The organism is Aeromonas sp. R4-1 (assembly GCF_040908325.1).
Taxonomy (GTDB): domain Bacteria; phylum Pseudomonadota; class Gammaproteobacteria; order Enterobacterales; family Aeromonadaceae; genus Aeromonas; species Aeromonas veronii.
The window spans coordinates 72,477-184,151 of record NZ_JBFODM010000060.1 but is presented as its reverse complement, the minus strand read 5'-3'; the positions used below and the strand labels follow the sequence as shown (position 1 = coordinate 184,151).

Below are 111,675 nucleotides of genomic sequence, written 5' to 3'. Positions count from 1 at the left end.
GCTGGCGACCCAACCCTGCACGGTATCGGCACTGTTGAGGCTGCGCTCGGTCGCCTTGAAGCTGGGATCGCCAATAAGGCCGGTTGCCCCGCCCACCAGTGCCACCGGGGTGTGGCCCGCCAGCTGGAAGCGGCGCAGCATCAAGAGCGGCACCAGATGACCGATATGCAGGCTGCCGGCGGTGGGATCGAACCCGCAATAGACGGTGCGCGGGGTGGCAAGATGATCGGCCAGGGCCGCCGGGTCGGAATTCTGGGCCACAAGGCCGCGCTCGGTCAGCTCATCGAGCAGGTGGGGGTTGATCATGGGTGCTCCAACAACAGGGGAAAAGCCGTCATCCTCGCCGTTCTGGCCGGTGGCGGATATGTCCCCTGAGGGACAGTTTTGCCACTCTCGTGCTAGCATTCAGCCATAGCGGGGAATCGCTCCCCGTCACCGGAAACGTGCCACCATGACCCAGCCATTCACCACAGATGCCTTGACCCGCAGCATGACCGGGGTGGTCGATGCCCTGCACAGCAGCGCCTTTGCGGCGGCGCTGGTGCGGCTGATCCAGCAACAGGTGGCGTTTGATTGCGCCCTGCTGCTCGGGGTGGGGCAGCGCCCCGTCTACCTCTACGACAACCTCAATCATCAGCGGGCTCTGTTGTTTGACCGCTACCTCACCAGCCACTTCAGTCAGGATCCCTTTATGCAGGCGCTGGAGCAGGGCTTGCCTGCCGGCGTCTGGACGCTGGCGCAGGTCTCTCAAGGGCGGCTCGATCCCGAATATCGCCACCACTTCTATCAGGCTACCGGCTGGCAGGAGGAGGTGGGGCTGATCCTGCCGGTGCGGGACGGGCTGACGCTGATGCTGTTTCTGGGGCGACTCGACAAGCGCAGTACTCTCAGCCGTGACGAGCTGGCGAGGCTGGAGCAGCTGTTCCCGCTGGTGCATTCGCTCTGTCGTCAGCAGTGGCGGCAGAGCCAGCCGCTGCTGGCCCAGAGCACGGCGCTGCCAGATAGCGCCAGCCTCAAGAGCGCGGTGGAGCTGGCGATGGCGAGTGTCGGGGGGGATCTGCTCACCCGGCGCGAGCGGCAGGTGGCGGAGTTGCTGCTGCAGGGACTGGATACGGAGGCGATTGCCGCAGCGCTCGGGATTGGCAGCGGCACGGTGAAGAATCACCGCAAGCATCTCTATGGCAAGCTGCGGCTCGGCTCGCGGGCCGAGCTGTTCAATCTCTTTCTGAACCACCTCATTACGGCGCCGGTGGAGGCATCGCAGGCGTCATCGGCGGGAGATAGAGAGAGCCCGCCATAGGGTGGGCCGGGGTTACTCGAGGCGCGGGATGGTGGGAGTGGTTTCGGGCAGGATACTGAGCAACTGGTAGCGCTTCATCAGCTGCTTGTATTCATCCCCCTGTCTGACCTTGTCCAGCGCCTGTTGCAGGCGGGCAACCTGTTGCTTGTCTGCCCTCAGGTTGAAGGCGAAGCAGTTGTCCTGCTCTTCAATGATCGCGACGGTGACAAAATCCTCGCTGGGGAAACCCAGCTCTTTGGCCTGATGGCGCAACATCACCTCGTTGCCCGCCACCAGATCGGTGCGTGCCATGATGAGCTGGCGCACCACCTGATCCATGCGCTCCACCGACATCATATTGCCCGGGCTGATCCCGCGGTTGAGCAGCAACTGCTCCCCGACATCTGCCTGCATCACACCAATCTGCAGTTTGGCGAGATCCGCTTTGCTGGCCACTTTGGGGGCATCCTGCTTGCGGCCGACCAGAGCGACCCTGGAGTGGCTGATGGGGCAGACCCAGAGGAAGTGGGGATCCCGCTCCTTGGTATGCGCCGTGGTAAAGAGCACGGCCTCTTGCTGCTGGGTCAGCAGATACCAGCCGCGGGCCCAGGGCAGAAAGTGGATGGGTTGCTCCGGCTCTCCCATTTCGCGCCACATCAGGCGCAGCAACTCGACCGCCAACCCCACAGGCTGACCATTTTTATCCAGGCCATTGAGTGGCATGTTCTGCTCCGAATAGTAGATAAGTGCCGGAGCCGGGAGCGCGATAAACAGGGCGAGAGAAGCGAGAGCAGGGAGCAGACGACGCATGATGCACTCCTTGTGCGGGTAGTTACCTAACAGTCTATGTGGCCTTTTCCATAACGTCATGATCCGGTAGCGGGATAAAAAACAGGCCACCTTTCGGTGGCCTGTCTGTTTATTTGAGCAGGGCTTCCATCTCCGCCTCTGCCTTGGCGCGCGCCTTGGCCTCCGCCGCTCTGGCGGCATCGGCGACGCTCTCTCCGGCCGTATGGGATGCGGCACTGCTGACGGCTTGCTTGGCAGGAACGGCAACAGCCTTGGTGGCTTCTTGGGTCGCGGTCGCCGCGGCGCTGCTGACGGCCTGTTTGGCAGGAACGGCAACGGCCTTGGTGGCTTCTTGCGTCACGGTGGCAGCAGTGCTGCTGACGGCTTGCTTGGCTGGATCGGCAACGGCCTTGGTGGCTTCTTGGGTCGCGGTGGCAGCGGCACTGCTGACAGCCTGTTTGGCAGGCGCGGCAACGGCCTTGGTGGCTTCTTGGGTCGCGGTCGCAGCGGCGCTACTGACGGCCTGTTTGGCAGGAGCGGCAACGGCCTTGGTCGCTTCTTGGGTCGCGGCCGCAGCGGCGCTACTGACGGCTTGCTTGGCAGGAACGGTAACGGCCTTGGTGGCTTCTTGCGTCGCGGCCGCAGTGGCACTGCTGACAGCCTGTTTGGCAGGCGCGGCAACGGCCTTGGTAGCTTCTTGGGTCGCGGTCGCAGCAGCGCTGCTGACGGCTTGCTTGGCAGGAGCGGCAACGGCCTTGGTAGCTTCTTGCGCCGCGGTCGCAGTTGCGCTGCTGACAGCCTGTTTGGCAGGTGTGACAACGGCCTTGGTGGCTTCTTGCGTCACGGTGGCAGCAGTGCTGCTCACCGCTTGCTTGGCTGGCGCAGTGACCGCGGTGGTTGCACTACGGGTCAGATCGGTCGTGCTTTGGCTCACCGCTTGGGTGGCCTGTCCGGTGGCGTGGGAGGCTACGCCGCTGATGGCCTGGCTGGCGCTGTTGGTCAGCGAGCCGGTGACGCCGCGGGTCACTGTGCCCAGCGCGCTGCCAAGGGAGAAGGGGGAGGCGCCACTCTGACTGGTCGCTGCGCCAGTCAGGGCATTGGTCGCCGGGGTGAGCTGGCTGGCGGGGGTCTGCCAGCCCTGCATGGCGGTTGGCCAGGTCGGTGCCGTGCCCGCCAGATTTTCGCCGAAGGTCAGGGTGGTGCCATCCCCTTTTTGCAGCAATACAGACATCTGGTTGGTTTGCGAGTTCCACACCATCCCCGCCTGCTTGGCTATATCGGGTACAGGTGCATAACGGGATACGACGTAAAACAGCGGACCCTCCTGCTGCAATTCATTGGCGGTCTTGAGCAATTGCATGGTGCTGTCGTAGTTGGGGCCAAGGATGGCGGTCATCCGATCCTTGATCAGGGGTTGTTCGAACAGATTGACCTCGTTCGGGTCAAAGCCGACCAGCGGCTTGAGCAGGGCCCACATCAGCTGGCTGGTGGGGCTCATCATCAGCAATGGGGCAACGCAGGCGGACAACATCAGGCTCAGGCAGGCCGCCTGAAGCAACGGCATGATACGCATTGGGATAACATCCAAATAACGATTTGATAAATAAGGTTATATTTTGTCAGGACGTGACAAATTCACCGGAAGTTTGCGCGTGGCAGCGAGAGACTGCCCGCAGACGCTGGCAGGCTACCATATTGGTTCCACAATGCCAGCAGGCAGTATGATTGTCAGTCAAGTAAACCCCGGGGCTGGTCGACTCTTCGAGAATGCCTCCCATCGAAACAGGATCCCCCTCATGAAAAATGTACTGCTTTGCCTGCTGGCCTCCCTCTGGCTCGCCCCCGCTCTGGCCGCGTCCAAAACCACTGTGGTGGGCGAGTCTGCCAGTCCCGAGCTGGTGTTGCCGCTGGGCTCATTGCCCGAGCGGGTCTGCTGGTTTGCGGATCAGAAATATTCCGAAGGGGCCCGCATTCTGCAGGGCGATATCTGGTTGGAGTGCGGCCCGTTGAACGACCTCGAGAGCAATGGCGCGCTGGCCTGGCGCTCTCCTGCGGTGGTGTTGCCTGCCACCCGGGGAGCAAAAGATCAGAAGACGATTTCCGTGGGTCAGTGAGGCTTTTCTTGATCCAGCTAAAGACATGGACGTGATCCCTGTCGCATAATGCAGCTCCTTTCTTCTCTTGGCTGGAACCTAAGAAATGGCTCGTCGCTCTTCCAATGCACAACGTCGTCGCAGTAGCTGGTGGTACAAACGCTTGTTGGCAAGGGAGCGGGAAGAGCGCGAAGCACGTTCCGTCCGGGATTGATACAGCATTGAAAAAACGGAGCCTCGGGCTCCGTTTTGTATTTATCACCAGCTCGGCGGTGCTCTTCCAATGCACAGCTTGGTTGCCGTAACGGGTGGTACAAACGCCTGTTGGCAAGGGAGCGGGAAGAGCGTGAAGCGCGTTCCGTCCGGGATTGATACTGCATTGAAAAATGGAGCCTCGGGCTCCGTTTTGTATTTATCACCGTCAATAGCACGATAACGGGGGCCATCAGGCCCCCGTTTTGTTTTTGCAGATCTTGCCTGCTTGCGGCTTAGCGCTGCAAGGCGGCCAGTGCCAGTTCGACCCGTTTGGCATACTCGGGGTCGGCTTGCTCGAAGTGTTTGAGCTGGGCTGCGACGATGGCGTCATCTTCCACATTGATGAGGGAGCGGGCCAGGTTGGCGGCGAGCCGTGAACGCTGCCCCTCGTCCATGATGCGGAACAGGTTGCCCGGCTGGCTGTAGTAGTCGCTGTCGTAGTCACGGAAGTCGTAGTGCAGGGCGGCCCCTTCCAGACTCAGCGCCGGTTCGTGCTGCTCGCTCGGCTGCTGGGTACCGAAACGGTTCGGCTGATAGTTGGGGCTGGCGCCGCCATTGCTGTCTGCCCGCATGGCACCGTCACGATGGGCACCGTGATGGAACGGGCAGCGCGGGGCGTTGACCGGCAGCAGACCGTGGTTGACGCCAAGGCGATAGCGCTGGGTGTCACCGTAGGAGAAGAGCCGCCCTTGCAACATGCGATCCGGCGAGAAGCCGATACCGGGTACCACGTTGGCCGGGGTAAAGGCGGCCTGCTCCACATGGGCGAAGTAGTTGTCCGGGTTCTGGTTGAGCTCCAGCACGCCCACCGGGATCAGCGGGTAGTCGCTGTGCGGCCACACCTTGGTGAGGTCGAACGGGTGGATGTTGTAAGTCTGGGCTTCGGCCTCCGGCATCACCTGCACATAGACCTTCCAGCGCGGGAAGTCGCCCCGCTCGATGGCATTGAACAGATCCGCCTGACTGGTCTCCCGATCCTGCCCGACGGCGGTGGCGGCCTCTTCGTCGGTGTAGAAGCTGTGGCCCTGCTCGGTCTTGAAGTGGAACTTGACCCAGAAGCGCTCGTTGGCGTTGTTGATAAAGCTGAAGGTGTGGCTGCCGTAGCCGTTCATCTCCCGCAGGCTCTTGGGGATGCCGCGATCGCTGAACAGTATGGTGACCTGATGCAGGGATTCCGGATGGCGTGACCAGAAGTCCCAGGCGGCAGTGGCGCTGCGCAGGTTGGTGCGCGGATCCCGCTTCTGGGTGTGGATGAAGTCAGGGAATTTCAGCGGATCACGGATGAAAAAGACCGGGGTGTTGTTACCCACCAGATCCCAGTTGCCCTGCTCGGTATAGAACTTGAGGGCGAAGCCGCGCACATCGCGTTCGGCATCGGCGGCGCCCTTCTCACCGGCTACGGTGGAGAAGCGCAGGAACACCGGGGTCTGCTTGCCGATGGCGCTGAACAGATCGGCCTTGCTGAACGCTCTGATGTCGTGGGTCACGGTAAAGGTGCCGTAGGCGCCCGAGCCCTTAGCGTGAACCACCCGCTCGGGAATGCGCTCGCGGTCGAAGTGGGCGAGTTTCTCCATCAACCAGATGTCTTGCATCAGGATGGGGCCGCGCGGGCCGGCGGTGAGGCTGTTGTTGTTGTCGACGACGGGGGCGCCGTTGGCGCTGTGCAGGGTCTTGTCAGTCATGGCTTCTCTCCTTGTTGATATGGGGCCAGCCTACGGATCTGCGCCGTGCTCGGCCAATGGGCCTTGCCTCGCTCTTTGATAGGCAAGACAAATCGGTGTTGCTGGGGGATGTGTAACCGCGCCGGATATTGCATGATGGAGGCTTCGAGAAGGAGCCTCATATGCAGATTACTATCCGTCATGCCGAACCCGCCGATGCCCCCGCCTTGCGGGATCTTTACGCCATGCCCAATGCCCAGGCGGGCACTTTGCACCTGCCTATGCCACCCCTTAGCCAGTGGCAAAAACGGTTGGAGAACGGTGATGTGGTCGCCTTGGTGGCGGAGGCCGATGGGAGGCTGGTGGGTCAGATCTCATTGCATGTGGAGCCCAATCCCAGACGCAAGCATGTGGCCGGGATTGGCATGGGAGTGCGGGATGACTGGGCTGGCAAGGGGGTTGGCTCTGCCCTGATGGCAGCGGCGCTGGATCTGGCCGATAACTGGCTCAACCTGCACCGGATTGAGCTGACCGTCTATACCGACAATGAGGCCGCACAGGCGCTTTATCGCAAGTTCGGTTTTACCGAGGAGGGGCGAGCCCGTGACTATGCCTTCCGCCAGGGGCGTTATGTGGATGCGCTCTATATGGCCAGAGTTGCGGGGAGCGTCAGTCGCTAACGGCATGGTCGACTATCAGGCCAGATTGCGCCCGGTGATCCGGGCGCTGGAGCAGAATCCCGATCTCTCCATCGAAACGCTGGCAAGCAGTGCCTGCTTGTCTTTCTACCATTTTCACCGGGTGTTTACGGCTGTGGCGGGGGAGACGCCCGGGGAGATGTGTCGTCGTCTGCGCATCCAGCGGGCTGCTTGGCAGCTCTGTTATACCGATGCCAGTGTCACGGCCATTGCGTTGGGGGCGGGGCTCGCCAGCTCCCAGGCGTTTGCCAAGGTATTTCGCCGTTACTATGGTTGCTCGCCGGGAGAGTTTCGCCGCGACAAGAGCAAGAATGGACACTTGATGAGCAAGGATGGACACGCACTTGTGCAGCCTAATCCTTATGCTGAGGGTCACTCATCAGCAAGGAGCAATACCATGAAAACCATTGAGATGGATGCCCGCACTCTGGCCTATATGCGTGTCACCGGCCCCTATGGCGAGGGGTATGACCCCGTCTGCAGCCAGCTGCATCAGTGGGCCAGTGCCCGCGGTCTGGAAGGTGGGGAGTGGATCTTCATCTATCACGATAACCCCGAGGTGACCCCGCCAGCCCAGTGTCGCACTGACATCGGGGTGACGGTGCCTGCGGGGACGGTGGGGATGGGTGCGGTCGAGATCCAGCTTATTCCCGCCGGTCGTTACGCGCAGTCCCGCTATCTTATTACCGACCGCAGCCAGTATGGCCCGCGTTGGCAGGAACATATCGGCGACATCGTTGCTGCCGGGCTGGAGTTTGGCAATGGCCCCTGCTTCGAGCTCTATCACAGCATGAGCGATGATCCGGTGCAGGACGATGTCAGCTTTTGCTCCAGCCTCAAGGGGTAGGGCGCAGAAGGGGAAGCTGAGCGGTACATCATGTCGCGCAGAAATTAGAGAGCCGGACAGTGTCCGGCTCTTTTTCATCTGGCGGATGGGGCGGCGGTTAGCGCTGGAACCCCTTCTGGGCGAACTTGGGACGGGCATTCATGATCTGCTCCACCTGCTCGTCGCTCATCTTGCCGCGCGACAGCCCCAGCACCTTGTAGGTGAGCAGCGGTCGGGCGGGCAGGGCGATCATCAGGGCGCGGATCTGGTTCTCGTCATCCTTCTCCCGGGTCGGCTTGCCGTAGGCGTAGGTGAGGACGCCGGCATCCATCAGGTTTTTGACGGCGGGCTCGGTGATCGGCAAGTTTATGACGCTTTTACGCTGCAGCACGAACTCGCGCAGCACCGCCTTCTCGTTGAAGTCGAGGAAGCCGATCATCTGGGCCAGCTGGTCCTGCTGACGGCGTGCCTGCCACTCTTCGCACGCCCACTCCCAGGCGATCAGGAAGCCCTGACTGCAGAAGTAGGAGATGGCGATCAGCATGCCGACCCCCAGCCAGGCCGCATGATCCGCAGCCCACTGGCTGACTGCCCCTTTCATCAGCCCGGCCGGAAACAGCAGAATGATGCTGCAGCAGAGCAACAACCAGACCATCAGCCAATTGAGGCGGTTCAGTTGATAGAAATGTTGGATCCACCGTTTCATTGTTCATCCTTCCCAAACTGTTGTGGATAGTGAACTACCTACAGCAATCGGTGTGCCAACAGCGCAATAGCGGCGAGGAGGGAGGGCAGGCGAGGTTACATTCCCTTACAACTTATTGAATGAGTTATCATTAATTTGCCTTGTGAGGCGGCGGTCGAGTTGCTAAAACGTCCCCTCAGTCATTGGGGAGTAGCAACCCGCCCGCATTCCGGGCCGGGCCCATGTCAACACTCTTGGATCCTCGTATCCATGGCATGGGCGGCGATAGGCACTATCGCTCTGCAAGACCTTTGGCCTCGATATGCACGCCAGCCGGGCGAGCCATATCGGGTCCATCGGTTATTCTGCTCGCCTGGCGGTATCTATTATGTTGATTACCCTGCTGTTATTTCTCGTCTCTGCGGTCACGATCTACCTTGCCTGCGAATACTTCGTCAACGGCATCGAGTGGACCGGCCACCACTTCAAACTCTCCCAAAGCGCCACCGGTTCGCTGCTGGCGGCACTGGGTACGGCGCTACCCGAGTGTATCGTGACCCTGACCGCTCTGCTGATGGGCAACACAACCGCCCAGCAGGAGATCGGCATTGGCGCCGCCCTTGGCGGGCCGCTGGTGTTGGCGACCATCGGCTATGCGGCAGTCGGCCTCACCCTGCTGCTTTGCATGGGGCGTACCGAACGGGCCATCGATGGCGAGGTGCAGCGCGAGATTGGCCGGGATCAGCGCTGGTTTATCGGCATCTTTCTGGTGGCGACCGCGCTGGGGCTGGTCGCCTTCACCGGCAAGAGCTGGCTGGCCCCGCTCTTCCTGCTGGTCTACCTCGTCTATGTAAGGCGCGAGCTGAAACAGAGTGACAGCCACGAAGTCGAATTGCCGGAGCCCCTCAAATTGGCACCCGATGCCGGGATCCCGCCCCTTGGCAAGGTGTTGCTGCAGACGTTGGCTGCGCTGGTGGTGGTAGCGCTGGCGGCCCAGCTGTTTGTCCATCAGCTGGAGAGCATGGGCGAGCTGTTTGGCCTCTCTCCGGTGCTGGCGGCCCTGCTGCTGAGTCCGGTGGCGACCGAGATGCCGGAGCTGATGAACGTGCTGATCTGGGTGCGACAGGGCAAGAACCGGCTGGCGCTGGCCAATATCTCCGGGGCCATGATGATCCAAGGCACTATCCCCAAGGCCTTCTGTCTGCTCTTTACCCCCTGGCTGCTGGATGGCGCCATGATGGTCTCCTCGCTGGTGACCCTGCTGGCGGTGGGGGGGCTCTGGTGGGGGTTCAGAAAGGGGGTGATGACCGCCGGGCGGTTGGCACTGGTGGGCTTGCTTTATCTCGGCTTCTGCGGCTGGCTGCTGGTGAGCTGAAACGGGGAGCGCGGATATGAAAAAGCCCCCTGCCAAGGGGGCTTTGTTGTATCGGTTGGGGCGGTGCTTACAGCGCGGCGATCTCGGCCTGCTGGGCTTCCAGCTTGGTCAGCTGGAGACGGTAATCTTCCAGCTTCTCGCGCTCTTTGGCGATGACCGCTTCCGGCGCCTTGGCGACGAAGGCTTCGTTGCCGAGTTTGCCTTCGATGCGGCCGCACTCGCCCACCAGACGGGCAACCTCTTTGGCCAGACGGGCCAGTTCGGCATCCTTGTCGATGAGACCGGCCATCGGGATCATCAGCTCGGTGGCACCGATCAGCTTCTTCACTGACAGCGGGGCGGTTTCACCGTCCGCCAGTACGCGGATGGATTCCAGACGGGCCAGGGACTTGAGGAAGGCCTCGTTGTCAGCGGCGCGCTGGGCATCCTTGGCATCGCACTGGAGCAGCACGTTGAGGGGTACGCTCGGGGCCACGTTCATCTCGGCGCGGATGTTGCGGATGCTGACGATGAACTCCTTCACCCACTCCTGATCCGCCATCGCGGCTTCGTCCACCTTGGCGGCGTCGAACTCCGGGAAGGCCTGAATCATGATGGTGTCGGCGTGTACGCCAGCCAGCGGAGCGACCGATTTCCAGATGGTCTCGGTGATGAACGGGATGATCGGGTGTGCCAGACGCAGCAGAGTTTCCAGCACGGTCACCAAGGTATGGCGGGCAGCGCGCTGCTCGGCCTCGGAACCCTTGGTCAGCACCGGCTTGGTCAGCTCCAGATACCAGTCACAGAACTGGTTCCAGATAAATTCGTACAGCACGCCAGCGGCGATGTCGAAGCGGTAGGTATCGAGGGCGGTGCGGAAGTCACGGATAGCCACTTGCAGCTGGGACTGGATCCAGCGATCCGCCAGACTGAACTGCATCTCGCCGCTATTAAAGCCACAATCCTGATCTTCGGTGTTCATCAGCACATAGCGGGAGGCGTTCCACAACTTGTTGCAGAAGTTGTTGTAGCCATCCAGGCGCTTCATGTCCCAGTTGATGTCACGACCGGTAGAGGCCAGCGCGGCCAGCGTGAAGCGCAGGGCATCGGTACCGTGGGCATCGATCCCTTCCGGGAACTGCTTGGCGGTACGCTTGGCGATCTTCTCGGCCATCTGCGGCTGCATCATGTTGCCGGTGCGCTTCTCCAGCAGATCTTCCAGCGAGATACCGTCGATCATGTCGAGCGGGTCCAGCACGTTGCCCTTGGACTTGGACATCTTCTGGCCTTCTTCGTCACGGATCAGACCAGTGATGTAGACGGTCTTGAACGGGACTTGCGGCTGGCCGTTTTCGTCCTTGATGAAGTGCATGGTCATCATGATCATCCGGGCAATCCAGAAGAAGATGATGTCGAAGCCGCTCATCAGCACGTCGGTCGGGTGGAAGGTCTTGAGTGCCTCGGTGTTGTTCGGCCAGCCCAGAGTGGAGAAGGTCCACAGGGCGGAGCTGAACCAGGTGTCGAGCACGTCTTCATCCTGACGCAGTACGGTTACGGCCGGGATGCTGTGCTTGGCGCGCACTTCGTCTTCGCTGCGGCCAACGTAGACATTGCCTGCGTCGTCATACCATGCCGGGATACGGTGACCCCACCACAGCTGACGGGAGACGCACCAGTCCTGAATGTCGCGCATCCAGGAGAAGTACATATTTTCGTACTGCTTGGGCACAAACTGGATGCGGCCATCTTCCACCGCTTCGATAGCGGTCTTGGCCATCGGTGCCACGCGCACGTACCACTGGTCGGTCAGCATCGGCTCGATGGGCACGCCACCGCGATCGCCGTAAGGCTGTTGCAGTATGTGATCCTTGATCTCGTCCAGCAGACCCAGCTCTTCCAGCTTGGCCAGAATCGCTTTACGGGCGGCGAAGCGCTCCAGACCGGCGAACTCGGCCGGCAGGGTTGCGTCATAGGCGGTGCTCGGGTTGCCGTTGGTATCGACCACTTCGGCCTCGGCACGCACGTGGGCGTCCAGAGTGAAGATGTTGATCATCGGCAGGCTGTGGCGCTTGCCCACTTCGTTATCGTTGAAGTCGTGGGCCGGGGTGATCTTCACGCAACCGGTGCCCTTCTCCATGTCGGCGTGTTCGTCGGCAACGATGGGGATCAGACGGTTCACCAGCGGCAGCAGGATGTGCTGGCCGATCAGCGCCTTGTAGCGCGGGTCTTCCGGGTTCACGGCCACGGCGGTATCGCCCAGCATGGTCTCCGGACGGGTGGTGGCGACGATCAGGTAATCCTTGCCTTCGGCAGTCTTGGCGCCGTTGGCCAGCGGATAGCGAAGGTGCCACATGTGGCCCTTGATCTCGCGGTTCTCCACTTCCAGATCGGAGATGGCGGTGTTGAGTTTCGGATCCCAGTTCACCAGACGCTTGCCGCGGTACATCAGGCCATCTTCGTAGAGACGAACGAACACTTCCTGCACGGCAGCGGAGAGACCCTCATCCATGGTGAAGCGCTCGCGCTCCCAATCCACGGAGTCGCCCAGACGGCGCATCTGGCGGGTGATGGTGCCACCGGACTCTTCCTTCCACTGCCAAATCTTGTCGATGAAGGCATCACGGCCGTAATCGTGGCGAGTCTTGCCCTCTTCCGCGGCGATCTTGCGCTCAACCACCATCTGGGTGGCGATACCGGCGTGATCGGTACCTGCCTGCCACAGGGTGTTCTTGCCCTGCATGCGGTTGTAGCGGATCAGGGTATCCATCAGGGTTTGCTGGAAGGCGTGACCCATGTGCAGGCTGCCGGTGACGTTCGGCGGCGGGATCATGATGCAGAAGGAGTCTTTGCTGGTGTCGCCGTGGGGCTTGAAGTAACCCTGGGCTTCCCAGTGCTGATAGAGCGCCTGTTCGATGGCGTTGTGATTAAAAGTCTTTTCCATGGTCTCGCCGTAATCTGGATGGATGGAGTCTGGTGTTGATTCTTTATGGATCAATTGGTTGCAGTCAGGGCTGCGCCGGATCCGGTGCGGCAAGGACGGGCTGATCCCTCATTTCGAGGGCATGGCCTGCCTGGCGATAGTGCTTGTAGCGCTCGCGAGCTTGCTGCTTTTGTGTTTCGTCAGTGGGGACAAAATCTACCACTTGAGCGAAGTGTCCTGCAAACAAAGGTGTCGCAGTGGCCAGATTGATGAGGCGGGCGTAGCGCCGTTTCGGTGGCTGATAGCCGATCTCCACCGGGGCCATGCCGCTTTCGCCCTGCAACTGGTGCGGCACAAAGCGCTCCGGCGGCAATTGCCACAACAGTTCGTCCAGACGCAGGGCCTGGGCCTCATCGTTGCAGAACAGGTAGATATGGCCCGCCCCCCACGACTCGGCCGCGAGAGTGCAGGCCAGTCGCTCGACGGCGGAGGCCTGCGCGTCATCCTGTTCGCTCATCAGGTAAAAGGTCACTTGGCTCATCAGGTTGATCCCGTTTTGCGGTGACGGACTGTTGACCGCCTCATGAGGCTGACGGGGCGTTTCCCGTCCGCAGCTCACTGATTCAAGAATGAAACAAGGAAGAGGCGGGCCTCTTCCTTGTGGTTCAGGGTAACGCCAACCCTTCCGATGCAGCCATCGGCAGGGGCCGGAGAGTTACTCTTTCTCTTCGATATCCACGCCAGCCCGGTTCAGCAGGAACTGGGTCAGCAGGGGCACCGGACGACCGGTAGAGCCTTTATCCTTGCCACTCTTCCAGGCGGTCCCGGCGATATCCAGGTGGGCCCAGTTGTACTTCTTGGTGAAGCGTGACAGGAAGGCGGCCGCGGTGATAGTACCGGCCGGACGACCGCCGATGTTGGCCATGTCGGCGAACGGGCTGTCGATCTGCTCCTGATACTCGTCAAACAGCGGCAGACGCCAGGCGCGATCACCCGCCTGCTCGGAGGCGTTGAGCAGCTCGTGGGCCAGCGGGTTGTGGTTGGCCAGCAGACCCGAGGTGTGGTGGCCCAGCGCGATGACGCAGGCACCGGTCAGGGTCGCCACGTCGATCACGGTTTCCGGATCGAAGCGGTCCACATAGGTCAGTGCATCACACAGCACCAGACGACCTTCCGCATCGGTGTTGAGCACTTCGATGGTCTGGCCGGACATGGAGGTAAGGATGTCACCCGGGCGATAGGCGTTGCCACCCGGCATGTTCTCGCAGCCTGCCAGCACGCCGATGACGTTGATCGGCAGTTGCAGCTGGGCCAGCGCATGCATGGTACCGAGCACGGAGGCGGCGCCACCCATGTCGTACTTCATCTCGTCCATGCCGTCGGCCGGTTTGATGGAGATTCCACCGGAGTCAAAGGTCAGACCCTTGCCGACCAGCACGATGGGCTTGGCATCCGGATGACCCTTGTATTCGATGATGGCCATCATAGCTTCGTTGTCGGAGCCGCGGGCCACCGCCAGATAGGAGTTCATGCCGAGTTCGGCCATCTCCTGCTCGCCCACCACCTTGGTGGTGATGTTGTCGTAGGCATCGGCCAGACGACGGGCCTGGGAGGCCAGATAGGCCGGGTTGCAGACGTTGGGCGGCATGTTCGCCACGTCGCGGCAGACCCGCACACCCTTGGCCACGGCCAGACCGTGAGCGATGGCTTTTTCACCAATGGTCAGTTCCCGACGCGTCGGCACGTTGAATACCAGCTTGCGCAGCGGGCGACGTGGCTCGGCCTTGTTGGTCTTGAACTGATCGAAGCTGTAGAGGCCCGCCTTGGTGGTTTCTACCGCCTGGCGCACCTTCCAATAGGTATCCCGACCCTTGACGTGCAGCTCGGTGAGGAAGCAGACCGCTTCCATGGAGCCGGTTTCGTTCAGGGTGGTGATGGTCTTGTTGATGATCTGCTTGTACTGGCGTTCGTCGAGTTCCCGCTCCTTGCCGCATCCGACCAGCAGTACGCGCTCGCTGAGCACGCCCGGTACTTGATGCAGCAGCAGCATCTGGCCTGGTTTCCCTTCCAGGTCGCCACGGCGCAGCAGCGAACTGATATAGCCATCGCTGATCTTGTCCAGTTGTTCGGCAACCGGAGAGAGGCGACGAGGCTCAAATACGCCGACTACGACGCAGGCGCTCCGTTGCTTCTCTGGACTGCCACTCTTTACACTGAACTCCATGGAATCTCCTACATCCTAAAGACAAAAGGCACCTTTTATTGAATAATGCGGTGCTTGTTGGGGTATCAGAGGCGGAGCGAACAGCCACAGGCTCCGCAGTTCAAACTGGTAAAAATCCAATATACGGCCCTATTTTTCAGGCATTCGACTAAAAACACAAGTTTACTTGGGAATGACTGTGATCGTTTTCCGATATTTGTTCAGGGAAACCCTGAAAACCCAGCTGGCAGTGTTATTCGTATTGCTGCTTATCTTTGTCAGCCAACAATTTATCAAGATCATCGGTGACGCCGCCGATGGCGAGGTGCCGACACGTCTGGTCTCCACCCTGCTGCTGCTCAACTTGCCCAATATGGCGCTGTTGATGCTGCCTATCAGTCTTTTTTTAGCCATTTTGTTTGCCCATGGTCGCCTCTACGCCGAAAGCGAGATGACGGTGATGCATGCGGTCGGCTTCAGCCACCGTTTTGTGATGCGCAGCGCCATGTTGCTGGCCTTGCTGACGGCGGTGGTCGCGGCGTTCAACACCGGCTGGATCGCCCCGCAGGCCAAGGAGCGCGAGTATCAGGTGATCGACGAGTTCAAGGCGGATCCGGGTATCTCCTTCCTGCAGGCGGGCCGCTTTATGGAGCTCGACAAGGGGCGTCTGGTTGCCTATATCCAGGATTTGAACGACAACGGCTCAAAACTGCAAAAGATCTTCGTGCTGCAGCGGGCGGAGGGGAACAATCCTCCCTCGGTGGTGGTGGCGACCGAAGGGGTGGTGACGGTCGATGAGAACGGTCTGCAGTGGCTGACCCTGATGGATGGCTCCCGCTACGAGGGGAACTTCTCCGGCAAGCAGTTCCAGATCTCCGATTTTCGCGAATATGGTCTGGTGATCCGCCAGCAGGAGATGGAGCGTTCCAACCGCAAGGCGGCGGCCAAGCCGACCATGGAACTGTTCGGTACCCAGGACAACGCCATGATGGCGGAATTGCAGTGGCGTATCTCGCTGCCCCTCTCCATTCCGGTGCTCACCCTGCTGGTGGTACCGCTGGCGCGGGTCAACCCCCGTCAGGGGCGCTACGCCAAGCTGTTGCCGGCCATCATGCTCTATCTCTCCTACTTCCTGCTGCTCAGCGCCGCCCGTTCGGCCATCGACAGCGGTCGGCTGCCCTACTGGCCGGGGATGTTCCTGGTGCCGCTCGGTTACCTGCTGTTTATCGGCCTGCCCCTCAATCTGCAGGGCACCAGCTGGTGGAACGGGGTGAAAGGGCGCTATTTCAACAGAAAATCAGCATGATGCTGCAACATAGGAACTTCTGCTGATGTTTGGCATTCTCGATAGATATATCGGTAGGGTCATCTTTATGTCGATCCTGCTGTGTGAAATCACGCTGGTTGGTCTGGCGGGGCTCATCAAATATGTGGAGCAGCTCAAGTCGGTCGGTGACGGCAACTACGACATGATCAACGCCCTCTACTATGTACTGCTCTCCATGCCCAAGGAGGCGGTGCTCTTCTTCCCGCTGGCCGCGCTGCTGGGTGGCCTGATTGGTCTGGGTCAGCTGGCGACCAGCTCCGAGCTGGTGGTGATGCAGGCGGCGGGTCGCTCCAAGATCAGTATTGTAATGGCGGCGCTCAAGACGGCGATCCCGCTGATGATCATGGTGGGGCTGATGGGGGAATATGTGGCCCCCATCGCCAAGCGGATGGCCGATGACATCAAGGCGGGCGCGCTGTCCGAAGGTCGTCTGACGGTTTCCGCCTACGGGGTGTGGGCTCGCGATGGCAACAACTTCGTCAATATCAACGGGGTGCGTAACGATGGCGCCCTCACCGGCATCACCCTCTATCGCTTCACCCCCGAGCGCAAGCTGATCGACGTGGTGCAGGCGCAGGAGGGGGTGTTCGAGCGCCACCACTGGCTGCTCAAGCAGACCCAGGTTACCCGCTTCGACGATCCCGCGCAGATCCGCAGCGAGCAGCATGACAAGATGGAGTGGAGCTCGGAGCTGACGCCCAAGCAGCTGGGGGTGGTAAGTATCGACCCCGAGAACCTCTCGGTCTCCGGTCTGCTCGACTACATCGGCTATCTCGATGCCAACAAGCAGGATGCCGGTCGCTACAAGCTGGAGATGTGGCGCAAACTGCTGTCACCGCTCTCGGTGGTGGCGATGATCCTGCTGGCATCCTCCTTCATCTTCGGCCCGCTACGCTCGGTGAGCATGGGGGCACGGATGCTGATGGGGATCATGACCGGCTTCGCCGTCTATGTGAGTGATCGGGTGTTTGGCCCCATCAGTCTGGTCTATGCGGTACCGCCGATTCTGGCGGCTATCGCGCCCAGCCTGCTGTTTGGCGGTATCTCCTTCTACATCCTCAGCCGCAAGCAGTAATCCGCACGAGGTTATGAGGAAATGCAAAGAGGGCACCTGTTGGTGCCCTCTTTCGTTGCTGCATTGATCCGGGATTACTTGTTCAACAATTCCAGATTTTCCTGCTTGCTCAGCACAATCACTTCGCACTCGGCCCAGATATCCTGAAACGCCCGCGGACGCTGGCGGTTGAACAGGCACATCAGGTTGCCCAGACCAAAGGCGGCGGTAGCGAGACGGATCAGCGCCTGGGTAACGCGGATGTGGCTGCCATCCTCGTTCTGAATGCGCAGCCGCCAGGCGCGCATGCCGACGGTCTGGCCAGCGCGGGTCCAGAACCAGGTGTAGAAACCGCAGATGACGAAGGCGAGCCACAGGGTGTAGATCAGGCTCAGGTGGTGGCGGGTCAGCAACCAGACGGTATCTTCACCCGCCGGTACGCTGGCCATGCCGGTGACCAGCAACAGCTTGGCGACACCCATGCCGATGAAGCCAGCGATGATCAGCAGCGAAGTCACCACCAGCGCATCATAGATGAGGGCGCCGAGGCGACGCATCAGACCCGCTGACGGGTATGGCTGAGTGGCGGGAGAGGGGGATTTTTGTTGGACTTTTTTAGGCTTGGCCATCGTTTTTATTCCATTAAGATGATGGCGGCATTCTATGTAACTGGCCCTGCATCGGCAAGGCGTTGAATAAATGAACAAACGGGAGTGTTCAATCGAAAAACACCTTGCATGGCATCGCGCCATTCGTATAATCCCTCGCAGTTGCCCGGGTGGCGAAATCGGTAGACGCAGCGGATTCAAAATCCGCCGGTGAATAACCGTGTCGGTTCGAGTCCGACCCCGGGCACCATCAAATTCATGACAAAAGGCCATCAGCAATGATGGCCTTTTGTTTTTTAGCGTTCCTGCACATTGGAGCGTTACTGTTGAGCTGGCAGTACTTCCCGTTACCTCTTGGTATCCCTTCTCTTTTCCCGCTCTCCGTTATTTCCTTTTCTTGATGTGGCCGCCGGCATCACCGCCAGCGGCCTGTTTCTATTGCGGTTTTCTTTCCAAACCTTGCTGCATCAGAACATGATTGCTGCGTTACCCCAGCAGGGCAAACAGCAGGGTGCCGAGGCTGCCAGCGAGTGTCAGCGCGATGATGGCTCTGGGTGTGCCGTGCAGCTTGGTCCACATAAACAGGCTGGTAAGGGCCAGCAGCAGCAGGGCCAGGGCGGCGATATCGCCAAACAGCTGCCAGCCGAGGCCGGTGCCCATGCCGCGGTGCAGCCGGTTGAGGCTGGCGGCAAAGTTGGCCAGTTGCAGGTCGGTACGTACCAGCAAGGTCCCCTCGACATAGCTGGCGGCCACGCTCTGGCTGAGGGTGACGCCGCGCATTTCCCACTTGGCGGGCAGGGTGAGCGGGCCGTTCGGGGTGGGCAGGGTCTGGGCCGGGGTGATCATGGTTCGCCCGTCGGTAAAGGTATCGGGATAGCGCTGTTGCAGCAGGCTTTTCAGCTGCTCCGGGCTGGTGAGCGGTGCCTTGAGCACTATCTCTTCACTCGATTTGTCGGTGTGGGGGCCGGGGATGGGCAACACGGCACGGTGTTGCAGCCAGAGGCCGGTGATGCCGTACATCAGCATCAGGACGAGGGTAAAAAAACCGGCCCAGGCATGGAGGCGGCGTACCCATTTGTTGTTGTGAAGGGGAACTCTTCTGCGTTTCATCGTGGTTGCTTCATAAAAAACTGGCCAGCAAGGGCTGGCCAGTCGGGGTGGTTGTCACAGAGATCAGAAACGGTAGGTTCCGGTCAGACTCAGCTGACGGGGTGTGCCCGGCATGATCTGGTTGGCACTGGTGGCGCTGACGAAGTACTCGTGGTCGGTCAGGTTTTCGGCGCTCAGCTCGGCTTCCCACTGCTGCCAGCGATAACCGGCGCGCGCATCGAAGCGGGCGTAACCGGGCAGTGTGGTGGTGTTGGCGTTGTCGGCGAAGCGATCGCCCACCGCCGTTACGCCGGTTTCACCGAACCAGCCTTGCTCGCCACTCTTGTAGCCGAGATAGAACTGGCCATTCTGGCGGGAGACGTTCATCGGGCGCTTGCCCTGCAGATCCGCATCCGCCTTGACCTGCTCCGCATCCTGAATGGCGAAGCCGCCACGCAGGTAGATCTCGTCGGTCAGCTCGGCACGGGCGCTCAGCTCGACCCCCTCGGTACGCTGCAGGCCGGTGAGGATCACCTTGGTGGGATCCAGCGGATCCTTGGTGCGCTTGTTGTACATCTCCAGTCGATAGAGGGAGATCGTGGTCGCCAGCTTGCCGTTCAGCCAGTCACTCTTCACACCCCCCTCGTAGAGGCGGGTGTGCTGGGGTTCCAGCCCGTTGTTCTTGTCACCCGGGGTGATGCCGATCAGCTCGCCGCCCACTGGAGTGAAGGTCTTGCTGTAGGAGGTGTAGAAGGCGTGATCCTCGAGGGGATTCCACACCAGACCGAGGCGCGGGCTCAGGCTGTTGACCGAGACGCTCTCCTCCTTGTTGAGGTCGTAGCGGCGACTGGTGACGGTGAAGTCGTCACGGCGCAGCCCGCCAACCAGATGCCAGTCACCCAGGCTGAGCTGATCCTGCAGATAGAGGCCATTGCCGCGCACCTTGTGTTTGGCGTCGCTGGAGAGCTTCATGGCGCCATTGTAGGTAGGCAGTGAGCCCGGGTCGTAGAGATTGCCAGACGGAATGGCGGTGGCGTTCTGGTAGAGCTTGGGTGTGCGCTCCTGCCAGTTCTGCTCGAAGCCGGCCAGCAGGCGATGTTCCACCGGGCCGGTCTGGAACAGACCTTCTGCCTCGGTGTTGCTGATCAGGTTCTTCGCTTTCAGATCCTGCTGCCAGCGGGAGCGGGTCACCTGATCCCCTTTGACGCTGGTGACATAGGTGTTGTCAAACTGGCTGTCGAGGGTGGAGTAACCGAGCTGCTGGCGCAACTGCCACTGATCGTTGATATCCCAGGAGAGGCGTGAGCGGGTGGATTGTGCCACGTCATCGATGAAGTCGCGGCTGGTATCGCTGTAGACATACTCTCGCGGCACATCGGCCGGACGGCCATTGACCCCGGGAATGCCGCGATCCGGGGTGCGGTCATGTTCGTTGCGCTCGTACTGCACCAGCCAGTTGAGGTTGTCGCTGATCTCCCAGTTGGCGGAGGGGGCCAGCAGGGTGCGCTTGCTCTTCACGCCGTTGCGGAAGCTATCTTTGTCCTCTTGCGCCATGTTGAGGCGCAGTTGCACCTGCTCACTCGCCTCGCCATTGAGGTCGGCGGCCAGTCGCTGACTGTCAAAGCTGCCGACCCGGGCGGTGACGCTGGACTCCTGCCCTTTTTGCGGCTTTTTGCTGACCCGGTTGACGATGCCCCCCGTGCTACCGCGGCCGTAGAGCACGGCAGCCGGGCCCTTGAGCACTTCCACCCGCTCGATGTTGCCGAGATCCCGGGTGTACTGCATGTCGTCGCGGAATCCGTCGAGATAGAAGTCGTTGCTGGCGCTGAAGCCGCGGATATTGACCCCGTCGAAGCGGGTATCACCGCTGGCGTTGACCCCGGGAATGCCGCTCAGGGCTTCACTCAGCGTCGGTTGGCCGAAGGCGGTCAGCTCGCTGACCTTGACGCTGTCGATGGTCTGGGGCACCAGCTTGGCTGGCGTATTGGTCCGGGTAGCGGTGGCAACTTCCTGATGCTGGGAGCGTTTGCCAACCACAGTCATGGTTTCATCGGTGGCCTGGGCAGTGAAGCCGGTGCCCAGCAGTGCCAGCGAGACCAGCGTTCTGCGAAAGTGAGGGTGCTGCATATTCAATATTGACTCTTTGGATGTCGACCTGACGGCTCGAACATATTGATTTAATTATAATTAGCCTGACCCGTCAAAGCGGGATGCCAATGATATTGATTTTCATTTGTCTGGCAAGGTGAAAATGGATAGGGGCATTGGAGGAGGGTTGTGCGGTCGGGGGAGCTCGGCTGAAAAGCAGAGCCATTGCAGCAAACCGCGCGAACGGAGCAAGGGAAAAAGGGCGTAGCGGAAGAGAAAGGTGCGAAATGTGAAGCGATATCCGGCCCGATATGTCGGGCCGGATGGAGGGTTCAGTGGGTACGCAGCAGTCGGCGGGTGAGGGGCTGGGTCGCCAGCAGGCGATAGGCCAGCAGAGACGATCCCAGCAGCAGCGGCACTTTGGCAATCTCCCACAGGATGGATGCGCCCTGCGGGCCGAACACGAAGAGCCAGACCACCAGCATCATGTGCAGGCAGTAGATCCCGAGCACTTTGGGGGCCTGGCGTTCAAGCCAGCTGCCCTTGCCCCACTCGGGGTTGGCCAGCAGCAGGCCAAACAGGCCGATAGCCCAGGGAAGGGAGCCGAGCAGGAAGTCGTGGCGGGTGAGCGGCACTGCGGCAAAGTGCTGCAGCGCCCAGGCTTCACAGCCATAGAGCGTCACCCCAGCCAGCAGCAGTTGCCAGCCGGTGCGGATATCCGGCTGCCACTGACGCTGGCGCAGCAGGGCACCAAGCGCCACAAACAGCAGGGAGAAGAAGGGGCCGTTACGGGTGAGCAGTGGCCACTCGGCACCCAGCAGCGGCTTGGCATAGGAGCCCCCCAGCAGCGCCAGCAGGTAGAGGCCAAGACCCAGCCAGAGGGCGAGCGCTGGTCTGCCAAGCCGGTAGCAGAGTGCCAGCAGGGTCACCGCCATGATCAGGGCTGGCAGGAACCAGAGGTGAATCATGCCGCCCACCAGCCAGTCATTGAGGGGGTCGCCGAGCTGGAATTGCCACTGCCCGCGCAGGGAGGCCAGATAGCCTTGCTGCACGGCATCAAGCGGATTGAACGGCACCAGCAGGTAGACCAGACTCCACACCAGCCAGAGCATCAGCAAGGGGCGGCAGTAGCGCCAGGCCACGGTCAGCGGCGCCTCGCGACTCAGTCTCGGCTGCAGAAAGTAACCGGCACAGAGGAAAAACAGCGGCACGGCAAAGCGGCATAGCTGGTTGATGGTGCCGCTCAGCCAGAGCCAGGATCCACTTCCCCACAGGGCGGGATTGAACGGATTGGCGAAGGGGGAGACGTGAATAGTCATCACGGCCAGAATGGCCAGTACCCGCCCGCACTCGATACTGGAAATACGCATGGTGGCTCGTCGTTACAGGGGTTGTGATGGCACGCTAAAATTCTTGCCGAAAACTTACAACCAATTGATTCTATTAGTGTGAATCACGCTGTTGAGTAGTTACGTTTTGTAACGGGATGGCGGAAGGTGTTACCTGTAGCGGGAACTGGATCCCATTTTTTGGGCGCGCTCATGCAGATAAAAAAAGCGAGGCAGGTGCCTCGCTTGGTTGGGGATCTCGAGCTTACTGGTGAGTCAGTATGCTGCTCTGGTTGGCTGCTAGGGTGGTTCTGCCCGAGCTCTCCAGCCAGGTTTTGATCCGCTTGGCATCGGCGACCCTATCGTTGGTGGTCTCGGCATTGAGCAGCACCATGATCACCGGCTCGCGATTGACCTTGGTGCCCAGCACCAGACAGCGGCCCGCTTCGCGGATATAGCCGGTCTTGGAGAGGGTGAACTCCCATTGCCCTTCGCGGATCAGCCGGTTGGAGTTGAGGTAGTGCAGCTGACGCTTGTTGGTGCGCACATAACTCTGCTCGTCGGTGGAGTACTGGCGGATCAGCGGATAGGAGGCGGCTGCGGCGGCGAGTTTGGCGAGATCCTGCGCGGTGGAGACATTGCGCGGGTTGAGCCCTGTGCTGTCGGCGTAGCGGGTATTCCACATCCCCAGCATGCGGGCTTTGGCGTTCATCGCCTCGACAAAGGCACGCTGGCCGCCGGGATAGTGGCGGGCCAGCGCCGAGGCGGCGCGGTTTTCAGAGGACATCAGGGCGATATGGAGCATTTCGGCGCGACTGAGCCTAGAACCGATGGCCAGGCGCGAGCCGGTTCCCTTGATGCGGTCGATGTCGGCATTGGTCACGGTGAGCATTTCGTTGAGGCGCAGGTTGGCATCCAGCACCACCAGCGCCGTCATCAGCTTGGTGAGTGAGGCGATGGGCATTACCCGGTTGCCGTTGCGCTCGGAGATCACCTCGCCGGTTCTGTGGTTGGCCACCACGAAAGCGGCCGAGCTGAGGTTGGGCACATCCCGTCGCTCGAGAAAGCCGCTGCTGCTCTTGCTGCTGGCGGAAAAGGGGTTGGCATGGGCACTGTCCATAGTGGCCGGCAGCATTACTGCGCCAAGCAACAGGGGAAGGAGGGAACGCATCATCATGATCAGCTCTACCGGACGAAATACAGGGATATCTCGCTAAGTTATATGTCGTGAACTGGCGCTTCACAATCATTCTCACCTTGATATTGATAATTTACGGCGTTGAGCGCGCTCTGACGGCGAGGAGAGCGTAAAGGAGGTCTCTATGGAGTCTTTTTTTACATTGAAACTATGGACTGGCCGTGATGGCGAGCGGAAGCCGGCGCTAAAAAAATCGGGACCAAAACGGTCCCGATAGGCATGGAGCATTGCTTGCCGTTTAGTGGGTATCTTCCTGCTTGATCTTGAAGCGCATGGCGATCACCACGAACAGCAGCGGGCCAATGATGGTCCAGACGCCGGTGGAGATATCGCCGGAGATAAAGGGGGCCACCACGGTAAAGACGTTGCCGAAGGCGACTAGGATCAGGCTGATGCTGGTGGCCAGCAGTACCGAGCCGGTGCTCTTGAAGAAGATCAGGTCCTTGTCCAGCGCCGGGTTGTTGCGATAGCGATACCAGGCGTAGATGAGGAACATGTAGGGCAGGGTCATGCCGACGTTGGTCATGGTGATGATCAGCTCATAGAGGGCGGCGGCCCCTTCCGGGTTGATCAGGGTGAAGATGGACTTGGCGGCAATGAACAGACAGACCACGCAGGCTTGCACCTTGAGGGCTTCAATGCGCACGCCATTCTCGTTCTCGCGCTGGAAACGCTCCGGCCAGAAGTAGCTGGGGGTGCCGGTGATAAACTGGCGCAGCGGCGCGTAGGAGAGGGCAATAAAGGCGCCCAGATAGCTCAGGAACATGCCAAGACCGGCAAAACGCATGAAGATCTGGCCCAGCCACTCGCCACCGAGATGGCGCCCCAGCTCCAGCATGATGATGAAGAGGGCGGAGAGAGAGGTGATCCCCTCGGCCGGGAAGTCGCTCCAGCGCATGATGGAGCCGACCGCCAGAAAGCCGATGATGTAGCAGAGCACGATGAAGGCGCCGGAGAGGAAGATGCCGCGCTTGAGGTCGCGCTCGGGATCTTCCAGCTCGTCAGCCACCCCGGCCATCGCCTCGACCCCGCCGTAGGCGAAGATTGCGAACACCATAAAGCCGAGGAAGGGGATGATGTCGTTGAAAGCGGCATTGGGAGACGCCGTCAGCGATGCCTGGGTGAAGGGCTCCTGCAGAGTCATGCCGCTCACCGCGAAGGTGAAGACGCCGCCGACCAGCAGCAACACGTTGAGTGCCACCACGGAGAGACCGCCGATGGCCGCCACTTTAGCGAAGCGGGCGCTACCCAGAGTGATGAGCTTGGTGACGGTGGCAACCAGCGCAATGGCGACCACGCCCAGAATAAAGGGGCCGAAGTCGATGCCGGTGCTCAGGGTGACCGGGATGACGGTGATGTCGCGGCCAAACAGCATGAAGGAGAGGGGCACCCACATGGAGAGCGCCTTGCCAAACATCCAGATGACGTAGGAGGCGAACCACATGGTCAGACCGATAAAGGCGAATCGGGTCGAGACCGAGTGGCGCATCCAGGTAAAGATACCGCCCGCCTCTTTGCGAAAGCCGGTACCAAACTCAATCATCATCAAAATGAACGGGATGAAGAAAAACAGACCGCCGATCACGAACATCGGAATGGCGGCATATCCCATTCGGTAAAAACCGATCCCGATATTAGTGACGCCAAATACCGATGTTAATATCATCAATATAAAGGCGCCCAACTTCAGCTTTTTTGCCGACATATTAAAAACTCCCTGATGGTGCTGGATTTAAAATAATCAAAAATTAAACAGACGAAACTGGGCCCATTAATAACGCGGTAGCGCCATGCCATCCTGCTGTGGCGGGCGCGATCGGGTCATCTCTGACCGGGCTGGCTTACCCGTCAGGCGGTCAATGAATGTATGGGCGGAGCGGCATGGTCTGTGCCATGCGCGGTATTGGTCAGCGTTGCCGAAAATTAACTGTGAACGATTTTATCATTAATGCTGATGGGCAGGTAAGTTTCCCGAATGAAGCTGAGGTTGAAATAAACAGACCTGCCAGTTAATTGATACGTTGCGGATGTAAACATTTACGCCCGGGCCGAGACTTATTTCCATTATTGGTATTCGGCATATTTGGCGGAGTGAATTACGCCATCCTGCCTGATAAATACGCACCAATGGCGACAGCGCTTATCCTCCCAGCCGGGTCAGCAGCACGCCGCCAGTGATAATGGCCGCCGCCGTCAGCCGCATGCGCCCGAGCGGCTCTTTCAGCAGCCAGACCGAGAGCAGCATGGCAAACAGCACACTGCTTTCGCGCAGAGCCGCGACCACGCCAATGGGGGCTTGGGTCATGGCCCAGATAACAATCCCGTAGGCGAGCAGTGACATGGCACCTCCGGTGCGCCAACCAGTGCATATTGGCGGATCTGGCGCCATGCGTTGCGCTTTTGGTGGACGAGCAACACCAGCAGCATCGCCAGCCCGGTACAGGCAAAGAGCCAGAGGGTGTAGCGTACCGGTTCACCCCCTGCGCGGGCGCCGGCCCCATCCGAGAGGGTATAGGTCGCCGTGAACATGGCCGTGATCAGTGCCGCCCGAACCGCTTTGCTGTCAAGGAGCTGCTGCCCGCCTCGCCAGGCCATCAGCAAGACCCCCATGATCAGCACGCAGGCGCCGATGATGCCGCCGTAACCGGGGTAGTCCCCCAGCAATATGGCACTTAACACCATGGCGAGCAGTGGGGCACTGCCACGGGCCAGCGGATAGATCTGGCCAAAATCGCCCTGATTGTAGGCATGGCTGAGAAACAGGCAGTAACCGATATGGAACAGGACTGAGAGGCCGAGCCAGGGCAGCTCGGCAGCAGAGGGAAGCCCCATGGGCAGCAGCGCCACGGCGGCGATAAGCCCTGAGAAGATCGCCACCAGTGACACGCCCACCAGCCGCTCTTCGCCAATTTTGACCAGCGCATTCCAGCTGGCGTGAAGCAGGGCTGCCAGCAGAACGGCAAAAAAGACGGTGGTGCTCATGGGAAAGGACTCTCGGGCGATGTGGGTCAACAGCATACCCGCCCGGAGCCTGATTGGCCGAGATCTTTATCAAGGCATCGGCTTTGCGGGGCTCGCCTCCTGCGTGGTGGCGTTACCCAGCTGCCCCAGCACCAGTTTGGGATGGGGGGCGGTCTGCAGCGGAATATCCTGCAACTCTGTTCCCTGCTGATGGCGATGGATGATCCCGGCGGCCATCTTGCCCAGCGCCTCGTAGCTGCTGATGGTGCCAACGCTGCAGCCGTGTTCGACGAACAGCTCGGCACTGCAGATGCTAGGGATGGCAGCTTCGTTGAGCGCATTCAGCAGGCGGGGGGCGATGGAGAGCAGATAGCTGTCTGCGGCCAGAAAGACGATGTCGTTTTTGGCATCCTGTTGCAGCCGCTTCAGTTCGTTGTCCAGCCGCCGTGGGTCAGGGGCCATTCGCCAGGTGACCATCTGCCACTGATAGCGTTTCGCTTCATTGAGCAGCATATCGGCCACCAGCAGGGTGTTCTGCTCACGGGGGTTGAAGGGTAGCAGCAGCCGTTTTCCGGTGGCCAGATGCTCGCTGGCGTTGGCCAGTTGCAGTGCCATCGGCACCATGTTGCTTACCCCGGCCACCATGCTGTTCTGGGCTTTGTCTTCCGAGAGGATGTCAGCCCCGACAGGATCGGATACCACGTTGAAGATCAGTGGCTTGCGGTTTGCCACCAGACTCTTGGTCATGGTGGTGGCGGTGGTGCCAAAGGTGTAGATGTAGTCGTATTCGGCCAGTTTCGGCAGCATCTGCTGGCGCAGCATGGTTGCCAGCGCCGTACGATCCTGATCGGCGTTATAGGTGGTGATGGTGGCCTGATAGCCAAGGCGGGTCAGCTCTGCCCGAAAGCCCGCTTCGGCTGCGGTTTCACCGCGCCACAGCACCATGGCGATAGAGAGGGCGTGAGCGGGAAGAGCCAGCAGCAACAGCAGGACGAAAGGCAGCCTGACCATGATCATCTCTCCGGCGATACATCTACTGTTGAGCCTAGGCCACTTTCTCCGGTCGTGAGCGACGCTCAGCAAAAAGCGCGATGGCAAGCCATCGCGCTTTGGGGATCCGCAAAACCTCGATTAGAAGTCGTAGCGGGCAGCCAGCTGGAAGTCATCCTTGTTGGCAGTCGCTTTGCCGGCAACGCTGTCCAGATTGTTGATGCGGTACTCGCCAATCACCCGCAGGTTCTTGTTGAATTTGTACTGGGCACCCAGGGTGTAGTAGTCAATGGCATCGGTTTTCTTGCCGCCAGTGACTTCCTGCTCCTGTTTGTTCCACAGGGCCATCAGACCGAAGCCGTTCTCGAAGTTGTAGCCCAGCGCGGCTTCCCAGCCGGTATGGTCGGTGCCACTTTGGACAAAGTCAGAGCCATCGGCATAGCTCAGAGCCGCATAGGCCGCCTTGTTGTCGAACTTGGCAGAGATCAGCCACAGTTTGGCGTCTTCGGTATTCTTTTCCTGACGTTGGCCAACGTTGTAGGCGGTACCCAAAGACAGATTGAACGGGAAGGTGTAAGCCACGGCTGCACCATAGGCTGGGTCAGCTGCGGAGGTCTTGTTGCTGCTCTTGTCTTCTTCTTGGCCGCCATCAAATTTGTAGCTGGCATCAAACTGGAAGCCATTGAACAGGCCGGAATACTTCAAAACAGAACCGGCGCGGTTGGTGGCGAAGGTGTCGGTCTTGGCGCCCAGCGCTTCGTTGCCGTAGCCGTCGGAGAGGGAGACATCAGTCCAGTCGGCCAGGAAGCCCGGGGCCCCTTTCTGGCGACCGAAAGTCACGGTACCCCAGTCAGCGCCTACACCGGCAAAGGCCAGACGGGTGCGCAGGTTGTCTGTGCTTCCATCTTTACCCAAGGTCTTTTCGCTGTCGTTGATGTACATCTGCACTTCGTACTGGGCCAGAGCCTTCAGGCCGCTCTGGATCTGGGTCTCGGCCTTGGCACCGAAACGGACAAACTGGTTTGCCCCTTGCTTGGCGCTGTAATCCTTGGTGCCATTCGGATTGGCAGTATCGACGTTTTCTTTCTTGTCGCCGAAGAATTGGCCAGCGTAGATACGGCCATAGAGATCCAGCATGGAGGTGTCATTTTTGTACACTTCAACGGCTTGAGCCTGGAAGGCTGCGGTGAGAGCCAGTGCCACTACAGTCAGCTTTTTCATCTTAATCCCTTGTGGTGTTGCAAGCTTTTGTTTTGAAAACGGGGTCATGCTAGGCAGCAGGGATGACAGCGGGGTGACAGTTGGATGAAGAGTCGATGGCAATTGGGTTGCAATTGGATGAATTGGCTACATTCTTGCTCGCAGCGGCTACTTTTGTGCGCAAAGGTTTGCCCTTGTGGTAGAATGCCGCCCGTTTTCGAGCTCCATAGGTTGGATATGCGATGAGACGTGAACTGGCAATCGAGTTTTCCCGAGTGACGGAAGCGGCTGCACTGGCTGGCTACAAGTGGCTCGGACGTGGTGACAAGAATATCGCTGATGGGGCGGCCGTAGCGGCCATGCGCCACATTCTCAACCAGATCGAGATCGATGGTGAGATTGTGATCGGCGAAGGTGAAATTGATGAAGCGCCGATGCTCTATATTGGCGAGAAGGTTGGTACCGGACACGGCGACGCGGTGGATATCGCGGTCGATCCCATCGAGGGTACCCGCATGACTGCCATGGGTCAGGCCAACGCGCTGGCCGTGCTGGCAGTGGGCGACAAGGGTTCTTTCCTGAAAGCGCCTGACATGTACATGGAAAAGCTGATCGTCGGGCCCAAGGCCAAAGGAGCCATCGACCTGGATCAGGCTCTCGAGCTGAACCTGAAGTCCGTGGCCAAGGCGCTGGGCAAGCCGCTCTCCCGTCTGACCGTCATTACCCTGGCCAAGCCGCGTCATGACAAGGCAATCAAGGAGATGCAGGGTCTGGGCGTGCGGGTGTTCGCCATTCCTGATGGTGACGTTGCCGCCTCCATCCTCACCTGTCTGCCGGACAGCGAAGTCGACATGCTGTATGGCATCGGCGGCGCACCGGAAGGGGTGATCTCCGCGGCGGTGATCCGCGCGCTGGATGGCGACATGCAGGCCCGTCTGGTGCCGCGTCACCGCGTCAAGGGCGACAGCCCGGAAGTGCGTGCGCTGGGCGAGCAGGAAATTGCCCGCTGCGAAGCGCTGGGCATCGACGTCAACAAGGTGCTCAAGCTGGAAGACATGGCGAAGAATGACAACGTCATCTTCTCCGCCACCGGCATCACCAAGGGTGATCTGCTGGATGGCATCACCAGCGATGGCGTGATGGCGACCACCGAGACTCTGTTGATCCGTGGCAAGTCGCGCACCATTCGTCGTATCAAGTCGATCCATTATCTTGAGCGCAAAGACAGCGTGGTACGCGATATCATCCTGTGATGATGGCTCGCTGAACCGGCTGTGTTGTCTGAAGCCCGATCGCCCGTGCGGTCGGGCTTTTTGTTGTGTGCCAGCTACGTTTGTGCCGCCTCTTCGGCTATGGTGGCTCAGACCGTCCCAAAGGAGTGGAGTCTATGGAGTGTCGTAGCGGCTGCGCTGCCTGTTGCATCGCCCCCAGTATCAGCAGTGCCATTCCCGGTATGCCAGATGGCAAACCGGCTGGCGTCCCCTGTATCCAGCTCGATAGCGCCCTTGGCTGCAAGATCTTCGGTCAACCGGAGCGGCCGGCGGTGTGCGGCGGTTTTCGCCCCATGATGGATGTGTGCGGCAGCCACCGTGCCGAGGCTATCTGGCTGATCGGCGAGCTGGAACGGCTCACCACCTGACGAGGGCAGGGCGAAGAGATAAAAAAAGAGGCCGCATCATGCGGCCTCTCGCGTTTCTGTTTGCCGGGGATCAGACTCCCGCCAGTTCCAGTGCCTGACGATAGTACTCGTTGGCCTTGTTGGTAAGGCGGCGTTTGTCCATCAGCTGGCCGAGAGCGTGATAGGCGGCGGCGCTCGGCGCCCGCTCCACCTCCTGCTCCAGCAGCTTCTGGGCATCATCCAGCTGACCGGCCAGCAGATAGAGCTGGGCCAGTGCGGTGTCCACCTCCGGTTGCCCCTGCTGTTTTTGCAGCAGCGCCAGCAGCGGGTGGTAGCTGTCGAGTTTCAGCTTGGGCAGGCGAGCCAGCAGCTGCGGCATCGGCTGTTTGCGCAGCGCCTCCTGCCACAGGGTGGCGGCTTCGCCGTCGGCACCCAGCTGGCGCAGCAGATCGCCGTAGCAGGCCAGCAGTTCTGGCTCGAGGCGCAGTTTGCGCGGCAGATCCTGCCACACCGCCTTGAGGGTCTCGAGGCTGCCGGCAGCCTGTTGCAGGCGACCAGACCAAGCCTGTTGCAGCAGATCTTCTTCCTGTTTCGGGGTCAGCTTGCCCACCTTGTGCAGGCTGGGAATAAGGTCGCACAGGGCGCTCCAGTCCTGACGGGCCAGATGCACCTGACGCAGCTGATCCAGCACCATGGGGTGGCGCGGGTTGAGGGCGTAGACCGACTCCAGCATCGCCAGCGCGGTATCGTACTGGCCCTGCTCGATTTGCAACTGGGTCTGGGTCAGGGTGAGCGCCAGCTCTGCCTTGGGGTTCTCCTCCTGCGCTTTTTGCAGGTATTGATCCCGGCGGGCGTCGTCACCACGGGCCTGTGCCGCCTTGGCGGCGCTCAGGTAGTTGAGCAGCGGGGTGTCGCTGTTGCTGGCCCCCTTGATCAGCAGCTTTTCAGCCTGACTGTAGTGCCCTTCGGCCATTGCCAGGGTGGCGGCGACGGTCTGTTGATTGGCCTTGCGGCGGCGGCGCGAGCCGTACCAGCCGAGGGTCTTGCGGCGCAGGCCGAATACCCGACCCAGCAGCCACTCGACGATCAGCAGGGCGCCGTAGAACAGCACGGCCAGGATCACCGCGCTGGTGACGGAGGATTCGATGGTGTAATTGCCAAGAGCAATCAGCACATAGCCCTTGTTACCGGAGGCTTGCGGGCCAAAGATCAGCCCTGCGACCATCACGGCAACCAGAATGATTATACGGATCATGGTGCCCTCCTCAGCTGCTGGCCAGAATGCGTTGCAGGCGTTCGGTCAGCACCTGCTCCAGTATCGCCTGGGTCTTGAACTGTGCCGGATAGTCGATCTGGATTTGCTCACCCTTGAGCTTGTCGATCTCGCCCTGCATGTAGCGGGTGGCGCTGTTGTCGGTGTCGAAATACTGGGTCAGCCAGCGCTGGGCCTTGTCCAGGCTGTCTTCGTAGAGCGCCTGCTGCTCGCGATAGACGGAGAGCTGGGCCTGCAACAGCTTGGTCTTGAGGTTTTCACGCAGGAAGATCTCCTGTTGCGGCGAGAGCAGCGCCTCTACTGCACCATCGCGGCGGCGGATGGTGACGAAGTTCTCGGTGAACTTGACCCAGTTCTTCTTCAGGTTGCTCTCCCACTCGTCGGGATTGGTGCTGACAGCCTGATCCGGTTCGGCCTTGGCTTCCGGCATGCTGACGGTGGAGAGGGGCAGCAGCTCGATCTGGTCGGACAGTACCGCCAGCTTGAGGGTCAGCCCCTCGCGGTCGATGCGCGGCATCCCCTTGAGCTTGGCGATATCCTCGGCCAACGCCTTGCGGATCGGCATCAGGCTGGGGTCGTTGAGGGCAGCGATGCGCTCGTCGGCATTGCCGAGCAGGGTGATGGCGGAGACGAGGTCATGCTCCAGCCACAGCTTGCGGCCCGCCATCCGTACCAGATACTCGGATTCGGCAAGCATCCAGTCGTTGGGGCGCTTGTCATTCAGATCCAGTACCCGGTTCTGCAGACCCTGCATCTCCCCCTGCAGTCGCTGCTGGGTTTGATCCAGTGCGGCCAGCTGCTCGGCATCCTTGCTGCTGGTCTGGTCGATCTTGCTCAGGGCGCTCGCCAGCTGCTGCTTGAGCTGGGCCAGTTCGGCCTGCTGGGCCACGGCGTTCTTGTGACCGTGCAGATAGAGACCGCCGGTCAGGCCAAGGGCCAGCAGGATGGCGACCCCTCCCAGTACGGCACCGGAGCGGCTCTTGCTGCCATTGACCGCAGCGGTCGGCTGGGGTTTGACCTGGGATTCTTGTTGTTCTGTCATTCCATCTTCCTCAGTTCCAGTGCGGCCGTCATGGCCTGGTTGGATGCACCTTGGGCAATCGTGATATGGATAAAGCCCGCGGAGTGGGCCATCTCGGCCACGCGCGGGCTGGGGACCACCAGCAGGCGGTCAAAAAGCCAGGGCCGCTGGTGGTCGGGAACCAGCTCCAGCAGCCGTTGCAGCAGTTCACCACTGGTAATGAGCAGGCTGTCCAGCCCCGCTGCCTGCCAGTGGTGGGTTAATGTGTCCCCGTCTAGCTCGGGGTAGTGGCGCTCATAGGCCGCACAATAGTGCACCAGAGCACCGCGTGAGGCCAGTGTGCTGGCGATGAGATCCCGCCCGCCATTGCCGCGCAGGATCAGCACCCGTTTGCCTGCTACCTGCTGCAGGGCGGGCAGGGCCAGCAGCCCTTCGCTGCGCGGGTCATCCGGGCAGCTTGCCGTGATGCCGATGGCGGCAAACGCATCTGCGCTGGCCTGACCCACCGCAAAGTACTCAATATGTGGCCAGGTCTGACCAGTTTGCAACAGAAAATCGTGTGCAAAATGAACGGCATGGATGCTGACGGCGATAACCGCGTCAGCACTGCGCAACAGGTCGGGCAGGAGAGGGAGTTCACTGCCCGCCACGGTTTCCAGCAGCGGGCTGCAGAGTGGTGCATGGCCGTGCTGGCGCAGCAACTGCACCAGCTCGGCGGCCTGAATGGCCGGACGCACCACCAGCGGGGTCATGCGCGGTAGACCTCGGCCAGGATCTCGTCGGCACCGGCTGCCAGCAGGCGCTGGGCCAGTTGCTCGCCGAGGGCCTCACCATCGGCCAGCGGGCCGCGGATCTCGTCGCGGATCACCTGGCTGCCATCCGGGCTACCCACCAGACCACGCAGCCAGATCTGCTCGCCTTCGACCAGTGCGTAGGCACCGATGGGGACCTGACATCCCCCTTGCAGGGCGCGATTCATGGCGCGCTCGGTCAGTACCCGGGCGCGTGTTTCGGCGTGCTCCAGCGGCGCCAACAGAGCGTGCAGCTCAACATCGTCGAGGCGGCATTCGATGCCGACGGCGCCCTGACCGTTGGCAGGCAGGCTCTGTTCCGGCTCGATAAAGGCGGTGATGCGGTGCGCCATCTCCAGTCGTTTCAGACCGGCGGCGGCGAGGATGATGGCGTCGTATTCACCGGCATCCAGCTTGGCGAGGCGAGTGTTGACGTTGCCACGCAGGTCGCGGATCACCAGATCCGGGCGGGCGGCGCGCAGCTGGCACTGGCGGCGCAGGCTGGAGGTGCCGACCACGGCCCCTTGCGGCAGTTCGGCAATGGCCTTGAAACGGTTGGAGACGAAGGCATCACGGGGATCTTCCCGCTCGCAGATGGTGTGCAGGCCGAGCCCCTCGGGGAACTCCACCGGCACATCTTTCATGGAGTGAACGGCGATATCGGCCCGCCCTTCCAGCATGGCGGTCTCCAGCTCCTTGACGAACAACCCCTTGCCGCCCACTTTGGCCAGCGGGGTATCGAGGATCTTGTCACCCTGAGTGCTCATGGGCACCAGTTCGACCTGCAACTGCGGGTGCAGGGCTTCGAGCCGGTCTTTGACAAAGTTGGCCTGCCACAGGGCCAGCGGGCTCTTGCGAGTGGCAATTTTCAGGGTTCGGGCTGCCATATCAATCAGTTGTTTCATTTTTAGAAGGAAATCGATATTACCACCCTTTGCCCGGGCTTTCATGGCGGAGCCGGCAAAAGCGGGGCCAAGCTCAAAAATGCATGCTGAAAATGATTTTCATTAAGCAAGTTGTGTTGATTAATTCATTGAATGTATTGGAATTTAATGATTTCCCCTGATACTTGATGTGGTCATACCAGAAATAATCTGGTGTTTAGCTGAAGGCTTGTTTACCACCGCTGTTTGCATTGTTAACATGATCACACTTTTTTGACGTATCCCCCCTTTTGGTGCGTCATTTTCACTTAGGTGATAGGCAGGGCATTGCAGGAACACATCGATACGCTGGTTGCGCGTTATGACGATATTACCCGTCTCAAGACGCAACGGGCGTTAGGCCTCATGAGTCGCTATGGGCAGCAGGTATTCCAACTGCTGCCTGTCATGCTGCACTTCAATCATCCCCTGCTGCCCGGTTATGTCTCCGGTGATGTCCCTCATGGCATCTGGAGCTTCAGTGCCACCGCCGAGCAGCAAGCCTTTATCGATGACCTCTGCCGCAACGCCAACTGCCAGAGTGGTCTTGCCACCCATGATCGAGCCATTCAGGGGCTCTACTCCATGGGCAGCACCTCCTCCATCGGCCAGTGCTGTCACTCCGATCTCGATATCTGGGTCTGCCACGTGGCCGGTTTGTCGCAGGAGCGGCTCGATCTGCTGGAGCTGAAGTGCCAGCAACTCTCCAAGTGGGCCGAACAGCGTGGGGTCGATCTCAACTTCTTCCTGATCCCGGAAGACAAGTTCCGCCAGACCAACGATGCCCAGATGCAGGGGGAGAGCTGCGGCAGTGCCCAGCACCTGCTGCTGCTCGACGAGTTCTACCGCAGTGCCATGCGTATCGCGGGCAAACGCTTGATCTGGTATCTGGTGCCCACCGAGTGTGATGATCACTACGATGAGTATGTGAACGAGCTGTTCGAGAGCGGCAAGCTCAAGCAGGACGACTGGCTCGATCTCGGCAGTTTTGACCGTATTCCGGCCGAAGAGTATTTCGGCTCCGCCCTGTGGCAGCTCTACAAGGGGATCGACTCCCCCTACAAGGCGGTGCTCAAGTCGGTGCTGATGGAAGCCTACTCCCACGAGTATCCCAACACCCGCCTGCTGTCGATGATTGGTCGCGACTGGTTCCAGCACAACGAGGGGATGCACTACCGGCTCGACAACTACTGTCTGATGCTGGACAAGGTGACCAACTACCTCAAGTCCATCGGCGACATGGCTAGGCTCGATCTGGTGCGCCGCTGCTTCTACCTCAAGGTGTGTGACGGTCTCAGCAATCCCAAGGATGATCACTCCCCCGAGTGGCGCCGCGAGCAGATGAGCCAGCTGGTCTCCTACTGGGGCTGGAGTCAGGACAAACTCTATCAACTCGATCATCGCCATGAGTGGAAGATCGAAGAGGTGAAGATCGCTCACGCCGAGCTGCTGGAAGCCCTGATGCAGAGCTACCGCAATCTGATCCAGTTCGCCCGCCGCAACAACATCAGCGAGTCGATCAACCCGGAAGATATCGGCATTCTGTCGCGCAAACTCTACGCCGCGTTCGAGAGCCTGCCGGGCAAGGTGCAGCGGGTGAACCTCAAGATAGCGCCAGATCTGAGCGAGCCGGATCTCAGCTTCGTGCAGGTGCCTCACGGTCGCCTCAACCGCGCCGGCTGGTATCTCTACAAACATTCTCTGGAGCCGGTGGACATCATTGGCCGCGCGCCGCTGGAGTTCAACGGTTACATCAGCAAGCTGGTCTCCTGGGCTTACTTCAACGATCTGCTGACCCCCCAGTCGCGGGTGCACCTGTTCAATCAGGGCTCGGATCTGCACATCGACAATCTGCACCAGTTCTGCCGCGATCTCTCCGGCTGCTTCCCCGAGAAGTACCCGCTGGCCACCAATCTGGCTCTCAGTCGGCCGTGCGAGATCCGTCAGCTCTCCATCTTCCTCAACCTGGAGATGGACCCGACCAGCCACTGGGTCGGTCAGGTGATCGAATTTGACGCCAATACCGTGGATGTCTTCTCGTTTGGTCGCAATCAGGAGTGTCTGGTCGGTTCGGTGGATCTGGTCTATCGCAACTCCTGGAGCGAGATCCGTACCCTGCACTTCCAGGGGGATGAAGCCGTGGTCGATGCCCTCACCACCATCCTCGGCAAGATGCATCAGGATGCTGCCGCCCCCGAGATGATCGAGGTGTTCTGCTACAGCCAGCACTTCCGCTCTCTGGTGCGCTCCCGCTTCCAGACCCTGGTGGCGGAGTGTATCGACCTGCGTCTAGCCCGCGACAAACAGCAGCTGGTCAAGACCATGGCCCTTGGCCGCGAGAAGTACGGCATCTTCTTCGAGCGGCGCGGGGTGTCGGTGAAGAAGCTGGAAAACGCCATCGATTTTTACCGTCACATCTCCCACAACAAGCTGGATCACCTGCCGCTGCGGCTCGACAAGACCCACAGCCAGCATCTGCCGAGCATCGTCGATGCCTACGCCAGCGAAGGGTTGGTGCAGTTCTTCTTCGATACCCGGGATGCGGGCACCAACATCTATATCCTCGATGAGGCGAACAGGGTGGAGATCTACCAGCACTTTGCCGGCAACAAGGATGAGCTGGTGGCGGGGGTCAACCGCTTCTACACCTCCAATCACGAGCGGTTCAGCGATGATGGGCAGTTCATCAACTTCAACCTGCCCCAGTACTACGAGATAGTACAGGTGAATGGCGAGCTGGATGTGATCCCCTATCGCAGTCAGGGCACTCTGCGCGAACAGGTGCCGCCCGCTCGAGAAGTGGGTTGATCCGTCAGTTGGAATCGCCATAAAAAACGGCCTGCAGATGCAGGCCGTTTGCTTTTGCGGTTGTTCATGCGCCGAGACGAGCCAGCAGCCAGCTGCGAATGTCGCCGAGCTGAGGACGGCAGATCTCGTGACGCATCGGGTACTCGTGCCACTCGGGGGTGAGTCCGGCGCTTTCCAGCCGGTTCTTGGCATCCCAACCGAGCGACAGGCTCACCACATCGTCGTAGATGCCGTGCATGTAGCAGATGGGCAGAGTGCGAGCAGCCTCGCTCATCTCGCCGAGCAGCTTGTCGGGGGCGGCCAGATAGGTGGACATGCAGAGCAGGCCCGCCAGCGTTGCCTGATAGCGCAGCGCGGTGAAGGAGGCAATCACCCCGCCCTGAGAGAAACCTGCCAGCACGATATGCTCGGGGGCAAACCCGTCGGCCACCAGCTGATCGAGCAATGCGGCAATCTGGTCGGCTGATTCACGGACATGGGACTCCACGGCCCGCTCGGCGGGATCCTCGAAGCTCCTGATGTCGTACCAGCCGCGCATCTTGTAGCCCATGTTGATGGTGATGGGGCGCTCGGGGGCATCCGGCAGCAGGTGACGCACCGGTAGCTCGGCGGGCAGGTCCAGCGCGTCCACCAGCGGGGCGAGACCGGCGCCGGAATCACCCAGCCCGTGCAGCCAGATCACCGCGTGACGGGCGCCCTGCGGGTGCAGGTCAATCATGGGAACACCACATCTTCGCCCGCCTGGGCGGTGCAGGATTGGCTCAGCAGTGCCTTGAGCTCGTGGCCGAAGCGGTTGTCGATCCAGGTGTCACCCTGCAGTTCGAAGTGGAAGCCGTTCTCGCGGGTGGCGACCCAAATCTGATGCAGTGGCTCCTGCTTGTTGATGATGACCTTGGTCTTGTTCTCGAAAGAGAGGGTCAATACGCCGCCGCTGCGTTCGCAGTCGATATCCGGATACCCCTCGTCGAGGGTGTCTTCCACATATTGGAAAAAGGCGTCGGTCAGGGCGTGATACTCGTGATCCTTCATCGGTTTATCCTGTTGCTTTTAACAATGTGAGTGCGATTATAGAGGGCCAAAAATTTTTTCGCAGCGAACCATTATGATCACCCAGTTCACCAAGTGTCTGCTTGCCACTCTTCTGTCCCTCGGGTTGGCCGCGTGCGGTCTGAAGGGGCCGCTCTATATGCCGCCCCCCGAGCAGCCACAGAGCCAGAGTACACCGCAAGCAGCACCGCCTGCGACCTCCGAGGCTGCCACCGAGGCCGCGCCGCACTAATGCCGCACCCATTCTAGGAAGGAACCGCCCCCTTGGATCACTTTAACTACGACGCCGACGGCCAGCTTCAGGCCGAGCAAACCTCGCTGCAACAGCTTGCCGAGCAGTACGGTACCCCGCTTTACGTCTACTCCCGTGCGACCCTCGAGCGCCACTGGCACGCCTTCGACAAGGCCGCTGGCGATATTCCCCATCTGATCTGCTATGCGGTGAAGGCCAACTCGAACCTGGCGCTGCTCAACCTGCTGGCCCGACTGGGCTCGGGGTTTGACATCGTCTCCGGTGGCGAGCTGTCGCGGGTACTGGCGGCGGGCGGTGATCCGGCCAAGGTGGTCTTCTCCGGCGTTGCCAAGAGCGAGGCCGAGATGCGCTTGGCGCTGGATAAAGAGATCCTCTGCTTCAATCTGGAGTCGGAAGCCGAGCTGGAGCGCCTCAATCGGGTGGCGGGCAGCATGGGCAAGAAGGCTCGCGTCTCGGTTCGGGTCAATCCGGATATCGATGCCGGTACTCACCCCTATATCTCCACTGGCCTCAAGCAGAACAAGTTCGGCATTCCCATCGAGCTGGCGCCAGCCATCTATCGCAAGGCGGCCGCGATGGCGAACATCGAGATCGTCGGGGTGGATTGCCATATCGGCTCGCAACTCACTGAATTGAATCCCTTTATGGAAGCGGCTGACAAGTTGCTGCGGCTGATCGACGGTCTGGCTGCAGAAGGGATTCATATCCATCATCTGGACGTGGGGGGCGGCCTTGGGGTCAACTATGGTTCCGAGCAGCCACCCCATCCGACCGAGTATGCCGAAGCGCTGAAGCAGAAGCTGGCGGGCCGGGATCTGACCCTGCTGTTCGAGCCGGGCCGCGCCATCGTCGCCAATGCTGGCGTGCTGCTGACCCGGGTCGAGTACCTGAAGCCGGGTGAGACCCGCAACTTTGCGCTGATCGATGCCGGCATGAACGACATGCTGCGCCCCTCGCTCTACGGCGCCTGGATGAACATCATCGAGGTGGATAGCCGTGCCGGTCATGCTCCCGCGCTCTATGACGTGGTGGGCCCGGTGTGCGAGACCGGCGACTTCCTCGGCAAGGAGCGCACTCTGGCTATTGCCGAGGGCTCCCTGCTGGCAGTGCGCTCGGCCGGTGCCTACGGCTTTACCATGTCATCCAACTACAACACCCGTCCGCGCGCTGCCGAAGTGCTGGTGGATGGTGCCGAGGCGCACCTGATCCGCGAGCGTGAGCAGTTGGCCGATCTCTGGCGCGGTGAGCACCTGCTGCCCTGATGCAGTAGATAGAGATGACAGAATTTTACAGCCCTGACAGCACAGGAGTGCGCGATGTGTACAGATTGTTCCAGGATGCATGGGGCTGTGGCCAATGACTTCATAGTGGTTGATGGTGAGTATTTACAGCCCTAACAGCACAGGAATGCACGATGTGGATAGATTGTTCCAGGATGCATGGGGCTGTGGACAACGACTTCATGGCGCTTGGCGACCCTTGGTTCGGTGAATTTTTACAGCCCTAACAGCACAGGAATGCACGATGTTGATAGATTTTTCCAAGATGCATGGCTTGGGCAACGACTTCATGGTGGTGGATGGCGTCACCCAGAAGGTATTTTTCAGCAATGACGTCATCAAGAAGCTGGCAGATCGCCACTTCGGGATCGGCTTTGACCAGCTGCTGCTGGTGGAGCCGCCCTATGACCCTGAACTCGACTTTCACTATCGCATTTTCAATGCCGATGGCAGCGAGGTGGAGCAGTGTGGCAACGGTGCCCGCTGTTTTGCCCGTTTCGTGCGTCTCAAGGGGCTGATCAACCGGGATCGCATCGCGGTCAGTACCGCCCGGGGTCGCATCGTGTTGCAGCTGGAGGGGGAGAATCAGGTCACGGTCAACATGGGTGTTCCCCAGTTTGAGCCGGGCAAGATCCCGTTCCGGGCCCAGAAGGCAGAGAAAACCTATCTGTTGCGGGCGCAGGAGCATACCGTGATGTGTGGCGTGGTCTCCATGGGCAATCCCCACTGCGTCATCGAGGTGCCTTCGGTCGCCGATGCGCCGGTCGAGACGCTCGGTGCCATCATGGAGCGCCACGAGCGTTTTCCCGAGCGGGTCAACGTCGGCTTCATGGAGATGGTCAATGCTACCGAGATCAAACTGCGTGTATTCGAGCGGGGCTGTGGCGAGACCCTGGCCTGCGGCACCGGTGCCTGTGCGGCGGCGGTGATTGGCATCAGTCAGGGCAAGCTCAAGGAGCGGGTCACCGTCAGTCTGCCGGGCGGCAAGCTGACCATCGCCTGGAAGGGGCCGGGCCAGCCGGTCTACATGACAGGCCCCGCCGAGCATGTGTTTGACGGCCAGATAGAGGTTTAGCCGATAAAGGTTCAGGTACGGGGGGCGCTGGCCCCCTTTGCCCATGATGTCGGGGCAGCAAGCCCCATTTCTCTGATGGATCAACCAATTTATGAGCGAACTCAAACGGCAGGAGCAATCGGTGGATGAAGCCACTGTGCTGGAGTACCTGGCCCGTTATCCCGAGTTTTTCCAACGCCATGCCGCCGTGCTGGACCGGATCCGTATTCCCCATGAACGCAAAGGGTCGGTCTCGCTGGTCGAGCGCCAGCTGGAGCGCCAGCGCGAGCGGATCGAACAGCTGGAGCAGGAGATCACCGAATTGATGGGGATCGCCAGCGAGAACGAGCGGATCTTCCGGGTCTATGCCGATCTCTACGGCGAGCTGTACGGTTGCCAGACCCTGTTCGAGGTGAGTGCCGTGATGGGCAAGGCTTTTGTCCAGCGGCTGCGCCTGACCGGGCTGCGGCTCTGGCTCAATCCCAAGAAGTTTGCCCTGAGCGGGCCAGAGCAGCGTTTTCTGGCACAGGGCAAGCAGCTCGAATCCCTGCTGGGTCAGCGTCTACCGGGGCAGGATTACTACTTTGGCCGCCTGAGCCAGAGCGAGAAGCAAGCGCTGTTTGGCCACGATGTGCTGGTCAACTCGGTGGCCCTGATGCGGCTCGGCGAGCTCGGTGTGCTGGCCTTCGCCAGCTCGGATCCCGGCCACTTTACTCCCCACAACGACACCCTGCTGCTGGGCCAACTGGGGCGCCTGCTGCAACTGCGTCTGCCCGAGTTGACTCATGGCTAGAACACCGGCCAGGGCGCCCGCCAAAGCTCCCGTCGTCGCACCGCCACTGCCTGCGGAACTGGCGGACGAGCTGGCGGCCTTTATCGAATACCTGAGGGTCGAGCGTCAGCTCAGCCCTCATACCCGCAATAACTATCAAGCCCATCTGGAGGCGATGACCGCCGAGCTGGTGGCCCTGGGGCTCACTGACTGGGGTCGGCTCGAGGCGAGTCAGGTGCGCACTCTGGTGACCCGGATGCACAAGGGGGGACTTGCTCCTCGTTCCCTTTCCACCAAGGTCTCGGCCCTGCGCAGCTTTTGCGACTGGCAGGTGCGGCAGGGGCGGCTGACCGCCAATCCGGCCCGCGGCATCGTCACCCCCAAACAGGGGCGGCCGCTGCCGAAAAACCTCGATGTGGACGAGATGCACCAACTGCTCAACATCACCGACGAGCAGGATCCGCTGGCGGTGCGGGATCGCGCCATCATGGAGTTGATGTACTCCTCAGGGCTGCGTCTGGCCGAGCTGGTGGGGATCAATCTGGTGGATCTGAAGCTCGACGACCGTCAGCTCAAGGTGACCGGCAAGGGCTCGCGGGAGCGGGTGCTGCCCATAGGCCGGATGGCGGTCGAGTGGCTGCAGAAATGGCTCAAGGTGCGCCCGCTGCTGGCCGGGGATGAGAGCGAGGCGCTGTTTGTCTCCAGCCGCAAGCAGCGGCTGTCGGCCCGCTCGGTGCAGGCCCGCCTTGATGGCTGGGGCAACAAGCAGGCGCTCAACGCTCATGTCCACCCCCACAAGCTGCGCCACAGCTTCGCCACCCATATACTGGAGTCCTCCGGCGATCTGCGGGCGGTGCAGGAGCTGTTGGGACATGCCGACCTCTCTACCACCCAGATCTATACCCACCTCGACTTCCAGCATCTGGCCAAGGTTTACGACAGCGCCCACCCCAGGGCCAAGCGTGACCCGGATGCGCAGGACGATGAATAACGGGCCCTGAGCCCCGTTGCAGAGGAGAGTCCATGCACTTCTATCGCCGCTGGCAGCCGGTTGCTGCCATCTCGTTTGACCTCGATGACACCCTCTATGACAACGGCCCCGCCATCGTGCGCGCCGAGCAGTGGATGCTGAGCCATCTGCGCAGCGAATATCTGGCCACCGCCATGCTCGACAAGCCGCGCTGGCTGGAGTTAAAACGCACCGTGTTGCTGGCCAGGCCCGAGCTGCGCCACGATGTCAGCCTGGCGCGCCAGCAGACCATCCGCGCCGCTATGGTGGCGGGGGGCATGGCCGACCAGCAGGCCAGCCGCGAGGCGGAGCAGGTATTTGCTGCGTTTCTGGCAGAGCGCTCGAAGATCGAGGTGAGCGAGTCCACTCATCAGCTGCTGGCCAGACTGGCCGAACGCTATCCGCTGGTGGTCATCACCAACGGCAATCTGGATCTGGTTCAGGCAAGGTTGGATCGCTACTTCACACTGGTCTGCAAGGCGGGGGCGGGCGCCAGAATGAAACCGGCACCGGATATGTTTGAGCAGACCCGCAGCGCCCTCAAGCTGCCAGCGGAGCGGATCCTCCATGTGGGGGATCATCCCGAGACCGATGTGCTGGGGGCTCGTTTGCACGGCTTTCGCGCCGCCTGGCTCAACGAACGGCAGCAACCGTGGCAACAGCTGAAACTGTTGCCGGACGTGGAGCTGACGGCACTGGAGGAGCTGGCCGATCTGCTGCTCTGATGTCGCTGGCGGGTTGCCACGCTCAGGCGGTAATGGCTGTCAGCGAATAGCGATATATGGCAAGGGATTACGCCCGCTATTTGCGACAAACCAGCCCGAGCAGGGTGTAGCGGCCGCGCTGGTTGACGCGGCAGTAACTGATGCCGACGGGCAGCACCTGCTGCAGGGTGATGGCGCTGTTCTGATAGCGGCAGACCAGATAGAGCGGGCGCAGGCTGCTATCGAGCTGGCTCCAGTAGTGGATCTCGTCGCTGTCGCCATTATCCGGTTTGAGCTGGGCCAGCTCGGCAGGATCTCCATCGAACAGGGCTAGATTATCGAGCCGGTGGCTGAGGGTTTCGTCCGGTTTGCCATCGTCATTGCGGGTGAACGCCTGCCAGCCCTGCTGCGGGGTCAGCAGCTGCTGGCGAGTCTCTATGGTGGCGGGACAATCAAATTGCAGGCTGGCGGCAAGGGCCAGGGTGGTCAGTAACATGGCTGCGGTTCTCTCTTCACGTCCTCAATACGATGTCATGCTACGTCATCTTCCGCCGAACAGCTTCATCAGTTTATCAAGCAGATCAAGCTGTTGTGGTGGTTGCTTCATGGCTTCCGCTTCCCGCTCCAGCAGCGCCTGCTGCTCCTGCTGGCGGTCGCTCAGCACCCGATAGAGGGGCTCGACCAGCGACTCGCGCTGCATCACCAACTCCTGAAACATTGCCTGATTGATGCGATAGGTTTCGACGGTGGCCACCGCCCGTACCGTGAAGGAGCTGGGCTCGCCGGTGAGCAGGCTCAGTTCACCAAAAAAGTCTCCCGCGTTGAGCGTACCAAGCTTCAGCTCTCGCCCCTCGACATTGACCACCATCTCGGCTTCCCCTTTGACCAGCACGAACAGCCAGTTGGAGACATCCCCCTGCTCCAGCATGATGTCGCCGCTGACGAAGGGGGCGAACTTCACCTGATCGGCCAGTTGGAGCAGCTCATTCTCCTGCAACATGGCAAACAGCGGCAGCTTGCGCAGGGTATCGGTTCGTTCGGCGGTGTGGCGTTTGTGGCGGGCATCCAGATGCTGCTTCTCCTTGGCCATAAAGACGTTGAAGATCGGCGGGGTGAGGCGGCGATCGTTGCGACGCAGGGCTGCATCGATCAGGCTGCGCACCATGGAGTCGGTCGGATCGTCGCGAGCCAGGTCGGTCAGCCAGTAGCGCACCGCATAGCGGGCGATGCCCCCCTCGACATTCATCAGCAGGCAGTCCGGTTGCGGATGCTTGGCGACACAGGGGAGCTTGGTCTCCCGCAGGGATTTCTCGATCAGCGCGATGATCTGGGTCGGCAAGGTATCCAGGGTCAGATCGAACCAGACCCAGCGCCGCCACTGCAAGGGTTCGCCACGGCGGCGCCCGAGCACGGTGAAGCGCTGTTTGAGCAGATGGCTGTTGGGGATGACGACTGTCTCCCAGTTGCGGGTCTCGATGGTGGTGGCACGCCAGTTGATCTCCACCACCCGGCCCTGGGTGGTGTCGACTTGCAGCCAGTCACCGATGGCGATGGAGTTGTCGAGCTGAATGGAGACCCCGGCCAGCAGGTTGCCCAGGGTGTCCTGCATGGCGAAGGCGATGACCGCGGTGATGACCGCCGAGGTGGTGACTATCTCCCCGAGCGCCATGCCGGAGGCGTAGAGGCGAAACAGACCCCAGCCGATATAGCCGATGGTGATGACGATATCGGCAATGATCCGCGGGATCCGCACATGGCAGAGGGGGAGCAGAAACTCGAACAGCAGGATCCCCCATATCTTCACCAGTATCAGGCCAGCCAGCAGGGTGGAGATCTCGATCAGCAATTGATGGGGCAGCGGCAGTTTGAACCAGCCCCCTTCCAGCTGGATCAGCAGGATCACCACCGCGCTAATCATCACGAAACTGAGCTCGGAGAGCAGCTCCCGTCGCTGTCCCGGACGGCGCCAGAAGTGGATCAGCATCAGGGAGAGGGTGAGCAGGGTCCAGAACGGGTGTTCGCCAATCCAGATCAGCGTCGGTAGCGCGGTGAGGTTTTCGCCAGCCATAGCAGCACCTTATTGTGGTTTTATTTCCAGCATAGCTGCTGCGGCGCGGGGAAATGGTGCGTTGGGGTGGCAATTTATTTATCCTGTGCAGAACCGGGCAAAGGAGTGCGATTGAGTGAAATTTTCAAAGAAAATCATCTGTTTGATGGCCCTGTTGCCATTGGCTGGCTGCGACCTGCTGGCCGAGAAGTATCGGGTCGAATTCCGGGATGGCTCCTGGCGTGAAATAGCCATTACCCCCTTCTCCAGCGAGGCGCGCTGGCGCGAGGGGTGTGCCACCGGCGAGGTGCTGAGTGATATGAAGGTGCCCATCAAGCGGGGCGACACGGTCAATGGCCGCGAGCAGTTGCTGATTGGTGGCGAGAAGTTCGAGCTGGATGACAACAACCTCTACCGCAGCAACGGCATGGTATTTGGCCATTCGCCTGACCATATCCAGCGCGGGCTCAAGGGGATGGATATCTGCCGTACCCTGCGCCCCGAGCGGGGCGGACTGCCCAAGCTCAAGGCGCGCGGGTTTGGCGACTGAATCGATGAGGGATTAACTAGCCGCCATCAATGCACTGCGTTGGCGGCAGGCATCGCCAAAGGCTTGAAAGATCTTGATGGAGTGGGGGTTTTCATTGGCCTTCCACTCCGGATGCCACTGCACTGCCAGCAAAAAGGGTGACAGTGCGGGAGCATGAAGTGCTTCGATCAGCCCATCTTCGGCGTGGGCCAACGGCTCCAGACCCTTCCCCAACCGGTTGATGCCCTGTCCATGCAGGGAGTTGACCGGAATCTGTTCTTCCCCCATCAGTTCGGCAAACCAGCTACCCGGCAACAGTTTGATCTGATGGCTCGGCCCATACTGCTCGTCGACCGGATCGTCGGCATCCTCTCGGTGATCGTCATAACCCGGCTCGTTATAGACCTTCTGATGAATGTCTCCCCCCAGTGCCACGTTGATCTCCTGCATGCCGCGGCAGATCCCGAGGATCGGCAAACCACGGGCAAGCGCCCCCTTGATGAGGGGCAGATCGAACAGGTCGCGATCCCTGTCTTGCTGTTTTTCTGGCGTGAGGTTCTCCTGGCCGTAGAGGGCCGGATCGATATTGGAACCGGCGCCGCTCAGATAGATGCCATCAGCCAGATCCAGATACTGCTCCAGATCGGTGGTGCCGCAGCAGGTGGGAACCAGCAGCGGGACGCAGCCGCTTATCTCCACCAGCGGCATGATGTATTTGTGGGTCATCACCTGATAGGCGTGGCCGTTGCGGGGCTGGGCGCCCATGGTCATCAGCACGACAGGTTTACGGGTGGCGGGAGGCTGGGGATTTGGCATAGGGCACCTTGATTATCCTTGGCGTTGAAGTCTCATCCTGCGCCTTGGGCAGGCCCTTGCAAACCGGTAGGGCAAGGGCATGCCTCAAGGCATGGTCATGGGATCCCGCGTCGGGCCGGGTGGCAGAATCGTTGGTCAGCCTGGGTAGCGACAGCCTGGATCCTCTCTTCAGTCTGCCAAGGCCGTTCAATATGTCAAACAAAATGATGCAAAATTGTTAACGGTTTTGTTTTGGTCTGCTCTGAAGCGGCGATTTAACGGGGCTGTTGAGATGGGCCGTAATGGCTGGGGTAGCAAAATGGTGGATATATTAAACGCGCAGGGGTGGCGGGGTATGGGGAGAGGAAAAGGCATCAATAGAAGCACGCCTCCGCAAGGGGAGGCGTGTTTCGGGGATCACAGCAGGTCTTCGATCTCGCCGCGCAGATATTGGTACATCTCGCGGTAGGCGACCGGCGGCTTGTTCAGCTCCCGCTCCTTGTTGGCGGAGCGGATCAGCTGGCGCAGCTTCTGGCGATCCAGCTCGTGGAACTGGGACATCAGCTCGTTGAGGGCGCTGTCACCTTCGGTGATCAGGCGCTCGCGCCACTGCTCCAGGCGATGCAGGCGGGCATTCACGGTGGAGTGACGGTTCTTGATGATAGAGAGCGCTTCGGCAATCGGCTCGATATCGCGGCTGCGCATCAGGCGGCCGATGAACTGCAGATGGCGACGGAAGGACTCATCCTTCTTCGGCTTGAGTTTGCGACCCAGCTCGACAGCTTCTGCAAGCTCTTCATCCAACGGGATTTTTTCCAGCTCGCTGTGGCTGAGGGAGACGATCTCTTCCCCCATTTTCTGCAATGCTTCGGCATCGCGCTTGAGCTGGCTCTTGCTGGGGCCCCAGTCTTCGAACTCGTTGTCGTCTTGATATTGACTCATCGGTCTCTTGATTCCTGTCATTCACGTTTGGCGGATATGTTACCAGCTTCTCCCGCTGGGCGCAGGGGTCTGATATGCTTACCCCCCTTTCCTTCTTTCATACAGATGTGAGTTATGGATCAGCAAGACCAAATCCGCCAGGATCAAGCCCATCTCGAGGCCGTGGTTGCCGAAGCCCTGGAGATAGCCAAAGGACTGGGCGCCTCGCTGGCCGAAGTCTCCATCAGCAAGCAGACCGGGTTATCGGTGAACACCCGGGGTTGTGAACTGGAAAGCATTGAATTCAATAAGGATGGCGCCCTCGGCATCGCTGTCTATCGCGATGGTTGCAAGGGATCTTCCTCGACCACCGATCTGAGCAAACCCGCCATTCGTGCCGCCGTTGAAGCGGCCATCGAGATTGCCCGCCACACCTCGGCCGATGATTGCGCCGGTCTGGCGGACGCCGAGCTGCTGGCCTGGGATGCCCCCGACCTGCAACTGTGTCACCAAATCGAGCTGGATCCCCAGCGCGGCATCGAACTGGCCATCGAGTGCGAACGACTCGCTCTGGGTCGCGATGCCCGTATCAAACACTCCGACGGCGCCGGTTTCTCCAGCCATCTTGGCATCAAGGTCTATGGCAACAGCCACGGCTTCGTCAAAGGCTACGCGGCGTCGCGCAACTCGCTGAGCTGCGTGCTGATCGGCGAGCAGGATGGCGATATGCAACGGGATTACGGCTACTCCTCCAGCCGTACCCTCGACGGGCTCTGGAGCCCGCAGCGTATTGCCGACGAGGCGGTGGAGCGTACCGTCTCCCGCCTCGGTGCCCGCAAGATCTCGACTCGTCATGCGCCTGTGCTGTTCCACCCTGACACAGCCTCCGGTCTGTGGGGCCATCTGGTGATGGCCATCAGCGGTGGCAACCTCTATCGCAAGTCGAGCTTCCTGCTCGACAAATTGGGCAAGCAGATCCTGCCCGAGTGGCTCACCATTCAGGAGTTTCCCCACCTGCTGGGCGGGCTCGCCAGTACCCCGTTCGATGGCGAAGGGGTGCGCACCCGCGACATGGATATTATCCGTAACGGCGAGCTGATGAGCTGGCTGCTTACCTCCTACTCCGCGCGCAAGCTGGGGTTGACCACCACGGGTCACGCCGGTGGCATCCACAACTGGCAGGTCTCCAATACCGGCCAGGATTTTCAGGGCATGCTGAAAGAGATGGGCACCGGTCTGCTGGTGACCGAGCTGATGGGGCAGGGGGTCAATATCGTCAATGGCGACTACTCCCGCGGCGCCGCCGGTTTCTGGGTCGAGAATGGCGAGATAGCCTATCCGGTCGAGGAGATTACCATCGCCGGCAATCTGGCCGAGATGTTCAGCCATATCGTGGCGGTGGGTCGTGACGAGGATGAGCGCTCCAGTCTCAAGACCGGCTCGGTGCTGGTAGAGAATATGAAGCTGGCGGGCCACTGATCCCTGTTTCAACAGAACCGAAACCATGAAAAAGGCCCCCTCGCCAACGCGAGGGGGCCTTTTTATCGGCTAGCGATCAGTGGGCTATCAGCCCTTGATGCGCTCGATGCGGCCACCCAGACCCTGCAGCTTCTGCTCGATATCTTCGTAGCCACGGTCGATGTGATAGATACGGTCGACGATGGTGGAGCCTTCGGCCACGAAGCCGGCCAGCACCAGACTGGCGGAGGCGCGCAGATCGGTCGCCATCACCTGGGCACCCTTGAGCTGCTCGGTGTCACGGCAGATAGCCACATTGCCCTGCAGTTCGATGTCTGCACCCATACGTACCAGTTCGGGAACGTGCATGAAGCGGTTCTCGAAGATGGTCTCGGTGACCATGCCGGTGCCTTTGGCGACGGCGTTCAGCACAGTGAACTGTGCCTGCATGTCGGTCGGGAAGGCCGGGTAGGGGGCAGTCTTGATGGTGACCGGCTTGAGGGTGCGGCCAGTCATGTCGAGGGTGATCCAGTCTTCACCCTTCTCAATCAGGGCGCCAGCCTCTTCCAGCTTGACCAGTACCGCTTCCAGCAGGGTCGGGTCTGTCTTGCGGCAGGTGATCTTGCCGCCGGTGACCGCTGCGCCCACCAGGAAGGTACCGGTTTCGATGCGGTCAGGCTGCACACTGTAGTTGCCGCCGTGCAGACGCTCGACACCGTCGATGGTCAGGGTATCGGTGCCCGCACCCTGAATCTTGGCTCCCAGGGTATTGAGGAAGTTGGCCAGATCGACTACTTCCGGCTCGCGCGCGGCGTTTTCGATCACGGTGCGGCCATCAGCCAGGGTCGCAGCCATCATCAGGTTTTCGGTACCGGTCACGGAGACCATATCCATCAGGATGTGGGCGCCTTTCAGGCGGCCATCGACACGGGCCTTGATGTAACCATCTTCGATGGTGATCTTGGCGCCCATCAGCTCCAGGCCGTGGACGTGCAGGTTGACCGGACGGGCACCGATGGCGCAACCGCCGGGCAGGGAGACATCAGCCGCGCCGAAACGGGCTGCGAGCGGGCCCAGCGCCAGAATGGAGGCGCGCATGGTCTTCACCAGCTCGTAAGGGGCGACGTGGTTGTTCACCGCACCGGTCAGCACGGTGACGTTGCCGTTGACCTTGGTGGTCGCGCCCAGCATCTCCAGCAGCTTGATGGTGGTGCCCACATCTTTCAGGCGCGGCACGTTGGAGAGGTGTACCTCTTCATCACAGAGCAGGGTCGCGAACAGGATCGGCAGCGCGGCGTTTTTGGCGCCGGAGATGGTCACTTCGCCGTTGAGAGTACAACGACCATCGATTTTGAATTTGTCCATTTTTACTTCGTTACCAAATCAGGAGGGCAATAGGAATTTACGTTCGCGTTTCCACTCGGCGTCGGTGAACGCCTTGATGGAGAGGGCGTGAATGGCGTTGCTGGCGATCTTGTCCATCAGCGGGGCATAGATGGCCTGCTGCTTCTTGACCCGGCTCATGCCGTCAAACATGTCACCGACGGCGATCACTTGGTAGTGACTACCGTCCCCTTTGACATGGACTTCGGACAATGGCAGAGCCTCGAGGAGTATCGCTTCAATTTCAGAGACTTGCATTATGCGTCCTCAGTTGTGAGCGGGGTTGACTGAAACAGCCCGGCCACCCCGTAGAGGTTGGCCAGGGTATAGAAATCACTGGAGGCGCCCACCAGTTGCGGTGTGGCGCCTCGCGCTAATACGGCTTTGGCCCATTTGACCAGCAGGGCCAGTCCGGCAGAGTCGAGGGTGGTGACGCCGCCGAGCTCAAGCTGGTCGTCCTGCCACCATTCGGCGCGGCGTTGCCACAGGTCATTGACCTGTGGCGCCTGCAGCTCACCGCTGAGGGTCATGGTTTGAGTACCAGCGGCTTGGCGTTGTGCTCGCGCAACTGGGCGATCACCGCATCGATGCCGTTCTGGCGGATCAAACCGCCGAGCTCGCTCTGTTTGGCGGAGAGCAGGCTGATCCCCTCTGCCACCATGTCGAAGGCTTTCCACTCGCCGGTCTTGTTGTTCTTGCGCAGCTTGAACTCGAGGAAGATGTCCGGCTTGCCGGCCTCTTTCACGCTGACGTTGACGGCGGTGATGTTGCCGCTGGGAGCTTTGCCCGGCTCGACCTTGACGGTCTGCTTGTCAAAATGGGCCAGCGCATCGGCGTAGGAGCTCACCATGTACTCGGTGAACACCTCGACGAAGGCATTGCGCTGCGCTTCGGTGGTCTCTTTAATCTGGTTGCCAAGCACCTTGTAGGCGGCGAAGCGGTTGTCCACATAGGGCAGCAGCTCTTCGCGGATGATCACCCGCAGGTGATCCGGATTGCTCTTCACCTGGGCCTGATCGGCTTTCAGGCGGGCAAAGGTCTGCTTGGCAGCCTGATCCACCAGCGCGTTGGGGTCGGTGGCATCGACTGCGGCCTGGGCAGACAGGGAAAAGAGCATGCTGGTCATCAGGCCCAGCAGCAGGGCGATTTTCTTGAACATGATTACTCCTTCTTGCTGTCTGATTTGCTGTCGGAGGATTGGCTGTAGAGGAACTTGCCAATCAGATCTTCCAGCACGATGGCGGATTTGGTGTCTTCAATCAGGTCGCCATCCTTGAGCATCTCGGTGCCCATCTCCTCATCGCTGAAGCCGGGGGCCAGACCGATGTACTGCTCGCCGAGCAGACCGGAGGTGAGGATGGAGAGGGAACTGGTATCGGCGAACTCGCCAGCGCTCTTTTGCATCATCAGGGTCACTTCGGGCACCTGGGTTTTCGGGTCCAGTACGATGTCGCTGACCCGGCCTACCACCACGCCGCCGACCTTGACCGGCGAACGGACTTTCAGGCCGCCGATATTATCGAAATGCGCGCGCAGGGTATAGGTTTCTCCTTCCGGTTTGAAGCTCAAACCGGCCACTTGCAGGGCCAGTGCCAGAATGGCACCAATGCCAGCCAGCATGAAGGTGCCGACCAGGAATTCTACTTTGCTGAACTTCATCTTTACCTTATCCAAACATGACTGCAGTGAGTATAAAATCCAGGCCGAGCACGGCGAGGGATGAGTGGACCACAGTACGGGTCGTGGCCTGACTGATCCCGGCCGAGGTCGGCTTGGCATCATAGCCGTTAAAGAGCGCAATCCAGGTGACCACCAGGGCGAAAATCAGGCTCTTGATGGCGCCCTGCATGATGTCATCCTGCCAGTCGACGGAGGCCTGCATGGCAGACCAGAAGCCCCCTTCGTCCACGCCGAGCCAGTCCACACCGACCAGCTTGCCGCCGAAGATACCGATCAGGCTGAACATAAAGGCCAGCAGTGGCATGCTGATGACGCCAGCCCAGAAGCGGGGGGCAACCACCCGGCGCAGTGGGTCGACCGCCATCATCTCTAGGCTTGAAAGTTGCTCGGTGGCCTTCATCAGGCCGATTTCAGCGGTCAGGGCCGAACCGGCACGGCCGGCAAACAGCAGCGCCGTGACCACAGGCCCCAGCTCCCGCAGCAGGGAGAGGGAGACCAGCGGCCCCAGGCTCTGCTCGGCGCCGAAATCCTTCAATACGTTGTAACCCTGCAGCGAGAGCACCATGCCGATGAACAGGCCGGAGACCAGAATGATGGCCACCGATTGCACGCCCACCACATAGAGCTGCTGGACAAGCAGCGGGAAGTGCTTGCGCGGTTCGGGTTTGCCCGCCAGCGCATGGAACAACATGATGGTGGCGCGACCGACGGAGCTGATAAACCGCACTCCGACCCGCCCCAGCTTGCTTATTTGACTTATCAACATCAGAGATCCTGTAGCAGATCGCCTGCCGGAAAATGAAACGGAACAGGACCATCGGGCAATCCTTTGAGGAACTGCTCGACTTCGGGATTGTGCTCCTCGCGCAGCTGGTCCGGCGTGCCGTGCGCCACCACCTTGCGATTGGCAATGATGTAGGCGTAATCGGCGATGCTCAGCACCTCTTTCACGTCGTGGGTGACGATGACGGAGGTGATACCGAGGGCATCGTTCAGCTCCTTGATCAGCTTGACCAGCACCGCCATGGTGATGGGATCCTGCCCGACGAAGGGCTCGTCATACATGATGAGGTCGGGGTCAAGGGCGATGGCCCGAGCCAGCGCTGCCCGGCGCGCCATGCCGCCGGAGAGCTCGGAGGGCATCAGTTTCGCTGCGCCGCGCAAGCCCACCGCCTGCAGTTTCATCATGACGATGGTGTGGATCAGCTCCTCCGGCAGGCCGGAGTGCTCTCGCAGCGGGAAGGCCACGTTGTCGTAGACCGTCATGCCGGTAAACAGGGCGCCGCTCTGGAACAGCATGCTCATCCGCTTGCGCACTTCATAGAGGCGCGAACGGGAGAGGGTGGGGATATCTTCCCCGTCAAACAGAATGTGACCGGACTCCGGCTTGAGCTGGCCACCGATCAGCCGCAGCAGGGTGGTTTTACCGATGCCGCTCGGGCCCATGACGGCGGTCACCTTGCCACGAGGAATGGTCAGGTTGATCCCGTCATACAACAGCCGATCTCCGTGACTGAAGGTCAGGTCGGAGATGGTGATCAGGTCATTGTTCAAACAATTGTCCATCCGGTGTAAATGAGGTGCGAATTTTATGGGGTAGTCTAGGTCTAAGCAACAGCAAGGAACAACTATTGAACAGGCTGCAAGCCCATTTGCACGACAGTTTTCTGTAACAAAGTGCGTCATTGAGAGCGGGACTTGCCATCCGATTCGCTTATCCGGGCAGACTTTTTTATAATCCCGCAGCTAATTTCGGCCCGGAGCTGTGTCTTTATGTCTGTAAAGCCTGAGAAAGTGTCTGAACTGTTCGATTTTCGTCGCAGTGCCCGCGCGGTGCTGGACACAGAAAAGCAAGCCATTGATGGACTCTATCAGTATCTGAACGACGCCTTCGACAAGGCGTGCGAGATGGTGCTGCGCTGCGGTGGCAAGATAGTGGTCACCGGCATGGGCAAATCGGGCCATATCGGCAGCAAGATCGCCGCCACCCTCGCCAGCACCGGCACACCGGCCTTCTTCCTTCATCCGGGAGAAGCGAGTCACGGCGATCTGGGGATGATCTCCAGTGGCGACCTTATCATCGCTATCTCCAACTCCGGCGAGAGCGACGAAATCCTGGCCCTGCTGCCGGTACTCAAGCGCCGCGGCATTCCGCTCATCTGCATGACCGGTAATCCGGCCTCCACCATGGCCAAAGAGGCCAACGTGCACCTGTGTATCAAGGTGGAGAAAGAGGCCTGCCCGCTGGGTCTGGCACCCACTTCCAGCACCACGGCAACCCTGGTGATGGGCGATGCCCTGGCGGTCGCCCTGCTGGAAGCGCGCGGTTTTACCGCCGATGACTTCGCCCTCTCTCACCCGGGCGGGTCGCTCGGCAAGCGTCTGTTGCTGCGGGTCGGCGATCTGATGCACAGCGGCGAGCTGTTGCCCCGGGTGGGGATAGATGCCACCATCAGCCAGGCGCTGCTGGAAGTGAGCCGCAAGGGGCTCGGTATGACGGCTGTGGTCGATGGCAATGGCCTGCTGGCCGGGCTCTTTACCGATGGCGATCTACGCCGCATTCTTGACCAGCAGATCGATATCCATCACACCCCCATCAGCCGTGTGATGACGGCCAACTGTGTTACCGTAGGTCCAGAGATGATGGCTGCGGAAGCGGTCAAGCTGATGGAAACGAGAAAAATCAACGGATTACTGGTAGTGGATGAAGAGAAACGCCCGCTCGGCGCCTTCAACATGCACGACCTGCTGAAAGCCGGAGTCATTTGATGCAAAACGTACCGACCCTCTATGGTCCGGTGACGCGCAGCCAGTTCGACAAGGCGGCGCAAATCCGCCTGCTGGTGTGCGATGTGGACGGGGTGCTCTCCAACGGCCTCATCTACATGGGAAACAACGGCGAAGAGCTGAAAACCTTCTGCACCCGCGATGGTGCGGGCATGCGAGCATTGCTCAATGCCGGGATCGAGATCGCCATCATCACCGGGCGCAACTCCCGTATCGTCAGCGATCGGATGAAAAGCCTGGGGGTGGCTCATGTGGTGCAGGGGGCTGATAAAAAGCTGCCTCACTTCGAAGCGCTGCTGGCCAAGCTGGGGCTGACTGCTGAACAGGCCGCCTATATGGGCGATGACACCATCGATCTGCCGGTGATGGCCGCCTGTGGCTTGGGTATCGCGGTGGCCGATGCCCATCCGCTGGTGCTGAGCCGTGCCGATATGGTGACTCGGCTTGGCGGTGGCATGGGCGCGGTGCGCGAGGTGTGTGACCTCATTTTGCAGGCGCAGGGCCACGACGATTATCAGCCCGAGGCCTCGGTATGAGCAGACAGACCCTGTTGTTTGCCCTGCTGTTTCTGGTCGCGCTGGTTGCCTGGCAGCTGGGCAAGGTTGAGCTGGTGCCTGAGAGCGCCGTCAAAATCGAAAACTATCAGCCGGATTTTGTCGCCAAAGATCTGGTGACCACCCGTTTTGATATCAACGGCAAGCGCACCGAGCGGCTGGAGTCGACCTACGCCGAGTATTATCAAATCCTCGAGCAGGCCACCTTCGACAAGCCGGTGGTCTACATGTATGACGATCAGGGTGCCGCCGAGTGGAAGGTGACCGCCGAAACCGGCGTGCTCAACACCGGCGACAACGTCATCCTGCGGGACAAGGTGCATCTGGATGGTCTGCTGCCCACCTCCTTTATCTCCACACTGGATACCCCCTATCTGGAGCTGGATCTGGTGACACAGGATGTGCGCAGCAACCGGGAAGTGAACATTCTGGGTCGGGATTTCCAGACCCAAGGGGTTGGCCTCAAGGGCCATCTGGACCGCAAATATTTTGAGTTACTGGATCAAGGCCATGCCATCTATTTCAATGAAAAACGCTAATCTGGCCCTCGCAGCCCTGTTGTTGTGTGGTGCGGTGACCGCCAAAGAGTCCGACTTTGCCGAGAAGGTCTACGTCGATGCCGTCAAACAGGTGGCCGAGATGCAGGACAATCGCATCACCTTCGAAGAGGACGTGACCATCAATCAGGGCACCATCCGGATCAAGGCTGACAAGGTGGTAGTGACCCGTTCCGGCGAGAAAGGAGCCGAGGTGATGACTGCCTACGGTAAGCCCGCCACCTTCTTCCAGATCCTGGATAACGGCAAGCCGGTCAATGCCCACGGCAATACCATCCGCTACGAGCTGAAGAACCGGCTGGTGACCATCACCGGCAACGGTCAGCTCAAGCAGGAAGATAGCCAGGTCAATGGCGATCTGATCCGCTACGACATCGTCAAACAGAAGATGATTGCCGAGAGCAAGAGCCCGAGCCAGCGGGTCAAAACCGTGTTCCTGCCGGATCAGGTAGAGAATTTCGACAAGCCCGCCGACCAGAAGAAGCAGGGAAAATAAGCCATGGCAGTGTTAAAAGCAGTGGGCCTGCAGAAGAGCTACAAGCGCCGCATGGTGGTGAGTGACGTCAGTCTTGAAGTGGGCACCGGCCAGATTGTCGGCCTGCTCGGCCCCAACGGGGCGGGCAAGACCACCTCCTTCTACATGATCGTGGGGCTGGTGCAGCGCGATGCCGGTCTCATCACCATCGACGATCAGGACATCAGCCTGCAGCCCATGCATGTGCGGGCGCGCAATGGCATCGGTTACCTGCCGCAGGAGGCCTCAATCTTCCGTCGCCTGTCGGTGTTCGACAACCTGATGGGCGTGATGCAGACCCGCAAGGGGTTGAGTCGCGAGGAGCGTGAGGACAAGGTTCAGCAACTGCTGGAAGAGTTCAATATCACCCACATTCGCGACAACCTGGGTCAGAGCCTCTCCGGCGGTGAACGCCGTCGGGTCGAGATTGCCCGTGCGCTGGCGGCCGAGCCGCGTTTTATTCTGCTGGATGAACCCTTTGCAGGGGTTGACCCGATTTCTGTGATAGACATCAAGAAGATCATTCAGCATCTGAAAGATAGAGGCCTTGGCGTCTTGATTACCGACCACAACGTCAGAGAGACTCTGGACGTATGTGAGAAGGCCTATATCGTCAGCCACGGCAAGATGATTGCCGAAGGTGCACCGGCTGACATCCTTGCCGATGAGCAGGTCAAGCGCGTCTATTTGGGCGATCAATTCAGTCTATAGTAAGGGGGCATGCCTTCATTTCCTTTGACGAGTGCCTCGCTGAACATAAGGATATCCCGACGTAGATGAAGCCGACATTACAGTTGCGTCTCGGTCAGTCCCTGACCATGACGCCGCAATTACAACAAGCGATTCGTCTGCTCCAGCTCTCCACTCTGGAACTTCAGCAGGAAATTCAGCAAGCGCTCGAAAACAACCCTCTGCTGGAGCAGGAAGAGAGCGAGGCGCAAGAGACCAGTCCGGAAGCGCCGGTGGATGCCAGCCAGCTGGATTCCAGCGATGCCATGGCCCAGGAGCAGATGCCGGACGAGTTGCCGGTGGATACCACCTGGGACGAGGTTTACTCTGCCGGCACCGCCCAGAGTGCGGGCCCCATCCACGATGGGGAAGATAGCGTCTATCAGGGGGAAACCACCGAAAACCTGCAGGATTATCTGCTGTGGCAGATGCGACTCACACCGTTCAGCGATGTGGATGCCGCCATCGCGCTCGCCATCATCGATGCCATCGACGAATCCGGTTATCTGACCGTTGCGCTGGAGGATATCCAGGCTGCCGTCACCAGCGATGACGTAGAGGTGGAACTCGATGAGGTCGAGGCGGTACTCAAGCGGGTGCAGCACTTCGATCCGGTCGGTATTGCTGCCCGTTCTGTGCAGGAGTGTTTGCTCATCCAGCTGGATCAGTATGACCCGCAGACCCCCTGGCTCAACGAGGCCAAGGAGGTGATCCTCGAGCACATGGAGCTGCTCGGCAACCGGGATTACCGCACCCTCGCCCGCAAGACAAAACTCAAAGAGAGCGACCTCAAGGAGGTGCTGGATCTGATCCAGCTGCTGGAACCACGTCCCGGCAACGGCATCATCCAGAGTGACTCTCAGTACGTGATCCCCGACGTCTCCGTGGTCAAGAAGGGCAGCAAGTGGGTGGTCGAGCTCAATCCCGACTCCGCCCCCCGCATCCGGGTCAACGAGACCTATGCCGCCATGGCCCGCAACGCCCGCAGCAGCACCGACACCCAGTTTATCCGCTCCCATTTGCAGGAAGCCAAGTGGTTCATCAAGAGCCTAGAAAGTCGCAATGACACCCTGCTGAAAGTGGCCAGTTGCATTGTCGAGCAGCAACAGGGCTTTTTCGAGTATGGTGAAGAGGCGATGAAGCCGATGGTGCTCAATGACATCGCCGAAGCGGTAGAGATGCATGAGTCGACCATCTCCCGGGTGACGACCCAGAAGTACATGCATACCCCCCGTGGTATCTTCGAATTGAAGTTTTTTTTCTCCAGCCATGTGAACACCGAAGGAGGAGGAGAGTGCTCATCGACCGCAATTCGCGCGCTCATCAAGAAGCTGGTCACGGCAGAGAATCCTGCCAAGCCGTTAAGTGATAGCAAGATCGCGGATTTGCTGGCCGAACAGGGTATTATGGTGGCGAGACGCACGATCGCTAAGTATCGCGAATCCTTGTTTATCCCACCTTCCAATCAGCGCAAACGCCTGGTTTAGGCAAACAAAAGGATGATGTTATGCAAATTAACCTGACCGGACACCATGTCGAGATCACCGAAGCTCTGCGTGATTATGTGAATAACAAATTTGCCAAACTCGAGCGTCACTTCGACCACATCAACAATGTTCATGTGGTGCTTAGCGTGGAAAAACTGAACCAGATAGCGGAAGCCAAATTGCACGTCAGCGGTGGCGAAGTGTTTGCCAACTCTGAACATGCCGATATGTATGCTGCGATAGACACCTTGCTCGACAAGCTGGACAGGCAGATCATCAAGCACAAAGATAAGTTAAATAAAAAATAACCATGCAACTTGAACACATACTGAGTCGGGACTGCACCAAGAGTGCAGTCCCTTGTACCAGCAAGAAACGCGCCCTCGAAATCATCAGCGAGCTGGCCGCCGAACGCCTTGGCACCTCCCGTCAGGCGCTGTTTGAATGCTTGCTGGCCCGCGAAAAAATGGGTAGTACCGGGATCGGTGCCGGTATTGCGATCCCCCACGGTCGCATTGACGATGAGTTCCCGCCAACCGCGATCCTGATGACCTTTGCCGACCCTATTCCTTTCGACTCCATCGACAATCAACCGGTTGACCTGCTGTTTGCCTTGCTGGTGCCGGAAAGCGAGTGCAAGCAGCATCTCAAGACCCTTTCCCTGATGGCCTCCAAGCTGGGTGACAAGGCGGTTTGCCGCCAGTTGCGTCAGGCAACCAGCGACGAAGAGCTCTATCAGATCATGACCTCGGCCTGACAGCAGGCCAAGGATGAGACACCCGTTTTGGCGTGAGGGAACAAGATGCAGTTAATCGTGGTAAGTGGACGTTCGGGCTCCGGTAAAACGGTAGCCCTGCGAGTGCTGGAAGATCTGGGTTACTACTGTGTGGACAACCTGCCGGTCAATCTGCTGCCCCAGCTGATTGTCTCGGTGGAGAGCCAGTACGACAAGCTGGCGGTCAGTATCGATGTGCGCAACCTGCCGAGCGATCCGGAGAAACTGGAAAATCTGCTGGCACAGGTGCGCAATGAGGGGCGGGTAGAGTTCTCCAGCTTCTTCTTCGATGCCGACAACGGCACCCTGCTCAAGCGCTATGGCGAGAGCCGCCGTTTGCACCCCCTCTCACGCAACAAGCTGTCGCTGGATGAGGCGATTCGGGAGGAGACCCACCTGCTGGCGCCCATCTCCTCGACCGCTGACCTGCGTATCGACACCACCACCCTCAGCATTCACGACCTGAGCGAGCTCATCAAGACCCGGGTGCTTGGGAAGAAAGAGAACGAGCTGGTGCTGGTGTTCGAGTCGTTCGGCTTCAAGTATGGCATTCCCAAGGATGCCGACTTCGTGTTCGATGCCCGCTTCCTGCCCAACCCGCACTGGATCCCCGAGCTCAAGCCGTTTACCGGCAAGGATGAGCCGGTCGCCAACTACCTCTCGGCGCAAGCTGACGTGATGCTGTTTACCCAGCAGATCGAGAACATGCTGGTGACCTGGTTGCCCCATCTGGAGCGCAACAATCGCAGCTACCTCACGGTCGGCATCGGTTGCACCGGCGGTCAGCACCGTTCGGTCTTTATTGCAGAGCGGCTGGCCAGTGCATTCCGTTTGCTTGGCAAGAACGTGCAGATCCGCCACCGCACTCTCGACAAGAGTGCCCCCCAATCCTGACGGACCAATAGGACGACCCGATGACTGTTTCCGCCTCGGTTGAAGTGAAAAACAAGCTGGGTATTCATGCCAGACCAGCCATGATGCTGTTCGAGCTGGTGCAGGGTTTCGATGCCCACGTGCTGCTGCGCAATGAAGATGGTGTGGAGGCCGATGCTGACAGCATCATCGGCCTGCTGATGCTGGATTCCGCGCAAGGGCGGCAGGTGGAAGTACAGGTTGAGGGCCCCGAAGAGGTCGAGGCCCTGGCCGCCGTGGTGGAGCTGTTCACCTCCGGCTTCAATGAGGAGTAGTCACTCCTCGTTATATGTTATGAACCGGTACGCGCCAGCGCTTTGAAGCTGGCAAAATCCCGACAAGCCAGCAGATTCCTGCTGGCTTTTTCGTTCATCAGTGCCAGAAACAGGTCGTAGAGACCCATCGCCTCCTCGTAGTCGGCCTTGCTGATGGCCAGCACGAAGATGAGCGTCGCGATTTCACCATTCCCCCAGTCAATCCCCTGCGGGGTCAGCACGGTGTAAACCAGAGTGCGGCGCGCCAGAATGATGACGTAGCCGATGGCCAGACCAATCCCCATGCCGGTTGCCAGCGAGGCACCGAAGTTCTCCACCGGATAGACGATGCCGGCCCCCAACAGCAGGGCGGGAACGCCCAGTCCGCCCCCGGTCTGGATGGCACCGCCGATATCCAGGATCCCCACCAGGGAGCCCTCGATGATGCGGGCGAACAGGAAGCTGGCACCGAACGCGGCTACCGCGCCGTAGGCACCCGTGTCCATGCCGGCTTTCAGCATGGCGACGAAGGCTACCTCGTTGAAGGCACCAACCCCGTACAGATAGAACATGTGGGTACCGGCAAAGACCCCGGCCGAGAGCAGGCCGACGAAGATGGGGAATGACCAGTCGGCGTACCAGAAGTTGTTTTTCAGTTTCTCATCCATGGTGTGACCCCTTATTTGCCGCTCAGCAGGTTATGGACGTTTTCCAGCTACAGGGGGACACCCATATGGAAGGACTCAATCAGTTTCATGTCAAAGCCGCGGAAGAAGCCGCTCAGCACGAACAGCAGGACGATGGCTGCCATCATCACCTTGGTGACGTGGTTCCAGCCGCTCTCTTCCACGCCCTTGCCGATCAGGATGCCGAGCACCAGACCCGGTACCGCGTTGCCCATGATGAGTTGGGCCAGACCGCCGAAGATGGTGGCCCAGAAACCGGATTTCTTGCCCGCTTCGATGGCGGCCAGCCAGAAGATCACCGGCATGACGGTATTGACCAGCAGGTTGGCAGCCGGTACCAGCACCTTGACCGCAGTGACCTGCAGGGCGGCCGGGACGGCAGCAGCCGTACTGTTGAGGAAGGCGACCACGATGGCACCTATGATGCCGCCAGCGATGGCCATCTTTTTCGGGTCGTGCAGAGTGGTGGCGAGATCCCGATTTTTGAACAGCAGTGCCGCCGTAGCCCAGTGCGGGATGATGCGGTGATCCACATCCTGGGTGAAGGCGCCTGCCGCCACGGTTGAGGCCCAGGCGTTGAAGAAGAAGCCCAGACCAAACGAGAAGTGGGAAGCGGGATCCCCCTCGCAGGAGTTAAGTTCGCCCAGGGTGCGGAAGGCACCCATGCCCTGTACGGTCGGGGCGTGGAACATCCGCGCCGCGCCGGCCCCCACCCCGACGCCAACCAGGCCGCCAATGATGAGTGACTTGATAAAAATGATTAGAAACATCCAACGTATCCTTCTTGTGGGGTTGTGCCTGCGCAGGCATCACACCTGGGTGAACGTCACCTTGGCGACATCCAGACTGGTGACCTGAACCTTGATCTCCAGCTGGACGCGGTATTCGCAGCGCTGGCGCGGCAGGAAGAAGAACAGGAACTTCTCCACCCGGACCGACTCCTCGGCTTTGAGCACCTGTACATCGACCGGCTCAATACGCAGCAGTACCTGCTGGTTGTCCTTGAGCAGTGTGGGTTGCACCTGGCTGAGGGCGGAGGCAAACGCCTGCTGGCGGGTCGTCCCCTTGCCGTTGACGATGACCTGGGTGGTGAAGTTCTCTTTCATCAGGCGCGTCCGTGCTTCTTGGCGAAGGCTTCGACCAGCTTCTGGCCCAGCTCTTCCTTGTCCATGAAACCGAAGCCCGGCACCACGCACCCTTCGTTGATGGCGGAGACGCCCTCTTCAACAGAGCGCATGCCGTAGCGGTACTTGTAGCCGTATTTGGTCTGGGCGGTGATCGCCCCGGCGCCGCCGCTGCCGCAGAAGGAGATGCCGAGATCCGCCTGCTCCTTGTTCATCACGTCGCCGAGCTTCATGTCAGCGGCCATGCCGGGGATGATGGTCACGTTGGCCCCGGCGGCTTCCGCGCCTGCGCCCACTTTCTGGCCCTTGCCGAGACGGTCTCCAATCACGAGTTTGATGGCTGTCATATCGATTTCTCCTTGAGTTACGGGTTCTGCACCGAGCTGAGTTCGTTTTCTTTGGCGACTTCAAAATGGACGGACAAGAGGTGTGCCTCCTCATAAGCAAACTGGTCCAGCCAGCTGACGACCTGTTCGGCGAGACGCAGTGAGAGGGGGGAGATCTCTTCAAACAGGCTGAGGTCAACTTCTGGCAGGGGTTCGCCGCTGTAGGAGCGCCACACCATGGCTTTGACATGGGAGGCCAGCATCTGCCGTTGCACCTCGTTGGGGATGATGCCCTGTTCGGCCAGCAGGGGATAAATGCGCGCGAGGATATGATCGGTCTGGCGCAGCAACTCCGGGCTGTTCGGGGTCAGGGTCTGGTCGTGAGTCTCTGTTTGCAATGTCTGCTCTCCAAGGCTGGCAGAAGGTATGGCGTTACCCTAAGCCTGCGCGTCGATGTGGAGGAGGCAGTGTTTTTCCGATTCGAAGCGGAAATTCCTGAGGAAATGGCCCCGAAGTGATCGTTTGGATACTGAAAAGGCAAAAAGAGTGCTTATTGGGGCTGGTTTTGTGTGATCGGTAGCGCACAAATAGGGGGGCGGGGGCAGGGCAAGCGTTGCGGGAAACTGTGAGTCATCTCACGATAAGAGACGTAGCCGAGGGGACAGATATGGAAAAGGGCGGTTTCCCGCCCTTCTCATAACAAGGAGTGACGCTAGCTGGCCGATGCTGCGCTCGAGCTGGCGGTTCTCTGCTGATAGCGCAGGTCTTCCTCTATGGTGACCACCACTTCCAGCGGCTTGCCGGAGCGGAATACCGAGATGGTCAGCTTGGTGCCGGGGCGGCTCTCGACAATCTTGTCCATGGCGCTGCGTACGCCACTGATGGCCTCTCCGTTGATCTTGAGCAGCACATCTCCTCGCTGCAAACCACCTTTGGCCGCAGGGCCGTTGGGATCCAGGCTTTCCACCACCAGACCACGCAGGTCGCCGAGGTTCATCATCCGCGCGACAATGGGGTTGATCTCGACACTGGAGATCCCGAGATAGCCGCGGATCACCCGGCCGTTGGCGATCAGCTCATCCATGATCCGTTTTGCCAGCCGGTAGGGGATGGCGAAGCTGATGCCGTAGCTCTCCTGATTACCGTTGAGGTGATAGGTGGCGGTGTTGATACCCACCAGATCGCCACGGCCGTTAACCAGCGCGCCACCCGAGTTGCCCTCGTTGATGGCTGCATCGGTCTGCAGCAGATCCTGACGGCCATTGCTGTCGGGCCCCATGCTGGAGAGGCCGGTACGGCCGGTCGCACTGATGATGCCCTGGGTGATGGTCTGGCCGACGTTGTAGGGGTTGCCGATGGCGAGCACCACATCCCCCACTTCTGGCAGTCGCTCCGGATCCTGCGGGATCACCGGCAGGTTGTCTGACTCGATATAGAGCACGGCGAGGTCGGTGAGCTGATCGGTGCCGACCAGTTCGGCGCTGAAGACCCGGCCATCCTGCAACGCGACGATGATCTGGTCGGCATCGGCGATGACGTGGTAGTTGGTTAGCACATAGCCGCGCTGATTCATTATGACGCCGGAACCCAGCCCTTGCGGGCGTAGTTCCCCCTGATTGCCCTGATTGGGGGCAAAGCTGCGGGTGTAGATGTTGACGACGGCAGGGCCTGCCCGATGGGCGGCATAGGAGAAACTCAGTTCACGGGCATTGGTGATGATGCCGGGCAGTTGGGCACCACCGCGAAAATGGGGAAACAGCAGCAACAGCAGCGCCGCGACGGTCAATCCAAAACCGACAGACTTGCCCAAGTAACTGACTAAAGGGGGGATTTTCATGTCATTCTCATCCGTACAGGCTGCGCGCAGAGAATAACACTATCGATGGATAAAAATCACCCGCGGTGAAGGCCGCGGGTGATGGAGGGGCTGGCGAACAACTTGAGCGTTAGCGGATCACCAGATAGAGCGAGGAGTCGCCGCGCTGGATGTTGAGCGCCAGCACGTCAGGCTTGTTCTTGAGCGCCTTGGTCAGCTCGCTCAGGGTGTTGATGCGCAGGCGGTTGACCCCGATGATGATGTCACCCTTCTGCAGGCCGGAAGCGGCTGCCGGAGAGCGAGGATCAATATCGGCCACCGCGACACCGGAGACTGGGTCGGTGGTGGTGCTCAGCTTGGCCCCTTCCAGTGCCGGATGCAGCGCGCTGGCGCGTACTTCGCTGTCATCGGCCTGCTTCAGGGTCACTTTGGCAGTTTGTGACTTGCCATCGCGGATCAGCCCCAGTTCGACCTGCTTGCCAGCGCCCATGGTGGCAATCTTGGCGCGCAGCTCGCCGAAGGAGCGAACCGGTTTGCCATCGATGCTGACGATGATATCGCCGGCCTTGATGCCCGCCTTGTCGGCCGCCGAATCAGGCATGACCTGATTGACGAAGGCACCATCCTTCTTGTTGTAACCGAAGGTTTTGGCGATGTCGGAGGTGAGCTCGGTGCCGGTAATACCCAGCTGGCCGCGACGCACTTCACCGTACTTGACGATCTGCTCGGTCAGATCCCGCACCATGTTGGAAGGGATGGCAAAGCCGATGCCGATGTTGCCGCCGTTCGGGCCCAGAATCGCGGTGTTGATACCGATCAGCTCGCCACGCAGGTTGAGCAGGGCGCCGCCGGAGTTACCGGAGTTGATGGCCGCATCGGTCTGGATGAAGTTCTCCAGATTCTCGATGTTGAGGCCGCTGCGACCCAGCGCACTGACAATACCGGAGGTGACGGTCTGGCCCAGACCAAACGGGTTGCCGATGGCCAGCGCATAGTCACCTACCCGCAGCTCGTCGGAGTCGGCGAACTTGATCTGTACCAGGTCCTCGGCCTTGATTTGCAGCAGGGCGATGTCGGACTGCTTGTCTTCACCAATCTTCTTGGCCGCATATTCACGACCATCCTTCAGGTTGACCTTGATCTCGTCCGCCTCGTGCACCACGTGGGCGTTGGTGATGACGTAACCCTTCTTGGCATCGACGATGACACCGGAGCCTAGCGCCTGGAATGGCTGCTCGCTCACCTGTTCATCGGGCATGTTGGGGCCGAAGAAGAACTTGAACTGTTCCGGCAGACGCTGACGGGTAATTTTTTTGCCAGAAACCGAGATATTGACCACCGCCGGTGTGACCTGTTCGAGAACAGGCGCCAGGCTTGGCATCTCCTGATTTGAACCTAACAGGGAAGGCAGTGCAGCCTGAGCAGGGGCCGCAGACATGGCGATACCGACACTGAGGGCTAGCACACTGAGCATGGAAAGAGGTTTACGCATATGAAAAACAGCTCCCAGAAAAAGTTGCATTGCAATCGTCAAGGTCAGACCACGGGACTGGCCAATTAGTTCCGCGAGGAACTAGTTTGGTTGCTTGAGCAGTCCGGAAGAGGCGCCAGCATAGTCGCGAGGCGGAACGCCCGGCTCTTCTGCCACATTGGCAGGGGCTTCTTCTACCAATGATTCGCGGAACAGCGGTTCCTGCGCCTTGGCCAGGAATTTGCTCTGCTCGGCCATGTGGCGATAGAGGGTCTGATACTGCTCGGCCAGTTGCTCCATCAGGGCGGCACTGTCGGCGAAGTGGGTGTTGATCTGGCCCTGATAACTCTCGAGCTCCTTGTGGGCCTTCTTCAGTTCCTGTTCGAGACGGCCAGCATCGCGGCTACGCACCGAAAAACGGCCGAGAACGATACCGATAATCAAGGCCGCGACAGCCAGCAGGATCCCAGTTAACAGACTCATAGATGCTCCTTGTTACAGCTAAAACAGAGTGGGTTTATGCGGTCGTCATAACCGCCATGCCTTGATGGCACTATACCGTGCGTCCTGAGGCCGTGATACCATTTTGTCCTCGACTCAGGGACTTGGAGAGGCGCTCAAGGATGACACCGCAGCAAAAATACCAGCAGGATCTGCTGCGCCCCGGCTTTGTGGCCGACCCCGCGCAGGGGATGGCCATTAGCAGGCTGGAGCGACTGTATCAGGATTTGCTACGGCGCCCGACTCCGACCAGATCTCGAGGGCTGCTGGGTTGGCTGCAAAAGCCCAAGCCGCCGGAGTCCGTCCTCGGTATCTATATGTGGGGCGGAGTGGGCCGAGGCAAGACCTGGCTGATGGATACTTTTTTCGACAGCTTGCCGGGGACGCGCAAGATGCGCAGCCATTTCCACCGCTTCATGCACCGCATTCACGATGAGCTGCAGGGGCTGAGCGGGCAGTCCGATCCCCTCAAGCTGGTGGCCAGCAAGCTTGCCAGTGAAACAGATATCATCTGTTTCGATGAATTTTTCGTCTCCGACATCACCGATGCCATGTTGCTGGGCACGCTGTTTCAGGAGCTGTTTGGTCACGGTGTCGTGCTGGTCGCCACTTCAAATATTCCGCCGCAGGATCTTTATCGCAACGGGCTGCAGCGAGCCCGTTTTCTGCCTGCTATCGAGCTTATCGAGCGCCATTGCGAGGTACTTAACGTGGATGGCGGTATCGACTATCGCCTGCGTACGCTGGAACAAGCCGAGATTTATCACTGCCCGCTGGACTTGCAGGCAAAAGCCAATCTTGACCACTATTTTCAGCAATTAACCGGTGGGCACACGGCTTGCGAGGGGACGTTCGAGGTCAATCATCGTCAGCTGGCGTCGCTCGGGATGGGGGAAGGGGTGCTCTACATGGAATTTGAGCAACTTTGCTGTACTCCCCGCTCCCAGAACGACTATATCGAGCTGGCCAGGCTGTTCCATACCGTTATGCTGGCCAATGTTCAGCCAATGGGCACAGGCACGGATGACGCGGCTCGCCGCTTCATTGCCATGGTCGATGAGTTCTACGAACGGCACGTCAAACTCATCATGTCGGCGGCGGTTCCCATGACAGAACTCTACGGCGAAGGGCTGCTGAATTTCGAATTCAAACGCTGTCTTTCGCGGCTTCAGGAAATGCAATCGCACGAATACCTTGCCAGAGTGCACCTTCCTTAGTCACAATACCGCGCCTGCCAGTCGGATGGGCATCTGCGGCAGGTAGGGCCGGGCGACATTTGCTGGTTTCATGGCAGTGAAATTAGCAGGTGATATTTAAGGCAACTTCACTTATAATCGCCCGGCCCACGTTACAGCTGTCGATAAGACAGCAACACTTTAAGCTTTACTTGTATTCGAAGGGGTACAGGTAGGCCATCGTTTGTTGTTTGTGGGAGAGCCCCCATAAGCAATTGGGTCTGTAACAGGTAATTGGGTTTAACTTAATGAAAACTTTCGTTGCCAAGCCAGAAACCGTAAAACGTGACTGGTACATTGTGGACGCAGAAGGTAAAACTCTGGGTCGTATCGCAACCGAGATCGCTGCTCGTCTGCGTGGTAAGCACAAAGCTGAGTACACTCCGCACGTTGACACCGGTGATTACATCATCGTTGTAAACGCTGAGAAGGTACACGTAACCGGTAAGAAATTTACCGACAAAATGTACCACGCTCACTCCGGTTTCCCGGGTGGTATCAAGTCAATCAGCTTCGACAAGCTGATTCAGCGTAAACCGGAAATGGTAATCGAAGCAGCCGTCAAAGGCATGCTGCCGAAAGGTCCTCTGGGCCGTGCCATGTTCCGTAAACTGAAAGTTTACGCAGGCGCCGAGCATGCTCATGCTGCTCAGCAACCTCAAGTACTGGATATCTAATCGGGAACTGGCAACATGGCAGAAAATCAATACTACGGTACCGGCCGTCGCAAAAGCTCCACTGCTCGCGTATTTATCAAAGCGGGTAGCGGCAAGATCGTAATCAACCAGCGCTCCCTGGAGCAGTACTTCGGCCGTCCGACTGCCCGCATGGTAGTTCGTCAGCCGCTGGAACTGGTTGAGATGACCGAGAAACTGGATCTGTACATCACCGTTAACGGTGGTGGCATCTCCGGTCAAGCTGGTGCGATCCGCCACGGTATCACTCGTGCTCTGATGCAGTACGACGAAACCCTGCGTTCCGAACTGCGTAAAGCTGGCTTTGTTACTCGTGATGCCCGTAAGGTTGAGCGTAAGAAAGTTGGTCTGCACAAAGCTCGTAAGCGTCCGCAGTACTCCAAGCGTTAATTCGCTTTTGGTACTCACTCTTTCGAGTGTCAAAAAAGCCTGGCAACCGCCAGGCTTTTTTTATTGGTAATATTACCGACATCAATGCTAACCACGCGTCACAAAAGACAAAAAATTGTTTCTTTATTGTTTTCATTGCTCACCGCTCTTTCTTGTCAAGTTGTTATCTTTTCTTTAAAATTTCCCCTGTTTTCTGTGGCAATTGTAAATCCAGCTTCCGCCGCTGTTGTCACGGGAAAAATGGGGAACAGGAACAGGGACACTATAAGAATGTGCGGAGTCCACATGGGAGAGTTTTTGGATGAGCAATGCGCCAGTTGATACCGGTCGCCGCAGATTTCTTACCTGGTCAACGGTTGCCGTTGGTGGGGTAGGAGCTGCGTTTACCGCAGTGCCGTTTATAAAGTCATGGAATCCGAGCGCCAAGGCCAAAGCAGCCGGTGCGCCGGTTGAAGTCGATATCAGCAAGTTGGAACCGGGTCAGCTCATCCGTGTCGAGTGGCGAGGCAAGCCTGTCTGGGTGGTGAAACGCACCAAACAGACGCTGGATGCCTTGGCCGCGCATGATGACAAGCTGCGGGATCCCTCATCTGAAGAGCCGCAGCAGCCTGACTATGCCCATAACGGGTACAGATCGATCAAGCCAGAAATTTTTGTCGCGGTCGGTATTTGCACCCACTTGGGGTGTTCACCTTCCTATCTGCCTGACAGCTTTGGCGAGCAGGTGCAGGGCGTTACGTCTGGCTTCTTCTGCCCGTGTCATGGCTCCAAGTTCGACATGGCCGGCCGTGTGTTCCAGGGGGTGCCTGCACCGCTGAACCTGGTCATTCCGCCCTATCAATTCATTAATGACACCACCATCCAGGTCGGTGCCGATGGCAAGGAGGCCTGACCATGTTGAGTAAACTGATGGGCTGGATCGATTATCGATTCCCGCTCACGGCCATGTACAACGACCACATGGCCAAGTATCCGGCACCGAAGAACCTGAACTTCTGGTACTTCTTCGGCTCGCTGGCCATGCTGGTGCTGGTTAACCAGATCATCACCGGTATCTGGCTGACCATGAACTACAACCCCTCTGCGGAAGGTGCGTTTGCCTCCGTGGAGTACATCATGCGCGATGTGGAGTACGGCTGGCTGCTGCGTTACATGCACTCAACCGGTGCGTCTGCATTCTTCATCGTGGTCTACATGCACATGTTCCGCGGCATGATCTATGGCTCTTATCAGAAGCCTCGTGAACTGCTGTGGATCTTCGGCATGCTGATTTTCCTTGTGCTGATGGCGGAAGCCTTTATGGGCTACTTGTTGCCCTGGGGCCAGATGTCATTCTGGGGTGCCCAGGTCATCATCTCGCTGTTTGGTGCCATTCCGCTCATCGGTGACGATCTGACCCTGTGGATCCGTGGTGACTACGTGATCTCCGGTGCGACCCTGAACCGCTTCTTCGCGCTGCATGTCATCGCGTTGCCGCTGGTGCTGGTGATGCTGGTTGCCATGCACATTCTGGCGCTGCACGAAGTAGGGTCCAACAACCCGGACGGTATCGACATCAAGAAGCACAAGGACGAGAACGGCTGGCCGCTGGATGCGGTGGCGTTCCACCCTTACTTCACCGTCAAGGATATGATCGGTGTCGCTGGCTTCCTGTTCTTCTTCTGCGCCATCATCTTCTTCAAGCCGGATATGTGGGGTTACTTCCTCGAGAAACCGAACTTTGAAGTGGCTAACGGTCTGAAAACTCCGGAGCACATTGCGCCTGTGTGGTACTTCACGCCGTTTTACGCCATTTTGCGGGCGGTGCCGGACAAGCTGCTTGGCGTCATCATGATGGGTCTCTCCATCGTGGTACTGTTCCTGCTGCCGTGGCTGGATCGCTGCAAGGTGCGCTCGGTGCGTTATCGCAGCATTCTGCACAAGCTGAACATTGCCCAGTTTGTGGTCTGCTTCATCATCCTGGGGGTGTTGGGGGTGCTGCCATCGACGCCGACGTTGACGCTGGTTGCCCAGATCTGTTCACTGGGATATTTCGGGTTCTTCGTCCTGCTGTTCTTCTATAGCAAGAATGAAAGCACCAAGCCGCTGCCGGAGAGGGTGACATTTAAATGAAAAGAATAATATTTGCAGTGCTGACCCTGCTGCCATCTCTGGTATTTGCAAGTGGCGGAGCTGTTCATCTGGACAAAGCCAATTACGATCTGAGTGACAAGGCATCGCTGCAACGCGGCGCGGCCACCTTCATGAACTATTGCGCCGGATGCCACTCTACCCAGTATCAGCGCTATAATCGGGTCGCAGAAGATCTCGGGATACCCGAAGATTTGATGAAAGAGAACCTGATTTTCACCGGCGCAAAGGTCGGTGACCTGATGAAGAGCGCCATGTCAGAGAAGGATGCCGCCAAGTGGTTTGGTGCGCCGCCCCCCGATCTGACACTGGTTGCCCGGGTGCGCGGTGCAGACTGGATCTACACCTATCTGCGCTCCTTCTACGTGGATGAGACCCGTCCGTTCGGGGTGAATAACGCCGTGTTCCCGTCCGTGGGCATGCCCCATGTGCTGGAGCCGTTGCAGGGAACCCCCCGTGCCGAGTTCGCTACTCACACGGTCGACGGAGTGGAAACCCAGCAGGTTGTCAGCATCAAATCTGACGGTAATGGTGAAATGGATGACGAAGAGTATGATCAGACGGTACTGGATCTGGTAAACTTCTTGGTCTACTCGGCTGAACCGGTACAACAGGAGCGTGAACGCATGGGCTTCTGGGTGCTTGGATTCATCGTGATCTTCTTCATCTTCACTGTGCTGTTGAAGAAGGAATTCTGGCGCGACGTTCACTAAGCGACCAGATACGGGTAATATAATGCACGGCAATGAAGACCAAGATGCTTCATTGCCGTTTCTGCTTTTTAATGACGGGAGGGTTCAATGGCTGTAGCTGCCAATAAGCGTTCGGTAATGACGCTGTTTTCCGGTGCCAACGATATGTTCAGCCATCAGGTGCGTATTGTCCTGGCGGAGAAGGGTGTTAGCGTAGATATCTGCCAGGTTGATCCAGCCAATCTGCCGGATGAGCTGGCCGAGCTGAACCCGTACAACTCTGTACCGACCCTGGTTGATCGTGAGCTGGCACTCTACACCTCGCGCATCATCATGGAGTATCTGGACGAGCGCTTCCCGCATCCGCCCCTGATGCCTGTTTACCCGGTTGCCCGTGGTAACAGCCGTCTGATGATGCACCGCATCGAGCTGGACTGGTACTCCCTGGCCGACAAGATCATGGCCGGTACCGATGCTGAAGCGGCACGCAACGAACTGCGTGACAACCTGCTGGCCATCGCGCCGATCTTCGGTGAAATGCCCTATTTCATGAGCGAAGAGTTCGGTCTGGTGGATTGCTACATGGCACCGCTGCTGTGGCGTCTGCCGAGCCTTGGTATCGACTTGACCGGTCGTGGCGCCAAAGAGCTGAAGGCCTACATGGTTCGTCTGTTCGAGCGTGAGTCCTTCCAGGCTTCCCTGACCGAAGCCGAACGCGAGATCCGTGCTGGCGTATGAGCATGGAACCGACAATGACACCGAGCCGCCCGTACTTGTTACGGGCGTTCTTTGACTGGTTGCTGGACAACGATCTGACCCCTCATCTGGTGGTCAACGTCAACATTCCCCATGTGATGGTGCCGATGCAATTTGCTCAGGATGGGCAAATTGTACTGAATATCGCGCCCCGAGCCGTGATGCAATTTCACATGGATAACGAGGCTATCAGCTTCAGTGCCCGCTTTGGCGGGGTTTCCCAGCAGGTTTACATCCCGATGGCAGCCGTACTGGCTATTCATGCCCGGGAGAACGGCGTGGGCACCATGTTCCCGCCTGAGCCGGGTTACGATATCTGGCTGGAGCAGGCCGAAGCGCCGGTGGAGCCTGAGCCGGAACCGCCGCGTCCAAGCGGTCGTCCGACCCTGAAGGTGATCAAATAAAAAACGCAGCCGATTGGCTGCGTTTTTTTATGTGCGGTCGAGCTTAGTTCTGGGCGAACTCGAAGGCCTTGATCACGCGCTTCACGCCGGTGACATGGCGGGCGATGTTGACTGCCTGCTCTCCCTCTTGGCGAGTCACCAGACCAATCAGGAACACCTCGCCGTTCTCGGTGACCACCTTGACCTTGGTGCTGTCGAAGTTCTTGGTGCCGAACATATCGGCTTTCACCTTGGAGGTGATCCAGGAGTCATTGCTGCGGGTGGTGAAACTGGCAGGTTGGCCGATGCGCAATTCGTTGTAGACGTGGCGCACCCCTTCGATGCGACTGACAATTTTGCCCGCCTCAATCTTGTAAACGTCAGAAGGTGTCTGGCCGACCAGCAGGACGCGGCCATTGTTGCTGTAGACGCTGATCTTGCTGGCTGCGCTGAGGGGTTTGTTGTCGGCCAGCAGATTGGCCGCTTTCAACTCGATGGTCTGGTCATCCCACTGCGCGCCCAGCGTTCGGCGATCGCCAGAGGCCTTGGCAGTCCCTGCGGCGCCGCCAACAACCAGGGCTGCGCAGCCTTGCAGCAGCAGGGTGCTAACCAGCAGACCGAGCAGGATAGTGTGCTTTTTCATGGTTTCAATCTTCCTGTTGCGGGAAAAGTGTCTGGTCGATGAGATCACACAGGCAGTGCAGGGTCAACAGGTTCACTTCCAGAATGCGAGGGCGACGGGCGGAGGGAACACGGATCTCCACATCGTTCGGGCCGAGCAGACCTGCCATTTCGCCACCGTCACCCCCGCTCAGCACCACTATGGTCATGTCGCGGGAGAGGGCGGCTTCAGCGGCCTTGATCAGGCTGCGGCTGTGGCCAGAGGTGGTGATGACCACCAGAATGTCGCCAGGCTGGCCCAGCGCGCGGATCTGCTTGGCGTAGACCTCTTCAAAACCGTGATCGGTGGCGATGGCGCTGATGGTTGCCATGTCCGGGGTCAGGGCCATGCCGGGCAGGGAGGGGCGCTGGGTCTCGTAGCAGTTGACCAGCTCGGAGATGAACAGTTGCGCCAGTGCGGCAGAAGGACCGTTACCGCATGCCAGCACCTTGTGGCCATTGAGCAGGCAGATGGTGATCATCTGGGCTGCAGTATGGATGGCATCCGGCAGCGCCTCGGCGGCGGCTATCTTGGTCTGGATGCTTTCGGTGTAGTTCTCTTTGATGCGGTCAGTCATAGGGTCCTCTTAAAATGCGTTCTGGATCCAGGCTGGCTGGTCGCCCTCGAACGCAATCACATCGAATCGGCAGGCCTGATTGGCCTCGTTGATGGCATGTTGCTTCAAATAGTGGCGCGCTGCCAGCATGATCTTGTGCTGTTTGCTGCGGGTGACCGAGCTGGCGGCCCCGCCATGGCTGCCGGTAGCCCGGTAGCGCACCTCAACAAACACCAGGGTCTGGCCCTGGTGCATGATGAGATCTATTTCACCGCCACGACAGCGGTAGTTGCGAGCTACCGGTTGCAGGCCCCGAGCCTGCAACCAGCGTTCAGCGACTTGTTCAAAGTGCTGTCCCTTGCTCGTTGGTGAGGGGAACAGGCTCGGCAACTGCTGGCGTATCCGTTTCCATAGTTCCTTCATTGGAGGGCTCCTCCAGTTGCTGAACGGCGTTCTCGTCGACCAGTTTTCCGTTCTGGTAAGTACCCCAGCTCAGCATCCGCACGATATTGCCCTGGGCATCCACGCTCAGCTGACCGCTCATGCCGGCCTGCTGCATGCCACCCACCTTGCGCATCTGCTGCAGGTTCTCAGCCAGGCTGACGGCATCGTAGCCCATGGCAAACAGACGCAGCAGGTCGCCCTGGGTCTGCGGCCAGAGCAGGGCGATTTGCTCGCGCTGTTTCTCGTAGCCACCCAGCAGCAGCGGCATATCGGCGATATGCATGCCGTTGAGCTCGGAGGCGACCTCGGTGGCGGCGCTGTCGTAGCCACGGGAGCTGGTGTAGATGGGCAGGCTGCCCATCGGATTGACCGAGACATCCACGTAGGGCTTGATCATCCGGGTTTCCAGGCTGTTGGCCACCACATAAACGGCATCGATGCTGCGCGGTGCGGCATCAGAGAGTTGCACTACCTCGCCAGCACGGGCGGTAGCGCGGCCGCTCAGGGCATTCTTGACCATCCCCTGTACTTCGTTGCGGGCACCGAAGGTGGCAACGACCGGTTTATCCTGGCTCAGGGTGGCCCAGCTCTGCTCGAACGCCTTGATACTGCTGTAACCGATCCGCCCCTGGGCGGCGATCAGCAGCGGTTTGCGGTAGCCCTGGGTGTAGAGGTACTGGGCTGCCTGTGCGGCATCTGCGGCGGCAGAGAGGGAGAAGTAGTAGGTGGTGTCGTTGACGACCGGCTTGTCCAGCTCGTTGAGTGCCAGCACCGGCACGGTCGGATTGGCCTTGAGCAGCTCCTCGACCCTGTCTTTCAGCAGCGGGCCGATGATCATATCAGCCCCTTCCTGAATCGCCTGCTTGTAAAGGTCGCCGGTCGACTTGCTCTGGGTGTCGTAGAAGTTCAGGGTGAATTGCCCCTGATTTTCCTTATAAGACATCAGCATACCGTTACGGATGGCGGCGCCCTGCGGCTCCAGATTGCCGGAGAGGGGCAGCAGCACGGCGATCTGTTGCACCGAGGTGCTGGCAGTGGCCGCCAGATCGCCCAATCCTGCCGGCATATCCTTCTGGGCTGGATGGTTGGGGAAGTCACGCTTCCAGCCTGCCAGCTGCCGCGCCAGCAGGTTCGGCTGGGCGCCAAACTCGTTGACCAGTGCAGCCAGTCGCAACCAGCCGGTGGTCACATCAGGGGCCGGAGCCTCTTCCAGCGCTTGCAGGGTGGAGGGGGTCATGCTTTTGAGCAACGACCAGATTTGCTGATGGTTGGTCGCCTGCTCGCTCTGATTGAGGTAGGGCTCCAGTGCAATCAACGACTTGGCTGCGCCAAACTTGTTGTTGATGTCGAGCTGCAGCACTACGCGCTGGCGATACCAATCCTTTTGGGTATCGGCATCAAGCACCACCTCGGGTTTGCCTTCCAGCAGGATCAGCGCCTGATTGGCGTGGCCTTGCGCCAGCAACAGATGGGCTTGCAGCAGTTGCAACTGCGCCTTCTGAACGGGATCCTTGGCCTGCTTCTGCAATTGCTGGAACAGTGCCGAGGCCGGTTTGGCCTGGCCCAGCGCCAGATAGCTGCGTGCCGCCAGCATCTGCCAGGTAAAGGCCTCGGCCGGCTTGGCCGGATCCACCTGCTCAAGATACCACTGGGCATTCTTGGTCAGATTGGAGAACGCAGAGGGCATGCCTGATGGCCCTGACGGTTGATTGGGCTCCGACGCACAGGCGGCGAGCAGTACTGCCGCGAGTATGATGCCGAAGAGTCGTGATACACTTAGCTGCTTTGTAACCCGGTTCAAGTTCATTCCCCGACCAGTGTTGAAGTTCCCCATAGTGTAAACGGGCCAATATGGCGACACAATTGTCGGGGCACTCGGAGATCCCATGAGTGACATCCCAACCCTGTATATAGTCCCCACTCCGATCGGCAATCTGGCGGACATCACCCAGCGTGCATTGGACATTTTACGCAGTGTCGATCTGGTGGCAGCCGAAGATACCCGTCATACCGGTATCCTGCTTAACCACTACCAAATCTCGGTGCCGACTTTCGCCCTGCACGATCACAACGAGCAGCAGAAAGCCGATGTGCTGATTGGCCGGATCAAAGAGGGCAAGAGTGTTGCGCTGGTCTCCGATGCCGGCACCCCGCTTATTAGCGACCCCGGTTATCACTTGGTCACCCGCTGTCGTGAAGCCGGGGTCAAGGTGGTGCCGCTGCCTGGGCCCTGTGCCGCCATTACCGCCCTGAGCGCGGCCGGTCTGCCCACTGATCGCTTTGCCTTTGAGGGCTTCCTGCCCGCCAAGAGCAAGGGACGTGACGATCGCCTGCAAGCCGTTATTGAAGACACCCGCTCGCTGGTGTTCTACGAATCCCCGCGCCGTGTGCAGGATACAGTAGAAGCGATTGCTCGCATTCTCGGCGAGCGTCAGGTGGTGGTGTGCCGTGAGCTGACCAAGACCTTCGAGTCGATCCACGGTCTGCCAGCGTCCGAAATGCTGACCTGGCTTGGCGAGGATGACAACCGCTGCCGCGGCGAGATCGTGCTGGTCGTGGCTGGTGCCTCCAAAGAGGAAGAGGAGCTGCCAGCTGAGGCGATCCGTACTCTGGGTCTGCTGGTGACCGAACTGCCACTGAAAAAAGCGGCCGCCCTGACCGCCGAGATCCACGGCGTGAAGAAGAATGCCCTCTATAAATACGGTCTCGAGCACTATTGAGCCGGTTAAGATGCCGTAAGGCTGTTTTTTTGACCTGAGCAATCCTTTGCATCGACAATCAGTCAGCCTGTAAACGGGGGCCAAAGCGCGATAAATGGCTGTAAACGGGAATTGCCGGTTTACCCCGTGCGTATCGCAAGGCTATAATCCGCGCCTCGGAGTTGGCTGGGCAATCGCTGCTTCGTCGTTGTGTCCCTCGGGACAGACGGGCGGAGGGGAGGAAAGTCCGGGCTTCACAGGGCAGGGTGCCAGGTAACGCCTGGGGGGCGTGAGCCTACGACCAGTGCAACAGAGAGCAGACCGCCGATGGCCCGCAAGGGATCAGGTAAGGGTGAAAGGGTGCGGTAAGAGCGCACCGCGCGACTGGTAACAGTTCGTGGCACGGTAAACTCCACCCGAAGCAAGACCAAATAGGCCCCTATTGGCGCGGCCCGCGTTGGGGGCGGGTAGGTTGCTTGAGCCAGCGAGCGATTGCTGGCCTAGAGGAATGATTGCTACCCGGGGCAACCCGGTACAGAACCCGGCTTACAGGCCGACTCCGACCTCATTCCGAAGAGCCCCGCGATTTATCGCGGGGCTCTTTTTTATGCATGAGAAAATATGGCTTCGTTGGCAGGATATTCTCGGTCTTGTCATTTTGAATGAAATTATATGTTTTAAATCAATCGAATAGTTTCGTATTTGGCACGATGGCAGCGATAGATGGTGATAGAACCCGGGATGGTTGTTCGCACCCGCATATTGTGTGTGTTCTCAGTTCATTCACTTATTTCAATTAATCACCAGAGTTTAACGCCAAATAACTTGTGGAAAATCAACCTACTCAATCCGCAGCATGCAATTGCTGCGTCAATATGTTCCCTCTGCCCCATCTCCTTGCTTGAAAAGCCCCCTGCACGTCCTTAAACTTCAAGGTGGGGAAAAGTGGATCAAAGTGGTTTTTAGAGGGGCAATCTGCCTGCTCACTCACCTTCAGGGACTGCAATTTGTTGCGTGGCGCTCATGCCATCAGCCTGGACAGTAAAGGGCGGCTGGCAATTCCGACCAAATTCCGTGATTGGCTGCGCGATGAAAGCGACGGCCAGCTGGTCTGCACCATCGATATTGCCCATCCCTGTCTGCTGCTTTATCCCCTGAATGAATGGGAAGAGGTCGAGCGCAAGCTCAAGACTCTCTCCAGCATGAATCCGCAAGAGCGCCGTTTGCAGCGACTGCTGCTGGGACATGCAACCGAATGCGAGCTGGATGGCAATGGCCGTCTGCTGCTCAGTCAGCCACTGCGCAACCATGCGGGGCTGGACAAGAAAATCATGCTGGTGGGCCAGCTCAACAAGTTTGAGCTGTGGGATGAAGCCCGCTGGCAACAACAGGTCAATGACGACATCTTGGGTCTGCCCGGGGACGATTGGGCAAGCTCACCACGACTACAGGATTTCTCTTTATAAATGACCCAAGCCGCTGAACACATCACAGTGCTGCTGCACGAAGCCGTTGAAGGTCTGGCCATCAAGCCGGATGGTGTCTACGTCGACGGTACTTTTGGCCGTGGTGGTCATTCTCGTCTGATCCTGCAGCACCTTGGCCCCAATGGCCGCCTGATCGCCATCGACCGCGACCCGCAGGCGATCGCCGAGGCCGCCAAGATCCAGGATCCCCGTTTCGAAATCGTGCATGGCCCCTTCTCCGGCATCGCCTCCTATCTGGATGAGCGCGGTTTGCTGGGCAAGGTGGATGGCTTCCTGCTGGATCTGGGGGTCTCTTCACCCCAGCTGGATGATGCCGAGCGTGGCTTCAGCTTTATGAAAGATGGTCCGCTCGATATGCGGATGGATCCCACCTCCGGTCAGAGCGCCGCCGAGTGGCTGGCCAAGGCCGATGTGGATGACATCGCCTGGGTGCTGAAGACCTTCGGTGAGGAGCGTTTTGCCAAGAAGATCGCCCGCGCCATCGTGCACGACCGCGTGACCGAGCCTTATGTGCGTACCCGCCAACTGGCGGAGATGATTGCCCGGGTCAATCCGAGCAAGGAGAAGGGCAAGCATGCGGCAACTCGCAGCTTCCAGGCCATCCGCATCTATATCAACAGTGAGCTGGACGAGATCGAAACCGCGCTCAACGGTGCATTGGACGTGCTGGCACCACATGGCCGTCTGTCGGTGATCAGCTTCCATTCACTGGAAGACCGCTTGGTGAAGCACTTTATTCGCAAACACGAGAAGGGGCCGGAAGTGCCTTACGGCATTCCGTTGACCGAGGCCCAGCTGGCTGGCGGTCGCAAATTGAAGTCGGTCGGCAAGGCACTCAAGCCTTCTGATCATGAAGTATCTGAAAACAGCCGGTCACGCAGCTCGGTGCTGCGGGTTGCCGAACGGCTGGCGGAGTAAGCGATGAGCGAAGTGCGTGTTCATCTGGCCAAGGAGATCGTTGCCGATCTCTGGCGGCACAAGCTGCAGATTTTTCTGTCGGTCGCCGTGCTGGTGACCGCGTTTGCCGTGATCCTGGTGACCAACATGACCCGTGGTCTGACGGCCAAGCAGAACGATCTGATGGCAGAAGAGGATCGCCTCAATATCGAATGGCGCCACCTGCTGCTGGAGCAGGGCACTCTGGCTGAGCACTCCCGGGTGGCGAGTCTGGCGATGGACAAGTTGCAGATGGGTCGTCCGCTGGTGACCACCGAGAAGGTAATTACCCAACCATGAAACGCAAGGCTACAGCCAAAGCTGCCAAAGCGAATGTCAAAGCGCCATCTATCTATCCATGGCGCTTTCGCACGCTTGCGGTGTTTATCGGCATCGCGTTTGTGGGTCTGATCCTGCGTCTGGCCTGGATCCAGGTGATCAATCCGGATCGCCTGCGTCAGGAAGGGGACATGCGTTCCCTGCGTACCACCTCTACCCAGGCGGTACGCGGCATGATCACCGATCGCAACGGCGAGCAGCTGGCGGTTTCGGTACCGGTCGAGGCGGTCTGGGCCGATCCCAAGACAGTGCATGAATCCGGTGCCATCAATAATGAGCGAGCCTGGCTGGCGCTTTCCGCCGTGCTCAAGCTCGACATCAATACCCTCAAACACCGCATCGCCAACCCCAGCAAGCGCTTCGTCTATCTGCAGCGTCAGGTTACTCCTGCGGTGGCAGAATATATCAAGGGGCTCAAGCTGGGTGGCGTCTACCTGCGCCCAGAAGCACGCCGCTTCTATCCGACCGGCGAGATCAGCGCCCATCTGGTGGGGGTGACCAACATCGATGGCAGCGGTATTGAAGGGATTGAGCGCAGCTACAACGAGTGGCTGACGGCGACACCCGGCGAAATGCGGGTACGAAAGGATCGTCAAGGTCGCGTCATCGAGCGGCTTGGCATCGTCAAAGAGGGCAAGAACGCCAACGATCTGCAGCTCAGTATCGATCAGCGGGTGCAGGCTCTGGCCTACCGTGCCCTCAAGCGGGCAACCGACGAGAACAAGGCGACCTCCGGCTCCATGGTGATGCTGGATATCAAGACCGGTGAAGTACTCGCCATGGTCAACACCCCCTCCTATAACCCGAACAACCGCGGCCAGTATCAGAGTTTCCGGGTACGCAACCGGGTGGTGACCGATACCTACGAGCCGGGTTCGACCGTCAAGCCATTGATTTTGCTCAGTGCCTTGCAGGCAGGTGTCACCAGCTGGAAAGATTTCATTCCCGGTGGTCCGCTCTTTATCGGTGCCAAGCAGATCAAGGACGTCAGTATCCACAAGGCGACCAACCTCTACGATATCCTGCGTTACTCCTCCAACATCGGTATGTCGCGCATTGCGCTGCGGATGCCGGCGCAGGAGATGATCAATACCCTCAGCATGTTCGGCTTCGGCATGGATACCGGCAGCGGGCTGATGGGCGAGAGCAGCGGCATGCTGCCCCAGCGTCGTCGCTGGTCCGATATCGAGCGGGCGACCCTCTCGTTTGGTTATGGTCTGCGAGTCACCCCGCTGCAGCTGGCTTCCGCCTACGCCACCCTGGCCAACAAGGGCAAACGGGTGCCGCTCTCCATCGTCAAGGTGACTACGCCGCCCAAGGGGGAGCAGGTGATTGATCACAACAACGCCGCTGCCATGTTGCAGGCGCTGGAGTATGTGGTCGACAACGCCATTCCAAAAGCCAAGATCCCGGGCTATCGGGTCGGTGGCAAGAGTGGTACCGCCAAGGTCGCCGTCGCCGGTGGCTATGGCAAGGATTACATGGCCTGGTTTGCCGGTTTCGCACCCGCCAGTGATCCCCGTTTCGTCATGGTGGTGGTGATCAACGAGCCAAAAGGCAGCGCCTATTATGGCGGCGCCGTGGCGACCCCACCGTTTGCAGAGGCCATGGGCGGGGTGCTGCAGCTCTTCAATATTCGTCCCGATGCGGTGCCGCCAGCGGTGCCCACCAAACTTGCCCGTACGGAGGCTTCTCTTGTCCCGCGCACTTGATGCATTACTGCGCCCCTTCGGTATCCAGGCGCCGGCGCTCACCCTGACCGATATCCAGCTGGATAGTCGGCGGGTTGGCCCCGGCTCGCTTTTCGTGGCCATTCGTGGTCATCAGGTGGATGGCAGACGGTTTATCGAACAGGCGGTGGCTCAGGGAGCGACCGCTGTTGTGTTTGAGGAGGATGGTGAATTTATCCCACCATCGACTCCGGTTCCCTGTATCGGGATGCGGGATCTGCCCGCTCACCTCTCTGCTCTTGCGGGCTATTTCTACGATCAGCCAGCCCAAAAATTGGATCTGGTCGGGATCACCGGCACCAATGGCAAGAGCACTACTGCGCTGCTGGTCGCCAACTGGCGCACCCTGCTGGGTGGCAAGGCGGGTGTGATGGGCACCATCGGCAACGGCCTGTTTGGCAATTTGATCGAAGCGGAAAATACCACCGGCAGCGCCGTGCAGGTGCAAGCCAATCTGGCTGCGCTGCAAGAACAGGGCGCGGATCTGGTGGCGATGGAGGTCTCCAGCCACGGTCTGGTACAGCACCGCGTGGCAGCTTTGCCCTTTGCCGCCGCGGTTTTCACCAATCTGAGCCGGGATCACCTCGATTATCACGGCACCATGGAAGCCTATGGCGCGGCCAAAGAGCAGTTGCTGCAGCTGGTCGATGAGCCGAATGCGGTGATTAACCGGGATGACGAATTGGGTTCCAAGTGGCTCGAAAAATACCCGGCAGCGGTGGCGTTCAGCGTTAATGGCCCGATTGAACACCATTCTGGCCGTCAATTAACGGCACAGCAGCTCGATTTTCACCAGCAAGGTTTTCGTGCGCAGATTAACTCCAGCTGGGGGAATGGTGTATTATCCTCCCCCTTGCTCGGGCGCTTCAACGTCAGCAATGTGCTGGCCGCGATGGGTGTGATGCTGGTGCTCGGTTACGACTTCAACGAGTTGCTGGCGACAGCGCCTCAGTTGCAGCCGGTGACCGGTCGCATGGAGTGTTTCGGCGGTGGTGATACGCCGCTGGCGGTGGTCGATTACGCCCACACCCCGGATGCGCTGGAGAAGGCATTGCAGGCCCTGCGGGTGCACTGTACAGGCCTGCTCTGGTGCCTGGTCGGCTGTGGTGGCGACCGCGATCGCGGCAAGCGCCCCATGATGGCCGCCATGGCCGAGCAGTATGCGGATCGCGTGATCCTGACCGACGACAATCCCCGTACCGAGGAGCCGGCCCGGATCATGGCCGACATGGTGGCGGGTCTTCGCGATCCTGCTGCGGTGCAGGTTGAGCACGACAGGGTCAAGGCGATTTCGCTGGCCATCGGTCAGGCGAGCAAACAGGACATCATCCTGGTGGCCGGTAAGGGTCACGAGGATTATCAGATCATTGGAACCGACAAGCGGCACTACAGCGACCGGGAAACCGTCGCGGCCGCCTTGCACACATTATTGGAGTCATTCAAATGATGACCCTCAGGCTTGCCGAGCTGGCGCAGGTACTCGATGCCCGTCTGATTGGTAACGATGGCGAGATCAGCGTCGTCAGTACCGATACCCGCACTCTGGGCGCGGGTGCCCTGTTCGTTGCCCTGCGCGGCGAGCGCTTCGATGCCCACGATTTTTGCGAGCAGGCCGTTCAGGCAGGGGCCTCTGCCCTGCTGGTCGAGCGTGAACTGCCGCTGGCCATTCCCCAACTGGTGGTAGCCGATACCCTCAAGGGGTTGGGCCGCCTTGGCAAACTGGTGCGCGAGCGCATCAACCCGAAAGTGCTGGCCATTACCGGCAGCTGCGGCAAGACCACGGTGAAGGAGATGGCAACCGCCATCCTGCGCAACGAAGGGGAAGTGCTGGCCACCGCTGGCAACTTCAACAACGAGGTGGGCGTGCCGCTCACCCTGCTGCGCCTCGAGCCGCAACACAAGTTTGCGGTGATGGAGCTGGGGGCCAACCATCCGGGCGAAATCGCCTGGACTACTTCACTGGCCAAACCCGATGCCGCCATCATCAACAACGTGGCGGCAGCCCATCTGGAGGGCTTCGGCTCGCTGGAAGGGGTGTTCCACGCCAAGAGCGAAATTTTTGAGGGGCTGAGCCAAGGTGGCACCGCCATCGTCAATGCCGACAACGAATTCTGGCCGAAGTGGCGGGAACGCGGCATTCAGTGCGCCTTCTCCATCGACGATCAGAGCCAGCCGTTCCACGCGCGCAACCTTGTGCTCAACGAACAAGGCTGCGCCGAGTTCGTGATGGTGACCCCGCAGGGTGAGCTGAGCCTGACTCTGGCGATCCCGGGTCGCCACAACGTGGCCAACGCACTGGCTGCTGCCGCGGGCTGTCTGGCCCTCGGCGCATCCCTCGGCTCCGTCAAGGCGGGGCTGGAGCAGATGGCGCCGGTCAAGGGGCGCTTCTGCGTGCAGCGCTGGGGCGGTCTGACCCTGGTGGACGATACCTACAATGCCAGTGTGGAATCCGTGCTGGCGGGCATCGATGCCCTGACCGCCATGGGCGGCTTCAAGGTGCTGGTGTTCGGTGATATGCGGGAACTGGGTGAGGAGTCTGCCGAGCAACACGCCCGGGTTGGCCGTCATGCCCGCGAGCGCGGTCTGGATGCCGTGCTGACAGTGGGGGAAGAGAGTCGCCACACCGCAGATGCCGCGGCTGGCCGACATTTCGATAACAAGGCGTCGTTGTTTGAAGTGCTTGCGCAAATGATAAATACACATCAGGAAATTTCGATTCTGGTCAAGGGCGCCCGTGGCTCCCGCATGGAAGATATCGTCGAGATGGTCAAAGGCCATCAGGAGTCAGCCACATGCTAGTCTGGCTGGCCGAACTGCTCACCCCGCACTTCACCTTCTTCAACGTCTTCTCCTACCTGACGTTTCGCGCCATCCTGTCGATCATCACCGGACTGGGGGTTGCCCTCTGGATGGGGCCACGCCTGATACGTCGCCTGCAGATCCTGAAGTTTGGTCAGGTGATCCGCAACGACGGTCCCGAGTCCCACCTCAGCAAGCGGGGCACCCCGACCATGGGTGGCCTGATGATCATTGCTGCGATTTTCACGTCTGTGCTGCTCTGGTGCCGCCTCGACAACCCCTATGTCTGGCTGGTGCTGTTTGTGCTGGGTGCCTATGGCGCCATCGGTTTTGCCGACGACTACCTCAAGGTGGTGCGCAAGAATACCGACGGCCTGATCGCACGCTGGAAGTATTTCTGGCAATCCGCGGTAGCGCTGGCGGTGGCGGTGTTCCTCTATGCGACCGCAACCCATGAGGGACAGACCCAGCTGGTGGTGCCTTTCCTCAAGGATGTGATGCCGCAGCTTGGCTTGATGTTTATCGTGCTGACCTACTTTGTCATCGTCGGTACCTCCAATGCGGTCAACCTGACCGACGGTCTCGATGGCCTGGCCATCATGCCGACCGTGATGGTGGCGGGGGGCTTTGCCCTGATCGCCTGGGCTACCGGTAACGTCAACTTTGCCAGCTACCTGCACATTCCCTACGTGCCCTATACCTCCGAGCTGGTGATCGTCTGTACCGCCATCGTCGGGGCGGGTCTTGGTTTCCTCTGGTTCAACACCTATCCGGCGCAGGTCTTTATGGGGGACGTCGGTTCCCTGGCACTGGGCGGCGCGCTCGGCACCATCGCCGTGCTGGTCCGTCAGGAGTTCCTGCTGGTGATCATGGGCGGCGTCTTCGTGATGGAGACCGTCTCGGTGATCCTGCAGGTGGGTTCATACAAGCTGCGCGGCGTGCGGATCTTCCGCATGGCGCCGATCCATCACCACTACGAGAAGAAGGGCTGGCCGGAGCCGCGCGTTATCGTGCGTTTCTGGATTATCACCCTCGTGCTGGTGCTGCTGGGTCTTGCCACCCTGAAGGTGAGGTAAGGCCATGGTCATCATCATCGGATTGGGCAAAACCGGGCTCTCCTGTGTCGATTACTTCCTCGGCCGTGGCGTGACGCCACTGGTGATGGATACCCGCGCCAACCCGCCCGGCAAGGATCAACTGCCGCCGGAGGTGGAGCTGATCCACGGGCTCGACGAGGCGCTGCTCAAGCAGGCGCACATGATCGTCGCGAGCCCGGGTATCGCGCTGGCGACCCCCGAACTGAAAGCGGCTGCCGAGTGTGGTGTGCAGATTGTCGGTGATATCGAACTGTTTGTTCGCGAGACCCAGACTCCGGTCATCGCCATCACCGGCTCGAACGGCAAGAGCACCGTCACCACCCTGGTGGGCGAGATGATTGCCGAAGCTGGCCTCAATGTCGGTGTGGGCGGCAATATCGGCACGCCTGCGCTGGAGCTCCTCAAGCAGCCGATGGATCTCTGTGTGCTGGAGCTCTCCAGCTTCCAGCTGGAAACTACTCACAGTTTGCGTGCTGCCGCCTCCGTGGTGCTGAACCTCTCCGAAGATCACATGGATCGTTATCAGGGCATGGCCGACTATCGCGCCGCCAAGATGGAGATCCATCAGCACTCCAAACACATTCTGGTCAATCGCGACGATGCCCAGACCCTGCCCGATGTGGGTCAGGTGTGGCAGAGCTTTGGTCTCGACTGCAATGGCTATGGCCGTTGCCTGCTGGATGGCCGCTACTGGTTGACGTTGCACGGTGAACCACTGCTGGCGGTGGACGAGATGAAGATCGTCGGTGCCCACAATCAGGCCAACGCCCTTGCGGCCATGGCGCTGTGCGATGCGGTCGGTATTCCCCGTGCGGCTCAGCTTACCGTGCTGCGTCGTTTCGAGGGCTTGCCCCATCGTGCCCGCTTCGTGCGGGAGGTGAACGGGGTGCGCTGGATCAACGACTCCAAGGCCACCAACGTGGGGGCCACACTGGCTGCCGTTGCCGGTGTGCGCGAGTCGGTCAAGGGGCGCCTGCTGCTGCTGGCCGGTGGTCAGGGCAAGGGGCAGGATTTTGGCCCGATCCAGGCGCTGTTGGGCAACCAGATCGATCACATGTACTGCTTCGGTCAGGATGCCGAGGTGCTGCTGGCACTGGGCGAGCAGACCGAACGGGTGGACGACCTGGCCGCTGCAGTTGCCAAAGCGGCGGCCGATGCCAAGCCCGGTGACTGGGTGCTGCTGGCGCCAGCCTGTGCCAGCCTCGATCAGTTCAAGTCGTTCGAGGTGCGCGGCGATCGCTTCACCGAGATGGTGCTGGCACTATGAACGCCCTTCGCGCAGCAGCAGGTCTGTTCCAGCGCTGGTTGTTACCGGCGCGTCCTGCCGGTCTCTACGATCGGCAGCTGGTACTGCTGGCGCTCTCCCTGATGGCGGTCGGGGTGGTCATCGTGGCCTCGGCGTCGATTCCCGAGGGGATTGCGCTGGGGGATGACCCCTTCATGTTTGTGAAGCGTCACGCCCTGTTTTTGGTGATGGCACTCGGTATCTCCTGGTTTGTGTTGCAGGTGCCGATGGCGCGCTGGCAACAGCACAACGGCCCCATGCTGCTGCTGGCGATCTTGATGCTGGTGCTGGTGCTGCTGGTGGGCCGCAACGTCAACGGTGCGGTGCGCTGGTTGCCACTCGGTCCCTTCAACCTGCAGCCTGCCGAGTTTGGCAAGCTGGCGCTGTTTGTCTATCTGGCCGGCTATCTGGTGCGGCGCCAGAGTGAAGTGCGTGAAGCCTGGATCGGCTTCCTGAAACCGCTGGCGGTGTTCGGGGTGCTGGCGGTCTTGCTGTTGTTGCAGCCTGACCTGGGTTCCACCGTGGTGATGTTCGTTACCTCGTTCGGCATGCTGTTTCTGGCCGGTGCCCGATTGGGACAGTTTTTGACCCTGATCGGCGCGGGGCTCGGCTCGGTGGTGATGCTGATCATCGTCGAGCCTTACCGGATGCGGCGGGTGACCTCTTTTATGGATCCTTGGGCCGATCCGTTCGGCAGCGGCTACCAGTTGACCCAGTCGCTGATGGCGTTTGGTCGTGGCAGCTGGTTTGGCGAAGGGCTTGGCAACTCTATCCAGAAGATGGAATACCTGCCGGAAGCGCACACCGACTTCGTGTTTGCGATCCTCGGTGAAGAGCTGGGTTACGTCGGGGTGCTGGGCGCCCTGTTCCTGATTTTTGCGCTGGCGGTCAAGGCGCTCAAGCTGGGGCATCGTGCGCTGGTGGCAGAGCGGCTCTATGACGGTTATCTGGCCATCGGCATCGGCATCTGGTTCAGCTTCCAGACCTTCGTCAACGTCGGCGCGGCCAGCGGCATGATGCCAACCAAGGGCTTGACCCTGCCGCTGGTCAGTTACGGTGGTTCCAGTCTCATCATCATGTCGGTGGCGGTGAGCATGTTGATTCGAATCGATTTTGAGTTGCGTCAGGCGACAGCCCAGGCGCGCGTGCGGGAGGTTTAGTGAGCAAGACTCTGTTGGTGATGGCAGGTGGTACCGGTGGGCATGTGTTCCCCGGTCTGGCCGTGGCCGATCGCCTGAAGGCCCAGGGCTGGACTGTCCACTGGCTCGGCACTGCCGACCGGATGGAGGCGGAGCTGGTGCCCGCCCACGGTTATCCCATCTCCTTCATCGATATTCAGGGAGTGCGTGGCAACGGCATCAAGCGACTGCTGGTGGCGCCCTATCGCATCGTCAAATCGATCCTGCAGGCGCGTCAGGTGCTCAAGACCGTTCGCCCTGATGTGGTGCTCGGCATGGGCGGTTTTGCTTCCGGCCCGGGTGGCGTGGCGGCCTGGTTCTCCGGCATCCCGCTGCTGCTCCATGAGCAGAATGCTGCTGCCGGCATGACCAACAAGTTGCTGGCCCGTATCGCCAGGCGGGTTTTGATGGCATTTCCGGGCGCCTTCGCGCCGAGCCGTCGCACCGCCGTGGTCGGTAATCCAGTGCGTCCCGAAGTGGTCGCCCTGCCGGATCCGCAACTGCGCAGCGGGGATGAGCCACTGCATCTGCTGATCGTGGGTGGCAGTCTGGGCGCTCGGGTGCTTAACGAGCAGGTACCTGCTGCGGTGGCAGCATCCGGCGTGCCCATTGAAGTGCGTCACCAGTGTGGCAAGGGCAATGCCGAGACTGTCTCTGCTGCCTATGCCCAGCACGACATCAATGCCGAGGTGAGCGAATTTATCAAGGATATGGCCAGCGCCTACGCCTGGGCCGACCTGGTGGTCTGCCGTGCCGGTGCCCTGACTGTTTCCGAAGTGGCTGCCGCCGGTGTGGCTGCCATTTTCGTGCCGCTGCCCCATGCGGTGGATGATCACCAGACCCGTAACGCCCTGACCCTGGTCGACGGCGGTGCGGCCGAGTTCCTGCCCCAGTCCGAGCTGAATACCGCATCACTGGCGGCGCGTCTGACCTGGCTGGCTGGTCGCAGGGAGACCCTGTTTAACATGGCGAAAGCGGCTCGCCGCGTCGCCATCACCGATGCGGCCGAGCGGGTTGCAGATGAGTGCAAACAGCTTGCAACCGGGCAGCGTGGTAAAGATTGATGAGCAAGGTTGCAGCGGTGACACCGTGCAGCCTTGTACCTGTATGTATTGATGCCGCCGTGCAACTGCGCTTTGACGGCGCATGGCCTGCGGCAGACTAAAGAGACGATTATGACCAAGGTTGAACTGGCAAAACTGCGTACTGTGATCCCCGAAATGCGCCGCGTGCGTCGCATCCACTTTATCGGCATCGGTGGTGCCGGTATGGGCGGGATCGCCGAAGTGCTTGCCAACGAAGGGTATCAGGTAACGGGTTCTGATCTGGCTCGCAACGCCGTAACCGAGCGGTTGGCCGGACTGGGTGCTCACATCTTTGTCGGCCACAGTGCCGAACACGTTGAGGGTGCCAGCGTGGTGGTGGTCTCTACCGCCATCAAGCAGGACAACCCGGAGCTGCTGGCTGCCCGCGAACTGCGGATCCCGGTCGTGCGCCGCGCCGAGATGCTGGCCGAGCTGATGCGTTTCCGCCACGGTATCGCCATTGCCGGTACCCACGGCAAGACCACCACCACCAGTCTGGTGGCGAGCATCTATGCCGAAGCCGACCGCGACCCGACCTTCGTCATCGGTGGCCTGCTCAACAGTGCCGGCACCAATGCCCGACTGGGCAGCAGCCGCTACCTGATCGCCGAGGCGGACGAGAGCGACGCCTCTTTCCTGCATCTGCAGCCGATGGTCTCTATCGTGACCAACATCGAAGCGGATCACATGGATACCTACGGCGGTGATTTCTCCAAGCTGAAGGCCACCTTCATCGAGTTTCTGCACAATCTGCCCTTCTACGGGCTGGCGGTGGTCTGCATCGATGATCCGGTGATCCGTGGCATGTTGCCCGAGATTGCCCGTCCGACCTTGACCTACGGTCTCTCTGACGATGCGGATGTGCAGGTGCTGGATTTTGTCCAGACCACCAACCACAGCTGCTTCCGTGTTCGCCGCAAAGAGGCGGGTGAGCTGCAGGTGACCCTCAATTTGCCGGGTATTCACAACGCATTGAACGCCGCAGCGGCGATAGCTGTCGCGACAGAGGACGGTGTCAGCGATGAGGCCATCATCTCTGCTCTGGCCAAATTTGAAGGGGTCGGTCGTCGCTTCCAGCAGTATGGCGAGTTTGAAACCGGTCGCGGCAAGGCGATGCTGGTGGACGATTACGGTCACCACCCGAGCGAAGTGAAGGTCACCATCAACGCCGCCCGCGCCGGTTGGCCCGAGAAGCGTCTGGTGATGGTGTTCCAGCCGCACCGTTATACCCGCACCCGCGACCTCTACGAGGACTTCGCCGATGTGCTCTCCAAGGTAGACGTGCTGGTGATGTTGGAGGTTTATGCTGCCGGTGAGGAGCCGATCCCCGGCGCTGATGGACGGGCACTGTGCCGCTCCATTCGCTCGCGTGGCAACCTGGAACCCATCTTCGTCGCCACGCCAGATGACGTGCCAGCCGTGCTGGCCGACCTGATCGGCGAGGGGGATTTGGTTCTGACTCAAGGCGCCGGGAACGTCGGGGCACTGGCCCGTCGTCTCGGAGAGATGAAATTGAGCATAGATAGCATGAAATCTGGCGCCTGAGGGCCCAATGAGTATTTTGACCGCCAAGCCGGGGCCTATATAATGGCGAACCGGTCTGTCAAAGGCCGGTTTAGCGCGTTACACGGGGATCGATCGGGTGGAGGCAAGGGCACAGGGGCGCACCAAGGGTGGCTTCATCGCAGGGGTAGCATTTTTCCTGCTGGTGATATGGGGCTGCTACCGGACGGCGCTGGATGTTAAAGGTTGGCTGACAGATGCCAACCGGTTGCCCATGAGCGAGCTGTTGCTGCAGGGGCAACACCAGTATTTGCAAACCGAAGAGCTGCGGATGGCCGTGCTGGATGGCGCCGAGCTGCGCAACTTCTTCGAATTGGACGTCAACGAATTGCAGGCAAGGCTCAACGCCCTGCCATGGGTAGCCTCGGTCTCGGTACGAAAGAAGTGGCCGAACAAGATCAAGATCTACCTCACGGAACAAGATGTGGCGGCGCGCTGGAATGGCAACCGCTTCGTCAACACCAAGGGCAAGGTATTCAGTGCCCCGGATCGGGTCAAGACGCCGCTGTTGCAGCTGTCAGGGCCGGATGACCAGGCCGCCCGGGTGTTGAAAGAGAGTCGGCAGTACGAGTCGCAACTGGCTGCCAAGGGATACAAGTTGCTGGGGGTGAATCTGACTCCCCGCCATGCCTGGGAACTGACCCTGGATGGCAATATCAAGCTGTTCCTGGGACGCAATGACATTGCGCTCCGGTTGCAGCGGTTTATCGATGCCTTCCCGGTTATCGAACCCCGTGCGCAAGTCGCCTACGTGGATCTTCGATACGACACCGGAATGGCAGTTGGCTGGAAGAAGAGCGAAGAGAAAGTGCATGACCAACACCGCAGATAGGAATTTGATTGTCGGACTGGATATCGGCACAACCAAGGTGGCGGTTCTGGTCGGGGAAGTATTGCCGGACGGTGAACTGAACGTCATCGGTATGGGCAGTCACGCTTCTCGCGGAATGGAGAAGGGCGGGGTCAATGACCTCGACTCCGTGGTCAAGTCACTGCGCCGCGCGGTGGAAGAGGCCGAGATGATGGCAGACTGCCAGATCAGCTCGGTCTATCTGGGGTTGTCCGGCAAGCATATCGACTGCCGCAACGAGACCGGTATGGTGCCCATCTCCGATGAAGAGGTGACCCAGGAGGATGTGGACAACGTGATCCACACCGCCAAGTCGGTTCGCCTCTCCGACGAGCTGCGCGTGCTGCATGTGCTGCCTCAGGAGTTTGCCATCGATTATCAGGAAGGGATCAAGAATCCGGTCGGCCTCTCCGGTGTGCGGATGGCAGCCAAGGTTCACCTGATCACTTGCCACAACGACATGGCTCGCAACATTGAGAAGTGTGTGGAGAAGGTCGGTTTGCGCGTGGATCAACTGATCTTCTCCGCGCTGGCCTCAAGCTATGCCGTGTTGACCGAAGACGAGAAAGAGCTGGGTGTCTGCGTGGTGGACATCGGTGGCGGCACCATGGATATGTCGCTGTTTACCGGCGGTGCCCTGCGCCACACCAAGGTGATCCCGTACGCTGGCAGCACTGTGACCAGCGACATCGCCTACGCCTTCGGCACGCCGCCGCTCGACGCGGAAGCGATCAAGGTGCGCTACGGTTGCGCCCTCGGTCGTCTGGTCAGCAAGGAAGACAATATTGAAGTACCCAGTGTCGGCGGTCGCCCGGCGCGCAGCCTGCAACGGCAGACACTGGCTGAAGTGATTGAGCCCCGTTACACCGAGTTGCTCTCCATGGTGAATGATGAGCTGGTGCGGGTACAAAGCGAGTTGAAAGCGCAGGGGGTCAAGCATCAGCTGGCAGCCGGTGTGGTCTTGACCGGCGGCGCTGCCCAGATTGAAGGCATTGTGGAGTGTGCAGAGCAGATCTTCCAGAGCCAGGTCCGGGTGGGAGAGCCCATGAACATACGTGGTTTGAGTGATTACGTGCAGGCACCGGTGTACTCGACTGCGGTCGGGTTGCTGCAATATGGCCGCACCCATCAAGCCACAGGTAGCAACAAAGAATATGCCGCCAAGGCAAGCGTCGGTGGCCTGGTCAAACGGGTTAGCAACTGGCTGCGTGGCGAGTTCTAAGAATTTTGCTGAGTCAGGCAAATAAAGCGGAGAGACAACATGTTTGAATTTATGGATAGCCACACTGACGAAGCCGTCATTAAAGTGATCGGTGTAGGTGGCGGCGGCGGTAACGCTGTCGAACACATGGTTCGTCAAAATATTGAGGGTGTTGAGTTCATTACCGTCAACACCGACGCCCAGGCACTGCGTAACTCCAGCGCCAACACTACCCTGCAGATCGGCGGTGGCATCACCAAGGGTCTGGGTGCCGGCGCTAATCCGGAAGTGGGTCGTGATGCGGCCATGGAAGATCGCGAAGCACTGCGTGAGCTGCTGACCGGTTCCGACATGGTGTTCATCGCCGCCGGTATGGGTGGTGGTACCGGTACCGGTGCTGCGCCGATCGTGGCCGAAGTGGCGCGCGAGATGGGCATCCTGACCGTTGCTGTGGTCACCAAGCCGTTCTCCTTCGAAGGGAAGAAGCGGATGGGCTTCGCCGCGCACGGTATCGAAGAGCTCTCCAAGAACGTCGACTCCCTGATCACCATCCCCAACGACAAGTTGCTGAAGGTGCTGGGTCGCGGTATCTCCTTGCTGGATGCCTTCAAGGCGGCCAACGATGTACTGCTTGGCGCGGTACAGGGCATTGCCGAGCTGATCACCCGCCCGGGCTTGATCAACGTCGACTTCGCGGACGTGCGTACCGTAATGCGCGAAATGGGTACTGCCATGATGGGTACCGGTTCCGCCTCTGGTGATGACCGTGCCGAGGAAGCGGCCGAGAAAGCCATCTCCAGCCCGCTGCTGGAAGACGTGGATCTGGCCGGTGCCCGTGGCATCCTGGTCAACATCACCGCCGGTATGGACATGACCATCGAAGAGTTCGAAACCGTGGGTAATGCGGTCAAGGCCTTCGCTTCCGAGAATGCCACTGTAGTTGTGGGTACCGTAATCGATCCGGAAATGCACGACGAACTGCGTGTGACCGTGGTTGCTACCGGTATCGGTGCCGAGCGCAAGCCGGACATCACGCTAGTCAAGAGCAGCCAGGTGCAAGAGCGCCCGGTGCGTCAGCCGCTGGTCAGCGACATGATGCAAGGCCGAGTGATGGACGAAGCCCCGGCCAAGGTGGTCAACGCCGAGCCGCAAGCTCGTCGTGAACCGGATTACCTGGATATTCCGGCGTTCCTGCGCAAGCAAGCTGACTAAGCCTCTTATGGCTCTCGTTTGTTTGTTGTTCAAGGAATGTGCTAAGATGGCCTGCCAACGACCATCTGGTCCGGATTTTAAGCTGTTTAGGGTACACCCATGATTAGACAAAGAACCTTGAAAACGAGTGTACAGGCGACTGGTGTCGGCCTGCATTCGGGCCGGAAAGTCACCATGACGTTCCGTCCGGCGCCTGTGAACACAGGGATCGTTTACTTGCGTACCGACCTGAATCCTGTGGTGGAGCTGCCAGCCAATGCCGATCAGGTGCGCGATACCGTGCTCTGTACCGCTCTGGTCAACGAAGCCGGTGTCCGTGTCTCTACCATTGAGCACCTCTCTGCCGCGCTGGCCGGGATGGGGATCGACAACCTCTACGTCGAGGTTGACGCGCCCGAGATCCCGGTGATGGATGGCAGTGCGCATCCCTTTATCTACCTGCTGCAGGAAGTCGGGATCCGTGAGCAGAATGCGGCCAAGCAGTTTGTGCGGATCAAGAAGAGCATCCGGGTTGAAGACGGCGACAAGTGGGCGGAATTCCACCCTTATCGCAACGGCTTCAAGATGGATCTCGAGATCGATTTCCAGCATCCGGTCTTTGAAGGGCGCAACCAGCGTTGTGTGCTGGATTTCTCCGGTGCCTCCTTCGTGAAAGAGATCAGCCGTGCCCGTACCTTCGGGTTCATGCGTGATATCGAGTACCTGCGTTCCCAGAACCTGGCGCTGGGCGGAAGCCTGGAAAACGCCGTGGTACTGGACGACTATCGGGTGCTGAACGAAGACGGTTTGCGTTATGAGGACGAGTTCGTCAAGCATAAGATGCTGGACGCGATCGGTGACCTCTATATGTGTAACCGCAGCATCATCGGTGAGTTCCGTGCCTACAAGACCGGACATGCCCTGAACAACAAGCTACTACGTGCCTTGCTGGCCGAGCAGGAGGCTTGGGAACTGGTGACCTTCGAGGGTGAGGGCGACAAAGCGCCTATCGCTTACTACGATAACGGTCTGGTTCTGGCCTGATAGCTGTGCAACGGAACGTCGGTCCTCTCTCCGCACCGACGTTCCGTCATTTATTTACTCCATCCTTTAATACCGATTATCTCCCGGTTTTATTTCCCGTGCAGGCTCCTGGCCGCACCTGACCGAGCAGACTGATTTCTATGAGCATTACCCTGATCCTCCACGGCAAGCAGCGACGCAAGTTGCACCTGCCCAAACAACGTCTGGCTTGGGTCGGCGGTATTCTCTTCTCCCTGTTGGCCCTTGGTGGTGGTTGGCTCTGGCAGAGTTGGCACCAAAAAATGGAGGCGCTGGAAGTGGCGCTTGCCGTTGCCGAGCAACAGTCCGTCGACCAGAGTGGCGACGAAGCCCGTGAACAGTTGGCAATGCTGGCTGCTCAGGTGGGCACCATGCAGGGCCAGCTTGGCCGTCTCAATGCCCTCGGCGAACGATTGACCGAGCAGGCCGATCTCGATCCCGACGAGTTCAATTTCAAAGAGCTGCCCCCCATGGGCGGCCCTTCTTATGATGAAGAGCTGGAAGTGAGCCTCAACGAGCTGCAAGCCTCGATGAAACATCTCAGCCAGCAGCTCAGCAGCCGTGAAGAGCAGCTGTCAGTACTTGAATCTTTCATCATGAATCACCATATCACCGATGCCGGTTTTATTTCCGGCACGCCAGTCAAACAGGAGCGAGTTTGGGTCTCGTCCGGGTTTGGTGGACGGGTCGATCCGTTCAACGGGCGTGCCAAGATGCACAAAGGGGTCGATTTCCGTGGCAAACCTGGAACCCCGATTCTGGCCACCGGGCCCGGCATTGTCAGCTGGGCGGGCCGTCATCCGGAATTTGGCAATATGGTGGAGATTAATCACGGCAATGGCCTGGTCACCCGCTATGCCCACAACTCCAAGTTGCTGGTCGAGGTGGGCACCCTGGTTGATCAGGGTCAGAAGATTGCCTTGATGGGACGCACCGGTCGCGCGACCGGGGTCCATCTGCATTACGAAGTGTTGAAAGATGGTCGTCAGGTCAACCCCGCACGCTTTCTCAGTGCCAGACGGGGTTAGGTTTTTTTCTTCAGGTTCCAGTGACGGAACGCTTTTATAACCAGAAATAGTTGGTACCCATGATTAGCACACTGCTTACCAAGATTATCGGCAGCCGGAACGACAGAACGCTCAAGGCTTTGCGCAAAATTGTAAAACAGATCAATGCCATGGAGCCGCAGTTCGAGGCTCTCTCCGATGCCGAGTTGCAGGCCAAAACGGCTGAATATCGTCAGCGTATCGAGCAGGGTGAGACCCTGGAGCAGTTGTTGCCGGAAGCGTTCGCGACCGTGCGTGAAGCCTCCAAGCGGGTGTTTGGCATGCGCCACTTCGACGTGCAGCTGATCGGCGGCATGGTGCTGAACTCCAACCGTATCGCGGAAATGAAGACTGGTGAAGGTAAGACTCTTACTGCGACTCTGCCAGCTTACCTGAACGCACTAAGTGGCCGTGGTGTGCACGTGGTAACGGTGAACGACTATCTGGCCAAGCGTGATGCGGAGGCGAACCGCCCGCTGTTCGCCTTCCTCGGCATGACCGTCGATTGCAACGTGCCTGGTATGGATGCGTCCCAGAAGCGTGACGCCTACGCTGCCGACATCACCTACGGTACCAACAACGAATTCGGTTTTGACTACCTGCGCGACAACATGGCGTTCTCGCCGGAGCAGCGCGTGCAGCGTCCGCTCAACTACGCGCTGGTGGACGAAGTCGACTCGGTGCTTATCGATGAAGCCCGTACTCCGCTCATCATCTCCGGCCCGGCCGAAGACAGCTCAGAGCTCTATATCCGCGTCAACAAGCTGATCCCGCTGCTGGTCAAGCAGGACAAGGAAGATACCGAAGAGTACACCGGCGACGGTCACTACACAGTAGACGAGAAGAACCGTCAGGCCCTGCTGACCGAAAACGGCCAGATCTTCGTGGAAGAGCTGCTCAAGAAAGAGGGGCTGCTGGACGAGAACGATTCCCTGTTCTCCGCCTCCAACATCAGCCTGCTGCACCACGTCAATGCGGGTCTGCGTGCTCACACTCTGTTCGAGCGCAACGTGGACTACATCGTCCAGAAAGACGAGATCGTCATCGTTGACGAGCACACCGGCCGTACCATGCCGGGTCGTCGCTGGTCCGATGGTCTGCATCAGGCCGTTGAAGCGAAGGAAGGGGTGAAGATCCAGAACGAGAACCAGACGCTGGCATCCATCACCTTCCAGAACTACTTCCGCCTCTACAACAAGCTGGCAGGGATGACCGGTACTGCTGATACCGAAGCCTTTGAATTCCAGCAGATTTATGGCCTGGATACCGTGGTTATCCCGACCAACAAGCCAATGGTGCGCAAGGACATGGGCGATCTGGTCTACCTGACCGCCAATGAGAAGTATGCCGCCATCATCGAAGATATCCGTCAGTGTGTGACCAAGGGCCAGCCTGTACTGGTTGGTACTGTCTCTATCGAGAACTCCGAGCTGCTATCCAGCATCCTGACCAAGGAGAAGATCCCGCACAAGGTGCTGAACGCCAAGTTCCACGCCATGGAAGCGGAGATCGTCGCCCAGGCCGGTCAGACAGGTGCGGTGACCATCGCCACCAACATGGCCGGTCGTGGTACCGACATCGTGTTGGGCGGCAACTGGCAGGCAGAGATTGCCAAGCTGGAGAACCCGACCAGCGAGCAGATTGCCGAGCTGAAAGCCGCCTGGCAGGTGCGTCACGATGCGGTGCTGGCCGCCGGTGGCCTGCACATTATCGGCACCGAGCGTCACGAATCCCGTCGTATCGATAACCAGCTGCGCGGCCGTTCCGGTCGTCAGGGTGACCCGGGCTCCTCCCGTTTCTACCTCTCCATGGAAGATACCCTGATGCGGATCTTCGCCTCCGATCGCGTGACCGGCATGATGAAGAAGCTGGGCATGGAAGAGGGCGAAGCCATCGAGCACCCGTGGGTCACCAAGGCGATCGAAAACGCCCAGCGCAAGGTGGAAGGTCGCAACTTCGACATCCGCAAGAGCTTGCTGGAGTTTGATGACGTTGCCAATGACCAGCGCAAGGTGGTCTACGAGCAGCGCAATGAGCTGCTGGATACCAACGACATCTCCGAGACCATCCACGTTATCCGTGACGATGTCTACGGCGCGGTGATCGACGAGTACATCCCGCCCCAGTCTCTGGAAGAGATGTGGGACGTGCCGGGTCTGGAAGCGCGCCTGAAGGCAGACTTCGCGCTGGATCTGCCGCTGCAGCAGTGGCTGGCGGAAGATGACAAGCTGTATGAAGAGAAGCTGCGCGAGCGCATTCTGGACGAAGCCACCAAGCTCTATGCCCACAAGGAGGAGCTGGTTGGCAAAGAGGTGCTGCGCAACTTCGAGAAGGCAGTGATGCTGCAAACTCTGGATGGTCTCTGGAAAGAGCATCTGGCGGCCATGGATCACCTGCGTCAGGGCATCCATCTGCGCGGTTACGCCCAGAAGAACCCCAAGCAGGAGTACAAGCGCGAATCCTTCGATCTGTTCACCCAGATGCTGGAAACCCTCAAGCGCGACGTGGTCAGCATCCTGAGCCGTGTTCAGGTGCAGGAGCGCGATGTGGAAGCGATGGAAGAGCAGCAGCGCCAGCAGGCGGAAGCCGCTCCCCGCACCTATACCCATGCCGCCGCTGAGAGCCAGCTGGCCGATGAACAGGCCGCAGGTGAAGAGGGGCACACTACCTTCGTACGTGACGAGCAGAAGGTCGGTCGCAACGATCCCTGCCCGTGCGGTTCCGGCAAGAAGTACAAGCACTGCCACGGCCAGTTGACCTGATCGACGCTATGCCATAACAGGCGGGCCAAGTGCCCGCCTTGTTTTTGCCAGAGGGTGGCAAAGTCACTAGGGTGGCGCCACTTGACGGAAAGAAATCGGATATCAGGCATCATCGGTCGCTCACCCAGCCGGAGGTTGGGCTCATCGAACGGCACGATCATGTATCGCGTGTAAAGGTAGCAAGATGGAACAGAAAAAACGGATCTGGGTGGCGGTTGGCGTCATCGAGAATGAACGGGGCGATATCTTCATCGCCAGACGCTCCTCCGATCGCCATCAGGGAGATCGCTGGGAGTTTCCCGGTGGCAAGGTGGAGTCGGGCGAGGATCTGCTCACCGCGCTGGATCGGGAGCTGTGGGAAGAGATCGGCATCCGGGTATTGGATTGTGCCCCCTTTATGGAACTGCAGCACGATTACCCCGAGAAGCAGGTGTTGCTGGATATCTGGAAGGTGACCCGTTTCAGCGGCGAGCCGTTCGGAAAAGAGGGGCAGGAGTGTCTGTGGGTGCCGGTGGCAGAGCTGCACAACTACCACTTCCCCGATGCCAATGGCCCGATTGTAGCGCGGCTACAGGGTCTGCTGGCTTGAGCCGGTAGCAATCAACAAGCATGAAAAAAGGGCCAATCGGCCCTTTTTTCATATTGCAGAGGTGCGTGACCAGGGGCTTACAGCCACTGATCGCCCTCTTCCTGCTCCGGCAGCAGATCCGGGTTGATCGCCCCCGGGATCCGCTTCTCTTCATCGGCCCATTCGCCGAGATCGATCAGCTGGCAGCGCTTGCTGCAGAAGGGGCGGAACGGACTCTGCGGGCCCCATTCCACTTCGCTCTGACAGGTCGGGCACTTTACCTTGGTGACCATAAACCCTCCTTAGCAGCAGGCGAGCTGGAACGGCACGTCGCCAATCGGCTGTTCTGCGGTGGGCAGAAAGCGCAGGGCGAAGCGGTTCTTGTGGCCGCTCAGGGTCGGGTAGCAGAACAGATTGCCCGGCAGCTTGATGCGGATCAGCTCGGCGCTCTCGGCGGTGTCCTGGAAGAAACCGTTGCTGGCAACCTGCTCACTGAAGCTGCCTGATTCACGCCACAGGCGCAGCAGCAGGGTGATGGCATTCATCAGCAGGTTAATGTCGCTCAGCCAGCCTTGCATCTGCTGGTGACGGGTGATGGCCGGGGTACCGAGCCAGTGGTGCAGCTGCGGCACATCGAAGGCACACAGGCCACCCGGGATGGAGAAACGCTGGCGAATGGAGCCGAGCAGACGATCCTCTTTCAGGCGGGCACCCGGGCGTGGCGAGTTGAGCAGGTTGCGGGAGAGCTGGCTGCTCTCTTGCTGCATCAGTTTGATCTGCTCCAGATCGACATCGGGCAGGCTGGCCCAGTGGCTCAGACGCTGGCCGAGACGCTCCAGATCCTTGATGAGGTCGGCGCGCAGGTCACCACGCTCCAGCAACTCCTGCAGATCGAACAGCCCCTTGAAGAAGGCGATATGTGCCCAGGATTGTTCACTCTCCAGATTGTCGCGGATCTGGGAAAACAGGGACTCCAGACGAAGATAGGTCCGGCTTTTTTCATTGAGGGGGAAATCGTAAATCATGCCTAATCCTGGCCAGCCATAAACCGGCCTAGTGTACTCACACTTGGCGGCCTTGTTGAGAGGCAATTGCCAGATATGTCTCGTGCAGCGCCAAAATCCGCGTTTTAATCGCCATTTCGCTGCCATTGTGGTTTTCGATGACATCATCCGCCGCCGCGAGGCGCTCTGTCCGGCTCGCCTGAGCGGCGATGATGGCCCGGGCCTGCTCGGCCGATACCCCATCCCGACGGCAGGTGCGCTCAATCTGGGTGGCTTCATCCACATCGACCACCAAAACACGGTTGGCGAGGCCAGTGAGTTTGTTCTCCACCAGCAGCGGCACCACCAGCAGGCAGTAAGGAGAACTGGCTGCGGCACACTGGCGCAGCATTTCGCTGCGAATCCGCGGGTGGAGCAGGGCATTGAGCCACTCCTTGGCCTGTGGATCGCTGAAGACCCGCTCGCGCAGGGCACGACGGTCGAGTTGACCGCTCGGAGCAATCACATCTGGGCCAAAATGGTTGGCGATGGCGGCAAGGGCCGGGGTACCCGGCTCGACCACTTCGCGGGCGATCACATCGGCATCCACCACCTCGATACCCAGCGCGGCAAACTGATTGGCGATAGTGGTCTTGCCGCTGCCGATACCACCTGTGATAGCAACTACATACATGGGGGCCTCTTGCTCAAAGCAGGGTAGAGAGATACCAGCGGGTGATGGTATCGCCCCATAGCAGGGCGATCCAGCCCGCGATGGCGAGGTAGGGGCCGAAGGGAATGGGCTTGCCCTGATGATGTTTTTGCAAGGCGATCAGGCTGATGCCGATCACGGCACCGACCAAAGATGAGAGCAGCAGAATTATGGGCAGAGCCTGCCAACCGAGCCAGGCGCCCAGCGCCGCCAGCAGCTTGAAGTCGCCATAGCCCATCCCTTCTTTGCCGGTGAGCAGCTTGAAGGCCCAGTAGAGGCTCCAGAGCACCAGATAGCCCGCCATGGCACCGATCACGGCATCCGCCAGCGGCACGAAGCCACTTGCCAGGTTGAACAGCAGCCCGCCCCACAACAGTGGCAGGGTGAGCTGGTCGGGCAGCAACATCTTGTCGAGATCGATAAAGGTGAGGGCGACCAGCACCCAGGTCAGCAACAGGGCGGCCAACGTACCCCAGCCCGGCGTTATGACCATGGCTACGGCCACCGAGAGCAGTGCGGTCAGCAGCTCTACCAGCGGATAGCGGGCCGAGATGGGGGCCTGACAGTCGCGGCAACGCCCTTTGAGCCAGAGCCAGCTCAGCAACGGGATGTTCTCCAGCGCAGTGATGGCGTGGCCACAATGAGGGCATGCGGAGCGGGGGACCATCAGGTTGTAGCGCTCTGGCGCAGTAGCCTCCTCATCGGGGGAAAAGTAGCCGTGATATTCGGCCTGCCACTCCCGCTCCAGCATGATGGGCAAGCGGTGGATCACTACGTTAAGGAAGCTGCCGATCATCAGGGAGAAGAGAAAAACCAGTGAGAAGTAGAGCCAGGGCAAGCTGTGAGCCAGCTCGAGAAGAAGTGTCATAACCAACCGTCAGTTATTGGATGAGGGGGAGGGCATGGTTGTGGTGCCATGCCCTGATAAATCAGCCTACCACGTCGCCAAGCTTGAAGATGGGCAGGTACATGGCGATAACCATGCCGCCGACCAGCACCCCGAGCACCACCATGATGAGGGGTTCCAGCAGGCTGGTGAGGCCATCGACCAAGTCATCCACCTCCTGTTCGAAGATGGTGGCGACCTTGGAGAGCATATCATCGATGGCGCCGGACTCCTCACCGATCATCACCATCTGGATCACCATGTCGGGGAAGAGATCGACGGTGCGCATCGCCACGTTGATCTGCATGCCCGCCACCACCTCGTTGCGGATCGCCATGACCGCGGTGCGATAGACATAGTTACCCGAGGCCCCTGCTGCCGAAATCAGCGCATCCACCAGCGGAATACCGGCGGAGAAGGTGGTCGACAGGGTGCGAGCAAAGCGAGCCATCGCCGCCTTGTGCAGGATCATTCCGACCACCGGAATGGTGAGGACGAACTTGTCGGTATTGTCTTTCACCTTCTGGGAGGCCCGCCAAGCCCGCACATAGAGGAAGATGCCAAGGGCGGTGCCACCAAAGAAGACATACCACCAGTTCTGCATAAAGCGGGAGATGCCGATAACAAACTGGGTGAACACCGGCAGCTCGGCACCGAAGCTCTTGAAGATATCCTCGAACTGTGGAATGACGAACAGCAGCAGGATGGAGGTGACCACGATGGCGACCAGAATGACCATGGTGGGGTAGAACATCGCCTTCTTGATCTTCGACTTGAGCGCTTCCGACTTTTCCCGATAGGTGGCGATACGGTCGTAGATGGTTTCCAGCGCACCGGATTGCTCACCGGCTTCCACCAGATCGCAGTAGAGATCGTCAAAGTAGAGGGGATGGCGACGCAGCGCCTCCGACATGGGGGTACCGGTCTCCACATCGGCGGCAATCTGCCCCATCAGCTCGCGCATCGAGGCTTTCTCGTGACTGCGGGCGATGATCTGCAGGCTCTGCACCAGTGGTACACCGGCGGAGAGCATGGTGGTGATCTGGCGTGAGACGATGGCGATATCCATCGGTTTGATCTTGGCGCCGCCCTTGGAGAAGAGCCCCTGGGATTTCTTGGCTACCTTGGTGACGTTGACCCCCTGCTTGCGTAGTTCGGTCTTGACGGTGTTGATGCTGTCGGCCTGCAGCTCGCCGGAGACCTTCTGCCCCTTGCGGTTTACCCCGTGCCAGCGGAAGGCGAAGACTTTCTTGGGGGCATTGTTCTTTTTCGTTAGGGTTGCCATCTTTGCATCCTGCAATGGGGTTGGTTGTCAGAGCCTAGCTCTGCACGTCACCAACCTGGTCAAGGTGCCCGACTGGCTTGATGCCTGCGGGGTACTGATAGGGTGGGTGGTACCTTCTTGGCGCCAGCCCGGTCACTTGAATATCTGATTACTCCGTTGTCCTGACTATCGTCCGTCCCGTATTCGTGAACGACCGATAGGCTCTGCCAACCAAACCGGCGGGTCGTTCCGCACACGGATCAGTTGGTGGTGACCCGGTTGACCTCGGCCAGACTGGTGACCCCGAGCCGGGCCTTCTCCAGTCCCGAGGTGCGCAGGGTACGCATCCCTTCCTTCTGGGCGATAGCGGCGATTTGCAGGGAGTTGGCCCCTTGCATGATCAATTTGGCGATGTTCTCCGACATCAACATGATTTCGTAGATGCCGACCCGCCCCTTGTAGCCGCCGGAACACTCCTTGCAACCGACCGGTTTGAACAGTCGCAGCCCCGCCGCCAACTGCTGCGGCGTAAAGCCCAGCTCCAGCAGTTCTGCTTCCGGCACAACTTCCGGTGCCTTGCAGTGGTCGCACAGTTTACGGGCCAGCCGCTGGGCCATGATCAGGGTCACCGAGGAGGCGATGTTGAAAGCCGGAACCCCCATGTTCATCATCCGGGTCAGGGTCTCGGCGGCGGAGTTGGTATGCAGGGTGGAGAGCACCAGGTGGCCGGTCTGGGCCGCCTTGATGGCGATCTCGGCGGTTTCGAGATCGCGAATTTCCCCCACCATCACTACATCCGGATCTTGCCGCAGGAAGGAGCGCAGGGCGCTGGCGAAGGTGAGCCCCGCCTTGGGGTTGACCTGCACCTGGTTGACGCCGGGCAGGTTGATCTCTACCGGGTCTTCTGCGGTGGAGATATTCACCTCGGTGGTGTTGAGAATATTGAGGCCGGTATAGAGCGAGACCGTTTTGCCCGAGCCGGTGGGGCCGGTCACCAGGATCATTCCCTGTGGCTTGGAGAGGGCGCGCAGGTACTGTGCCTTCTGCCGGTCATCAAAGCCGAGTTGCTCGATATTGAGGCGTGCCGCCGAGGAGTCGAGCAGACGGATAACGATCTTCTCCCCCCACATGGTGGGCAGGGTGTTGACCCGCATATCCATCGACTTGTTGCGCGACAGCTTCAGCTTGATGCGGCCATCCTGCGGTAGCCGCCGTTCGGCAATATCGAGTCGTGCCATCACCTTGAGGCGGGCGGAGAAGCGGTTGGAGAGGTTGACCGGCGGCGTAGCAATTTCATGCAGAATGCCATCGATGCGAAAGCGCACCCGATACTTGAACTCATAGGGCTCGAAGTGCAGGTCGGAGGCACCGCGCTTGATGGCATCCATCAGGATCTTGTTGATGTACTTGACTATGGGGGCATCGTCATCAGCGGTATTGACACTCTCGTCCAGCCGGCTGTTTTCGTCGGAGACCTCGAGATCCGAAATCTCGGACTCGTCGATATCCTCCATGCCGAGGGCGTCATTTTCGCTCTCCAGCAGTTTGCCGATGGCGGCGGTGAGCTTGTTCTCCTCCACCAGCAGCGCTTCGGTATGAAGACCGAAGCTGAAGCCAAAGTCCTCCAACGCCGAGACATTGGTCGGGTCCGACATGGCGATATAGAGGGTGTGGCCCTGGGTGTAGATGGGCAGGACGTGGTGTTTCTCAATCAGCTTCTGATTGAGGTACTTCTGCGGGATCTCGGCCAAATCGAAGGCGGCAAGATCCAGCAGAGGTACCCCATACTCCAGCTCGCAAAAATCGGCGAGCGCCTTGCTGTCAAGGATCTCGTTTTCTATCAGAAATGTCACAAAGGGTTTGCGCTGGGCCTTGGCCTGGCTTAGATAGCGCTGGGAATCCTCTTCACTGATCAGTGAAGAGGCGGCCAGGCTTAACGCCAGGCCGCTATTGGGACTAGAGGTCATGTATTAGCAGAGATTTGCAGGGCTGCAGACAGCGTTCCAACTAATCTTGGTGCCTGTTACAGTACCGGTCATGGTATAGGTACCAGGTGCTCCAGAGGTTGTACCAGTAGCGATAATAGTCGGGGAAGAGCCTGAGACGCTAGCAACAACGCTCTGTACAACTCCGCTCGGATATGCACCACTTACAGTGGCATTGGCAGCGGTTCCGCAGGTTTTAACGTCAGTAGCTGTTTGATAACACACTTCCATAGATGTTTTTACTGCACCGGTCGCTGATATAACTTCTGTAAAGCGAGCTTTCTGGGTGTAACTCTGATAAGCCGGCAGCGCGACTGCCGCCAAAATGGCCACGATTGCGACCACGATCATCAGTTCAATAAGGGTAAAACCCGATTGTTTCTTCATTTCAAATGTCCTTTTATCCTTGGTTCCTGGGAAGTGTCGGTAGAAAATCGTCCGAACGTCAGTATCTTATCCGAGCTGTCAGGGGTGGCAACAGAGATTGCTGCCTTTGTTAACCACTTTCATGTCATTTACCAAAAACTTGATGCGAGTCATAAAATAAGTGGCTTCCTATGACTCCTTGTTACGGGTGAAAGCGGGTCCGTCATTACACTCCTTTGCTGAGGGATCCTGCATAAAGAAAAGGCGCCCATGGCGCCTTTTGCAAGTTGTTTATCCGGTTAGGTCGAGTATTTGCTCAGGCCTGCGGGGTGAATCTCACTGCTGGATAAAGCGCATGGAGAGATCGAGCGCCCGTACATGCTTGGTCAGCGCCCCGACAGAGATAAAATCGACACCGGTGGCGGCAAACTCGGCCAGAGTATCCAGCGTCACATTACCGGAGACTTCGAGCTTGGCGCGGCCCTGATTGATGGCGACCGCTTCCCGCATCATGGCAACATCGAAGTTGTCCAGCATCACGATATCGGCCTTTGCCGCCAGCGCCTGCTCCAGCTCTGCCAGCGATTCGACCTCCACTTCTACCGGTTTGCCCGGATTGAGATGGCGAGCCTCATTAATCGCCTCGGCAATGCCGCCACAGGCGAGGATATGGTTCTCTTTGATGAGATAGGCGTCATAGAGCCCGATGCGGTGGTTTTTGCCGCCGCCACAGGTGACCGCGTACTTCTGGGCCGTGCGCAGCCCCGGGATGGTTTTGCGGGTGTCGAGCAGGCGGCAGTCCGTGCCCTCCAGCTCTGCCACATAGCGTGCGGTGAGGGTGGCGACGCCGGAGAGGGTCTGGACAAAGTTCAGCGCATTGCGTTCGCCGGTCAGCAGCAGGCGGGCGGGGCCGTGGAGGCGGAACAGCTCCTGATTGGGGGAGAGCACTTCCCCATCCTGCACCTTCCACTCCACCTTTACGTCGCCGCCGAGTTGTACGAACACCTCGTCGACCCATGGCTGACCGCAGAACACACCGGCCTCACGGGTGATGACCCGGGCGCTGGAGATCCGATCTGCCGGGATCAGTTGGGCGGTGATATCGGCGCTGGCGTCCGGTTGGTCCAGCGTGGTGAGGGCATCGCCCAGATCTTCGAGTAGTGCGGCGCGCACGGCGCGGCTGACATCCTGTTGAAACATGCCTTATTCCTGCAAGGGTCTGAGCAGCAGTTGCCGCTCCTTTTGAACCAGCTCCAGCCGACCGAGGGCGTTCATGCCAACCAGCACTTCGTCACCGTCTGCCACCGGATTGATAAAGATGGCCAGATCGTACAAGGTCAATGGCCCCATCGCCAGCGTTTCGATGGTGCCGTTGCCAACCCGGATCTGCCCTGCGGCGGTATTGACCTGGCTGCTGCCATGAGCGGTCAGGCCGAGTCGCTCGGCAACCTGCTGCGGGATGGTGATGCGGGTGGCGCCGGTATCGAGCAGCAGTTGCACCGGCTGGCCGTTGATGGCACCCTCCAGACGATAGTGGCCGCTCTGGTCGGCCCGCAGCAACAGCTCGCCGCTGGCGGTGACGCTTGGTTGGTTGCGGGAGTGAAAATAGAGGGTCAGCAGGCCCATCAAAGAGAGCCAGGCCAGTAACCACATCCAGCGTGCCGTGTGCTGCATACCCCATCCATATCGAGCGGAAGATGACTCAGCCTAACATACCATTTCCCTTGGATTCAGTGAGTTGGTGCCGGATTGCCTATCAGGTATCTTCGTTTTCTCGCCATTTATCAGCCAACTCGAGTAGCCGATGACTCAACTCGCTTCGCAACCTTGTTTCTCTATCGATGCCGCTGGCTGGTGCCAGCAGGCGCGTCGGGTGCCTTCTCCCCATCACAACGAACGGGCCGCCCCGGACGATATCTCCCTGCTGGTGGTGCATGGCATCAGCCTGCCGCCGGGGGAGTTTGGTGGCCCCTTTATCGACGATCTCTTTATGGGACGACTCGACCCCGAGGCTCACCCCTATTTTGCCGGTATCCATCAGTTGCGGGTCTCGGCCCACTGCCTGATCCGCCGTGATGGCGAGCTGGTGCAGTATGTGCCGTTCGGCGCGCGTGCCTGGCATGCAGGTGTCTCGAGTTGGCAGGGTAGGGAGGCGTGCAATGACTTCTCCATTGGCATCGAGCTGGAAGGGACTGACGAAACCCCCTATACCGAGGCTCAATACCGGGCACTGGCAGGGCTCACCCGAGCCATTTCAGAATGCTATCCGGCCATCACCCGCGAAAAAATTGTCGGCCATTGCGACATCGCGCCGGGGCGCAAGACGGATCCCGGAGCCAGTTTCCAGTGGGATTACTACCGGCAACTACTAAACAGCTAAAGTAAATATTCAAATTTATTTTGGATTTTAAAATCAATGGCTTGCCTATCTGGCAGGCCATTTTTGTCTCTGGTTGCGCAAATGTTATTTGTGAGCGTGGTCAAGAATATTGGTCAGACCATTTTCTATGAGCTAAATCATGTTTTCCCTGCTTTACCCCTTAAGTGGTGGGGTTGATTCTTGACTCAGATCATCTTTTGAGTGGACTTTTCAAAAGGCCTCTGCTAATTTTCGCCCCATCCATGAAATTGGTAATACCAATTTAACAAAGTAGCCTCATGCCCTATCGCAAGATTACGCAACCCAAGTTGGCCGACTCCATTGTCGCCGAGCTGGAACAGATGATTCTGGAAGGCAGCCTGCAGCCGGGGCAGAAATTGCCTCCCGAGCGGGAACTCGCCATCCAGTTTCAGGTATCGCGCCCCTCCTTGCGCGAAGCCATCCAGCGACTGGAAGCGCGCGGATTGCTTTATCGCCGTCAGGGCGGCGGCACTTATGTGCAGAATGCCCTGAGCAAGGGGATCGCGGATCCTCTGTTCGAACTGCTCAGTACCCACCCGGAAGCCCAGTATGACCTGCTGGAGTTTCGCCACGCGCTGGAAGGCATCTGTGCCTACTACGCGGCCTTGCGGGGAACCGGGTCTGATTTCGAGCGTATTCGTCAGGTGCAAACCACCATCGAAGAGGCGGGCCAGCTGGGCTCGCTGGTGGCCGAGTCGGCAGCCGTGACCCAGTTCTATCTGGCGGTGGCCGAGGCGTCCCACAACGTGGTGCTGCTGCACCTGCTGCGGGCCATGAGCCCGATGCTCGAACAGAACATTCTGCAGAATAACGAGATTTTGAATCGCCGCCCGGGAGTGGTAGCCAAGATACGTCGCCATCGCGCGAATCTGATCGAGGCTATTCTTTCGGGGGCTCCGGAGCGGGCCAGAACAGCTTGTCATGAGCATCTGGCCTTTATCGAGGACACCTTGTTGGATATGCAGAGGGAAGACAGCCGGATCCAGCGATCCATGCGTCGGATCCGTCAGCAGGAAAACTAATCCCACAAGGCTCTATTGTCGAATGCTTGCGCCCTTCGCCGTGCAATGCCGTGCAATCACAACAACATAGGAACCAGCCATGTCTGATATCCTGAAGAACGATGTGGACCCGATAGAAACGCTGGAGTGGCTTGCCTCTCTGGAATCCCTGCTGCGTGAAGAGGGTCCGCAACGCGCTCAGTTCATCCTTGAACAGTTGGCCGAGAAAGCCCGCGTAAGCGGTGTGGACGTGGCTGCCAAGGCAAATCGCGATTACATCAACACCATCCCGTCCAGCGACGAGCCGGATTACCCGGGTGACTTGGAGATGGAACGCCGCATTCGCGCCATCATCCGCTGGAACGCCATGATGATCGTGCTACGCGCGTCCAAGAAAGACCTGGACCTGGGTGGTCACATGTCTTCCTTCGCTTCTTCTGCGACCATCTATGATGTCTGCTTCAACCACTTCTTCCGTGCTCGCAATGAGAAGGATGGTGGCGATCTGGTTTACTTCCAGGGTCACATCTCCCCGGGTATCTATGCTCGCGCCTTTGCTGAAGGTCGTCTGACCGAAGAGCAGCTGGACAACTTCCGTCAGGAAGTGGACGGCAAGGGTATCCCTTCCTATCCGCACCCGAAACTGATGCCGGACTTCTGGCAGTTCCCGACCGTATCCATGGGTCTGGGCCCCATCGCCGCCATCTATCAGGCTCGCTTCCTGAAGTACCTGACCGACCGTGGCATCAAGGATTGCTCCGAGCAGACCGTTTACGCCTTCTTGGGTGACGGCGAGATGGACGAGCCGGAAGCCAAGGGTGCCCTGACTGTTGCCGTGCGTGAAAAGCTCGACAACCTGGTGTTTGTGGTTAACTGCAACCTGCAGCGTCTGGATGGTCCGGTTGTCGGTAACGGCAAGGTCATCAACGAGCTGGAAGGCCTGTTCGCCGGCGCCGGCTGGGATGTCACCAAGGTCATCTGGGGTCGCAAGTGGGATGAGCTGCTGAAGAAAGACACTTCCGGCAAGCTGATCCAGCTGATGAACGAGACCGTGGACGGTGACTACCAGACCATGAAGTCCCGCGACGGTGGCTACATCCGCGAGCACTTCTTCAACCGTTATCCGGAAACTGCCGCGCTGGTCAAAGACATGACCGACGAGGAGATCTTCGCTCTGAACCGCGGTGGTCACGATCCTCGCAAACTGTTCGCCGCGTTCAACAAGGCGACCCAGACCAAGGGCAAGCCGACCGTTATTCTGGCCAAGACCATCAAGGGTTACGGCATGGGTGAAGCGGCTGAAGGCAAGAACATCGCTCACCAGGTCAAGAAGATGGAGCTGGACTCCGTGCGTCACCTGCGTGACCGCTTCAACCTGCCGGTGGCCGACGAGCAGCTGGCCGATCTGCCGTACCTGAAGATCGAAGCCGGTTCTGCCGAGCACAAATACCTGCACGACCGTCGCACCGCCCTGAAAGGCTATGTGCCGACCCGTCTGCGCGAAAGCACCACCAAGCTGGAAATCCCGGCACTGGATGCCTTCGGCCCGCTGCTGGGTGAGCAGGCGCGCGAAATCTCCACCACCATGGCGTTCGTGCGTTCCCTGAACGTGATGCTGAAAGACAAGTCCATCGGCAAGCGCATCGTTCCGATCCTCGCTGACGAAGCCCGTACCTTCGGTATGGAAGGTCTGTTCCGCCAGATCGGTATCTACAGCCCGCACGGTCAGCAGTACACCCCGCAAGACCGCGACATCGTCTCCTACTACAAGGAAGACAAGCAGGGTCAGGTTCTGCAAGACGGTATCAACGAGCTGGGCGCCATGTCCTCCTGGCTGGCTGCTGCGACCTCTTACAGCACCAACGATTGCCCGATGATCCCGTTCTACATCTACTACTCCATGTTCGGCTTCCAGCGGATCGGCGACATGGCGTGGGCAGCCGGTGACCAGCAAGCCCGTGGCTTCCTGCTGGGTGCAACCTCCGGTCGTACTACCCTGAACGGCGAAGGTCTGCAGCACGAAGATGGTCACAGCCACATCCTGGCGAACACCATCCCGAACTGCATCTCCTACGACCCGTCCTACGCCTATGAAGTGGCGGTGATCGTACAGGACGGCCTGCGCCGCATGTACGGTGAGAACCCGGAGAACGTGTTCTACTACATCACCACCCTGAACGAGAACTATGCCATGCCGGCCATGCCGGAAGGCGCCGAGGAAGGCATCCGCAAGGGTATCTACAAGCTGGAATCCGTCGCCGGTGCCAAGGCGAAAGTTCAGCTGCTGGGTTGTGGTTCCATCCTGGGTCACGTACGCAAGGCTGCCCAGATCCTGGCCAGCGAGTACGGCATCGGTTCCGATGTGTTCAGCGTCACCTCCTTCAACGAGCTGGCTCGTGACGGTCAGGACGCGGATCGCTGGAACATGCTGCACCCGACTGCCGAAGCTCGCGTACCGTACATCGCTCAGGTACTGGGTTCCGAAGCCACCATCGCTGCGACCGACTACATGAAGTCCTTCGCCGATCAGGTTCGCGCCTTCGTTCCGACCGAGAACTACCGCGTGCTGGGTACCGACGGTTACGGCCGTTCCGACAGCCGTGCCAACCTGCGTCGTCACTTCGAAGTGAACGAGTTCTACGTGGTGGTTGCTGCTCTGACCGAACTGGCCAAGCGCGGCGAGGTAGACAAGCAGGTTGTGGCCGACGCCATCGCCAAGTACGGCATCGATGCCGACAAGGTCAACCCGCTGTACGCGTAAGTGGATCAAGGGTCGCGCCGTATGACGGCGC

Annotated in this window: 111 protein-coding genes, 1 tRNA gene, 1 other RNA gene, 2 pseudogenes and 1 riboswitch (1 of these 116 cut by a window edge); of the genes and pseudogenes, 60 read left to right on the top strand and 55 right to left on the bottom strand. The window is 59.5% G+C overall.

The window, feature by feature from the left end; translation table 11 throughout:
* Positions 1-306, bottom strand: the start of a protein-coding gene (gene tyrS, locus AB5Y90_RS10445; RefSeq protein ID WP_069528506.1) for a tyrosine--tRNA ligase. The gene continues 960 nt to the left of window position 1, outside the view; the window shows 306 of its 1,266 coding nt (coding positions 1-306); it begins with the start codon at positions 304-306; its stop codon lies off the left edge, out of view.
* Between the two features lie 145 nt (positions 307-451).
* On the opposite strand from tyrS, the gene AB5Y90_RS10440 reads away from it, so the two are divergent.
* On the top strand, positions 452-1,300 hold the full coding sequence (locus AB5Y90_RS10440; protein ID WP_368166853.1) for a response regulator transcription factor: 849 nt from the start codon (positions 452-454) through the stop codon (positions 1,298-1,300).
* Positions 1,301-1,312: 12 nt separating this feature from the next.
* Here the strand turns inward: AB5Y90_RS10440 and AB5Y90_RS10435 are convergent, their stop codons facing one another.
* Both AB5Y90_RS10435 and AB5Y90_RS10430 read right to left on the bottom strand, forming a co-directional pair.
* Positions 1,313-2,089: an ABC transporter substrate-binding protein gene (locus tag AB5Y90_RS10435; RefSeq protein WP_058058128.1), complete on the bottom strand. Its 777-nt coding sequence runs from the start codon at positions 2,087-2,089 to the stop codon at positions 1,313-1,315.
* Between the two features lie 379 nt (positions 2,090-2,468).
* Positions 2,469-3,641: pseudogene (locus AB5Y90_RS10430) on the bottom strand (hypothetical protein); the annotation flags it as partial.
* A gap of 223 nt (positions 3,642-3,864) precedes the next feature.
* Between AB5Y90_RS10430 and AB5Y90_RS10425 the strand changes: the two are divergent.
* Positions 3,865-4,182 carry a DUF1496 domain-containing protein gene (locus tag AB5Y90_RS10425; RefSeq protein ID WP_005356765.1) on the top strand — a complete coding sequence of 106 codons (318 nt, stop codon included), beginning with the start codon at positions 3,865-3,867 and terminating at the stop codon, positions 4,180-4,182.
* Positions 4,183-4,649: 467 nt separating this feature from the next.
* Here the strand turns inward: AB5Y90_RS10425 and AB5Y90_RS10420 are convergent, their stop codons facing one another.
* Entirely contained in the window at positions 4,650-6,098 is a 1,449-nt protein-coding gene (locus AB5Y90_RS10420; protein WP_368166852.1) for a catalase, read from the bottom strand.
* A gap of 161 nt (positions 6,099-6,259) precedes the next feature.
* On the opposite strand from AB5Y90_RS10420, the gene AB5Y90_RS10415 reads away from it, so the two are divergent.
* Complete coding sequence (locus tag AB5Y90_RS10415; protein ID WP_368166851.1) at positions 6,260-6,757, top strand: GNAT family N-acetyltransferase; 498 nt, start codon at positions 6,260-6,262, stop codon at positions 6,755-6,757.
* A 4-nt stretch (positions 6,758-6,761) separates the two neighbouring features.
* Positions 6,762-7,622 (top strand): GyrI-like domain-containing protein, encoded by an 861-nt coding sequence (locus AB5Y90_RS10410; protein ID WP_204382786.1) that lies wholly within the window; start codon positions 6,762-6,764, stop codon positions 7,620-7,622.
* A gap of 97 nt (positions 7,623-7,719) precedes the next feature.
* On the opposite strand, the gene AB5Y90_RS10405 is transcribed toward AB5Y90_RS10410, so the two are convergent.
* A complete protein-coding gene (locus tag AB5Y90_RS10405; RefSeq protein WP_005336432.1) occupies positions 7,720-8,307 on the bottom strand; it encodes a superinfection exclusion B family protein in 588 nt (195 codons plus the stop codon).
* Between the two features lie 172 nt (positions 8,308-8,479).
* Positions 8,480-8,586: riboswitch (yybP-ykoY riboswitch) on the top strand.
* Between the two features lie 88 nt (positions 8,587-8,674).
* On the opposite strand from AB5Y90_RS10405, the gene AB5Y90_RS10400 reads away from it, so the two are divergent.
* Positions 8,675-9,661, top strand: a complete 987-nt coding sequence (locus AB5Y90_RS10400; protein WP_307896043.1) for a sodium:calcium antiporter — start codon at positions 8,675-8,677, stop codon at positions 9,659-9,661.
* A 67-nt stretch (positions 9,662-9,728) separates the two neighbouring features.
* Here the strand turns inward: AB5Y90_RS10400 and AB5Y90_RS10395 are convergent, their stop codons facing one another.
* The 3 genes from AB5Y90_RS10395 to pepA form a co-directional block, all read right to left on the bottom strand.
* Entirely contained in the window at positions 9,729-12,581 is a 2,853-nt protein-coding gene (locus AB5Y90_RS10395) for a valine--tRNA ligase (protein WP_236319968.1), read from the bottom strand.
* Between the two features lie 64 nt (positions 12,582-12,645).
* Positions 12,646-13,101, bottom strand: a complete 456-nt coding sequence (locus AB5Y90_RS10390; protein ID WP_150995509.1) for a DNA polymerase III subunit chi — start codon at positions 13,099-13,101, stop codon at positions 12,646-12,648.
* Positions 13,102-13,275: 174 nt separating this feature from the next.
* A complete protein-coding gene (gene pepA / locus AB5Y90_RS10385) occupies positions 13,276-14,784 on the bottom strand; it encodes a leucyl aminopeptidase (RefSeq protein ID WP_005336423.1) in 1,509 nt (502 codons plus the stop codon).
* A gap of 172 nt (positions 14,785-14,956) precedes the next feature.
* Here pepA and lptF point away from each other — a divergent pair, with 172 nt between their 5' ends.
* Positions 14,957-16,069, top strand: a complete 1,113-nt coding sequence (lptF, locus tag AB5Y90_RS10380; protein WP_043821844.1) for an LPS export ABC transporter permease LptF — start codon at positions 14,957-14,959, stop codon at positions 16,067-16,069.
* A gap of 25 nt (positions 16,070-16,094) precedes the next feature.
* Positions 16,095-17,165, top strand: coding sequence for an LPS export ABC transporter permease LptG (gene lptG, locus AB5Y90_RS10375; protein ID WP_005355217.1), 1,071 nt, complete (start codon positions 16,095-16,097; stop codon positions 17,163-17,165).
* A gap of 74 nt (positions 17,166-17,239) precedes the next feature.
* Here lptG and AB5Y90_RS10370 read toward each other — a convergent pair whose 3' ends face one another.
* Positions 17,240-17,773: an RDD family protein gene (locus AB5Y90_RS10370; protein ID WP_042053459.1), complete on the bottom strand. Its 534-nt coding sequence runs from the start codon at positions 17,771-17,773 to the stop codon at positions 17,240-17,242.
* Positions 17,774-17,916: 143 nt separating this feature from the next.
* Here AB5Y90_RS10370 and AB5Y90_RS10365 point away from each other — a divergent pair.
* Positions 17,917-18,002, top strand: a tRNA-Leu gene (locus tag AB5Y90_RS10365).
* Between the two features lie 236 nt (positions 18,003-18,238).
* Here AB5Y90_RS10365 and AB5Y90_RS10360 read toward each other — a convergent pair.
* The 8 genes and pseudogenes from AB5Y90_RS10360 to AB5Y90_RS10325 form a co-directional block, all read right to left on the bottom strand.
* A complete protein-coding gene (locus AB5Y90_RS10360; protein WP_368166862.1) occupies positions 18,239-18,904 on the bottom strand; it encodes a PepSY-associated TM helix domain-containing protein in 666 nt (221 codons plus the stop codon).
* 21 nt (positions 18,905-18,925) lie between these two features.
* Positions 18,926-20,968 carry a TonB-dependent siderophore receptor gene (locus AB5Y90_RS10355; RefSeq protein ID WP_307896049.1) on the bottom strand — a complete coding sequence of 681 codons (2,043 nt, stop codon included), beginning with the start codon at positions 20,966-20,968 and terminating at the stop codon, positions 18,926-18,928.
* A gap of 293 nt (positions 20,969-21,261) precedes the next feature.
* Entirely contained in the window at positions 21,262-22,299 is a 1,038-nt protein-coding gene (locus tag AB5Y90_RS10350; RefSeq protein WP_307896050.1) for an acyltransferase, read from the bottom strand.
* Between the two features lie 223 nt (positions 22,300-22,522).
* On the bottom strand, positions 22,523-23,434 hold the full coding sequence (gene pbpG, locus AB5Y90_RS10345) for a D-alanyl-D-alanine endopeptidase (protein ID WP_101530538.1): 912 nt from the start codon (positions 23,432-23,434) through the stop codon (positions 22,523-22,525).
* 259 nt (positions 23,435-23,693) lie between these two features.
* Positions 23,694-25,160 carry a glutamate/gamma-aminobutyrate family transporter YjeM gene (gene yjeM / locus AB5Y90_RS10340; protein ID WP_368166850.1) on the bottom strand — a complete coding sequence of 489 codons (1,467 nt, stop codon included), beginning with the start codon at positions 25,158-25,160 and terminating at the stop codon, positions 23,694-23,696.
* Positions 25,161-25,595: 435 nt separating this feature from the next.
* Positions 25,596-26,473, bottom strand: a pseudogene (locus AB5Y90_RS10335) (DMT family transporter).
* 33 nt (positions 26,474-26,506) lie between these two features.
* On the bottom strand, positions 26,507-27,427 hold the full coding sequence (locus tag AB5Y90_RS10330; RefSeq protein ID WP_368166849.1) for an ABC transporter substrate-binding protein: 921 nt from the start codon (positions 27,425-27,427) through the stop codon (positions 26,507-26,509).
* A 120-nt stretch (positions 27,428-27,547) separates the two neighbouring features.
* Entirely contained in the window at positions 27,548-28,627 is a 1,080-nt protein-coding gene (locus AB5Y90_RS10325; RefSeq protein WP_005355196.1) for a porin, read from the bottom strand.
* 221 nt (positions 28,628-28,848) lie between these two features.
* Here AB5Y90_RS10325 and glpX point away from each other — a divergent pair, with 221 nt between their 5' ends.
* Together glpX and AB5Y90_RS10315 are read left to right on the top strand one after the other, a co-directional pair.
* Positions 28,849-29,859 (top strand): class II fructose-bisphosphatase, encoded by a 1,011-nt coding sequence (glpX, locus tag AB5Y90_RS10320; protein WP_005336386.1) that lies wholly within the window; start codon positions 28,849-28,851, stop codon positions 29,857-29,859.
* Between the two features lie 134 nt (positions 29,860-29,993).
* Entirely contained in the window at positions 29,994-30,245 is a 252-nt protein-coding gene (locus tag AB5Y90_RS10315) for a YkgJ family cysteine cluster protein (protein ID WP_005336384.1), read from the top strand.
* Positions 30,246-30,315: 70 nt separating this feature from the next.
* Here the strand turns inward: AB5Y90_RS10315 and AB5Y90_RS10310 are convergent, their stop codons facing one another.
* Genes AB5Y90_RS10310 through hemC form a run of 4 tightly spaced genes read right to left on the bottom strand, consistent with a single transcriptional unit; the run spans position 30,316 to position 34,196 of the window.
* A complete protein-coding gene (locus AB5Y90_RS10310; RefSeq protein ID WP_201990620.1) occupies positions 30,316-31,479 on the bottom strand; it encodes a heme biosynthesis HemY N-terminal domain-containing protein in 1,164 nt (387 codons plus the stop codon).
* Positions 31,480-31,489: 10 nt separating this feature from the next.
* Positions 31,490-32,539, bottom strand: a complete 1,050-nt coding sequence (locus AB5Y90_RS10305; RefSeq protein ID WP_368166848.1) for a uroporphyrinogen-III C-methyltransferase — start codon at positions 32,537-32,539, stop codon at positions 31,490-31,492.
* A complete protein-coding gene (locus AB5Y90_RS10300; protein ID WP_019444863.1) occupies positions 32,536-33,270 on the bottom strand; it encodes a uroporphyrinogen-III synthase in 735 nt (244 codons plus the stop codon). Before AB5Y90_RS10300 ends, AB5Y90_RS10305 begins: the two co-directional genes overlap by 4 nt.
* Entirely contained in the window at positions 33,267-34,196 is a 930-nt protein-coding gene (gene hemC / locus AB5Y90_RS10295; RefSeq protein ID WP_139740585.1) for a hydroxymethylbilane synthase, read from the bottom strand. Before hemC ends, AB5Y90_RS10300 begins: the two co-directional genes overlap by 4 nt.
* A 324-nt stretch (positions 34,197-34,520) precedes the next feature.
* Here hemC and AB5Y90_RS10290 point away from each other — a divergent pair, with 324 nt between their 5' ends.
* On the top strand, positions 34,521-37,040 hold the full coding sequence (locus AB5Y90_RS10290) for a class I adenylate cyclase (RefSeq protein WP_139731423.1): 2,520 nt from the start codon (positions 34,521-34,523) through the stop codon (positions 37,038-37,040).
* A 64-nt stretch (positions 37,041-37,104) separates the two neighbouring features.
* On the opposite strand, the gene AB5Y90_RS10285 is transcribed toward AB5Y90_RS10290, so the two are convergent.
* A complete protein-coding gene (locus AB5Y90_RS10285) occupies positions 37,105-37,758 on the bottom strand; it encodes an alpha/beta hydrolase (RefSeq protein ID WP_279500642.1) in 654 nt (217 codons plus the stop codon).
* Positions 37,755-38,069 carry an iron donor protein CyaY gene (gene cyaY, locus AB5Y90_RS10280; RefSeq protein WP_047438752.1) on the bottom strand — a complete coding sequence of 105 codons (315 nt, stop codon included), beginning with the start codon at positions 38,067-38,069 and terminating at the stop codon, positions 37,755-37,757. Before cyaY ends, AB5Y90_RS10285 begins: the two co-directional genes overlap by 4 nt.
* Positions 38,070-38,142: 73 nt before the next feature.
* Here cyaY and AB5Y90_RS10275 point away from each other — a divergent pair, with 73 nt between their 5' ends.
* The 6 genes from AB5Y90_RS10275 to AB5Y90_RS10250 all read left to right on the top strand — a co-directional run bounded on the left by AB5Y90_RS10275 (position 38,143) and on the right by AB5Y90_RS10250 (position 43,180).
* Entirely contained in the window at positions 38,143-38,319 is a 177-nt protein-coding gene (locus tag AB5Y90_RS10275) for a lipoprotein (protein WP_074045189.1), read from the top strand.
* A gap of 32 nt (positions 38,320-38,351) precedes the next feature.
* Positions 38,352-39,602 carry a diaminopimelate decarboxylase gene (gene lysA / locus AB5Y90_RS10270; RefSeq protein ID WP_064335261.1) on the top strand — a complete coding sequence of 417 codons (1,251 nt, stop codon included), beginning with the start codon at positions 38,352-38,354 and terminating at the stop codon, positions 39,600-39,602.
* 262 nt (positions 39,603-39,864) lie between these two features.
* Positions 39,865-40,695, top strand: coding sequence for a diaminopimelate epimerase (gene dapF / locus AB5Y90_RS10265; protein ID WP_005336371.1), 831 nt, complete (start codon positions 39,865-39,867; stop codon positions 40,693-40,695).
* A 91-nt stretch (positions 40,696-40,786) separates the two neighbouring features.
* A complete protein-coding gene (locus AB5Y90_RS10260; RefSeq protein ID WP_186301905.1) occupies positions 40,787-41,467 on the top strand; it encodes a DUF484 family protein in 681 nt (226 codons plus the stop codon).
* Positions 41,460-42,437 (top strand): tyrosine recombinase XerC, encoded by a 978-nt coding sequence (gene xerC / locus AB5Y90_RS10255; protein ID WP_307896057.1) that lies wholly within the window; start codon positions 41,460-41,462, stop codon positions 42,435-42,437. The genes AB5Y90_RS10260 and xerC overlap by 8 nt, the downstream gene beginning before the upstream one ends.
* A gap of 32 nt (positions 42,438-42,469) precedes the next feature.
* On the top strand, positions 42,470-43,180 hold the full coding sequence (locus AB5Y90_RS10250; protein WP_307896058.1) for an HAD-IA family hydrolase: 711 nt from the start codon (positions 42,470-42,472) through the stop codon (positions 43,178-43,180).
* A 76-nt stretch (positions 43,181-43,256) separates the two neighbouring features.
* Here the strand turns inward: AB5Y90_RS10250 and AB5Y90_RS10245 are convergent, their stop codons facing one another.
* Positions 43,257-43,655 (bottom strand): STY0301 family protein, encoded by a 399-nt coding sequence (locus AB5Y90_RS10245; protein WP_307896059.1) that lies wholly within the window; start codon positions 43,653-43,655, stop codon positions 43,257-43,259.
* Positions 43,656-43,700: 45 nt separating this feature from the next.
* Entirely contained in the window at positions 43,701-45,227 is a 1,527-nt protein-coding gene (locus AB5Y90_RS10240) for a cyclic nucleotide-binding domain-containing protein (RefSeq protein WP_307896061.1), read from the bottom strand.
* 145 nt (positions 45,228-45,372) lie between these two features.
* Here AB5Y90_RS10240 and AB5Y90_RS10235 point away from each other — a divergent pair, with 145 nt between their 5' ends.
* Positions 45,373-45,756: a hypothetical protein gene (locus tag AB5Y90_RS10235; RefSeq protein ID WP_040069030.1), complete on the top strand. Its 384-nt coding sequence runs from the start codon at positions 45,373-45,375 to the stop codon at positions 45,754-45,756.
* Between the two features lie 12 nt (positions 45,757-45,768).
* Here AB5Y90_RS10235 and AB5Y90_RS10230 read toward each other — a convergent pair whose 3' ends face one another.
* Both AB5Y90_RS10230 and yjgA read right to left on the bottom strand, forming a co-directional pair.
* Positions 45,769-46,551: a gamma-glutamyl-gamma-aminobutyrate hydrolase family protein gene (locus AB5Y90_RS10230; protein ID WP_021231832.1), complete on the bottom strand. Its 783-nt coding sequence runs from the start codon at positions 46,549-46,551 to the stop codon at positions 45,769-45,771.
* 396 nt (positions 46,552-46,947) lie between these two features.
* Positions 46,948-47,472, bottom strand: coding sequence for a ribosome biogenesis factor YjgA (gene yjgA / locus AB5Y90_RS10225; RefSeq protein WP_005336359.1), 525 nt, complete (start codon positions 47,470-47,472; stop codon positions 46,948-46,950).
* Between the two features lie 114 nt (positions 47,473-47,586).
* Between yjgA and pmbA the strand changes: the two genes are divergently transcribed.
* Positions 47,587-48,930, top strand: coding sequence for a metalloprotease PmbA (pmbA, locus tag AB5Y90_RS10220; protein ID WP_040068810.1), 1,344 nt, complete (start codon positions 47,587-47,589; stop codon positions 48,928-48,930).
* Positions 48,931-49,017: 87 nt separating this feature from the next.
* Here pmbA and murA read toward each other — a convergent pair whose 3' ends face one another.
* Genes murA through mlaF form a run of 7 tightly spaced genes read right to left on the bottom strand, consistent with a single transcriptional unit; the run spans position 49,018 to position 53,538 of the window.
* The gene (murA, locus tag AB5Y90_RS10215) at positions 49,018-50,274 is read right to left on the bottom strand and encodes a UDP-N-acetylglucosamine 1-carboxyvinyltransferase (protein ID WP_005336355.1); all 1,257 of its coding nucleotides are present in this window, start codon (positions 50,272-50,274) and stop codon (positions 49,018-49,020) included.
* Positions 50,275-50,292: 18 nt separating this feature from the next.
* Positions 50,293-50,550 carry a BolA family iron metabolism protein IbaG gene (gene ibaG / locus AB5Y90_RS10210; RefSeq protein ID WP_005306001.1) on the bottom strand — a complete coding sequence of 86 codons (258 nt, stop codon included), beginning with the start codon at positions 50,548-50,550 and terminating at the stop codon, positions 50,293-50,295.
* Positions 50,550-50,822, bottom strand: a complete 273-nt coding sequence (locus AB5Y90_RS10205; protein ID WP_005336352.1) for a lipid asymmetry maintenance protein MlaB — start codon at positions 50,820-50,822, stop codon at positions 50,550-50,552. The genes ibaG and AB5Y90_RS10205 overlap by 1 nt, the downstream gene beginning before the upstream one ends.
* Positions 50,819-51,451, bottom strand: coding sequence for a phospholipid-binding protein MlaC (locus AB5Y90_RS10200; protein WP_005336350.1), 633 nt, complete (start codon positions 51,449-51,451; stop codon positions 50,819-50,821). The genes AB5Y90_RS10205 and AB5Y90_RS10200 overlap by 4 nt, the downstream gene beginning before the upstream one ends.
* A 2-nt stretch (positions 51,452-51,453) precedes the next feature.
* Positions 51,454-51,951: an outer membrane lipid asymmetry maintenance protein MlaD gene (gene mlaD / locus AB5Y90_RS10195; protein WP_005336348.1), complete on the bottom strand. Its 498-nt coding sequence runs from the start codon at positions 51,949-51,951 to the stop codon at positions 51,454-51,456.
* Positions 51,952-51,958: 7 nt separating this feature from the next.
* Positions 51,959-52,738 carry a lipid asymmetry maintenance ABC transporter permease subunit MlaE gene (gene mlaE / locus AB5Y90_RS10190; protein WP_307896063.1) on the bottom strand — a complete coding sequence of 260 codons (780 nt, stop codon included), beginning with the start codon at positions 52,736-52,738 and terminating at the stop codon, positions 51,959-51,961.
* Positions 52,738-53,538 carry a phospholipid ABC transporter ATP-binding protein MlaF gene (mlaF, locus tag AB5Y90_RS10185; RefSeq protein WP_005336343.1) on the bottom strand — a complete coding sequence of 267 codons (801 nt, stop codon included), beginning with the start codon at positions 53,536-53,538 and terminating at the stop codon, positions 52,738-52,740. The genes mlaE and mlaF overlap by 1 nt, the downstream gene beginning before the upstream one ends.
* A gap of 207 nt (positions 53,539-53,745) precedes the next feature.
* On the opposite strand from mlaF, the gene AB5Y90_RS10180 reads away from it, so the two are divergent.
* The 10 genes from AB5Y90_RS10180 (at position 53,746) to npr (ending at position 60,562) form a co-directional block, all read left to right on the top strand.
* Positions 53,746-54,741: a KpsF/GutQ family sugar-phosphate isomerase gene (locus AB5Y90_RS10180; protein ID WP_058057518.1), complete on the top strand. Its 996-nt coding sequence runs from the start codon at positions 53,746-53,748 to the stop codon at positions 54,739-54,741.
* Positions 54,741-55,295, top strand: a complete 555-nt coding sequence (gene kdsC, locus AB5Y90_RS10175; RefSeq protein ID WP_047438734.1) for a 3-deoxy-manno-octulosonate-8-phosphatase KdsC — start codon at positions 54,741-54,743, stop codon at positions 55,293-55,295. The genes AB5Y90_RS10180 and kdsC overlap by 1 nt, the downstream gene beginning before the upstream one ends.
* The gene (lptC, locus tag AB5Y90_RS10170; protein WP_005336338.1) at positions 55,292-55,852 is read left to right on the top strand and encodes an LPS export ABC transporter periplasmic protein LptC; all 561 of its coding nucleotides are present in this window, start codon (positions 55,292-55,294) and stop codon (positions 55,850-55,852) included. Before kdsC ends, lptC begins: the two co-directional genes overlap by 4 nt.
* Complete coding sequence (gene lptA / locus AB5Y90_RS10165) at positions 55,839-56,366, top strand: lipopolysaccharide transport periplasmic protein LptA (protein WP_040068817.1); 528 nt, start codon at positions 55,839-55,841, stop codon at positions 56,364-56,366. Before lptC ends, lptA begins: the two co-directional genes overlap by 14 nt.
* A gap of 3 nt (positions 56,367-56,369) precedes the next feature.
* Complete coding sequence (gene lptB / locus AB5Y90_RS10160) at positions 56,370-57,095, top strand: LPS export ABC transporter ATP-binding protein (RefSeq protein WP_005336333.1); 726 nt, start codon at positions 56,370-56,372, stop codon at positions 57,093-57,095.
* A 65-nt stretch (positions 57,096-57,160) separates the two neighbouring features.
* Entirely contained in the window at positions 57,161-58,600 is a 1,440-nt protein-coding gene (locus AB5Y90_RS10155) for an RNA polymerase factor sigma-54 (RefSeq protein WP_005336331.1), read from the top strand.
* A 20-nt stretch (positions 58,601-58,620) separates the two neighbouring features.
* The gene (hpf, locus tag AB5Y90_RS10150) at positions 58,621-58,908 is read left to right on the top strand and encodes a ribosome hibernation promoting factor (RefSeq protein WP_005336323.1); all 288 of its coding nucleotides are present in this window, start codon (positions 58,621-58,623) and stop codon (positions 58,906-58,908) included.
* A gap of 2 nt (positions 58,909-58,910) precedes the next feature.
* Positions 58,911-59,357 (top strand): PTS IIA-like nitrogen regulatory protein PtsN, encoded by a 447-nt coding sequence (gene ptsN / locus AB5Y90_RS10145; RefSeq protein ID WP_005336322.1) that lies wholly within the window; start codon positions 58,911-58,913, stop codon positions 59,355-59,357.
* A gap of 45 nt (positions 59,358-59,402) precedes the next feature.
* A complete protein-coding gene (gene rapZ / locus AB5Y90_RS10140) occupies positions 59,403-60,269 on the top strand; it encodes an RNase adapter RapZ (RefSeq protein ID WP_021231839.1) in 867 nt (288 codons plus the stop codon).
* 20 nt (positions 60,270-60,289) lie between these two features.
* Positions 60,290-60,562, top strand: a complete 273-nt coding sequence (npr, locus tag AB5Y90_RS10135; RefSeq protein WP_005336318.1) for a PTS phosphocarrier protein NPr — start codon at positions 60,290-60,292, stop codon at positions 60,560-60,562.
* Positions 60,563-60,579: 17 nt separating this feature from the next.
* On the opposite strand, the gene AB5Y90_RS10130 is transcribed toward npr, so the two are convergent.
* The 8 genes from AB5Y90_RS10130 to AB5Y90_RS10095 form a co-directional block, all read right to left on the bottom strand.
* Positions 60,580-61,209: a DUF4310 family protein gene (locus tag AB5Y90_RS10130; protein ID WP_307896065.1), complete on the bottom strand. Its 630-nt coding sequence runs from the start codon at positions 61,207-61,209 to the stop codon at positions 60,580-60,582.
* A 47-nt stretch (positions 61,210-61,256) separates the two neighbouring features.
* Positions 61,257-61,997 carry a DUF4311 domain-containing protein gene (locus AB5Y90_RS10125; RefSeq protein ID WP_307896066.1) on the bottom strand — a complete coding sequence of 247 codons (741 nt, stop codon included), beginning with the start codon at positions 61,995-61,997 and terminating at the stop codon, positions 61,257-61,259.
* A gap of 39 nt (positions 61,998-62,036) precedes the next feature.
* A complete protein-coding gene (locus AB5Y90_RS10120; protein WP_100652517.1) occupies positions 62,037-62,333 on the bottom strand; it encodes a DUF4312 family protein in 297 nt (98 codons plus the stop codon).
* Positions 62,333-62,698, bottom strand: coding sequence for an SFCGS family glycine-rich protein (locus tag AB5Y90_RS10115; protein ID WP_307896067.1), 366 nt, complete (start codon positions 62,696-62,698; stop codon positions 62,333-62,335). Before AB5Y90_RS10115 ends, AB5Y90_RS10120 begins: the two co-directional genes overlap by 1 nt.
* A gap of 17 nt (positions 62,699-62,715) precedes the next feature.
* Positions 62,716-63,075, bottom strand: a complete 360-nt coding sequence (locus AB5Y90_RS10110) for a transcriptional regulator (RefSeq protein ID WP_047438724.1) — start codon at positions 63,073-63,075, stop codon at positions 62,716-62,718.
* Between the two features lie 314 nt (positions 63,076-63,389).
* Positions 63,390-64,514 carry an outer membrane-stress sensor serine endopeptidase DegS gene (degS, locus tag AB5Y90_RS10105; protein ID WP_005336297.1) on the bottom strand — a complete coding sequence of 375 codons (1,125 nt, stop codon included), beginning with the start codon at positions 64,512-64,514 and terminating at the stop codon, positions 63,390-63,392.
* A gap of 109 nt (positions 64,515-64,623) precedes the next feature.
* Positions 64,624-65,985 (bottom strand): Do family serine endopeptidase, encoded by a 1,362-nt coding sequence (locus AB5Y90_RS10100; protein ID WP_227095398.1) that lies wholly within the window; start codon positions 65,983-65,985, stop codon positions 64,624-64,626.
* Between the two features lie 81 nt (positions 65,986-66,066).
* A complete protein-coding gene (locus AB5Y90_RS10095) occupies positions 66,067-66,447 on the bottom strand; it encodes a YhcB family protein (RefSeq protein WP_005356646.1) in 381 nt (126 codons plus the stop codon).
* A 140-nt stretch (positions 66,448-66,587) separates the two neighbouring features.
* Here AB5Y90_RS10095 and zapE point away from each other — a divergent pair, with 140 nt between their 5' ends.
* The 8 genes from zapE to AB5Y90_RS10055 all read left to right on the top strand — a co-directional run bounded on the left by zapE (position 66,588) and on the right by AB5Y90_RS10055 (position 72,767).
* Positions 66,588-67,682: a cell division protein ZapE gene (gene zapE / locus AB5Y90_RS10090; protein ID WP_101530519.1), complete on the top strand. Its 1,095-nt coding sequence runs from the start codon at positions 66,588-66,590 to the stop codon at positions 67,680-67,682.
* Between the two features lie 266 nt (positions 67,683-67,948).
* Positions 67,949-68,377: a 50S ribosomal protein L13 gene (gene rplM, locus AB5Y90_RS10085; RefSeq protein ID WP_005336289.1), complete on the top strand. Its 429-nt coding sequence runs from the start codon at positions 67,949-67,951 to the stop codon at positions 68,375-68,377.
* 15 nt (positions 68,378-68,392) lie between these two features.
* On the top strand, positions 68,393-68,785 hold the full coding sequence (gene rpsI, locus AB5Y90_RS10080; protein ID WP_005336286.1) for a 30S ribosomal protein S9: 393 nt from the start codon (positions 68,393-68,395) through the stop codon (positions 68,783-68,785).
* 301 nt (positions 68,786-69,086) lie between these two features.
* Positions 69,087-69,677: a ubiquinol-cytochrome c reductase iron-sulfur subunit gene (gene petA, locus AB5Y90_RS10075; protein WP_005336284.1), complete on the top strand. Its 591-nt coding sequence runs from the start codon at positions 69,087-69,089 to the stop codon at positions 69,675-69,677.
* Positions 69,678-69,679: 2 nt separating this feature from the next.
* Entirely contained in the window at positions 69,680-70,897 is a 1,218-nt protein-coding gene (locus AB5Y90_RS10070) for a cytochrome bc complex cytochrome b subunit (protein WP_307896073.1), read from the top strand.
* Positions 70,894-71,628 carry a cytochrome c1 gene (locus AB5Y90_RS10065; RefSeq protein ID WP_005336280.1) on the top strand — a complete coding sequence of 245 codons (735 nt, stop codon included), beginning with the start codon at positions 70,894-70,896 and terminating at the stop codon, positions 71,626-71,628. Before AB5Y90_RS10070 ends, AB5Y90_RS10065 begins: the two co-directional genes overlap by 4 nt.
* 87 nt (positions 71,629-71,715) lie before the next feature.
* A complete protein-coding gene (sspA, locus tag AB5Y90_RS10060) occupies positions 71,716-72,345 on the top strand; it encodes a stringent starvation protein SspA (RefSeq protein WP_005336279.1) in 630 nt (209 codons plus the stop codon).
* A complete protein-coding gene (locus AB5Y90_RS10055) occupies positions 72,342-72,767 on the top strand; it encodes a ClpXP protease specificity-enhancing factor (RefSeq protein WP_005336278.1) in 426 nt (141 codons plus the stop codon). The genes sspA and AB5Y90_RS10055 overlap by 4 nt, the downstream gene beginning before the upstream one ends.
* Positions 72,768-72,810: 43 nt before the next feature.
* Here the strand turns inward: AB5Y90_RS10055 and dolP are convergent, their stop codons facing one another.
* From dolP to AB5Y90_RS10035, 4 genes are read right to left on the bottom strand one after another with little or no spacing between them, the layout of a single operon-like run.
* On the bottom strand, positions 72,811-73,389 hold the full coding sequence (gene dolP, locus AB5Y90_RS10050) for a division/outer membrane stress-associated lipid-binding lipoprotein (protein WP_005336277.1): 579 nt from the start codon (positions 73,387-73,389) through the stop codon (positions 72,811-72,813).
* A 4-nt stretch (positions 73,390-73,393) separates the two neighbouring features.
* A complete protein-coding gene (locus tag AB5Y90_RS10045) occupies positions 73,394-73,984 on the bottom strand; it encodes an SIS domain-containing protein (RefSeq protein ID WP_005336275.1) in 591 nt (196 codons plus the stop codon).
* Between the two features lie 9 nt (positions 73,985-73,993).
* Positions 73,994-74,386 carry a YraN family protein gene (locus AB5Y90_RS10040; RefSeq protein ID WP_058057529.1) on the bottom strand — a complete coding sequence of 131 codons (393 nt, stop codon included), beginning with the start codon at positions 74,384-74,386 and terminating at the stop codon, positions 73,994-73,996.
* Positions 74,307-76,094 (bottom strand): penicillin-binding protein activator, encoded by a 1,788-nt coding sequence (locus AB5Y90_RS10035; RefSeq protein ID WP_307896077.1) that lies wholly within the window; start codon positions 76,092-76,094, stop codon positions 74,307-74,309. Before AB5Y90_RS10035 ends, AB5Y90_RS10040 begins: the two co-directional genes overlap by 80 nt.
* A 199-nt stretch (positions 76,095-76,293) precedes the next feature.
* On the opposite strand from AB5Y90_RS10035, the gene rsmI reads away from it, so the two are divergent.
* The 20 genes from rsmI to mutT all read left to right on the top strand — a co-directional run bounded on the left by rsmI (position 76,294) and on the right by mutT (position 99,306).
* Entirely contained in the window at positions 76,294-77,127 is an 834-nt protein-coding gene (gene rsmI / locus AB5Y90_RS10030; protein WP_307896078.1) for a 16S rRNA (cytidine(1402)-2'-O)-methyltransferase, read from the top strand.
* A gap of 157 nt (positions 77,128-77,284) precedes the next feature.
* An RNA gene (rnpB, locus tag AB5Y90_RS10025) (RNase P RNA component class A) lies at positions 77,285-77,671 on the top strand.
* A gap of 442 nt (positions 77,672-78,113) precedes the next feature.
* Positions 78,114-78,572, top strand: a complete 459-nt coding sequence (gene mraZ, locus AB5Y90_RS10020) for a division/cell wall cluster transcriptional repressor MraZ (protein ID WP_013723406.1) — start codon at positions 78,114-78,116, stop codon at positions 78,570-78,572.
* Positions 78,573-79,511 carry a 16S rRNA (cytosine(1402)-N(4))-methyltransferase RsmH gene (gene rsmH / locus AB5Y90_RS10015; protein WP_047438668.1) on the top strand — a complete coding sequence of 313 codons (939 nt, stop codon included), beginning with the start codon at positions 78,573-78,575 and terminating at the stop codon, positions 79,509-79,511. It abuts the gene before it with no gap.
* A 3-nt stretch (positions 79,512-79,514) separates the two neighbouring features.
* Positions 79,515-79,829 (top strand): cell division protein FtsL, encoded by a 315-nt coding sequence (gene ftsL / locus AB5Y90_RS10010; RefSeq protein WP_005336166.1) that lies wholly within the window; start codon positions 79,515-79,517, stop codon positions 79,827-79,829.
* The gene (locus tag AB5Y90_RS10005) at positions 79,826-81,580 is read left to right on the top strand and encodes a peptidoglycan glycosyltransferase FtsI (protein ID WP_005336163.1); all 1,755 of its coding nucleotides are present in this window, start codon (positions 79,826-79,828) and stop codon (positions 81,578-81,580) included. Before ftsL ends, AB5Y90_RS10005 begins: the two co-directional genes overlap by 4 nt.
* Complete coding sequence (murE, locus tag AB5Y90_RS10000; protein WP_368166847.1) at positions 81,513-83,045, top strand: UDP-N-acetylmuramoyl-L-alanyl-D-glutamate--2,6-diaminopimelate ligase; 1,533 nt, start codon at positions 81,513-81,515, stop codon at positions 83,043-83,045. The genes AB5Y90_RS10005 and murE overlap by 68 nt, the downstream gene beginning before the upstream one ends.
* On the top strand, positions 83,042-84,397 hold the full coding sequence (gene murF / locus AB5Y90_RS09995; RefSeq protein ID WP_307896083.1) for a UDP-N-acetylmuramoyl-tripeptide--D-alanyl-D-alanine ligase: 1,356 nt from the start codon (positions 83,042-83,044) through the stop codon (positions 84,395-84,397). Before murE ends, murF begins: the two co-directional genes overlap by 4 nt.
* A complete protein-coding gene (gene mraY, locus AB5Y90_RS09990) occupies positions 84,391-85,473 on the top strand; it encodes a phospho-N-acetylmuramoyl-pentapeptide-transferase (protein ID WP_005356635.1) in 1,083 nt (360 codons plus the stop codon). The genes murF and mraY overlap by 7 nt, the downstream gene beginning before the upstream one ends.
* A 4-nt stretch (positions 85,474-85,477) precedes the next feature.
* Positions 85,478-86,761, top strand: coding sequence for a UDP-N-acetylmuramoyl-L-alanine--D-glutamate ligase (murD, locus tag AB5Y90_RS09985; RefSeq protein WP_368166846.1), 1,284 nt, complete (start codon positions 85,478-85,480; stop codon positions 86,759-86,761).
* The gene (ftsW, locus tag AB5Y90_RS09980; RefSeq protein ID WP_005336154.1) at positions 86,758-87,939 is read left to right on the top strand and encodes a cell division protein FtsW; all 1,182 of its coding nucleotides are present in this window, start codon (positions 86,758-86,760) and stop codon (positions 87,937-87,939) included. The genes murD and ftsW overlap by 4 nt, the downstream gene beginning before the upstream one ends.
* Positions 87,939-89,021 (top strand): undecaprenyldiphospho-muramoylpentapeptide beta-N-acetylglucosaminyltransferase, encoded by a 1,083-nt coding sequence (gene murG / locus AB5Y90_RS09975; RefSeq protein ID WP_128834326.1) that lies wholly within the window; start codon positions 87,939-87,941, stop codon positions 89,019-89,021. Before ftsW ends, murG begins: the two co-directional genes overlap by 1 nt.
* Before the next feature lie 111 nt (positions 89,022-89,132).
* Positions 89,133-90,587: a UDP-N-acetylmuramate--L-alanine ligase gene (gene murC, locus AB5Y90_RS09970; RefSeq protein WP_005336150.1), complete on the top strand. Its 1,455-nt coding sequence runs from the start codon at positions 89,133-89,135 to the stop codon at positions 90,585-90,587.
* A gap of 97 nt (positions 90,588-90,684) precedes the next feature.
* The gene (locus AB5Y90_RS09965; protein WP_005336149.1) at positions 90,685-91,437 is read left to right on the top strand and encodes a cell division protein FtsQ/DivIB; all 753 of its coding nucleotides are present in this window, start codon (positions 90,685-90,687) and stop codon (positions 91,435-91,437) included.
* Positions 91,418-92,677 carry a cell division protein FtsA gene (gene ftsA, locus AB5Y90_RS09960; protein ID WP_005336148.1) on the top strand — a complete coding sequence of 420 codons (1,260 nt, stop codon included), beginning with the start codon at positions 91,418-91,420 and terminating at the stop codon, positions 92,675-92,677. The genes AB5Y90_RS09965 and ftsA overlap by 20 nt, the downstream gene beginning before the upstream one ends.
* 39 nt (positions 92,678-92,716) lie before the next feature.
* Positions 92,717-93,868 (top strand): cell division protein FtsZ, encoded by a 1,152-nt coding sequence (gene ftsZ, locus AB5Y90_RS09955; protein ID WP_005336147.1) that lies wholly within the window; start codon positions 92,717-92,719, stop codon positions 93,866-93,868.
* 99 nt (positions 93,869-93,967) lie between these two features.
* Positions 93,968-94,891 (top strand): UDP-3-O-acyl-N-acetylglucosamine deacetylase, encoded by a 924-nt coding sequence (gene lpxC / locus AB5Y90_RS09950; protein ID WP_005336146.1) that lies wholly within the window; start codon positions 93,968-93,970, stop codon positions 94,889-94,891.
* A 140-nt stretch (positions 94,892-95,031) separates the two neighbouring features.
* Positions 95,032-95,937, top strand: a complete 906-nt coding sequence (locus AB5Y90_RS09945) for a M23 family metallopeptidase (protein ID WP_005355107.1) — start codon at positions 95,032-95,034, stop codon at positions 95,935-95,937.
* A 59-nt stretch (positions 95,938-95,996) separates the two neighbouring features.
* On the top strand, positions 95,997-98,717 hold the full coding sequence (secA, locus tag AB5Y90_RS09940; protein WP_368166845.1) for a preprotein translocase subunit SecA: 2,721 nt from the start codon (positions 95,997-95,999) through the stop codon (positions 98,715-98,717).
* A gap of 184 nt (positions 98,718-98,901) precedes the next feature.
* On the top strand, positions 98,902-99,306 hold the full coding sequence (mutT, locus tag AB5Y90_RS09935) for an 8-oxo-dGTP diphosphatase MutT (RefSeq protein ID WP_019444787.1): 405 nt from the start codon (positions 98,902-98,904) through the stop codon (positions 99,304-99,306).
* A 77-nt stretch (positions 99,307-99,383) separates the two neighbouring features.
* Here the strand turns inward: mutT and yacG are convergent, their stop codons facing one another.
* The 9 genes from yacG to AB5Y90_RS09890 form a co-directional block, all read right to left on the bottom strand.
* Entirely contained in the window at positions 99,384-99,578 is a 195-nt protein-coding gene (gene yacG / locus AB5Y90_RS09930; RefSeq protein ID WP_151286533.1) for a DNA gyrase inhibitor YacG, read from the bottom strand.
* A gap of 9 nt (positions 99,579-99,587) precedes the next feature.
* Positions 99,588-100,310 carry a cell division protein ZapD gene (gene zapD, locus AB5Y90_RS09925; RefSeq protein ID WP_005336141.1) on the bottom strand — a complete coding sequence of 241 codons (723 nt, stop codon included), beginning with the start codon at positions 100,308-100,310 and terminating at the stop codon, positions 99,588-99,590.
* Positions 100,311-100,347: 37 nt separating this feature from the next.
* The gene (coaE, locus tag AB5Y90_RS09920; protein WP_151286534.1) at positions 100,348-100,962 is read right to left on the bottom strand and encodes a dephospho-CoA kinase; all 615 of its coding nucleotides are present in this window, start codon (positions 100,960-100,962) and stop codon (positions 100,348-100,350) included.
* A 13-nt stretch (positions 100,963-100,975) separates the two neighbouring features.
* On the bottom strand, positions 100,976-101,848 hold the full coding sequence (locus AB5Y90_RS09915) for an A24 family peptidase (RefSeq protein ID WP_151286535.1): 873 nt from the start codon (positions 101,846-101,848) through the stop codon (positions 100,976-100,978).
* A gap of 61 nt (positions 101,849-101,909) precedes the next feature.
* Positions 101,910-103,151, bottom strand: coding sequence for a type II secretion system F family protein (locus AB5Y90_RS09910; protein ID WP_005336136.1), 1,242 nt, complete (start codon positions 103,149-103,151; stop codon positions 101,910-101,912).
* A 239-nt stretch (positions 103,152-103,390) separates the two neighbouring features.
* Positions 103,391-105,097, bottom strand: a complete 1,707-nt coding sequence (gene tapB / locus AB5Y90_RS09905) for a PilB family type IVa pilus assembly ATPase TapB (RefSeq protein ID WP_005336134.1) — start codon at positions 105,095-105,097, stop codon at positions 103,391-103,393.
* A 3-nt stretch (positions 105,098-105,100) separates the two neighbouring features.
* Positions 105,101-105,502, bottom strand: coding sequence for a prepilin-type N-terminal cleavage/methylation domain-containing protein (locus AB5Y90_RS09900; protein ID WP_368166844.1), 402 nt, complete (start codon positions 105,500-105,502; stop codon positions 105,101-105,103).
* A gap of 315 nt (positions 105,503-105,817) precedes the next feature.
* Entirely contained in the window at positions 105,818-106,681 is an 864-nt protein-coding gene (gene nadC, locus AB5Y90_RS09895; protein WP_368166843.1) for a carboxylating nicotinate-nucleotide diphosphorylase, read from the bottom strand.
* Between the two features lie 3 nt (positions 106,682-106,684).
* Entirely contained in the window at positions 106,685-107,155 is a 471-nt protein-coding gene (locus tag AB5Y90_RS09890; RefSeq protein ID WP_158113353.1) for a TIGR02281 family clan AA aspartic protease, read from the bottom strand.
* A 130-nt stretch (positions 107,156-107,285) separates the two neighbouring features.
* Between AB5Y90_RS09890 and ampD the strand changes: the two genes are divergently transcribed.
* From ampD to aceE, 3 genes are all read left to right on the top strand, one after another.
* Positions 107,286-107,861 (top strand): 1,6-anhydro-N-acetylmuramyl-L-alanine amidase AmpD, encoded by a 576-nt coding sequence (gene ampD / locus AB5Y90_RS09885; RefSeq protein ID WP_252412755.1) that lies wholly within the window; start codon positions 107,286-107,288, stop codon positions 107,859-107,861.
* 278 nt (positions 107,862-108,139) lie between these two features.
* Positions 108,140-108,904 carry a pyruvate dehydrogenase complex transcriptional repressor PdhR gene (pdhR, locus tag AB5Y90_RS09880; RefSeq protein ID WP_005336127.1) on the top strand — a complete coding sequence of 255 codons (765 nt, stop codon included), beginning with the start codon at positions 108,140-108,142 and terminating at the stop codon, positions 108,902-108,904.
* Positions 108,905-108,983: 79 nt separating this feature from the next.
* The gene (aceE, locus tag AB5Y90_RS09875; protein WP_005355086.1) at positions 108,984-111,644 is read left to right on the top strand and encodes a pyruvate dehydrogenase (acetyl-transferring), homodimeric type; all 2,661 of its coding nucleotides are present in this window, start codon (positions 108,984-108,986) and stop codon (positions 111,642-111,644) included.
* Positions 111,645-111,675 lie beyond the last annotated feature (31 nt).

Bases quoted from the DNA above. Each gene is read 5' to 3' on its own strand.
- AB5Y90_RS10200 (WP_005336350.1), bottom strand. From the start codon at position 51,451: ATGTTCAAGAAAATCGCCCTGCTGCTGGGCCTGATGACCAGCATGCTC.
- AB5Y90_RS10205 (WP_005336352.1), bottom strand. From the start codon at position 50,822: ATGACCCTCAGCGGTGAGCTGCAGGCGCCACAGGTCAATGACCTGTGG.
- hpf (WP_005336323.1), top strand. From the start codon at position 58,621: ATGCAAATTAACCTGACCGGACACCATGTCGAGATCACCGAAGCTCTG.
- AB5Y90_RS09915 (WP_151286535.1), bottom strand. From the start codon at position 101,848: ATGACACTTCTTCTCGAGCTGGCTCACAGCTTGCCCTGGCTCTACTTC.
- AB5Y90_RS10410 (WP_204382786.1), top strand. From the start codon at position 6,762: ATGGTCGACTATCAGGCCAGATTGCGCCCGGTGATCCGGGCGCTGGAG.
- mraY (WP_005356635.1), top strand. From the start codon at position 84,391: ATGCTAGTCTGGCTGGCCGAACTGCTCACCCCGCACTTCACCTTCTTC.
- murC (WP_005336150.1), top strand. From the start codon at position 89,133: ATGACCAAGGTTGAACTGGCAAAACTGCGTACTGTGATCCCCGAAATG.
- AB5Y90_RS10425 (WP_005356765.1), top strand. From the start codon at position 3,865: ATGAAAAATGTACTGCTTTGCCTGCTGGCCTCCCTCTGGCTCGCCCCC.
- AB5Y90_RS09910 (WP_005336136.1), bottom strand. From the start codon at position 103,151: ATGGCAACCCTAACGAAAAAGAACAATGCCCCCAAGAAAGTCTTCGCC.
- ftsL (WP_005336166.1), top strand. From the start codon at position 79,515: ATGAGCGAAGTGCGTGTTCATCTGGCCAAGGAGATCGTTGCCGATCTC.
- glpX (WP_005336386.1), top strand. From the start codon at position 28,849: ATGAGACGTGAACTGGCAATCGAGTTTTCCCGAGTGACGGAAGCGGCT.
- pdhR (WP_005336127.1), top strand. From the start codon at position 108,140: ATGCCCTATCGCAAGATTACGCAACCCAAGTTGGCCGACTCCATTGTC.
- AB5Y90_RS09945 (WP_005355107.1), top strand. From the start codon at position 95,032: ATGAGCATTACCCTGATCCTCCACGGCAAGCAGCGACGCAAGTTGCAC.
- mutT (WP_019444787.1), top strand. From the start codon at position 98,902: ATGGAACAGAAAAAACGGATCTGGGTGGCGGTTGGCGTCATCGAGAAT.
- npr (WP_005336318.1), top strand. From the start codon at position 60,290: ATGACTGTTTCCGCCTCGGTTGAAGTGAAAAACAAGCTGGGTATTCAT.
- AB5Y90_RS10300 (WP_019444863.1), bottom strand. From the start codon at position 33,270: ATGACCCCGCTGGTGGTGCGTCCGGCCATTCAGGCCGCCGAGCTGGTG.
- nadC (WP_368166843.1), bottom strand. From the start codon at position 106,681: ATGTTTCAACAGGATGTCAGCCGCGCCGTGCGCGCCGCACTACTCGAA.
- AB5Y90_RS10400 (WP_307896043.1), top strand. From the start codon at position 8,675: ATGTTGATTACCCTGCTGTTATTTCTCGTCTCTGCGGTCACGATCTAC.
- lptA (WP_040068817.1), top strand. From the start codon at position 55,839: ATGAAAAACGCTAATCTGGCCCTCGCAGCCCTGTTGTTGTGTGGTGCG.
- pbpG (WP_101530538.1), bottom strand. From the start codon at position 23,434: ATGATGATGCGTTCCCTCCTTCCCCTGTTGCTTGGCGCAGTAATGCTG.
- sspA (WP_005336279.1), top strand. From the start codon at position 71,716: ATGGCTGTAGCTGCCAATAAGCGTTCGGTAATGACGCTGTTTTCCGGT.
- AB5Y90_RS10095 (WP_005356646.1), bottom strand. From the start codon at position 66,447: ATGAGTCTGTTAACTGGGATCCTGCTGGCTGTCGCGGCCTTGATTATC.
- mlaD (WP_005336348.1), bottom strand. From the start codon at position 51,951: ATGAAGTTCAGCAAAGTAGAATTCCTGGTCGGCACCTTCATGCTGGCT.
- aceE (WP_005355086.1), top strand. From the start codon at position 108,984: ATGTCTGATATCCTGAAGAACGATGTGGACCCGATAGAAACGCTGGAG.
- AB5Y90_RS10045 (WP_005336275.1), bottom strand. From the start codon at position 73,984: ATGACTGACCGCATCAAAGAGAACTACACCGAAAGCATCCAGACCAAG.
- AB5Y90_RS10250 (WP_307896058.1), top strand. From the start codon at position 42,470: ATGCACTTCTATCGCCGCTGGCAGCCGGTTGCTGCCATCTCGTTTGAC.
- AB5Y90_RS10245 (WP_307896059.1), bottom strand. From the start codon at position 43,655: ATGTTACTGACCACCCTGGCCCTTGCCGCCAGCCTGCAATTTGATTGT.
- AB5Y90_RS10070 (WP_307896073.1), top strand. From the start codon at position 69,680: ATGTTGAGTAAACTGATGGGCTGGATCGATTATCGATTCCCGCTCACG.
- pmbA (WP_040068810.1), top strand. From the start codon at position 47,587: ATGGATCAGCAAGACCAAATCCGCCAGGATCAAGCCCATCTCGAGGCC.
- AB5Y90_RS10370 (WP_042053459.1), bottom strand. From the start codon at position 17,773: ATGGCCAAGCCTAAAAAAGTCCAACAAAAATCCCCCTCTCCCGCCACT.
- AB5Y90_RS10040 (WP_058057529.1), bottom strand. From the start codon at position 74,386: ATGAAGGAACTATGGAAACGGATACGCCAGCAGTTGCCGAGCCTGTTC.
- AB5Y90_RS10125 (WP_307896066.1), bottom strand. From the start codon at position 61,997: ATGTTTCTAATCATTTTTATCAAGTCACTCATCATTGGCGGCCTGGTT.
- AB5Y90_RS10260 (WP_186301905.1), top strand. From the start codon at position 40,787: ATGAGCGAACTCAAACGGCAGGAGCAATCGGTGGATGAAGCCACTGTG.
- lpxC (WP_005336146.1), top strand. From the start codon at position 93,968: ATGATTAGACAAAGAACCTTGAAAACGAGTGTACAGGCGACTGGTGTC.
- kdsC (WP_047438734.1), top strand. From the start codon at position 54,741: ATGCAAAACGTACCGACCCTCTATGGTCCGGTGACGCGCAGCCAGTTC.
- hemC (WP_139740585.1), bottom strand. From the start codon at position 34,196: ATGGCAGCCCGAACCCTGAAAATTGCCACTCGCAAGAGCCCGCTGGCC.
- AB5Y90_RS10420 (WP_368166852.1), bottom strand. From the start codon at position 6,098: ATGACTGACAAGACCCTGCACAGCGCCAACGGCGCCCCCGTCGTCGAC.
- AB5Y90_RS10350 (WP_307896050.1), bottom strand. From the start codon at position 22,299: ATGCGTATTTCCAGTATCGAGTGCGGGCGGGTACTGGCCATTCTGGCC.
- AB5Y90_RS09900 (WP_368166844.1), bottom strand. From the start codon at position 105,502: ATGAAGAAACAATCGGGTTTTACCCTTATTGAACTGATGATCGTGGTC.
- AB5Y90_RS10055 (WP_005336278.1), top strand. From the start codon at position 72,342: ATGAGCATGGAACCGACAATGACACCGAGCCGCCCGTACTTGTTACGG.
- murF (WP_307896083.1), top strand. From the start codon at position 83,042: ATGATGACCCTCAGGCTTGCCGAGCTGGCGCAGGTACTCGATGCCCGT.
- AB5Y90_RS10240 (WP_307896061.1), bottom strand. From the start codon at position 45,227: ATGGCTGGCGAAAACCTCACCGCGCTACCGACGCTGATCTGGATTGGC.
- tapB (WP_005336134.1), bottom strand. From the start codon at position 105,097: ATGACCTCTAGTCCCAATAGCGGCCTGGCGTTAAGCCTGGCCGCCTCT.
- AB5Y90_RS10440 (WP_368166853.1), top strand. From the start codon at position 452: ATGACCCAGCCATTCACCACAGATGCCTTGACCCGCAGCATGACCGGG.
- AB5Y90_RS10235 (WP_040069030.1), top strand. From the start codon at position 45,373: ATGGCCCTGTTGCCATTGGCTGGCTGCGACCTGCTGGCCGAGAAGTAT.
- AB5Y90_RS10005 (WP_005336163.1), top strand. From the start codon at position 79,826: ATGAAACGCAAGGCTACAGCCAAAGCTGCCAAAGCGAATGTCAAAGCG.
- AB5Y90_RS10035 (WP_307896077.1), bottom strand. From the start codon at position 76,094: ATGCCCTCTGCGTTCTCCAATCTGACCAAGAATGCCCAGTGGTATCTT.
- AB5Y90_RS10435 (WP_058058128.1), bottom strand. From the start codon at position 2,089: ATGCGTCGTCTGCTCCCTGCTCTCGCTTCTCTCGCCCTGTTTATCGCG.
- coaE (WP_151286534.1), bottom strand. From the start codon at position 100,962: ATGTATGTAGTTGCTATCACAGGTGGTATCGGCAGCGGCAAGACCACT.
- AB5Y90_RS10415 (WP_368166851.1), top strand. From the start codon at position 6,260: ATGCAGATTACTATCCGTCATGCCGAACCCGCCGATGCCCCCGCCTTG.
- rsmI (WP_307896078.1), top strand. From the start codon at position 76,294: ATGAGTGACATCCCAACCCTGTATATAGTCCCCACTCCGATCGGCAAT.
- AB5Y90_RS10355 (WP_307896049.1), bottom strand. From the start codon at position 20,968: ATGCAGCACCCTCACTTTCGCAGAACGCTGGTCTCGCTGGCACTGCTG.
- AB5Y90_RS10315 (WP_005336384.1), top strand. From the start codon at position 29,994: ATGGAGTGTCGTAGCGGCTGCGCTGCCTGTTGCATCGCCCCCAGTATC.
- xerC (WP_307896057.1), top strand. From the start codon at position 41,460: ATGGCTAGAACACCGGCCAGGGCGCCCGCCAAAGCTCCCGTCGTCGCA.
- zapE (WP_101530519.1), top strand. From the start codon at position 66,588: ATGACACCGCAGCAAAAATACCAGCAGGATCTGCTGCGCCCCGGCTTT.
- cyaY (WP_047438752.1), bottom strand. From the start codon at position 38,069: ATGAAGGATCACGAGTATCACGCCCTGACCGACGCCTTTTTCCAATAT.
- AB5Y90_RS10065 (WP_005336280.1), top strand. From the start codon at position 70,894: ATGAAAAGAATAATATTTGCAGTGCTGACCCTGCTGCCATCTCTGGTA.
- ptsN (WP_005336322.1), top strand. From the start codon at position 58,911: ATGCAACTTGAACACATACTGAGTCGGGACTGCACCAAGAGTGCAGTC.
- AB5Y90_RS10155 (WP_005336331.1), top strand. From the start codon at position 57,161: ATGAAGCCGACATTACAGTTGCGTCTCGGTCAGTCCCTGACCATGACG.
- AB5Y90_RS10405 (WP_005336432.1), bottom strand. From the start codon at position 8,307: ATGAAACGGTGGATCCAACATTTCTATCAACTGAACCGCCTCAATTGG.
- zapD (WP_005336141.1), bottom strand. From the start codon at position 100,310: ATGATTTACGATTTCCCCCTCAATGAAAAAAGCCGGACCTATCTTCGT.
- degS (WP_005336297.1), bottom strand. From the start codon at position 64,514: ATGAAAATCCCCCCTTTAGTCAGTTACTTGGGCAAGTCTGTCGGTTTT.
- lptB (WP_005336333.1), top strand. From the start codon at position 56,370: ATGGCAGTGTTAAAAGCAGTGGGCCTGCAGAAGAGCTACAAGCGCCGC.
- AB5Y90_RS10390 (WP_150995509.1), bottom strand. From the start codon at position 13,101: ATGAGCCAAGTGACCTTTTACCTGATGAGCGAACAGGATGACGCGCAG.
- yacG (WP_151286533.1), bottom strand. From the start codon at position 99,578: ATGGTCACCAAGGTAAAGTGCCCGACCTGTCAGAGCGAAGTGGAATGG.
- secA (WP_368166845.1), top strand. From the start codon at position 95,997: ATGATTAGCACACTGCTTACCAAGATTATCGGCAGCCGGAACGACAGA.
- ftsW (WP_005336154.1), top strand. From the start codon at position 86,758: ATGAACGCCCTTCGCGCAGCAGCAGGTCTGTTCCAGCGCTGGTTGTTA.
- AB5Y90_RS10230 (WP_021231832.1), bottom strand. From the start codon at position 46,551: ATGCCAAATCCCCAGCCTCCCGCCACCCGTAAACCTGTCGTGCTGATG.
- lptC (WP_005336338.1), top strand. From the start codon at position 55,292: ATGAGCAGACAGACCCTGTTGTTTGCCCTGCTGTTTCTGGTCGCGCTG.
- lptG (WP_005355217.1), top strand. From the start codon at position 16,095: ATGTTTGGCATTCTCGATAGATATATCGGTAGGGTCATCTTTATGTCG.
- AB5Y90_RS10395 (WP_236319968.1), bottom strand. From the start codon at position 12,581: ATGGAAAAGACTTTTAATCACAACGCCATCGAACAGGCGCTCTATCAG.
- murD (WP_368166846.1), top strand. From the start codon at position 85,478: ATGGTCATCATCATCGGATTGGGCAAAACCGGGCTCTCCTGTGTCGAT.
- AB5Y90_RS10305 (WP_368166848.1), bottom strand. From the start codon at position 32,539: ATGACAGAACAACAAGAATCCCAGGTCAAACCCCAGCCGACCGCTGCG.
- mlaF (WP_005336343.1), bottom strand. From the start codon at position 53,538: ATGGACAATTGTTTGAACAATGACCTGATCACCATCTCCGACCTGACC.
- rapZ (WP_021231839.1), top strand. From the start codon at position 59,403: ATGCAGTTAATCGTGGTAAGTGGACGTTCGGGCTCCGGTAAAACGGTA.
- AB5Y90_RS10120 (WP_100652517.1), bottom strand. From the start codon at position 62,333: ATGAAAGAGAACTTCACCACCCAGGTCATCGTCAACGGCAAGGGGACG.
- dapF (WP_005336371.1), top strand. From the start codon at position 39,865: ATGTTGATAGATTTTTCCAAGATGCATGGCTTGGGCAACGACTTCATG.
- rpsI (WP_005336286.1), top strand. From the start codon at position 68,393: ATGGCAGAAAATCAATACTACGGTACCGGCCGTCGCAAAAGCTCCACT.
- AB5Y90_RS10115 (WP_307896067.1), bottom strand. From the start codon at position 62,698: ATGACAGCCATCAAACTCGTGATTGGAGACCGTCTCGGCAAGGGCCAG.
- ftsZ (WP_005336147.1), top strand. From the start codon at position 92,717: ATGTTTGAATTTATGGATAGCCACACTGACGAAGCCGTCATTAAAGTG.
- AB5Y90_RS10275 (WP_074045189.1), top strand. From the start codon at position 38,143: ATGATCACCCAGTTCACCAAGTGTCTGCTTGCCACTCTTCTGTCCCTC.
- AB5Y90_RS10130 (WP_307896065.1), bottom strand. From the start codon at position 61,209: ATGGATGAGAAACTGAAAAACAACTTCTGGTACGCCGACTGGTCATTC.
- murE (WP_368166847.1), top strand. From the start codon at position 81,513: ATGCGGTGCCGCCAGCGGTGCCCACCAAACTTGCCCGTACGGAGGCTT.
- AB5Y90_RS10100 (WP_227095398.1), bottom strand. From the start codon at position 65,985: ATGCGTAAACCTCTTTCCATGCTCAGTGTGCTAGCCCTCAGTGTCGGT.
- AB5Y90_RS10285 (WP_279500642.1), bottom strand. From the start codon at position 37,758: ATGATTGACCTGCACCCGCAGGGCGCCCGTCACGCGGTGATCTGGCTG.
- rplM (WP_005336289.1), top strand. From the start codon at position 67,949: ATGAAAACTTTCGTTGCCAAGCCAGAAACCGTAAAACGTGACTGGTAC.
- yjgA (WP_005336359.1), bottom strand. From the start codon at position 47,472: ATGAGTCAATATCAAGACGACAACGAGTTCGAAGACTGGGGCCCCAGC.
- pepA (WP_005336423.1), bottom strand. From the start codon at position 14,784: ATGGAGTTCAGTGTAAAGAGTGGCAGTCCAGAGAAGCAACGGAGCGCC.
- rsmH (WP_047438668.1), top strand. From the start codon at position 78,573: ATGACCCAAGCCGCTGAACACATCACAGTGCTGCTGCACGAAGCCGTT.
- ampD (WP_252412755.1), top strand. From the start codon at position 107,286: ATGACTCAACTCGCTTCGCAACCTTGTTTCTCTATCGATGCCGCTGGC.
- lptF (WP_043821844.1), top strand. From the start codon at position 14,957: ATGACTGTGATCGTTTTCCGATATTTGTTCAGGGAAACCCTGAAAACC.
- AB5Y90_RS10325 (WP_005355196.1), bottom strand. From the start codon at position 28,627: ATGAAAAAGCTGACTGTAGTGGCACTGGCTCTCACCGCAGCCTTCCAG.
- ibaG (WP_005306001.1), bottom strand. From the start codon at position 50,550: ATGCAAGTCTCTGAAATTGAAGCGATACTCCTCGAGGCTCTGCCATTG.
- ftsA (WP_005336148.1), top strand. From the start codon at position 91,418: ATGACCAACACCGCAGATAGGAATTTGATTGTCGGACTGGATATCGGC.
- yjeM (WP_368166850.1), bottom strand. From the start codon at position 25,160: ATGTCGGCAAAAAAGCTGAAGTTGGGCGCCTTTATATTGATGATATTA.
- AB5Y90_RS10330 (WP_368166849.1), bottom strand. From the start codon at position 27,427: ATGGTCAGGCTGCCTTTCGTCCTGCTGTTGCTGCTGGCTCTTCCCGCT.
- murA (WP_005336355.1), bottom strand. From the start codon at position 50,274: ATGGACAAATTCAAAATCGATGGTCGTTGTACTCTCAACGGCGAAGTG.
- AB5Y90_RS09890 (WP_158113353.1), bottom strand. From the start codon at position 107,155: ATGCAGCACACGGCACGCTGGATGTGGTTACTGGCCTGGCTCTCTTTG.
- mlaE (WP_307896063.1), bottom strand. From the start codon at position 52,738: ATGTTGATAAGTCAAATAAGCAAGCTGGGGCGGGTCGGAGTGCGGTTT.
- AB5Y90_RS10180 (WP_058057518.1), top strand. From the start codon at position 53,746: ATGTCTGTAAAGCCTGAGAAAGTGTCTGAACTGTTCGATTTTCGTCGC.
- dolP (WP_005336277.1), bottom strand. From the start codon at position 73,389: ATGAAAAAGCACACTATCCTGCTCGGTCTGCTGGTTAGCACCCTGCTG.
- petA (WP_005336284.1), top strand. From the start codon at position 69,087: ATGAGCAATGCGCCAGTTGATACCGGTCGCCGCAGATTTCTTACCTGG.
- AB5Y90_RS10310 (WP_201990620.1), bottom strand. From the start codon at position 31,479: ATGATCCGTATAATCATTCTGGTTGCCGTGATGGTCGCAGGGCTGATC.